This window comes from Acinetobacter sp. Ac_5812 (assembly GCF_013072695.1).
GTDB lineage: Bacteria > Pseudomonadota > Gammaproteobacteria > Pseudomonadales > Moraxellaceae > Acinetobacter.
On the sequence record NZ_LXUK01000024.1, the window covers coordinates 1 to 115343 of the forward strand.

The 115343-nt window shown below is 40.1% G+C and carries 89 protein-coding genes (1 of these 89 running past the window's edge); 49 read left to right on the forward strand and 40 right to left on the reverse strand.

Annotated elements, in window-relative coordinates; translation table 11 throughout:
• Positions 1-4065, forward strand: a 4065-nt coding sequence (locus tag A7P55_RS18495) for a YadA-like family protein (RefSeq protein ID WP_171553305.1), incomplete at its 5' end; no start/stop codon positions are given.
• Between the two features lie 64 nt (positions 4066-4129).
• Here A7P55_RS18495 and A7P55_RS18500 read toward each other — a convergent pair.
• The gene (locus tag A7P55_RS18500; RefSeq protein WP_171553306.1) at positions 4130-5173 is read right to left on the reverse strand and encodes a nitronate monooxygenase; all 1044 of its coding nucleotides are present in this window, start codon (positions 5171-5173) and stop codon (positions 4130-4132) included.
• A gap of 118 nt (positions 5174-5291) precedes the next feature.
• Positions 5292-5993 (reverse strand): VIT family protein, encoded by a 702-nt coding sequence (locus A7P55_RS18505; protein WP_171553307.1) that lies wholly within the window; start codon positions 5991-5993, stop codon positions 5292-5294.
• 230 nt (positions 5994-6223) lie between these two features.
• Between A7P55_RS18505 and A7P55_RS18510 the strand changes: the two genes are divergently transcribed.
• Together A7P55_RS18510 and wecB are read left to right on the forward strand one after the other, a co-directional pair.
• Complete coding sequence (locus tag A7P55_RS18510) at positions 6224-7438, forward strand: hypothetical protein (protein WP_216078109.1); 1215 nt, start codon at positions 6224-6226, stop codon at positions 7436-7438.
• Positions 7439-7440: 2 nt separating this feature from the next.
• Entirely contained in the window at positions 7441-8568 is a 1128-nt protein-coding gene (wecB, locus tag A7P55_RS18515) for a UDP-N-acetylglucosamine 2-epimerase (non-hydrolyzing) (RefSeq protein WP_171553308.1), read from the forward strand.
• 12 nt (positions 8569-8580) lie between these two features.
• Here the strand turns inward: wecB and A7P55_RS18520 are convergent, their stop codons facing one another.
• From A7P55_RS18520 to A7P55_RS18560, 9 genes are all read right to left on the reverse strand, one after another.
• A complete protein-coding gene (locus A7P55_RS18520; RefSeq protein ID WP_171553309.1) occupies positions 8581-9459 on the reverse strand; it encodes a hypothetical protein in 879 nt (292 codons plus the stop codon).
• Positions 9437-11284, reverse strand: a complete 1848-nt coding sequence (locus tag A7P55_RS18525) for a hypothetical protein (protein ID WP_171553310.1) — start codon at positions 11282-11284, stop codon at positions 9437-9439. Before A7P55_RS18525 ends, A7P55_RS18520 begins: the two co-directional genes overlap by 23 nt.
• Complete coding sequence (locus tag A7P55_RS18530; protein WP_171553311.1) at positions 11285-12535, reverse strand: glycosyltransferase; 1251 nt, start codon at positions 12533-12535, stop codon at positions 11285-11287.
• On the reverse strand, positions 12522-13427 hold the full coding sequence (locus A7P55_RS18535) for a hypothetical protein (RefSeq protein ID WP_171553312.1): 906 nt from the start codon (positions 13425-13427) through the stop codon (positions 12522-12524). The genes A7P55_RS18530 and A7P55_RS18535 overlap by 14 nt, the downstream gene beginning before the upstream one ends.
• Positions 13427-14176: a hypothetical protein gene (locus tag A7P55_RS18540; protein ID WP_216078110.1), complete on the reverse strand. Its 750-nt coding sequence runs from the start codon at positions 14174-14176 to the stop codon at positions 13427-13429. Before A7P55_RS18540 ends, A7P55_RS18535 begins: the two co-directional genes overlap by 1 nt.
• A gap of 186 nt (positions 14177-14362) precedes the next feature.
• A complete protein-coding gene (locus A7P55_RS18545) occupies positions 14363-15802 on the reverse strand; it encodes a deoxyribodipyrimidine photo-lyase (RefSeq protein WP_171553314.1) in 1440 nt (479 codons plus the stop codon).
• Positions 15803-15921: 119 nt separating this feature from the next.
• Complete coding sequence (locus tag A7P55_RS18550; RefSeq protein WP_004801387.1) at positions 15922-16404, reverse strand: peptidylprolyl isomerase; 483 nt, start codon at positions 16402-16404, stop codon at positions 15922-15924.
• Between the two features lie 125 nt (positions 16405-16529).
• Positions 16530-17816: an NAD(P)/FAD-dependent oxidoreductase gene (locus A7P55_RS18555; protein ID WP_171553315.1), complete on the reverse strand. Its 1287-nt coding sequence runs from the start codon at positions 17814-17816 to the stop codon at positions 16530-16532.
• A 95-nt stretch (positions 17817-17911) separates the two neighbouring features.
• Complete coding sequence (locus tag A7P55_RS18560; RefSeq protein WP_171553316.1) at positions 17912-19231, reverse strand: D-alanyl-D-alanine carboxypeptidase PBP6B; 1320 nt, start codon at positions 19229-19231, stop codon at positions 17912-17914.
• Positions 19232-19402: 171 nt separating this feature from the next.
• Between A7P55_RS18560 and A7P55_RS18565 the strand changes: the two genes are divergently transcribed.
• On the forward strand, positions 19403-21103 hold the full coding sequence (locus A7P55_RS18565; protein ID WP_171553317.1) for a PDZ domain-containing protein: 1701 nt from the start codon (positions 19403-19405) through the stop codon (positions 21101-21103).
• Positions 21104-21227: 124 nt separating this feature from the next.
• Here the strand turns inward: A7P55_RS18565 and paaI are convergent, their stop codons facing one another.
• A complete protein-coding gene (paaI, locus tag A7P55_RS18570) occupies positions 21228-21626 on the reverse strand; it encodes a hydroxyphenylacetyl-CoA thioesterase PaaI (RefSeq protein WP_032860730.1) in 399 nt (132 codons plus the stop codon).
• Positions 21627-22182: 556 nt separating this feature from the next.
• On the opposite strand from paaI, the gene A7P55_RS18575 reads away from it, so the two are divergent.
• Both A7P55_RS18575 and A7P55_RS18580 read left to right on the forward strand, forming a co-directional pair.
• A complete protein-coding gene (locus A7P55_RS18575) occupies positions 22183-24414 on the forward strand; it encodes an NADP-dependent isocitrate dehydrogenase (RefSeq protein WP_005202278.1) in 2232 nt (743 codons plus the stop codon).
• Between the two features lie 196 nt (positions 24415-24610).
• A complete protein-coding gene (locus A7P55_RS18580; protein ID WP_171553318.1) occupies positions 24611-25264 on the forward strand; it encodes a hypothetical protein in 654 nt (217 codons plus the stop codon).
• A 106-nt stretch (positions 25265-25370) separates the two neighbouring features.
• Here the strand turns inward: A7P55_RS18580 and A7P55_RS18585 are convergent, their stop codons facing one another.
• Positions 25371-26189, reverse strand: coding sequence for an rRNA large subunit pseudouridine synthase E (locus A7P55_RS18585; RefSeq protein ID WP_023271474.1), 819 nt, complete (start codon positions 26187-26189; stop codon positions 25371-25373).
• Positions 26190-26382: 193 nt separating this feature from the next.
• Here A7P55_RS18585 and icd point away from each other — a divergent pair, with 193 nt between their 5' ends.
• Together icd and A7P55_RS18595 are read left to right on the forward strand one after the other, a co-directional pair.
• Positions 26383-27636 (forward strand): NADP-dependent isocitrate dehydrogenase, encoded by a 1254-nt coding sequence (gene icd, locus A7P55_RS18590; protein ID WP_171553319.1) that lies wholly within the window; start codon positions 26383-26385, stop codon positions 27634-27636.
• Between the two features lie 142 nt (positions 27637-27778).
• Positions 27779-28399 carry a pentapeptide repeat-containing protein gene (locus tag A7P55_RS18595; protein ID WP_171553320.1) on the forward strand — a complete coding sequence of 207 codons (621 nt, stop codon included), beginning with the start codon at positions 27779-27781 and terminating at the stop codon, positions 28397-28399.
• Positions 28400-28472: 73 nt separating this feature from the next.
• Here the strand turns inward: A7P55_RS18595 and A7P55_RS18600 are convergent, their stop codons facing one another.
• Positions 28473-28637 (reverse strand): DUF1427 family protein, encoded by a 165-nt coding sequence (locus A7P55_RS18600; RefSeq protein ID WP_171553321.1) that lies wholly within the window; start codon positions 28635-28637, stop codon positions 28473-28475.
• A gap of 13 nt (positions 28638-28650) precedes the next feature.
• Positions 28651-29262 carry a DJ-1/PfpI family protein gene (locus A7P55_RS18605; protein WP_171553368.1) on the reverse strand — a complete coding sequence of 204 codons (612 nt, stop codon included), beginning with the start codon at positions 29260-29262 and terminating at the stop codon, positions 28651-28653.
• Positions 29263-29535: 273 nt separating this feature from the next.
• On the opposite strand from A7P55_RS18605, the gene A7P55_RS18610 reads away from it, so the two are divergent.
• Positions 29536-30354 (forward strand): PhzF family phenazine biosynthesis protein, encoded by an 819-nt coding sequence (locus tag A7P55_RS18610; RefSeq protein WP_171553322.1) that lies wholly within the window; start codon positions 29536-29538, stop codon positions 30352-30354.
• Positions 30355-30498: 144 nt separating this feature from the next.
• Positions 30499-33267, forward strand: a complete 2769-nt coding sequence (locus tag A7P55_RS18615) for a pitrilysin family protein (protein WP_171553323.1) — start codon at positions 30499-30501, stop codon at positions 33265-33267.
• 50 nt (positions 33268-33317) lie between these two features.
• Here A7P55_RS18615 and A7P55_RS18620 read toward each other — a convergent pair whose 3' ends face one another.
• Positions 33318-33701, reverse strand: a complete 384-nt coding sequence (locus A7P55_RS18620) for a DUF3144 domain-containing protein (protein WP_016541274.1) — start codon at positions 33699-33701, stop codon at positions 33318-33320.
• Between the two features lie 105 nt (positions 33702-33806).
• Between A7P55_RS18620 and A7P55_RS22725 the strand changes: the two genes are divergently transcribed.
• Complete coding sequence (locus tag A7P55_RS22725; protein ID WP_252727897.1) at positions 33807-34439, forward strand: hypothetical protein; 633 nt, start codon at positions 33807-33809, stop codon at positions 34437-34439.
• A gap of 327 nt (positions 34440-34766) precedes the next feature.
• On the opposite strand, the gene A7P55_RS18630 is transcribed toward A7P55_RS22725, so the two are convergent.
• Positions 34767-36224: a CYTH and CHAD domain-containing protein gene (locus A7P55_RS18630; protein ID WP_171553324.1), complete on the reverse strand. Its 1458-nt coding sequence runs from the start codon at positions 36222-36224 to the stop codon at positions 34767-34769.
• A gap of 177 nt (positions 36225-36401) precedes the next feature.
• On the opposite strand from A7P55_RS18630, the gene A7P55_RS18635 reads away from it, so the two are divergent.
• The 6 genes from A7P55_RS18635 to A7P55_RS18660 all read left to right on the forward strand — a co-directional run bounded on the left by A7P55_RS18635 (position 36402) and on the right by A7P55_RS18660 (position 44291).
• Complete coding sequence (locus A7P55_RS18635) at positions 36402-36773, forward strand: DUF962 domain-containing protein (RefSeq protein ID WP_171553325.1); 372 nt, start codon at positions 36402-36404, stop codon at positions 36771-36773.
• Positions 36774-36940: 167 nt separating this feature from the next.
• Positions 36941-38107 (forward strand): helix-turn-helix transcriptional regulator, encoded by a 1167-nt coding sequence (locus A7P55_RS18640; RefSeq protein WP_171553326.1) that lies wholly within the window; start codon positions 36941-36943, stop codon positions 38105-38107.
• 91 nt (positions 38108-38198) lie between these two features.
• Positions 38199-39068 carry a hypothetical protein gene (locus A7P55_RS18645; protein WP_171553327.1) on the forward strand — a complete coding sequence of 290 codons (870 nt, stop codon included), beginning with the start codon at positions 38199-38201 and terminating at the stop codon, positions 39066-39068.
• A 225-nt stretch (positions 39069-39293) separates the two neighbouring features.
• Positions 39294-40538, forward strand: coding sequence for a hypothetical protein (locus A7P55_RS18650; protein WP_252727898.1), 1245 nt, complete (start codon positions 39294-39296; stop codon positions 40536-40538).
• Between the two features lie 167 nt (positions 40539-40705).
• The gene (locus A7P55_RS18655; RefSeq protein WP_171553328.1) at positions 40706-42238 is read left to right on the forward strand and encodes a hypothetical protein; all 1533 of its coding nucleotides are present in this window, start codon (positions 40706-40708) and stop codon (positions 42236-42238) included.
• 172 nt (positions 42239-42410) lie between these two features.
• The gene (locus A7P55_RS18660; protein WP_171553304.1) at positions 42411-44291 is read left to right on the forward strand and encodes a hypothetical protein; all 1881 of its coding nucleotides are present in this window, start codon (positions 42411-42413) and stop codon (positions 44289-44291) included.
• A 130-nt stretch (positions 44292-44421) separates the two neighbouring features.
• Here the strand turns inward: A7P55_RS18660 and A7P55_RS18665 are convergent, their stop codons facing one another.
• A complete protein-coding gene (locus A7P55_RS18665) occupies positions 44422-45549 on the reverse strand; it encodes a LuxR C-terminal-related transcriptional regulator (protein WP_171553329.1) in 1128 nt (375 codons plus the stop codon).
• Between the two features lie 284 nt (positions 45550-45833).
• Between A7P55_RS18665 and thiE the strand changes: the two genes are divergently transcribed.
• The 5 genes from thiE (at position 45834) to rapA (ending at position 52340) form a co-directional block, all read left to right on the forward strand.
• Entirely contained in the window at positions 45834-46445 is a 612-nt protein-coding gene (thiE, locus tag A7P55_RS18670; RefSeq protein WP_171553330.1) for a thiamine phosphate synthase, read from the forward strand.
• A gap of 82 nt (positions 46446-46527) precedes the next feature.
• Positions 46528-47826 carry a glutamate-1-semialdehyde 2,1-aminomutase gene (hemL, locus tag A7P55_RS18675; protein ID WP_171553331.1) on the forward strand — a complete coding sequence of 433 codons (1299 nt, stop codon included), beginning with the start codon at positions 46528-46530 and terminating at the stop codon, positions 47824-47826.
• 328 nt (positions 47827-48154) lie between these two features.
• Positions 48155-48571 (forward strand): heme-binding protein, encoded by a 417-nt coding sequence (locus A7P55_RS18680; protein WP_171553332.1) that lies wholly within the window; start codon positions 48155-48157, stop codon positions 48569-48571.
• A 142-nt stretch (positions 48572-48713) separates the two neighbouring features.
• Positions 48714-49358: an RluA family pseudouridine synthase gene (locus A7P55_RS18685; RefSeq protein WP_171553333.1), complete on the forward strand. Its 645-nt coding sequence runs from the start codon at positions 48714-48716 to the stop codon at positions 49356-49358.
• Between the two features lie 144 nt (positions 49359-49502).
• Complete coding sequence (gene rapA, locus A7P55_RS18690; protein WP_171553334.1) at positions 49503-52340, forward strand: RNA polymerase-associated protein RapA; 2838 nt, start codon at positions 49503-49505, stop codon at positions 52338-52340.
• A 94-nt stretch (positions 52341-52434) separates the two neighbouring features.
• Here the strand turns inward: rapA and A7P55_RS18695 are convergent, their stop codons facing one another.
• A complete protein-coding gene (locus A7P55_RS18695) occupies positions 52435-53247 on the reverse strand; it encodes an enoyl-CoA hydratase-related protein (protein ID WP_171553335.1) in 813 nt (270 codons plus the stop codon).
• Between the two features lie 430 nt (positions 53248-53677).
• Between A7P55_RS18695 and A7P55_RS18700 the strand changes: the two genes are divergently transcribed.
• Together A7P55_RS18700 and A7P55_RS18705 are read left to right on the forward strand one after the other, a co-directional pair.
• Entirely contained in the window at positions 53678-55381 is a 1704-nt protein-coding gene (locus tag A7P55_RS18700) for an AMP-binding protein (RefSeq protein WP_171553336.1), read from the forward strand.
• 126 nt (positions 55382-55507) lie between these two features.
• On the forward strand, positions 55508-56764 hold the full coding sequence (locus A7P55_RS18705) for an outer membrane protein transport protein (protein WP_171553337.1): 1257 nt from the start codon (positions 55508-55510) through the stop codon (positions 56762-56764).
• Between the two features lie 55 nt (positions 56765-56819).
• Here A7P55_RS18705 and dps read toward each other — a convergent pair whose 3' ends face one another.
• The 3 genes from dps to fabR all read right to left on the reverse strand — a co-directional run bounded on the left by dps (position 56820) and on the right by fabR (position 59330).
• A complete protein-coding gene (gene dps / locus A7P55_RS18710) occupies positions 56820-57314 on the reverse strand; it encodes a DNA starvation/stationary phase protection protein Dps (RefSeq protein ID WP_004801316.1) in 495 nt (164 codons plus the stop codon).
• A gap of 217 nt (positions 57315-57531) precedes the next feature.
• Positions 57532-58548 carry an AI-2E family transporter gene (locus A7P55_RS18715; protein WP_171553338.1) on the reverse strand — a complete coding sequence of 339 codons (1017 nt, stop codon included), beginning with the start codon at positions 58546-58548 and terminating at the stop codon, positions 57532-57534.
• An 86-nt stretch (positions 58549-58634) separates the two neighbouring features.
• Positions 58635-59330, reverse strand: coding sequence for an HTH-type transcriptional repressor FabR (gene fabR, locus A7P55_RS18720; protein WP_005202301.1), 696 nt, complete (start codon positions 59328-59330; stop codon positions 58635-58637).
• Between the two features lie 140 nt (positions 59331-59470).
• On the opposite strand from fabR, the gene A7P55_RS18725 reads away from it, so the two are divergent.
• Together A7P55_RS18725 and A7P55_RS18730 are read left to right on the forward strand one after the other, a co-directional pair.
• Positions 59471-60538: a ferredoxin reductase gene (locus A7P55_RS18725; RefSeq protein ID WP_171553339.1), complete on the forward strand. Its 1068-nt coding sequence runs from the start codon at positions 59471-59473 to the stop codon at positions 60536-60538.
• Between the two features lie 14 nt (positions 60539-60552).
• On the forward strand, positions 60553-61647 hold the full coding sequence (locus A7P55_RS18730) for an acyl-CoA desaturase (RefSeq protein WP_070076810.1): 1095 nt from the start codon (positions 60553-60555) through the stop codon (positions 61645-61647).
• A 54-nt stretch (positions 61648-61701) separates the two neighbouring features.
• Here the strand turns inward: A7P55_RS18730 and A7P55_RS18735 are convergent, their stop codons facing one another.
• The gene (locus tag A7P55_RS18735) at positions 61702-62169 is read right to left on the reverse strand and encodes a hotdog fold domain-containing protein (protein ID WP_171553340.1); all 468 of its coding nucleotides are present in this window, start codon (positions 62167-62169) and stop codon (positions 61702-61704) included.
• 110 nt (positions 62170-62279) lie between these two features.
• On the opposite strand from A7P55_RS18735, the gene A7P55_RS18740 reads away from it, so the two are divergent.
• Together A7P55_RS18740 and A7P55_RS18745 are read left to right on the forward strand one after the other, a co-directional pair.
• Complete coding sequence (locus tag A7P55_RS18740) at positions 62280-62909, forward strand: TetR/AcrR family transcriptional regulator (protein ID WP_171553341.1); 630 nt, start codon at positions 62280-62282, stop codon at positions 62907-62909.
• A gap of 29 nt (positions 62910-62938) precedes the next feature.
• Complete coding sequence (locus A7P55_RS18745) at positions 62939-63400, forward strand: GFA family protein (protein ID WP_171553342.1); 462 nt, start codon at positions 62939-62941, stop codon at positions 63398-63400.
• A 32-nt stretch (positions 63401-63432) separates the two neighbouring features.
• Here the strand turns inward: A7P55_RS18745 and A7P55_RS18750 are convergent, their stop codons facing one another.
• From A7P55_RS18750 to A7P55_RS18760, 3 genes are all read right to left on the reverse strand, one after another.
• Positions 63433-65592 (reverse strand): TonB-dependent siderophore receptor, encoded by a 2160-nt coding sequence (locus tag A7P55_RS18750; RefSeq protein ID WP_171553343.1) that lies wholly within the window; start codon positions 65590-65592, stop codon positions 63433-63435.
• Positions 65593-65848: 256 nt separating this feature from the next.
• Positions 65849-68062: a TonB-dependent siderophore receptor gene (locus tag A7P55_RS18755; RefSeq protein WP_171553344.1), complete on the reverse strand. Its 2214-nt coding sequence runs from the start codon at positions 68060-68062 to the stop codon at positions 65849-65851.
• Positions 68063-68248: 186 nt separating this feature from the next.
• Positions 68249-68950 carry an SIMPL domain-containing protein gene (locus A7P55_RS18760; protein WP_016541292.1) on the reverse strand — a complete coding sequence of 234 codons (702 nt, stop codon included), beginning with the start codon at positions 68948-68950 and terminating at the stop codon, positions 68249-68251.
• A gap of 465 nt (positions 68951-69415) precedes the next feature.
• Between A7P55_RS18760 and A7P55_RS18765 the strand changes: the two genes are divergently transcribed.
• A complete protein-coding gene (locus A7P55_RS18765) occupies positions 69416-70786 on the forward strand; it encodes a diaminobutyrate--2-oxoglutarate transaminase (RefSeq protein WP_004652118.1) in 1371 nt (456 codons plus the stop codon).
• A 3-nt stretch (positions 70787-70789) separates the two neighbouring features.
• Positions 70790-72322, forward strand: a complete 1533-nt coding sequence (locus A7P55_RS18770) for an aspartate aminotransferase family protein (protein WP_171553345.1) — start codon at positions 70790-70792, stop codon at positions 72320-72322.
• Between the two features lie 89 nt (positions 72323-72411).
• Here A7P55_RS18770 and A7P55_RS18775 read toward each other — a convergent pair whose 3' ends face one another.
• Positions 72412-73467, reverse strand: coding sequence for an aromatic ring-hydroxylating dioxygenase subunit alpha (locus tag A7P55_RS18775; protein WP_171553346.1), 1056 nt, complete (start codon positions 73465-73467; stop codon positions 72412-72414).
• A 434-nt stretch (positions 73468-73901) separates the two neighbouring features.
• Between A7P55_RS18775 and A7P55_RS18780 the strand changes: the two genes are divergently transcribed.
• Positions 73902-75332: an aldehyde dehydrogenase family protein gene (locus A7P55_RS18780; RefSeq protein WP_171553347.1), complete on the forward strand. Its 1431-nt coding sequence runs from the start codon at positions 73902-73904 to the stop codon at positions 75330-75332.
• Positions 75333-75404: 72 nt separating this feature from the next.
• On the opposite strand, the gene A7P55_RS18785 is transcribed toward A7P55_RS18780, so the two are convergent.
• Positions 75405-75890 (reverse strand): Lrp/AsnC family transcriptional regulator, encoded by a 486-nt coding sequence (locus A7P55_RS18785; protein WP_004652123.1) that lies wholly within the window; start codon positions 75888-75890, stop codon positions 75405-75407.
• A 135-nt stretch (positions 75891-76025) separates the two neighbouring features.
• On the opposite strand from A7P55_RS18785, the gene A7P55_RS18790 reads away from it, so the two are divergent.
• Entirely contained in the window at positions 76026-77747 is a 1722-nt protein-coding gene (locus A7P55_RS18790) for a thiamine pyrophosphate-binding protein (protein ID WP_171553348.1), read from the forward strand.
• Positions 77748-77884: 137 nt separating this feature from the next.
• Positions 77885-79267 (forward strand): amino acid permease, encoded by a 1383-nt coding sequence (locus tag A7P55_RS18795; protein WP_171553370.1) that lies wholly within the window; start codon positions 77885-77887, stop codon positions 79265-79267.
• A gap of 51 nt (positions 79268-79318) precedes the next feature.
• Here the strand turns inward: A7P55_RS18795 and A7P55_RS18800 are convergent, their stop codons facing one another.
• On the reverse strand, positions 79319-79768 hold the full coding sequence (locus A7P55_RS18800) for an SRPBCC family protein (RefSeq protein WP_171553349.1): 450 nt from the start codon (positions 79766-79768) through the stop codon (positions 79319-79321).
• A gap of 356 nt (positions 79769-80124) precedes the next feature.
• Between A7P55_RS18800 and A7P55_RS18805 the strand changes: the two genes are divergently transcribed.
• From A7P55_RS18805 to blp2, 6 genes are all read left to right on the forward strand, one after another.
• Positions 80125-81156 (forward strand): substrate-binding domain-containing protein, encoded by a 1032-nt coding sequence (locus A7P55_RS18805; RefSeq protein ID WP_004652127.1) that lies wholly within the window; start codon positions 80125-80127, stop codon positions 81154-81156.
• A gap of 99 nt (positions 81157-81255) precedes the next feature.
• The gene (gene pstC / locus A7P55_RS18810) at positions 81256-82635 is read left to right on the forward strand and encodes a phosphate ABC transporter permease subunit PstC (protein ID WP_004652128.1); all 1380 of its coding nucleotides are present in this window, start codon (positions 81256-81258) and stop codon (positions 82633-82635) included.
• Positions 82632-84026 (forward strand): phosphate ABC transporter permease PstA, encoded by a 1395-nt coding sequence (gene pstA / locus A7P55_RS18815; protein WP_004801280.1) that lies wholly within the window; start codon positions 82632-82634, stop codon positions 84024-84026. The genes pstC and pstA overlap by 4 nt, the downstream gene beginning before the upstream one ends.
• A gap of 14 nt (positions 84027-84040) precedes the next feature.
• The gene (gene pstB / locus A7P55_RS18820; protein ID WP_216078112.1) at positions 84041-84955 is read left to right on the forward strand and encodes a phosphate ABC transporter ATP-binding protein PstB; all 915 of its coding nucleotides are present in this window, start codon (positions 84041-84043) and stop codon (positions 84953-84955) included.
• A gap of 146 nt (positions 84956-85101) precedes the next feature.
• Entirely contained in the window at positions 85102-86064 is a 963-nt protein-coding gene (sohB, locus tag A7P55_RS18825; protein ID WP_171553350.1) for a protease SohB, read from the forward strand.
• Between the two features lie 252 nt (positions 86065-86316).
• Complete coding sequence (gene blp2 / locus A7P55_RS18830) at positions 86317-88458, forward strand: Ig-like repeat protein Blp2 (RefSeq protein WP_171553351.1); 2142 nt, start codon at positions 86317-86319, stop codon at positions 88456-88458.
• 25 nt (positions 88459-88483) lie between these two features.
• On the opposite strand, the gene A7P55_RS18835 is transcribed toward blp2, so the two are convergent.
• Both A7P55_RS18835 and A7P55_RS18840 read right to left on the reverse strand, forming a co-directional pair.
• A complete protein-coding gene (locus A7P55_RS18835; RefSeq protein ID WP_171553352.1) occupies positions 88484-89122 on the reverse strand; it encodes a DUF2238 domain-containing protein in 639 nt (212 codons plus the stop codon).
• A gap of 38 nt (positions 89123-89160) precedes the next feature.
• Complete coding sequence (locus A7P55_RS18840; RefSeq protein ID WP_171553353.1) at positions 89161-89511, reverse strand: hypothetical protein; 351 nt, start codon at positions 89509-89511, stop codon at positions 89161-89163.
• A gap of 148 nt (positions 89512-89659) precedes the next feature.
• On the opposite strand from A7P55_RS18840, the gene A7P55_RS18845 reads away from it, so the two are divergent.
• The gene (locus A7P55_RS18845) at positions 89660-90265 is read left to right on the forward strand and encodes an N-acetyltransferase (protein WP_171553354.1); all 606 of its coding nucleotides are present in this window, start codon (positions 89660-89662) and stop codon (positions 90263-90265) included.
• Between the two features lie 84 nt (positions 90266-90349).
• Positions 90350-90754 (forward strand): hypothetical protein, encoded by a 405-nt coding sequence (locus tag A7P55_RS18850; protein ID WP_171553355.1) that lies wholly within the window; start codon positions 90350-90352, stop codon positions 90752-90754.
• Here the strand turns inward: A7P55_RS18850 and rsmD are convergent.
• Together rsmD and mrdA are read right to left on the reverse strand one after the other, a co-directional pair.
• Positions 90751-91299, reverse strand: a complete 549-nt coding sequence (gene rsmD, locus A7P55_RS18855; protein ID WP_171553356.1) for a 16S rRNA (guanine(966)-N(2))-methyltransferase RsmD — start codon at positions 91297-91299, stop codon at positions 90751-90753. The genes A7P55_RS18850 and rsmD overlap by 4 nt on opposite strands.
• Complete coding sequence (mrdA, locus tag A7P55_RS18860; protein WP_171553357.1) at positions 91299-93338, reverse strand: penicillin-binding protein 2; 2040 nt, start codon at positions 93336-93338, stop codon at positions 91299-91301. Before mrdA ends, rsmD begins: the two co-directional genes overlap by 1 nt.
• A gap of 239 nt (positions 93339-93577) precedes the next feature.
• Here mrdA and A7P55_RS18865 point away from each other — a divergent pair, with 239 nt between their 5' ends.
• The 4 genes from A7P55_RS18865 to A7P55_RS18880 all read left to right on the forward strand — a co-directional run bounded on the left by A7P55_RS18865 (position 93578) and on the right by A7P55_RS18880 (position 96452).
• On the forward strand, positions 93578-94096 hold the full coding sequence (locus tag A7P55_RS18865; RefSeq protein WP_004652139.1) for a hypothetical protein: 519 nt from the start codon (positions 93578-93580) through the stop codon (positions 94094-94096).
• A gap of 61 nt (positions 94097-94157) precedes the next feature.
• Positions 94158-95471: a hypothetical protein gene (locus A7P55_RS18870; protein WP_004801253.1), complete on the forward strand. Its 1314-nt coding sequence runs from the start codon at positions 94158-94160 to the stop codon at positions 95469-95471.
• Positions 95472-95554: 83 nt separating this feature from the next.
• Positions 95555-96208, forward strand: coding sequence for an adenylate kinase (gene adk, locus A7P55_RS18875; RefSeq protein ID WP_171553358.1), 654 nt, complete (start codon positions 95555-95557; stop codon positions 96206-96208).
• A gap of 61 nt (positions 96209-96269) precedes the next feature.
• The gene (locus tag A7P55_RS18880; protein ID WP_004801249.1) at positions 96270-96452 is read left to right on the forward strand and encodes a hypothetical protein; all 183 of its coding nucleotides are present in this window, start codon (positions 96270-96272) and stop codon (positions 96450-96452) included.
• Here the strand turns inward: A7P55_RS18880 and nth are convergent.
• Complete coding sequence (gene nth / locus A7P55_RS18885) at positions 96449-97135, reverse strand: endonuclease III (protein WP_216078113.1); 687 nt, start codon at positions 97133-97135, stop codon at positions 96449-96451. The genes A7P55_RS18880 and nth overlap by 4 nt on opposite strands.
• Positions 97136-97951 carry an RnfABCDGE type electron transport complex subunit B gene (locus A7P55_RS18890; protein WP_289847053.1) on the reverse strand — a complete coding sequence of 272 codons (816 nt, stop codon included), beginning with the start codon at positions 97949-97951 and terminating at the stop codon, positions 97136-97138.
• A gap of 367 nt (positions 97952-98318) precedes the next feature.
• Between A7P55_RS18890 and gdhA the strand changes: the two genes are divergently transcribed.
• Positions 98319-99665 carry an NADP-specific glutamate dehydrogenase gene (gene gdhA, locus A7P55_RS18895; RefSeq protein ID WP_171553360.1) on the forward strand — a complete coding sequence of 449 codons (1347 nt, stop codon included), beginning with the start codon at positions 98319-98321 and terminating at the stop codon, positions 99663-99665.
• Between the two features lie 89 nt (positions 99666-99754).
• On the opposite strand, the gene A7P55_RS18900 is transcribed toward gdhA, so the two are convergent.
• The 5 genes from A7P55_RS18900 to A7P55_RS18920 form a co-directional block, all read right to left on the reverse strand.
• Positions 99755-100861, reverse strand: coding sequence for an META and DUF4377 domain-containing protein (locus tag A7P55_RS18900; RefSeq protein WP_171553361.1), 1107 nt, complete (start codon positions 100859-100861; stop codon positions 99755-99757).
• Positions 100862-101051: 190 nt separating this feature from the next.
• The gene (locus A7P55_RS18905) at positions 101052-101825 is read right to left on the reverse strand and encodes a class III extradiol ring-cleavage dioxygenase (protein ID WP_171553362.1); all 774 of its coding nucleotides are present in this window, start codon (positions 101823-101825) and stop codon (positions 101052-101054) included.
• Positions 101826-101925: 100 nt separating this feature from the next.
• On the reverse strand, positions 101926-102405 hold the full coding sequence (gene rlmH, locus A7P55_RS18910) for a 23S rRNA (pseudouridine(1915)-N(3))-methyltransferase RlmH (RefSeq protein WP_004801239.1): 480 nt from the start codon (positions 102403-102405) through the stop codon (positions 101926-101928).
• Between the two features lie 323 nt (positions 102406-102728).
• Positions 102729-105158 (reverse strand): endopeptidase La, encoded by a 2430-nt coding sequence (gene lon / locus A7P55_RS18915; RefSeq protein WP_171553363.1) that lies wholly within the window; start codon positions 105156-105158, stop codon positions 102729-102731.
• A gap of 144 nt (positions 105159-105302) precedes the next feature.
• On the reverse strand, positions 105303-105890 hold the full coding sequence (locus A7P55_RS18920; protein ID WP_171553364.1) for a 5-formyltetrahydrofolate cyclo-ligase: 588 nt from the start codon (positions 105888-105890) through the stop codon (positions 105303-105305).
• A 486-nt stretch (positions 105891-106376) separates the two neighbouring features.
• On the opposite strand from A7P55_RS18920, the gene A7P55_RS18925 reads away from it, so the two are divergent.
• The 3 genes from A7P55_RS18925 to A7P55_RS18935 all read left to right on the forward strand — a co-directional run.
• Complete coding sequence (locus A7P55_RS18925; RefSeq protein WP_171553365.1) at positions 106377-113417, forward strand: ESPR-type extended signal peptide-containing protein; 7041 nt, start codon at positions 106377-106379, stop codon at positions 113415-113417.
• Between the two features lie 60 nt (positions 113418-113477).
• Positions 113478-114269, forward strand: coding sequence for an OmpA family protein (locus A7P55_RS18930; protein WP_171553366.1), 792 nt, complete (start codon positions 113478-113480; stop codon positions 114267-114269).
• Positions 114270-114673: 404 nt separating this feature from the next.
• Positions 114674-115343 carry part of the coding region annotated (locus A7P55_RS18935) for an ESPR-type extended signal peptide-containing protein (protein WP_289847054.1) on the forward strand (this coding region is incomplete at its 3' end). The annotated region continues 2498 nt past the right edge of the window, so 670 of the 3168 annotated nt are shown.

The window sequence follows — 115343 nt, forward strand, 5'->3', positions numbered from 1 at the left end:
CGTGTCACAACGGAAGTCGGTACATTAAATACCCGAGTGACCAATGAAGTTGGGACCTTAAATACCCGTATTGATGGTGTTGATACCACGATTGCAGGGATTGATGGACGAGTGACTACCAATAGCAATGATATTGCGACGTTAGATGGTCGTGTCACAACGGAAGTCGGTACATTAAATACCCGAATTGGTAATGAAGTAGCAGGCTTAAATACTCGTGTGACCAATGAAGTTGGGACACTTAATACGCGGATTGATGGTGTTGATACCACAATTGCAGGTATTGATGGACGAGTAACAGTCAATACTAATGATATCGTTGCCTTACAAAATGGTTTAGGCAATGTTTCTGCAAGTGCAGTGATTTATGACAGTGCGGCTAAAGATACGGTTACTTTACAAGGTACATCTGGGACAAAGATTACCAATCTGCAAGATGCAACTTTAGATGTAAACTCTAAAGATGCAGTAACGGGTAAACAGCTACATGCAACTAATAATAGCATTACAGCATTGGATGGACGAGTTACAACTGAGGTAGGAACTTTAAATACTCGTGTAACCAATGAAGTCGGGACACTCAATACCCGTATTGATGGTGTTGATACAACAATTGTAGGGCTTGACGGACGTGTTACCAGCAATAGTAATGATATCGTGACACTCGATGGCCGTGTCACAACTGAAGTGGGAACATTGAATACGCGTATTGGCAATGAAGTAGTAGGCTTAAATACTCGTGTAACCAATGAAGTTGGGACACTCAATACGCGGATTGATGGTGTTGATACAACGATAGCTAGTATTGATGGGCGAGTAACAAACAATACCAATGATATCGTTGCCTTACAGAATGGTTTAGGTAATGTTTCAACAAGTGCAGTGATTTATGACAGTGCAACTAAAGATACGGTGACTTTGCAAGGTACATCTGGGACGAAGATTACTAATCTGAGAGATGCAACTTTAGATGCAAACTCTAAAGATGCTGTGACGGGTAAACAGTTACATATGACCAACATCAATGTCACAACATTGAGTGATCGAGTGACAACAGAGGTAGGGAATCTAAATACAGCATTAACCGCAGGTTTGTCCAATACATTAACCGATGCTAAATCTTATACTGATCAACAAGCGACGACGACCTTAACCACGTCGAAAGGTTATACAGACCAACAAGCTGTGATTCTCGACGGAAAGATTACAACCAGTGCGAATACTATCAACGCACGTATTGATGGAGTAGATACTCGTATTGGTACGGAAGTTGCGACTTTAGATGGTAAAATCACAGCCAATACAACAGCCATTAGCACTTTAGATGGGCGTGTGACAACAGAGGTAGGGAATCTAAATACAGCATTAACTGCAGGTTTGTCCAATACATTAACCGATGCTAAATCTTATACTGATCAACAAGCGACGACGACCTTAACCACGTCGAAAGGTTATACAGACCAACAAGCTGTGATTCTGGACGGAAAGATTACAACCAGTGCGAATACCATCAACACACGTATTGATGGAGTAGATACCCGTATTGGTACAGAAGTTGCGACTTTAGATGGTAAAATCACAGCTAATACAACAGCCATTAGCACTTTAGATGGACGAGTTACAACAGAGGTAGGGAATCTAAATACAGCATTAACCGCAGGTTTGTCCAATACATTAACCGATGCTAAATCTTATGCTGATCAACAAGCGACGACGAGCTTAACGACATCGAAAGGTTATACAGATCAACAAGCTGTGATTCTGGACGGAAAGATTACAACCAGTGCAAATACCATCAACACACGTATTGATGGAGTAGATACCCGTATTGGTACAGAAGTTGCGACGTTGGACGGTAAAATCACAGCTAATACAACAGCCATTGGTCAAAATGCCTCAGCCATTAGTGCTCTAGATGGCCGAGTTACAATCAATACGAATGATATCGCTGCATTACAAAATGGTTTAGGTAATGTTTCTGCAAGTGCAGTGATTTATGACAGTACCGCTAAAGATATGGTTACTTTGCAAGGCACATCTGGGACGAAAATTACCAATCTGAAAGATGCAACTTTATCAGCTACATCAACAGATGCTGTGACTGGTAGACAGCTACATACAGTAGATGGTCGTATAACCAGTGAAGTTGATACTTTAAACACTCGTATTGGTTATGAGGTTTCGGGTTTAGATGGCAAAATAATGACCAATACAAATACGATAAATACCCGTATTGATGGAGTAGATACTCGAATTGGCACCGAAGTCGCTACTCTAGACAATAAGATTGGTCAAAACACAACGGCGATTGGAAAAAATGCTATAGCAGTCAGTACATTGGATAGTCGAGTTACAACTGAAGTTGGTACTTTAAATACGCGTATTGATGGTGTGGATACGACAGTTGCGAGTATTGATGGTCGAGTCACAACCAATACCAATGATATCGCGGCCTTACAAAATGGTTTAGGTAATGTTTCTGCAAGTGCAGTGATTTATGACAGTGCTGCTAAAGATGCGGTGACCTTACAGGGTGCGACTGGGACGAAAATTACTAATCTGAAAGATGCAACTTTATCAGCTACATCAACTGATGCTGTGACAGGTAGACAATTACATGCGGTCGATGGTCGTATAACAACGGAAGTCGGTACATTAAATACGCGAATTGGCAATGAAGTGACAAGTTTAAATACGCGTATTGATACAACTAATACTACATTCGTTCAGACATTGGGAGGTGGCGCATTATGGAGTAATGGTGTATTCACAGCGCCAACTTTTAGCATTCAAGGGCAAGTGAAAAATACGGTGAGTGATGCCTTCGTCGCCGTTGATCAACAGTTAGGTACAATTAAAACCTCAGTATCAGATTTAAAAACACATACAGAGCAACAAGCTGTATCTAACTTAAATGATGCAAAAAATTATACAGACCAACAAACCACAACAGCATTGAATAATGCAAAAAATTATACCGATCAGCAGACCACTACAACCTTAAATGATGCAAAAACCTATGCTGATCAAAAGGCAGCTGATGGCAAAGCTTATACAGATCAGCAAACAGTATCGGCTCTAAATAATGCAAAAACCTATGCTGACCAAAAAGCAGCTGATGGTAAAGCCTATACCGATCAGCAAACCACCTCTGTACTCAATGATGCAAAAAGTTATGCAGATCAGAAAGCAGCCTCTTCTTTAAGTGGTGCGAAAGATTATACCGACCAACAAACAGCATCTACACTTTCGACGGCAAATGGCTATACCGATAGTAAAATTGCAGACGTACAAACTCAATTAACAGCCAGTAATCAGTTTGTTCAAGTACATGGCACGGTAGATGCTCAGGCAGCTTCTGCAACAGGTGAAAACTCGGTGGCGATTGGAGCGAATACAGTGGTGACAGGTGATCGTTCAACTGCGGTAGGTGTGGGCAATCAAGTTTCAGGCAATGGTTCAGGTGCTTTTGGTGACCCTAATATTGTATCTGGAAATGGCAGTTATGTTATGGGGAATGACAATAAAGTCACGTCCGATAATACGTTTGTACTGGGCAATAATGTCAATACAGACGCTAAAAATGCCGTCGTCTTAGGTAATGATTCGGAGTCGAAGCGTGACAATACAGTTTCGGTCGGTGCGAAGGGTAAAGAACGTCAGGTGATTCATGTAGCCGATGCAACTGAAGATACGGATGCTGTTAATTATAAACAGTTAAAGGCAACAGCAAGTTCTGCAAATAGTTACACCAATGAACGAGTGAACGCCCTAAACAGTGCATTCCAAGATTATCGTATGGAAACTGAACAACGCTTCCAAAAGGTAGACGAACGTTTTAATCGCCAAGGGGCGATGACTGCTGCAATGATGAATATGGCAAGCAGCGCTTCGAGTGTGAAGGGGCAAAATCGAGTGGGTGTTGGCGCTGGTTTTCAGGGACAGGAACAGGCCGTTTCGATTGGTTATCAACGCATAATTAACGAAAACACCTCACTTACCATTGGCGGTGCATTCACTAAAGAGGAGAGTTCTGGAGGTGTTGGTGTTGGCTTTGGTTGGTAAAATAATTTAAGCAGTCGTAAAGGAAAACCCATTCATTTTGAATGGGTTTTCTCAATTTATAGGCTTAGTTGGTTTTCATTTCTAAGACCAGTTGATTGATTAGATCAGCTGCTTCCAACTCTCTTATTTGTGCAACATTACTGCCCGCCCAAAAAGCGCCATAACTAAAATCATGTTGTGCGCTTGCGAAAGACATGAGTTGTTTAGCTAAATCATAGGTATATGGATAAGCAGGGACTTTGGGACGATTGGGTGAATCAATCTGTGTATGCCAAGTACCGAGTAAGCCCCGTGCAGGTCGACCAGACAGACTTGCACTGATTTGAGTAATATTTTGGCTAAATAGAGCTTTACGGTAGGCTGCATTTGCGCTTGAACTTTTACATTGTACAAATGCTGTACCTAATTGCACCGCAGCAGCTCCTAATTTCAGTATGGTTCTAGCCTGCTCGCCATTCATAATGCCACCTGCGGCAATCACAGGGAGAGTACAATGTTGAGTGATCAAGGACACTAAATCAGCTGTCTTTATTGCAGCATCAAAATGTTGATTGAAAATACCACGATGCCCACCGGCCTCAATGCCTTGCGCGATAATGATATCAATGCCAGCGGCTTCAATGGCTTGGGCTTCAAGTAAATTGGTCGCAGAGACCATTGTGATAATCCCCGCATCTTTGAGTGCTTGAATTTGATGGGGGTGTGGAATCCCAAAATGAAAACTCACCGCTTTGGGGCTGGTTTCAAGTACCACATGCAGATAGTCATCATTGTCTAAAAAGCTGGGATAAATGCAATTCAGGTGTGTGGGGGGGGCTGCTTTAAACTTCTCAAATTGAGGACGAATATAATCAATCCAATGTTGTGCCGTTTCAGGATTCAAAGCTTCTGATTGATGACAAAAGAAATTCACTTGAAAGGGCTGATCTGTTAACGATTGAGTTTTTAAAATCTGGGCTTTAGCTGCTTCTGGCGTATTTGCACCAAGACCTAAGGAACCTAATGCACCTTGATTAGAAACTTCTGCGGCAAGTTCTGGTGTTGAAACACCTGCCATTGGTGCAAGTAAAATCGGATGTTTTATTTCTAATAATTGTAAAATTGACATGATGCTTTACTCATTCCATTTTTAACCACCTTAACGTAAAAACAAAAAGGCTTGCAAATAATAATCGCTATTTACTTGTTGAATATAGAGGTTATTTTTATATTAAAAAATTAGCTTTCTATATAGGTGTGACATTAAACAGAGAGCCGACCCAACTCGAAAATGCCATTGCCAAGACGCCCCATAACGTAATACGTAAACTACCTTTTAACATTGAGGTACGGGCAAAGTAACTGGATAAAGCACCTAATAAGGCTAATGAAATAACACCCGTGATCAAGACTGAGCGTGCGACCCATGTGCTTGGACTGAGTAAAATCGCGAGCATGGGGAGGGCAGCGCCACATGAGAATGAGGCTGCTGAGGACAAAGCTGCTTGAACTGGGTTGGCTGCGGTATTTTCGTGAATCCCAATTTCATCTCGTGCATGTGCACCAAGTGCATCATGTTCGGTGAGTTGCTTGGCAACTTCGTGTGCAAGTTCGGGATTTAAACCCCGTGAAATATAAATCTGAGTCAGTTCTTTTAATTCAGCATGCGGATTTTTTTCTAGTTCTCTAGCCTCAAATCGGAGATCCGATTTTTCAATGTCTTCTTGAGATTTGACCGAAATGTATTCGCCAGCTGCCATTGAGGTGGCACCAGAGATGAGTCCTGCGATACAGGTAATCAATAAGGTATGAGAACTTGCACCACTTGCAGCCATACCCATAATTAAACTGGTAACGGAAATAATGCCATCATTGGCACCTAAAACAGCGGCTCTCAGCCAGCCAGAACGTTGTATCACATGCGGTTCTGCATGTTGGGAATAGGACATAATCTTGCTCTTTTAGATTGAGTGAATTTCATTATTTATAAAAGTGAATGTAGCGAATATTTGTAAAATTCTATTGATGATTCATAAACTTAATCTATTATAAAATAACTTATTTTAACGATAGCATAACGATGATTTGGTTATAATATGTGAATAATTTAACACTTTAACTTTAGATTACATTGACTTTTTATTGTCTATATTCTGAGTATTTTTAGTTGAGATCTGCGATGAACAATTCCAAAAATAAGCTGCTGAGTCATACACTATTAATTTTAGGTCTTATCTTACCAGTTCAACATGCATTCAGTGCTGACTCTGATTTTGTTAAAGAAGGGGATGCGGCATATAAACCAGGTAATCCAATTTATGATCGTTGGGACAAGTTTTATAAAATTGAACAAAGCCAGCCAGTAGAAGCTGAGAAAATCTTGCTTGAATTAGGTCAACTCACTCCACAAGATATCAAAGTCTGGAAAAGTTTGACCTACTTGCAGATTCGTTTAAATAAGCAAGACGAGGCAATTCAGAGTGTTCGCAAAGCTGAGCAGCTTGAACCAGAAGATGATCTACTGAAATTACAAGAAGCGTATTTGTTAAATCAGCAAAAAAGCAACAAAGAAGCCTTAGTGATTTTTAAGAATTTATCAACCTCATCCGACGCTGAAATTGCTGCAAAAGCACAACAAGCAGTGCAAAACCTGAGCGGGTCATTTGTTCCCTCGACTTTTAAAGATGTGTATTTTGCCCCGTCTTATGAGTCACGTTATGACGATTTCATTTTTCCCTTAAAAATGCGTTATGGTAAGAATCTTGATAATGGTCGGGCACAAGTCTATGGCTTTGTGAATCTAAACCGTGACACCAAATCTAAAGGCGGCGTACGTCCAGAAATTATTGATGAGAATGCAGTGACAATTGGTGTAGGAGCAAATTACCAGCCTTGGCAATCGATTCCGATCCGTGCATATTTAGAAGTGGGTGGTAGCTATGATCTGATTGACCGTAATCGGGATAAATTCCGGGAAAGTGTGGTGGGGGGTGTCACTGGCTATCAAGAATGGTATGCAAACCCAGCGATTGAGCAGCGTACGATTTGGAATGATTACTTTACCGATCTGTATGGCAATGTGGCGAGTTACTCACGTGAAGACTATAATGTGATTGCTGATTTACGATTGCGTTCAGGTTTTAATGTATATCGCGGTGAAGCTGGTACCGTACAAGCTTATGGCAAACTGCATACTTTGGCAGATTCTAAAGGCGAAAATTACAATAATTTATTTGAATATGGTGCAGGCGTTGCTTGGCAGCCGTTTAACTATGTTCCAGTAAAACTAAGAGTTGAACGACTATATGGACATTACTTTAAAGATGCTTTAGCAGATGGCACTGAAAACTATAACAACACACGTACTGAACTGGTTTTTTATAAGAGTTTTTAACTATGAAAAAAATGATATCGATTGTGTTTGGAACACGACCTGAACTGATTAAATTAGCACCTGTGATTTTAGAAGCTCAACAGGACTCTCGTTTTCAGGTCGAAGTTATTTTCACAGGTCAGCATGATGAGTTAGTTCGTGATGCAATTGAATTCTTTCAAATAAAAATTGATCATCGTTTAAAAATGATGAATGCAGGTCAAAGTCTCAATCAATTATTAATACAAGGGCTAAATCAGTTAGAAGGTGTTTTTAATGATGGGCAACAGCGCGATGCGATTATCATTCAAGGGGATACCACAACTGTTTTAGCTGCTGGATTAGTCGCGTTTTCTATGAAAATTCCAGTCGCTCATGTTGAAGCAGGTTTACGTTCTTATGATTTAGAGCATCCATTTCCAGAAGAAGGCAATCGCCAACTGGTTTCAAGAATTACTCGATGGCATTTTGCACCGACTGAGCAGTCCAAACAGAATCTATTGCAGGAGCATATTGCTACTGATGCAATTACAGTAACTGGTAATACTGTGGTAGATGCAGTTTATTTAGGTCGAGAACTGATTCAGTGTAAAGGAGCTGAACAAAATTATTTACAGCAACATGCTTTGAATTTTCCCACCGATGCACGAGTGGTCTTAATTACGGCCCATCGTCGTGAAAATTTTGGTGAAGGCATTCAAAACATCTGTAATGCCGTTCAGCATCTAGCACAGAAATATAATGATGTGCATTTTGTGTGGCCTGTACACTTAAATCCTGCTGTACATGATCTTGTCCATGCTAAGTTTGATGGACAACCTCAAATACATTTGGTTAAACCACTTGACTACCCAAGTTTACTGGCTGTGATTGATCGGGCTACTTTTATTTTAACGGATTCTGGTGGTTTACAAGAGGAAAGCCCTTCATTTAATAAGCCTGTACTGATCTTAAGAGAGACAACAGAGCGGCCTGAAGTAGTGCAGGTAGGTGCTGGGATATTAGTTGGGACGGATCAAGAAAAAATCGTAGCAGAAGCCGAGAAATTATTATCTGATCAAGCACATTACGAGCTGATGGCTAATGTTCCTAATCCCTTTGGAGATGGTAAAGCCTCACAACGTATTTTAGACCAAATTGCAGATGGTTAGTCTCGTGATTGATTAGCTGTATTTGAGTTTATACCACAATGCGACTGCATAAACTGTCATACGGTTCATATAATGTGGACCGTCAAAAATATACACTTTTTGTCCTTCGTAGGCTTTCAGTTGTTGCATGATTTCCCACGGGTAGGCGGAGCGAAACTTTCCGCCTTTAATGGGACGAAAAGCTTCTAATACAATCACAATATTGTCCCTACCAAATTCTTTTTGAAGATCTTCTAGCACGATACGGGCTTGTTGAGGTGAACGCGTTCCAACGCCAACACCATCTTGGAAGAATACACCTGTGTGGCTGGGTAACCAGCTTTTTAACCAGGAATCTAAATGTTCAGGTGCTTGTTCGCCACTATAGATACTGATCCAAAGAGGTTTAGGTAAGGTTCGGATGGCTTTGGCAAGATCATCTACACAGATCCATGTTGGATCGGCTTCTACAGGGAAGTAATAGCCTTTGAGTGGAATGAATCTGGTGTGTTCAATGATCTTTTTTGACTTTTCAGCAAGTTGAAGGACATGAGAGCGAGCCAGTTTTTCATCATATTCTCCTGCTAAACCAAGCAAAATTTGTTGAGCCCATGCTTTTTGCTGGAGTTGTTTTAGATTAATGTTTTTATCCCATTTTTCTAAACCCATGTCATGATCAAACCATGATTTAGATTGAACCACAGACCATTGCGGCACAAAAGTAGAAACACCAAGTAAGTCCCAATCGCCTGACGGTGGCGTTGTAGCTAAGTCAGGTTGCCAGAACATACCTTCAATTTGTGGAGGTTGTACATCTGTTTTGAGATGATGAATACAACCTCCTAAAAATAACAGGGCTGATAAAGCAAGCGTGATTAAGGTTGTGGATTTAGTCAGCCTTATTTTTAGCATTTGGTCTTTTTCGCCAGTACCAGAGCAAAATTGCAAGAATCATGATAGCAGAGATTATAACGACCAAGATAAAGAATGATGATTGCTTAACAAGAGGAGCTTTCTGGTTGCCGACCATAATCTTTTGTAATATGAAGACCTGACCACTTTCAGTCACCAATATCTTGCTGGCATTATTGGGGATATTTTGTTGAACCTTTTCCCAAAGCTTGGTGAAATTTTGAGCACCTTGCATCGAGTCAGTAATAATATCAAAGCGTTGATCATGGAAACTGACCAAGAAGCCATTTACAGTCGCAGGTGGGTAAAGTGTGCTTTGGTGCATTAATACCTGTTGGCGATAGATATTGGGGTTGACCTGTACATTGAGAAGTTCGGGTTTTGCTGGATCAAGTTTGACTAGATTGAGTGGAATTGGATCATTGGTCATCAGCATTTTTTTAGCCACTTGGCTGACGATCATCGCGATTTCTAAGCTTCCTGCATTGCTATCAATAGCAATGGTTGGGTGGGTTGCAAAAGTCATTGATAAGGATGCAACCCCATTTTTGAGTTTATGTGGGAGTTTCACTGTCGACTTTTGTGTATCAATCCAGAGTGAACCTTTTGCGGTTGGTAAACACTGTGAATTTACAATGACCGAATTTTCGAGCTTCAAATTGAAGGTTGTATTATTTGAAATGGTTTTGGCAAAGTAGTTGAATTGTCGATTCACTGGGTCTGAATCTAAATTGGCTGTTTTTAAGCTTCCAGCAAAGCCGCCATCAATCCATGTAGTAATATTTGAGCCTTCCAATAAACCACTTTGCACACGCAATGCAATTTGACCTTGTAAAATATCCGTTGGCTGCCAAACCGCGGGGAAGTTGAGGAAGAGATTTTTTTCAGCTTGGTTCAAGCGGAAATCACTAATACCTAAATCAGCAAGGGTATGAATTTGTTTGATTTTAGCCCAATTTGGTGCTGCAAGCTTATTGGGAAGAAAGGTTGCTGAGGTATTCAGTTGTTGTAAATAGTCTGAATTGAGTAAGCCGTTAATTGCAGAGGTCAGTTTTTCTGGTTGGTCATATTGAATTTGTAAGGTTGGAATATCATTTGCAGTGCTAATTTGCACTAAAGTCCCTTTGGGTAAAGGACTGGCTGATTTTACAATTTCAATATAAAAGTTGGCTGCCTGCTCCGTTGGTGCATTTTGTTCATACCATTGGATAGGCGTGACCGAACCCCATGCACTGATCAAACGCCCTAACATTGAAGCTTCATTGACATTTGCGGGATTATATTTCAAGACTCCAACAAATGGTGTTGGACGGACAACCTGTGGGTTAAATAACGCATCAGGCAAATCTTTTAAGCGATAAACGGGGCGGTGGCGTGTATATTCAATTTTAGAATTGCTTAAATAAGTCACCTGATCGACATCTTCACTACAGAAGGTTGTGCGGTCAGCAGCAGGCGAGGTATTTGGCGAATATTGCTGTAAAATAAAATCTAAACGATGAAAACCGTTTGGAGTTGCGGGAATGTCGAAGCTTAATGTACCGTCGCCATTTAAGGTGGTGTTGTAGATCAGCTTGTCATCAAATTTGACGAGTAAAGTGGTGAAATGCTCTGTGGAGTAATCGCTAGTAAAACGGATGTTCTGCCATTCAGAGCCTTTGCCTACATAAAAGAAGTGCGGTTCAATGGTATATTTATTGGACGTGTTGATGTTGTCAAAGGTCCATGTATTTAAGGTATCCGCAGATGTGAATACGGGCAAGGAGAATACGACACTTGCAAGCATAGCTTTTAAAAATGGATGATGTAAGGTTTTATTTTTCATTTATTTTTTCTCCTTGCTACGCTCAGTTTTATACCACTGCAATGAATTTCCTTGGATCTTATTTTTGAGCATGTCATAAGCCGCTTTAAACACGATAAATAAGAACACTTGTGAATACGTTACGTAAGATAAGACCGCGAAGAAATATAGTTGAGGTTTGGCTCTTTCTAAAGATAAGGTGAACCACATTTGTGCGACATATAAACAGAAGGATAGGCCCCAAAGTAGGGTAAATGGACCAGGAACGGTAATTCCTGCAATACCCAGTAAACCTAAAGTTAAGGTGACATGACTCCAGATCAGTGCAGGTACAAACAGTACATAACACATGATGTTGTTAAAAATTTCGATGCCGATCGGGAACGGTTTTCGAAGTGCGATCGGTAAATATTTACTGGTAACGTAGAAATTTCCTTGTGTCCAGCGTGAACGTTGTTTTACAAATACACTTAGAGAAGGAGGGTCTTGTTGCCAACCAACCGCGTAGGGTACCCATTTAATCCGTCTTTGCCCGAGGAAAATTCTAAAGCTCATCTCGGTATCATCAACCAAAGATTTTTCATCAAAACCACCCAGCGTTTCTAGAGCATCACGCCAGATTACATAATTGGTTCCCATTAAGGTCGACAGTTCAAAACGCTGCCAACGGCCACCTTGGAAAATCCATTGGAAGAAAATAAACTCAATCGCAATAAAACGGGTCAAAATACTGTCGCGCCAGTTACGGGTACGGACTTTACCATTCACTGCGACTAATTTTTTATCGGCCAGTAAGGTCTGGGCTAATAAACGGACACAGTCAGGTTCAGGCGTACTGTCAGCATCATAGACGACGATCAATTCTCCCGTGGCATGCGGTAAACCATTATTGAGAGTACGTGACTTACCTTTTCCTCCCATGCCTTTCGGCACATTAACAATTTTAATGCAAGGATAAATGGCCGCCATTCTTTCCGCAATTTCTAGTGTATTGTCTTTTGAACCATCATTAATCAGTAGCACTTCATAGGCATGGGCAGGATAGTCCTGTTGTGCAATCGCATGCAAAGTATCTTCGATGACCACACCTTCGTTATAGGCTGGAATCAAGACACTTAATACGGGCCATCGTTCAGGAACAGGCAGATTTTCTAGCTCTTTGGCAGCATTTTTAGAATATTTCCATGCTTGGAAACTTAACCAAGCCCAGAAGGCTTGAGGAATCCAAATGCCTAAAAAGCCAAATAAGAAAAGAATATCAATTGCGGGCATTTATTCTTCTCCTACGAATGATAGAAATAATCAAGATCAGGAGTAATCCGCCGCCAAGTAATAAAGAAATCCAGGAAATTGAGCTACCAAAGGTACTAAGTAAACTCGGATAATGTGCTGAATAGATATAATCCAGTGGAATGACCACTGTACTTAGCCCAATCAAAATATAGCCAAATAAACTGGTTTCAACTCCATCCATACTGCTGTTAAATTGTGTGCGATTCAGATCCCATGAGATCCCTAGTTTTGGATACTCAATGGTATTTACGGGCATTCCAAGTGGTGGGTTAATTACCACTTGATAACCTGAGCTTTGTGAAGGATCGGTAATAGCTTGATAAAAATAGTGCTGATGGTGTTGAATTTTTCGCGCTGGAATACGTAATTCATCGGGGAGGTCTGATTGAATAATATAACTACCAGCGGGTTGAGCAATCAGGTTTTCATCCCAACCCGTTTCAATCAATGCCGCTAAGGGACGTAGGCCAATGGCAGTTGAGAAAGTTGCTTTAGCGGCAAAATACTTTGCATGAGCCATTTGATAGAAGGCAACAGGAATAGCACCCTCATTCACCGCTTTTTTAATTTTATAATATTTAACCGCGCTAAAATATTCATTGGGTAAAATCACACCTGGTTTGATGCCTTGTTCAACCAATTGTTTAAAGCTTTCGGAGTCCAACTGATCAGATGTGAACACAGGCCACCATGTCGCAGGTTGAGGAAAGAATTCAGCAACTGTTTGAGGTGTTTGAATTTGAGTACTGAGATCCGTTTTTGCTGTTTCGATCTGACAGTGATAGTACTGCTGATAAAATTGCTGCAAGGTTGTATCTGGGAAGTGGCTGGTTGCAACCAGTACACCACAAATATTCAGTAAGACAGACATCAGTGCACCTCTCGATTGGAAGGTGTTAAGTATTCAGTATGTTGCTCGATATGCAGTTTGAGTACAGTCAGTTCCTGCAGGTCTTGAATAAAGCGTGGATAGATTTGATTTTCGTCACTACTAGGTTCGTGAATCACAATACTTTTAATTTCACTGAGTTCTTCGTTAATAAAGTGGTAAATGACGCTATCTCGCTCAGTGGATAAGATGTCCATAATTTTATTTTGAGTCTCTTTCCAAACATCTTCACCCAGCATTTCACGAATCAGCAGGGTATTGTTGATATGCGTGGTAATGATTTTATAGTGATCTTTATGGGTGAGCTGCAATAGCTTTTTTAATTCGCCTTGGAAATGTGCTAAGGCAGTGAGTGGTAAAATATCGTGTTGATAGTTGCGATCATAACTCTGAATGTCGCGGAAGCTCTTTAGCGCATTTTGAATATTATGGCGTATTGCACTTAAAAAGATTGGTGTAATTGGCAGCACAAACAATAATAGCAGTTGACGTTCGACATAAGTTTGATTGGCAAGGTCAAGGAAAAAATAGACAGCAACACCAACAAATGTGACGAGCCCGAGAACTAAGGCCATACCAACATTTAAAAAAGCCCCTGAAATTAACAAAATAAGTAAAAACACCCAGCTTCCGCGATAACTTGCTGGCAACCACTCGTACGCAACGATGCCCATAAAAATTTGAGCTGAGATAATCCACAAGACGAGTGCTGGAGCCGGATTTTTTTGCATAATAATTTTAGTTTTAATAAATGTCTTTTGTGAAGAAGTTAGCATTATTTTACAGTTTTGACGACAGTTTTTCTGTTGTTAGCTTTGTAAAATAATTTTATAAACAGTAACATACAGTATAGTCTGTATTTCAAAATAATAAAAAGTATCCTATTTTAGAAGTTTATTTAACTTATGTAAGCGCTGTTAATGTGATTTGAATGCAGCAATTGCACGTAGACGACTGGCCTTTAAATCCACCATCGGCTCAGGATAATCCAGTTTTAAAGGTTGATTTTTAGCATAAGGTTCATGAATCATTTTGTTATCAAGATGGGCAAGTTCTGGAATCCATTTACGGATATATTCACCATCAGGATCAAACTTTTGTGATTGAGTCGTTGGATTAAATACACGGAAATACGGAACAGCATCCGTGCCTGTCGAAGCACACCATTGCCATCCACCATTATTGGCAGCCAAGTCACCATCAATCAGGTGCTGCATAAACCATTGTTCACCTTTACGCCAGTCGATGAGTAGGTTCTTGCTTAGGAACATGGCACAGATCATACGCACCCGATTATGCATCCAACCCGTGGCTAACATTTGTCGCATACCTGCATCAATAATGGGGATACCTGTTTGTCCTTGCTGCCATTTGGCTAGAGCAACTGGATCATCGCGCCAGCAAATCTTTTGGGTTTGAGATTGAAAGGGATGATGTTTGGAGACCTTGGGAAAGTCAAACAAGATATGTTGATAAAACTCACGCCAAAGCAGTTCATCCAGCCATGTTTGTTGGCCTTCAGATTGAATTTCAAAATGTCCGTGTTGCTGTCTAAACAGGGCTTGTAGGCATTGACGAATTGAAATAATGCCAATATTTAAATAGGCGGAAAGCTGGCTAGTGCCAGATAGTGCAGGTAAATCCCGTGCTATTTTATAGCCAAGCAATCGTTCATCAATAAATTGGTCCAAAAGCGCGAGTGCATGTGCTTCTCCAACCTGCCATTCGGAAAAATTAGTCTGTTGGATTTGTTTTATATAGTCACGTTGTAATTCTTGAATATCATCTTGTTGAAAGGCGGATATATCAAGTGACAGTGGTTGCTGCTGCGTTGGGGAGGGATAACATTGAGGTAAACCATGCTGTAAGCGTTGATAGCAGGTTTTCTTAAATGCACCAAAAACCTGATATGGAGAGTTAGATTGATTGCGGATAGAGGCAACTGGAAATAAAGTTCGATCATGCAACAGGATCAATTCTTTTTGATGTTGATTGAGTTGTTGCTGTACAGCCTGATCTCGTTTTAGTTCATTGATGCCAAGTTCGATATTGGCATAGATATTTTCAATATTAAGTTTTTGAATTAAATTTGGGAAAAAGTCAGGAACATCTTTCCAAAACGGAATTGTTTGAACCAGTAGGGGAATATTCAGGTCTGCAAGTTGTTGTTTGAGTTGTTGTAATTGCCGTAGGTAAAATTCGATTTTAATCGCTGCATCGTCGTGTTGTTGCCACTGTGCAGGGGACAAAACTATAAGTGCAATTGTAGGGCCTGCCTGAGTCGCATGCCAAAGCGCTGCATGATCATGGATTCTTAAATCTTGGCGAAACCAAATCAGTTGATAGGTTTGAGACATAGCTGTGGATTGTAATCGAAAGTTAGACAACGTTAAGCGATTTTCTGATTTTGGAAAAGTACTTGGCAATAAAAAAGCAAAGCCGAAGCTTTGCTTTTTCCATCTAATTCAAAAGTGAATTAGTGGTGGTGACCACCTGCACCATGAACGTGACCGTGATCTAATTCTTCTTGAGAAGCATCACGGATTTCAACGATTTCTACTTCAAAAGTAAGATCTTGGCCAGCAAGTGGGAAGTTTGCGTCAACGATGATGTTGTCACCTTCAATCGCTTTAACAGTAACGATTTGAACGCCGTCATCAGTTTGAGCTTGGAATTGCATACCAGGTTGGATGTTGTCCACACCTTGGAACATTTGAGCTGGAACTTCTTGAACGAGGTCTGGGTTGTATTCGCCATAACCTTCAGCAGCTGGAACGTTTACAGTGAATTTTTCGCCTACAGTTTTACCTGTAAGTGCATTTTCTAAACCAGGAATGATGTTGCCTGCGCCGTGCAAATATGCAAGTGGTTCACCTTGAGATTGATCAAGTGTTTCACCCTCAGCGTTTGTTAAAGTGTAGTGGAATGAAACCACGTGGTTAAGTGCAATAGCAGTCATGTTTTGAATCCATGTCATCAATAGTTTTAGCTGTATATCATAAAGTGAAAAATAGGTTTTGTTGACTATTTTCCACTTTTTGAAACGATTTAGTTAAATATTGAGACGAAATATCAAATTTCAACTCAATAGAGCTTAATTTTTGGACGTACACGACGTGTTAGAAAATCTTTCATGGTCAGCATACTGGCTTGGGTATAGCCATGAATATTGGCTTGATGCAGTCGGTATAAAGAGACATACATGGTTTTGGCAATAAAGCCTTGTACGCTGACATCGCCTAACAACTCGCCTACAGCTTGATTGTGGCTTAATGAAACCAGTGACCCTTTCTCACTAAAGCTGAACATCGGTTGAGGAGAACCTGACAAACGTGCTGCCATTGCATCGACTAGGAATGTTGCTTGCTGACTCGCGACTTGTGCACGTGGGCCTAAAGGTGGCTGACGCGCATCTAATTGACAGTTGGCACAATCACCAAAGGCAAATACATTTGGGTCAGAATAGGTTTGTAGTGTTGCATACACCATTAAACGATTAATCTTGTCACGTTTAAAATCAGTAAATGATTCTAGAACTTTCGGTGCTTTGACACCTGCAGCCCAAACCGTAATATCTGAGTGTAAGACACTGCCATTACTAAAATAGACATTTGATTCATCGACTTTTTGTACTTTGTGTTGAGTCAGAATCTTAATACCCATTTTCTTGAGTTGTTTGGCACTATGTGCAGCGGTTTTTTCTGTCAGCGCAGGGAGAATGCGATCAGAGGCTTCAATGAGGGTGATTTTGACCTGCTTCGGATCAATTTTCTTTAAACCATAACGATAAAAGTTTTTCGTGGTTTCAATTAGTTCTGCCGCTAGCTCAACACCTGTTGCACCTGCACCCACAATACCAATATTTAAAGCACGTTCGGTTGGCTGGTTTTGTGCTTCGATATAAAGATGGAACAAATCTTGTTGGAATATATCTGCTTGTTGGCGGCTATCGAGGAAATGACAATGTTCGCGTACACCTTCTGTGCCGAAGTCGTTCGATACCGAACCTACCGCCAGCACAAGTGTATCGTAGCTAAGCTTCTGGGTGAGTGGAGTGTGTTCTTTAGAAAGCTGTGGAGGAGAAAGCGTAATTTGTTTTTGATCTTTGTTGACATCGATTAAGGTCCCAAGTACGAACTCAAAATGATGTTTTTCTGCGTGAGCAAAATAATTGGTTTGTTCTTCGTGAGGATTAAGTGAGCCTGCTGCGATTTCGTGAAGGAGAGGTTTCCATATGTGAGTGAGGTTTTGGTCGACTAGGGTAATTCGGGCTTTCTTGCGTCGACCAAAACGTTCTCCTAGTTGTGTTGCAAGCTCTAAACCACCTGCGCCACCGCCTACAATCACGATATGATGTAAGGTTTTACTCATGATTAACCTAATTTTTTTTGTGAAAGGATGGCTGGATTATGCCATCCTTTTTTTTATATTGTATTGGTAATCTTGATAGAAATAGTAGGTTTTTTTTAACCTTGGTTTAAAGGGTAAAGTTTTGGGTTTTTAGTGTCATTTGTTGAGAAAAAACTGAACAAATTAGAAAACCAGATCATAATTTTCTGAAAAATATTGGCTTCTTCAATCTGTACATCATTCTCAATCTGTAAGCTACGAATCAATTGGTTGTTTTGATAAATTGATACCGTGGCCAAGTTCATGACTTGAGTCAAAGGTGCAGTTAAATGCTGTTCATTCAGTTCGATATTGATATGTGTATTCGTCGTTTGAAGCGGTTCAACGGTCGTGACTTGCTGGTTGGCATCAGTCAAATGAATACGTTGTGTCAATAAATCAAAAGTATTTAAATCAATCGGCGCTGCTTGACCATAAAGTGAGGTGGTGACAATCGTTGGTTGCTGTGTTTCAACTTTAAACATTTTCAAAGTCGATTTAATTACAGGTAGTTCAGCAATGAGTCGTTGTTTTGGAATTACTTCTTCATCTCGGGTATAGGTATAAGCCAAATTCATCAATTTATGTGCCACTTCTGCACGCTTTACTGCGCTTGGTGTGCCTAACACCACCACAATCAAACGACGTTTTTCAACATGCGGATTAAAGGTTGGACGCTCGGCAGTGAGGGCTAAGTTGTAACCTGCCGCTTTGGTAAAACCTGTTTTTAGACCATCAGCGGTTGGGTCCATTTTCAAAGCTAGATTAGTTGCATGATGGAAGCGTTGGTTATAACTAAAGCTTGGCATTTTTGAATAATATAAATATTCAGGGGTTTGCTTCACAATGGCTTTCGCAAGCAGGCTGAGATCAGCAGCTGTAGAATAATGATCGGTCATGGTAATCCCAGCTGGATTACTAAAATGCGTATCTTTCATGCCCAAGGCTTGCGCCTCTTGATTCATACGCGCCACAAATTGCGGTACGCTGCCCGAGATTTTTTCTGCAAGCGTGACGGCTGCATCATTGGCAGACATCACAATGAGGCCTGCTAAAAGCTGGTCAACAGAAATCTGTTCACCTGCTTTTAAATACATTTGTGACTCATCCCACATGACTGTGCTAACAACAGGCGTTGCGGTCAGTATGTCTTCTTTACGTAATTTACCCGCCTCAATTTCTTTTAGCGCGATATAGGCCACCATCATCTTGGTGAGTGAGGCTGGTGCACGCTGAACATGACTATTATGCTCAGCAATAATTTGTCCGGATTGAGCATCAATCACAGACCATGCTTGAGCTTCAACGGTTTCAGGGGCAATGTTGAGTAAATTTGCATGTGCAAGGTTTGCACAAATGAGACTAAACAACGTAAAGAGGGGGAGGAGAAATTTCACGTGAATACCTTGTAGTGCCGATCCGGTGGCCTTAAATGTGAGAGGAGAATGCTATGACTTTTTTGTTGAAGAATCCAGCAACTTTTGCTGACAATTACGACATCTACGCATGACTTTGTAAAAAAATGCTAAGCTGTGTGAAATTGTTCCTATTTTTCATGATTAGAAATTATGTTGCACTATCAAATTGAGTTCGACGATTATCGCCAACACCTGATTCATGTCACCTTACGTTTCCTTGCCAATCCCAATCAAGAACTTTGGTTGCCAACTTGGATTCCAGGCAGCTATTTAATTCGAGAATTTTCCAAACACATTGAATCGGTAAAAGCATCTGATGAAGCAGGGCGTTTACTCAGCATTAAAAAAACAGAGAAAAATCGCTGGCGTTTATTCAATACCGATCATGAACTGATTACGGTGGAATATGATGTCTATGCTTATGATTTATCGGTACGCGGGGCCTATGTTGATCAAACCCGTTTATACGTCAATCCAGCTTGTGTTTGTTTGGGTTTAAAAGATCAAGAGCAAGCGCCGTGTGAAGTGGAAATCTTTCTCCCAGATGAACTCAAGCATTTTCAAATTGCGACGGGTTTACCAACCAAAAGCTTAGTTAAAGGACGTTTTACTTTAAAATCAGATAACTACGATCAGTTGATTGATAGTCCATTTGAGTTGGCTGAGCAAAGTCGTTTTAGTTTTGAAGCCAATGGTATTGCGCATGAGTTTGTGATTTCTGGCAAGCACACGACCAATTTAACTCGTTTAGAGGCAGATATTAAAAAGATTTGCCAAACTGAAATCGACATCTTTGGTTCAGCACCATTTCAAAACTATACCTTTATGACCATGGCAACTGGTAATAGTTATGGTGGATTAGAGCACTGTAATAGCACCAGTTTAATTACACCGCGTGATGATTTAGCTAAGGCGGATGAGGCAGAAGAACCGTCTAAAGATTATCAACGCTTTTTAGGTCTATGCAGCCATGAATATTTTCATTCATGGTTAGTAAAATTTATTCGCCCTGAAAATTTTACCAACTATGATTTGCATCAAGAAGCCTACACGAGCTTACTGTGGATTTTTGAAGGCTTTACTTCATATTATGATGATCTGATTTTGTTGCGTAGTGGCGTGATTTCACAAAAATCTTATCTGGATTTACTTAAAGCGCAAATTGACCGTTATTTACAAAACCCAGGGCGTTTGGTGCAATCTGTTGCTGAGTCAAGCTTTGATGCTTGGATCAAGTTTTATCGTCAAGATGAAAACTCGAATAATGCAGGCACGAGCTACTATAATAAAGGCAGTTTGGTGGCACTTTGTTTGGATTTGGGGTTGCGCTTACGTGGTTCAAATTTAGATGCCTTGATGCGTCGTCTATATGAAAATACCCAAAATGGGATTCAAGTGAATGATCGGACGATTTTTGACTTATGTCATGAGTTGACAGGGGATAACTGGATTGAGCAAATCAATCATTTGATCAACACCACAGATGAATTGCCACTGGATCAACTCTTCCCTGAATTTGGTTTAAGTTATAGCACCAAAGAAGACAAGGCTTTGCCATTTGGCTTAAAAGTTGTTGATAAAGCTGAAGGCGTGGTAGTACAACAGCTTCGTCGAGAGAGTGCTGCGGCAAGGGCTGGGTTGTCTGCCAATGATGTGATTATTGCGATTGATGGCATCAAGGCTTCGGAAAAACTGTTGGCAAAGTATGCAAAGCAACAAGGTAAATTTATTGTTTATGCATTCCGCCGTGATGAGTTTTTACAATTTGAACTGGAAGCAGGTGAGAATGCACTGACAACAGTTGAACTCAAAGTCGAAGATCAAAATAAGCTGGATCGTTGGTTGAAGTAATCATGTGTTGATTAAAAAGGAAGAGCTGAATCTCTTCCTTTTTTTGTATTTAATTTTGGTATGAGCGTGGATTTATTCCTGCTGAAACTTTGATTTTGAAAGAGTGAATCGTTAAAAGGCACATCTATTTCTGCTTAGTCACTAAGCGTGAAATTCCTCTAAACTCGGCAATAATTTCATTGTGCTGATTGGCGATTGTAATATCATAAATTTCAGATCGTCCACTTGGCGCTTTGAAGCTTGCTGTTGCAGTTAAAGTATCGCCAATTTTTCCTGGTTTGATATAGCTGATATTGCAATGCTGTCCGACAGCAGGTTGTTCACTATTACATGCAATCGCAAAGGCACTGTCTGCAATCGCAAAAATAATGGCACCGTGGCAGGTGCCATGCCCTTGAGTATGATTTTCTTTCACTGTTAAAGAGACTGCGGCTGAACGATGACCTGAGGCTGTTAGTTTTGCACCGATCATTTGCATCACAGCATCTTGTTGAAATAATGCATTCATCTTGGCAAGATCCATCTTTTTATATGATATGATTTTAAATATAAATTAATTTTTTCGAATCATAAATGCTGTTTTGATAAATGATCGATAAGATCAGATAAAACGCGCAATATTTTTGACGTTCAAGCAGGTCGTGATTGAGTTTCGCTGGGCTTATGTATAGGTCATTAAATCGTGAGTTAACAAAGATAAAAACGATTTAAAAGTGTGTCAATTACATTGAACCTACCACTAAAGAATTAACGAATTGTTCATCTAAGCCTGTCAAAATAGCACGGGTTATTTAGCAATGTATGTATTTGTTTGCTAAATGATCAATTCGATATCTATATTTAAAGCAGACAGTGGTTTGTATTTGAAAAGCCAAAACTTGACCGCATATATATATGGCGAGATGCTACTATTATATCATTTTGTAGTATTTTTTATCGAAATGTCGTTATCACTGGATATTGCGTTGACTCGCATGTGATGAACACTGATACTCTCAAGTTTGTTTAAGCAAATCGGTTCTAGGAGCTGGGCCACAAGCACAGTTATCCGTAACTCAATCCAACACAAGGGGCTATATATGGCTGGTGGAAAGTCAAAAATCATTTACACACTGACTGACGAGGCGCCGTTATTAGCGACCTATTCATTGCTACCGATCATTGAGACCTTTACAAAACCTGCTGGCATTGAGATTGTTAAAAGTGACATCTCAGTTGCAGTACGTGTACTCGCAGAATTTTCAGATTACCTTAAAGATGAGCAAAAGGTAAACAATAACCTTGCAGAGTTAGGTCGTCTTACACAAGATCCAGATACCAATATCATTAAACTTCCAAACATCAGTGCGTCTGTTGCTCAGTTAGTGTCATGTATTAAAGAGCTCCAGTCGAAGGGTTATGCGATTCCTGATTACCCAGAAAATCCAACCACTGAAGAAGAAAAAGAGATCAAGGCACGTTATGGTAAATGCCTTGGTTCAGCAGTAAACCCTGTATTGCGTGAAGGGAACTCTGATCGCCGTGCGCCAGCTGCTGTGAAAAATTATGCAAAAAAACACCCGCATTCAATGAGCGAGTGGAAACAATGGTCTCAAACTCACGTTTCTCACATGGATGAAGGCGACTTCTACCACGGTGAAAAATCAATGACTTTAGACCGTGCACGTAATGTGAAAATGGAACTCATCACTAAGTCTGGTGAAACCATTGTGCTGAAGCCAAAAGTCGCACTTCAAGATGGTGAAATCATTGACTCAATGTTTATGAGCAAGAAAGCGCTTTGTGATTTCTACGAGAAAGAACTTGAAGACTGTCGTGAAGCGGGCATTTTGTTCTCATTACACGTGAAAGCAACCATGATGAAAGTGTCACACCCGATCGTATTCGGTCACTGTGTGAAAATTTACTATAAAGACGCTTTTGAAAAACACGGTAAATTATTCGACGAACTCGGTATTAACGTGAACAATGGTATGGCTGGTCTTTATGAAAAGATCGCAACTCTACCAACATCTTTACGTGAAGAAATCATCGAAGATTTACATGCTTGCCAAGAACACCGTCCTGCACTTGCAATGGTGGATTCTGCTAAAGGCATCACCAACTTCCATTCACCAAATGACGTGATTGTCGATGCTTCTATGCCTGCAATGATTCGTGGTGGCGGTAAAATGTGGGGTGCTGACGGCAAACCTTACGACTGTAAAGCTGTGATGCCAGAATCAACTTTCGCGCGTATCTACCAAGAAATGATCAACTTCTGTAAGTGGAATGGTAACTTCGACCCACGTACTATGGGCACAGTACCAAACGTTGGTTTGATGGCGCAAAAAGCAGAAGAATACGGTTCACACGACAAAACTTTTGAAATCTCAGAAGCGGGTATTGCCAACATTACTGATTTAGACACGGGTGAAGTGTTGATGTCACAAAATGTAGAAGAAGGTGATATCTGGCGTATGTGTCAGGTGAAAGATGCACCAATCCGTGACTGGGTGAAACTTGCAGTAACACGTGCACGTAACTCAGGCATGCCTGCGATCTTCTGGCTTGACCCGTACCGTCCACACGAAAATGAATTGATCAAAAAAGTTGAAAAATACTTGAAAGATCATGACACCACAGGTCTTGATATTCAAATCATGTCACAAGTACGTGCAATGCGTTATACGCTTGAACGTGTAGCGCGTGGTTTAGATACTATTTCTGTCACTGGTAACATTTTACGTGACTACTTAACTGACTTGTTCCCGATTATGGAATTGGGTACTTCAGCGAAAATGTTGTCGATTGTGCCGTTAATGGCTGGCGGGGGCATGTATGAAACAGGTGCGGGTGGTTCAGCACCGAAACATGTTCAGCAGTTGGTTGAAGAAAACCACTTGCGTTGGGATTCACTCGGGGAGTTCCTTGCGTTAGCAGTGTCTTTAGAAGAGCTTGGTATCAAAGAAGATAATAACCGTGCGAAATTGCTTGCGAAGACGCTTGACCAAGCAACAGGTAAACTTCTTGATAACGACAAGTCTCCATCACGTCGTACAGGTGAGTTAGATAACCGTGGCAGCCATTTCTACTTAGCATTGTACTGGGCTGAGGCATTAGCCGCTCAAGACGAAGATGCTGAGTTAAAGGCGAAATTTGCTCCGCTTGCAAAATCGCTTGCTGAAAACGAACAGAAGATTGTTGCTGAACTTGCTCAAGTTCAAGGCCAAGCTGCTGATATCGGTGGTTATTATGCAATCGACCCAGCGAAAGTAAATGCAGTAATGCGTCCAAGTGCAACGTTTAATACGACACTTGCGTCACTTTAATTGTTGATATATCACCGACAACATTGTCGGTGATATAAAAAAGCCGATGTGAAAACATCGGCTTTTTTCATTTTGATATGGACGAATTGACTTAATAAAATTCAAGATTATTATGTCAGCTAATTTCATTCCTATTATTTTTAGCTAGGATAGCTTGATTCTGAAATGCTTATTAAAATTAAGAAGACTAAATTTAATGAAAAGAATATTTAAAGATGAAAGTTGGAATGAGCTTTTGATAAGTTGTAGCCTTATTGCAGTCACCTATGCAATTTTGATAGGACAAATAAGTACGTATAATAAAAAGTTTAATTATAAATGGCAGGAGAAATATATTTTCGAAGATTCATCTTTTAAAGTATATAGTTCTTATAAAATAAAGAGGAAAAGTTTTTTTAAGAGTTATTACTTAGAAATATATAAAGGGGATCAGCTTTTTTATAGAGATGAATGTGCTTTATCTCTAGAAATCTATTGCAAATCTTTACTTGAAAGTGAAGGGTTGCCGATTAAAAATTTAAGATATAAAGAAGGGGTAAACCCATATGATCAAAAGATTTTTTATTTAGTCCGATCATTTGAAATAATAAACAATGGAGAAATTAAAAAAATTGATTATTCTTCAGTTGAGGTCACTCCTAAGAAGAAAAATAATATTATTTTTATAATATGTGCCAGCCTACTTTGTCTTGCCGTCCATATTTGGGTTATACGAAAATGGATTTTGACTAAAGAAAGGGACTTTGATGAATCTAGACAATGGAGTTATTGGCTTCTGAAAATTGGATTACCAGTTAGTGTGATTTTGGCATGTGCGTTTTTTATTCAAGAAGTTAACCTAATGATTTAAAAATCTTATATTAATACAGAGTAATGTTATTTAAATCTAAAGGGGCAAATGATATAGCCCCTTTAAATTAATCTGTAGGTATTGGTATCAATTTAAACGGATTGGCTTAACGCCCATTACGGTTACGGCCACGCGGTGCTTTGGTATTTGGACGGGTTGTGCCATTGGTCTTACGACGTGGTTTATCGGCATCGTCAGTTTGCCAAATACGGGTTGTACCACCACCTGCTTTTTTCTTGCCTTTAAATGGTTTTTCACCTTTTTCTTCTCGAGCTTTATCTTTAGCGCGTGAGAAGTGCGGTTTATTATTCGATTTTTTCGCGAAAGAACGACCTTCATAAGGCTTATCGGCAGGAACATCTTTAAAATCAGGATAAAGCAAAGGTTCGATTTCCAGTTGTTCTCCTGGCTGTAAACCTAGTTTGACCAGATCAATTGTACCAATTTGAGTGCGAATCAGACGTAAAGTTGGGAAACCAACAGCAGCGGTCATACGACGTACTTGACGATTACGACCTTCGCAGATTTGTAGTTCGATCCACGTCGTTGGAATATTGGCGCGATAACGCACAGGTGGATTACGTTCCCATAGCCATTCAGGTTGATCGACTTTACGTGCTTTGGCCGGTAAAGTCATACCATCTGCAAGTTCAACGCCCTTTTGCAGTTTTTCGATTGCTTCTTCTGTGACATCACCATCAACTTGAGCAAGATAGGTTTTATATTTTTTATTGTCTGGATGAGTGATGAATTGATTTAAACCACCATGATCCGTAAGAAACATTAAACCTTCAGAGTCTAAATCTAAACGTCCTGCAATACGAAGTTCAGGATCTTTGATAAAACTTGAAACTGTTAGATGTTTTTCATCTTCGCGAAACTGTGACAAAACGTCAAAAGGTTTGTTAAATACGACTACTTTCATATGAATATACTACTTTGGTTATGGGCGGCATCATAACAATAACGGTTTCTATTTAATGGGAAAATGTTGTTATTTCCCGTATAAATCTCAAAAAAACCAGTTTTGAACTAAACTGTTTCATGCAATAAAAAACGAAAGTATGCCATAGAAGGCATAGAGATAATCGCTAAATACATGAGGGAGAACCTACAAAATGGGTTATCAGAAGATTGTGGTTCCTGCTGATGGAGACAAAATCACAGTAAATGCAGACCTGTCACTGAATGTTCCAAATCGTCCAATCATCCCTTTTATTGAAGGTGATGGTATTGGTGTGGATATTACACCAGCAATGAAGGCAGTAGTAGATGCCGCCGTGTTAAAAGCTTACGGTGGCAAACGTTCAATCGAATGGATGGAAGTCTACTGCGGTGAAAAAGCAGATAAAATTTATGGCAATTATATGCCAGAAGAAACTTTTGATGCTTTACGTGAATTTATTATATCAATAAAAGGGCCATTGACGACACCCGTTGGTGGCGGTATTCGTTCTTTAAATGTCGCATTGCGTCAAGAACTCGACCTCTATGTTTGTGTGCGTCCAGTCCGCTGGTTTGAAGGTGTGCCTTCACCTGTTCAACATCCCGAACTTACCGATATGGTGATTTTCCGTGAAAACTCGGAAGATATCTATGCGGGGATAGAGTGGAAAGCAGATTCACCCGAAGCAAAGAAGGTGATTAAATTCCTGCAAGAAGAAATGGGTGTGACCAAAATCCGATTCCCGAAAGATTGTGGGATTGGGATTAAACCTGTTTCTAAAGAAGGAACACAGCGTTTGGTGCGTAAAGCAATTCAGTTTGCGATTGATAATGACAAGCCTTCGGTGACCTTGGTGCACAAAGGCAACATCATGAAGTACACCGAAGGTGCGTTCAAAGAGTGGGGCTATGAACTTGCGATGGAACGTTTTGGCGGTCAATTGCTGGATGGTGGCCCATGGGTGAAAATCAAAAATCCGAAAACGGGTAAAGACATTATCATTAAAGATGTGATTGCCGATGCGTTCTTACAGCAAATTTTAATGCGCCCAGCAGACTATTCTGTGATTGCGACACTGAACTTAAATGGTGACTATATTTCGGATGCACTTGCAGCTGAAGTGGGTGGCATTGGGATTGCACCGGGTGCCAATATTGGTGGTGCGATAGCTGTATATGAGGCCACACACGGCACTGCACCGAAGTATGCAGGGCAAGATAAAGTCAATCCAGGGTCAATTATTCTATCTGCTGAAATGATGTTGCGTGATATGGGATGGGTTGAGGCCGCAGATCTGATTATTCAAGGTGTTTCGGGTGCGATTTCCGCCAAGACTGTGACTTATGACTTTGAGCGTTTAATGCCAAATGCAACCTTATTACGTTGTTCTGAATTCGGACGAGCCATTATTGAACATATGGAATGAGTAAGCTTCATGTCCTTATTAAAAGAGTAGCAAAGCTGCTCTTTTTTTATTTTAAAATGAGATTAATAAGACTGAATAAAAGCATGTACAAAGTGAATGCCATGTAATAATTTTATGCTTTATAAAATAAAACTTGAGCGCAATGGCTGAAAGAAAATATGGTGAGGCTGCACCAAAAACAACAGAAACCATCACCAGCTTGGATTGGTATGAACACGTGCTCAGCAATCAAAAATATGAACGTACTTTATTTGTCGATTTAGATATGTCTGAGGCAAAAAACACAGCTGCTATTTTTAATGAATGTACGTTTCGCCGTGCACGATTTAATGGATCAACTCATCAAAGCAGTGCTTTTATAAATTGTACTTTTATTTCCTGTAATTTCTTCGACAGTAAATTCACCGACTGTAAGTTTGTCGGCAGCATGTTTAATGATTGCCAGTTTCACCATATGCGGGTGGAGGACAGTGATTGGGCTTTTGTTGGATTACCGGGCGCTGATTTAGAAAAAGCCTCTTTTCTTAGAACGCGGTTAAGAGAGGCAGATTTGACAGGCGCACGTTGTCATGGAAGTTCGGTTCGAGACAGTGATTTATCTGGTGCATGGCTACATAGCGCAGATTTTACTGAGTGTGATCTAAGAGGCAGTGATTTGAGTGCATTAGATCCGAAAGAAACGCAGATTAAAGAGGCGATTATCAACCTTGATCAAACCTTAATGATTGCAGAAAATTTAGGCTTCGATGTCAGAATCGATTGAGTAAAAGGCTTCGACTAAAATGAGTGGTTTTATGCCACTCATTTTGATGGGAGATACAATAAAGTCTATCTTATTAAGAAAGATAGATTCGAATAAAAGGGATGAATTGCTCGCCAATGACGATGCCTAATAGACCCAATAAAGCCACAATAGGTGGTGCAGGTGCTTTAACATCCAATAGGTAATACAACACACCAACCAATATACCAACTGCAAGTGATAATAAATAAACTTTCATATCTAACCGTCGATCAGTCTGCTTTTATTTTACAGAAGAGATCGATTTTCGGATCACGATTCCAGATGTATTCTGCTTCTTCTGCACAAAGTTGGGCAACTTCTTCACCTTGTGTGTCATGAATAAAGGCGAGGGTCATATCCATACCTGCACTCACCCCCGATGAGGTGTAGAATTTTCCATCAATTACCCAACGGGCTTGGGCTTGCCATAACACTTGGTCATTGAGTTTTTGCACAAACTCAAACGCCATTTTATTCGACGTTGCTTTAACGCCATTTAAAAGGCCCGTTGCTGCAAGTAATGAACTTCCAGTACAAATCGTAAGTACGTGTGCACTTTGGATTGCTAAAGTTTTAAGCTGATTCAGAAACTCATGATTTTTAATCAGTTCAAACGTCACGATCCCACCTGGGACGAGCAGAATACTTTCTGTAGTTGTTTCCATTTCATGAAATGATTTGGTTTGGATACAGACCCCATGCTTATTTGAAACCAGTCCACCATTCAGGCTATAAAACTGCACTTGATACTGTTCTTGCAGTAAGCCAAATAATTCGACTGGCCCCATAATGTCAAGGGTTTCAAAGTCTTCAAATACGATGGCATTAACAGGAATACGCATTGCTTTTCTCGCTTGTTTAATCTGCGTCATACCATAAAGAGCTTGCGTTTTTTGTGTGTGAATATTCTGTATGGCTTATTTTTAATTATGCTAAATCATTGGACTTTTGGCCTGATCTGTTAGCAAGCGGAAGATAGATTTTGTTTTATTTTTAAGCAGTTAATGTCTCTATATCTAAAAAGATGCGGTGTATCGTAAATTTAGAAAAATCTGTATCTATCATTTATAGACCAAATGTTCAAAATAACTGAACAATAACGAGAGGACTGTGTCATGAAGATGTATCAAGTGGATGCCTTTACCCAAGAATTATTTAAAGGCAATCCAGCGGCTGTGATCGTGGGCGATGAATGGTTAGATGAACCTTTGATGCAAAATATTGCCATGGAAAATAATCTTTCAGAAACAGCCTTTGTCAAAACACTTGATCAGAGTAATTTTGAGATTCGCTGGTTTTCACCTATAGATGAAGTTGCTTTTTGTGGACATGCGACTTTAGCCAGTGCTTTTGTTTTATTTAAAGATTTTACTACGGCAAAAACCATTCAATTTCATGTACGTGATCTTGGTATTTTTATCGTTAGCCAAGATACAGATGGTAAAATTAAAATGAATTTCCCGATTCGTAAAGCAGAGTTGGTGTCTGAATATCCTCAAGTACTTCGAGAAGGTTTAACCAAACCATTTAAAGCGGTCTATCGTAATGCTCAGGCCTATATTGTGGAGTATGAGAGCGTACAGGATGTATTGGATGAGCAGCCTGATCTTGAAAAGTTAAAGCAGCTTGGGCAAGTACGTACTGCAATTACAGCATCTCAGCCAGACGTGGCGATAACAGCCAGAGGCGAGGGGCAATTTGATTGTGTATCACGTTATTTTGCACCTGCAATTGGAATTCCAGAAGATCCAGTAACGGGTTCAATTCATACAGCGATTGTGCCACTTTGGGCTGAAAAGTTGAATCAAACTAGGCTGGTTGCATTTCAGGCATCTGCACGTGGGGGAATTTTGGATTGCGTAATTGAGTCTGAACAGCGTATTGAAATCTCAGGTTATGCAAAATTGTATATGCAAGGCGAACTGACAATCTAATTTGTAACTTAAATTGTGTAAAAACAAAGATAAAAGCTGTTTAAATAAACAGCTTTTTTCAAAACATAACTATTAAAAATGCGAATCATTCTCTACCATAGCTTGTCTCTATTATTTAAATCACCATAAATACTTGGATAAATTATGTTAATGCGGTTTAAGCAGCTTACTCTCTCGCTTTGTTTGATTGGGTTGAGTGCGACGTCTTGGTCTCAGACAGTGCTCGTAAAAAGTGAAAAAAATATCGAAGAATATAAATTAGATAACGGTTTCAGAGTTATTCTTGCACCAAACGATAAAGAAAATAAAGTCTATGTAAATACGGTTTATTTGACAGGCTCGTTGAATGATCCGAAAGGTAAAGGCGGCCTCGCACATCTATTAGAACATTTGGCCTTTAAAGGCACTCAAAATGTGAAGGGTGATGAGTTTCAACGTCGTCTGGATCAATATACGTTGATGACCAATGCCAGCACAGATTATTATGCGACCAAATATTTAAATATTGTTCGTCCTGAAAAAAGTGCACTCAATGAAATTCTATACCTTGAATCAGAGCGTATGGATAAATTGGTGCTGCAAGAAAAATTTGTTCCTTCTGAAATTGAAATCGTAAAACGTGAACGAGAAATCCGTATGGATCAGCCGTTTGCTGTACTGATGGATCAAATGTGGAAAGCGGCGTATGGCAATCAATATTTAGGCCGTTTGCCAATTGGCGATTTACCTGAATTAAAGTCGATTCAGCTGAATGAATTGAACCAGTTCTATAGAACTTGGTATGCGCCAAATAACGCAGTGATGGTGATTTCAGGTAAATTTGATAAGACTGAGGTCCTATCTAAAATTGATCAGTATTTTAGTCCAATTCCCGCGCGTGCTGTACCTGCTCAAGTGCAAGTGCCTGTGCTGGATTCAAGTAAAATTGAACAGCGTCAATTTACGGTGCACAAGGGCAGTGATTTGGCCAAATTCCATATTTATATGAATGGCAAGAATACCAAGTTGCAGCCTGCGTTAGCTTTGGCACCTGCACTGTATACCATGCAACCAAGCGGTACTTTGTATAAAAGTATGGTAGAGACAGGTATTAGTACTGCTGTGCAATCGACCACATGGTTAGATCAAGATTTTAATTTGGTGTTTATGGGGGCAATTTACGCACCGAATCATGATGCCAAAAAGGTCAATGATGCGCTCACGGTAGGTGTAGAAAATAGCCATGAGTTTAGTGAAGCAGAGTTGCAACGGATTAAAAATATCACGCAGAATGATGCGGATACGATTATGAATGATGCGGTGGCTTTGGGTTCACGTCTAAGCGATTATGCAGTTTCATCTCATGGTCAATGGGATCAATACTTTAAAGATTTGCAGGCTGTTAAAGATTTAAAATTAAAAGATGCCAACCAAACCTTAAAAGACTTTTTAGTGTCATCCCATCGTATTTCAGGTGATATTTTACCGACGCCTGAAGATCAGAAAAAAGCGATGACGTTGAAAGCTGAACAAAAGCCAAAAACGCTAGACCAAACCGCGGAAAAGCCTGAGCCTTTAAAAGATGCCAGTGTGTATAAGCAAGAAGTTAGCCAGTTTATGGCACAGTCTGCTCAGCAATTGCAAAAAAATGAGCAGAAAATTCAGCGCGGCGAATTAAAGAATGGTATTCGTTACGCGTTATTCCCAACGCCTACACGTGATGATAAAACTTATGCCACCATTAGCTTGGATTTTGGTGATGAGAAAGCGCTGTTTGGTAAGGGTGTAACTTTAGATTTAACCAGCTATTTAATGCTACGGGGTTCTGAGAAGCATACCTTGCAGGAAATTACCGATAAGGCGATTGCGGCGAGTGGTGGCGCATCGGTCAGCTCAAATGGCAATGGTTTTACCATCGTTGTTCAAGCGAAAAAAGACAAATTTGAAGACTTCTTAAACTTTATTATTGATGTCATCAAACAGCCGAAATTCTCGCAAACTGAATTTGATTTGGCAAAAAATCAAAGTTTGTCGGTACTGGATCGTCCATATACAGAACCTGCGGTTGTGTCATCAATGACTTTATCTAAAATTTTGGAAATCTATCAACCAGGGGATATGCGTTATCACTTTGAACCTGAGCTTGCCAAAAAGCAGATTAGTGAAGTCACTCAGCCACAAGTCAAACAATTCTATGATCAATTCTTTGAGACCGATCATGCACAAATTGCGGTAACAGGTGATTTTGATGCCAAGAAAATGCAAAAGACCTTACAAAAGGCCTTTGGTTCTTGGAAGGCAAAACAACCATTCACAAAAGTGACCGGTCAATATACCGTATATAAAGCGCAGAAAGTGCATGCTTTATCAGAGCAGCGTGAGTTCGGTAGCTATCAAAGTGTATTGGCATTGCCTGTTGGTTCGTACCATAAAGATGCACCTGCTTTGATTATTCTCAGTCATATTTTGGGTAACTCACAATTGTCATCACGTTTGGCTCAAGAGTTACGTGAGAAAAATGCGCTGGTGTATGGTTTTGGCAGTGGCTTAGACCTCGACCCCGATATTGATGATGGTACGTTGAGTATCACTGCAAATTATACTTCTGGTCGTTCAGAGCAAGTTTCGCAATCAGTACACAAGGTATTGAATGAGTTGCTGAGCAAAGGCGTGACTGAGCAGGAAGTGGAAGCAGCCAAAGCAGATATCATGAAGAAACGTGTGACGGCTTTGGAAGATGAGCGCAATATTCATGGTATGTTGACAGGTCAATTAGAGCGCAACAAGACTTTGTTGGATCGTGCAGAGCGCGATCAGGAGCTTGCGAAGTTGACCAAAGAAGATGTCAATGCGGCCATCAAAAAATACATCAAACTTGATCAGTTTGTCGAAGTCATGGCTGATCAATATGGGCAAGCACAAGACTTGAAGTAAACCACACAAAACAAAGCCACCGATGAGGTGGCTTTTTTTATTGGAGATAATCAGTGATCATGTTTATGCGCATGAAAATCTTCATTTTTGCGGAAACGTAGGTAGTTTTCAAACTGTTCGCAGTATTCGTCAAAGTTATCTTCCAGCATCATTTGGAATTGTTGCAGCAGATAAGACATCACTTGTTCTTTGGCAGCACGCATTTCTTCGCCGTCTTTGAAGTTATTGGCTGCGACCCAAGTATTAAAACGGGCAGTGGCGAATAACATGGCTGCGCTGACCTGACCCCGTAATTCTTCTGGCTTGGTTTGCTGACCTTTAGGTGGTCGGCAGAAATCATTGGCAAGCTTAATGAACTCATCTGCACGCTCAAAAAAGACTGCATTTAAAGCTTCTTCTTCCGTCACATCAGTGGCGTTAATTTTTTGAGACATGGTTTTTCCCAGCGACAAGTTAAGACACATTATTATAGACAAAGCCTTGTCGAAACTAAACCTTTGCCTTAACCTAAAATAGCCTAAGCAATTAGAATAATCACTATGCAAGATGCGATCGCTATTCAAAGCTTAAAAACGGATATTGCCTTATTACGCCAGCATATTTATCCACCCCAATATTTAGAGCATGTCGAAGGCTTGCCGATTTATTATGGGCTGCAACAAGATGTGGATGAATATTATCGACAATGGCAACCTTTGATTGAACGGGCACAACAGTTATGTCAGCCTTTTATGGAAGATGACGTGGTAGATGCGATTCATTTACCCAGTCATTTAAATCTGCCGCTGTTTTTCTTTCATGTCGATCGGATTCGGATTAATAAAACTCGTGCTAAAGAGTCGAAAACTTTTCGTGGCGTCGCTGCCTTATTAGAAAAATGTGGGCACTTTGAGACGGATCAGATTTTTGCAATGCAGGAATGGTTGGGCAGTGATGATAGTGCTGCTTTGGTGGCGCATCGTGAATTTATTGATTTACGCACCTATGTCTTTCAGCATGGTCAAAGTGACTATACCCGAACGCGGTTTTATATGAATGGGGTGATTTTGAGTGTAGAACCACATTTTAAATTGGTGGATGCACGGGATAAGCCGCGTAAGCAGCGTAATGATCGTTATAGCGATCCGATTGCGGATAATGGTACGTGGAAGATTTTTGGGAAATATCGGTAAATGATTTAAGTGGAATAAATAGTTTAACACTCTAATTTTCATTAAAAAATAACAGCACAGCCACAAGAGCTATATAAAGTTTGGACGTTTTCGCGTAGGCGATTTCCTACTTTGTTTTCGGACAAAGTAGGCAAAACCATTGTCATCAGCAAAACCTGTCTATTTCTTGGATTTATTAAAATGTATCGCAGAAACATTACGTTGCTTATATCACGCAGGTTGCTGATGACGTTTCCGAGTATCCGCTTTTTGTAGGACTTAAATTATTTGTGGCGGCATCCATGCCGCCAGCACGATAATAGAGTGAAGTGATTTTCCCTTATGCAGCTATCGCTTTTCATCCCAAAAAGCGTCCTGAGCAGATAGGGTCTGAAGCTTTTTATTCGCTTTCTTGGCCACATGTGGTTGCTGTGCTTTAACCCAACCTAATGCAAATAAAAACTGCGGATGCTTCACAGCCTGTTGCTCAAAGATTTGCTCAGCAACAAACAGGTCATTATAAAAGCCTAAATATTCCTGAATTGGCTGTAACTTATTTAAGAATTGTTGAACCTGCTTTTCTGGATACAGCGCTGAAATAAAGTCGATGCAATAACGCAATTGTTTGACGCGTTTACGGGTACGGTGTTGTTGCTCGACTTCTAGCTTAGAAAATTGGGCTGCATCTTTGAGAATTTTTTGATATAGCCTACTTAAGCTTTTCGCTGCCTGTTTGGAAAGTTTAGATTTAGACTCATGCTCACTATAAGTGAAGCTGAGTAATGCTAAAAATAGCTGTGTGGTTTGAGTGTGGCTTAATAACTGAGAAACACTACTGTCAAGATTATCAGGGAATGGAAAATCAAAATCACAGACTTCTTTAATTAAAGGAATAACGGAATCTTGAATCGCATCGTTGTCACGTGATTGTCCCAAAGCTCTAAAAATATCTGCTAACTGACTTTCCCAAGTAGGATCAATTTGCGCAGACCAGTTAGAAAAATGTTTTAAAGCAGAACGTAAACGACGTAAACCGACACGAGCTTGATGTATATGGTCTGCTTCTGCTACACCATCGGCAATTGCTGCTGCATTGGGTAAGATATGATTTAGGGTATTTTCGATAATCAGTTTAAGAGCTTGTTCAGCACGTATATCTGTATCTAAAAACAGTGATTTCGCTTTGCTGGCAGGGGATACCATTTTGCCCATAGCCAATAAATTACCACGTTCAGCCTTACTCCGTACATCGAGCCAGAGTTGGTATTTGTCTACCCAAGTTTTGGCAAAATCAATCAGAGACTGTGCTGATCCTTGTTTTAATTCAAATTCAACTTCACAGATTTTAGCTTGATCAGTTGGCGTACGGATTTCGCCATCATCCAAGCAAACTTCAATCTGTGAACCTGCAAACTCGAAGACATGAAAGGTGCGTTGGACGTCAGTTTGAAACTGTAGCAATAACTCAGCAGGGGAATCGCCTAAAACATCACGCAGTACTGTTTGGACTGTTTGATTATGTTTGTATAAAGATAAGTCCAGCTCAGGTTCTTCAGTACATTTACCTAAATAAATATCTTCTTCGATGCGTTGCAAATGGTTTTTACTGGCCGCTTTAAAGGTTTGCACCCAATGTTCACCTTCCTGACGCAAACGAATTGCCACATAATTTTTTGCCAGTAAACGGTCGGCCGTATCATAGTATTTTGCTTGTAGCTGAATTTTTTGTGCTTTTTGTTTGCTTAACAGCTGTAATACACTTTTTTTCTTAGATTCAGGCAGTTGAAATTTTAGCTCTATTTCCATGATGTTATGACTCCTGACCACCGAGAATGATAAATATAAAAAATAGTATAACTTGTTGATCTCAAAAATCATTGTAAAGTTGTTTTAAGCAGGGAAAGGATGGCACGCAATGACTTTATTTTGTACAGAAAATGCATTAACGTGTGGAGAGTCTTGCACGATTAGGATGATCCAAAAATGAATGCACCAGCGAATATTACCAAGCCAGTGGAATTTTCATTACCTATTAAAAACTATGATGAATTTTATCACTTTTATTTAACAGAACATCGCAGTATTGCCAGCCGTCGTTTGCATGTCGCAGGCAGCTCTATTGGTTTATATTTCTTTAGTAAAGCCATCCGTAAACGTCAGGCAAAATATGCTGTGTATGGTTTGGTATCAGGCTATGCGTGTGCTTGGGTTGGGCATTTTTTCTTTGAACATAATAAGCCTGCCAGCTTTAAACAGCCACTGTATAGCTTTATTTCGGATTGGCGCATGTTGGCAGACGTTGCACGAGGCCGTTTAAGTCTGATTGATCGTCAGTTTGATAAAATTGAGTCGTAAATCAACGTATATTTAATAATAAATAATCCATTTTAGCATTGACTGTTGAAATGGATCTGCAAAATAACCGTTAGCACTACATTTTATCTGATTGAAGAAGCTCATTCATATCACGATAAATATTTTTTGTTATATTGATTGATATCCCACCTTTTTTCGTCGTGCTTATGAATCGCTATGATATGTATTATGATGAGCTTGTAGAACTTATTTATAAAATTCCTTTAGGCACAGAAGGATGGAATCAATTCGCTACACGTCTTAATCAAGTTCTCGATTTATCTTTGGTACATATTCTTGCACTAGATTTCCAAAAACAGGCTTTTTCATTTAGCCATAGTGTTGGTGTGATTACAGAAGAGGAGATTGCAAGTACAGAGGTGAAATACCTACATTATTCAGTTGAAGATGATCCACGTTGGGGAGAGTTTTTAAGACCTGATCGTACAGGATGGTATCAATGCCATCATACGGTTTCTGATGAATTTGTCTCTCAATCTGCCCTTTATCAAAATATTTTATTGCCGATACAGGTGCGTTATACCGCAGCACATGAACTGATTTTGGATGAAAAATTATGTGTACTTTTAGGTGTGTTTACTTCAATTGAAAGGCAACCTTTAGAAAACGTAGACTTACATTTTTTAGACCAACTTATAGTACATCTAAAACGAGTTGTAGCTATTCAAAGACATATCTATGAGTTTTCTAGTAAAGCAATTATGGGATATGCATTGATTGATAAACTTTCTCAACCAATTATGCTATTAAATTTAGCTGGACAGGTATCGCATGCTAATTTGGCTGCTAAGCACTTGTTCAGTAAAAGCAAGATACTCGAGATTGAGGATAATCGGCTGATTTTGCCAGAACCCTATCAATCTCAATTGATCGCTAACTTACAGCATATTGAATATTTATTTAAATCGAGACAGTTATTATCTGAGCAAATTCTAGATGATGGCTGTATAAAAATAACCGATCAAAACAACGAAATTCTGTATATTTTCGCAACCTTGCTGGTTTCTGAGCAGGAAATGAAAGCGTTTGGTATCCGTCCTTCCGTGATGTTGACATTTTATCATCCAAGTCATTCATCTACCGTTGATGCTCATTTACTCCATGCTGCATTTAATTTGTCGCCAGCTGAAGCAAGGGTGGCATTATTGCTTTTAGAAGGAGACCTTCCTAAAGAAATCGCAACAAAGCATCAAGTCCACTTAGATACGATTCGTAAACAATTGCAATCTATTTACAAGAAAACTTCGACCAGTCGGCAAGCAGAGCTAGTCAAATTACTATTAAACATTCCTCGCTATAATGTAAATGTATAAAAAAAATACAGGTTCTACCTCATTTGAGGAATAGACGAAAATACAGTTTTCTCTAACACTTATGAGTGTATATTTTAGTTGGGAGAGAAAAATGAAATATTCAGTTTTAGGCCTTTTGATTGGCAGTTTATTATTGGCGGGGTGTGGTGGTTCAGATAATGATAATAATGATTCTAGTAACCCACCCAAAAACAATGGTGGTTCAGAGCAACCAAACCCTAAACCTGTCGTAACGACTGAACTTGTGAATGAAATGAGTGGTATTGCATTACGTGAGGCATTACTGTCAGGTTTGGTTGATACATTAATTTCTGGCACAGATGACGCGCTTGATAGTGGGCAATGCAAAACAGGGACTATGGCGCGAACTGAAAGTGGTTTGACCTTTAATGGCTGTGAAGGCATGTACGAGGACGATAATGTTAAAGTATCAGGACAAGTTACGACTGCAAATGATAGTTATACATTTAAGGATCTCACTCTAACCTACCCAAGTGGTGAAACACAAAAAATTAATGGTAGTTTACAAATTTTAGAGAACCCAACAAGTGTAAAAGTTACTTCGACTCAACTAATACTTGATGCACAAGAGCTCAATTCAGCTAAAAAACTAATTCCAATTAACTATACGATTAAAGATTATCAACTGGTTTGGACACCGAGTGATGCAAGTCATGTACAATTACAAGTGAGTTCAAAATTAAAATCTACGGGCCGAGAGGGCGGAGATTTTAATATGGCGTTTGATAATTTTATGACACCATTCAATATTCAGAAAAATGAAGAAGATGATTTGATTGGAAATCCATTTACGGGAACATTAACGATTACAGATTTAAATCAAAGTAAAAATATCATTACAATCAAAGCACTCGGCGCAAATCAAAAAGCCCAATATACCTCTGTAGGTGAGCAGAGCTTTGATAAACAAATTGCATGGGAAGAATTGTTAGATTATTAAGTTTTTGTAATTTCTTGTAAGTTAAAATGTAGAGTCACTCAGTATTAAAGCCGTATTTTGATACGGCTTTTTTATTGTTAAAAAAGTTGTAAATATCAACTAAATTATAGGATTACATGTAAAAAATAGAAAAGTCTATTCCTCATTTGAGGAATGTTTTATTTACAATAAATAACATATATTCCTGCTTTGAAGGATTCTGTTTAAACATTGTGGGGCCGAAAAATGAAGACTAATTTTTGGAAAATGGGTTTTGGGGTGATTTTAAGTACTTTAAGTATTCATTCCGTATTTGCTAAAGATATTTTTACAGCAGAAGTGCAGGTTGATGGAGCAACTCAGCTACTTGGATATGGAAAAATTACCAATGTTGCAGATCAATATGAATTTCAAAATATGAAGGACGTTTTTCCAACATATACTAAAAATTCAGCGGTTAATGCGAAATTAGACCTACGTTCTGTTCCTGTAAATATGAGCTTTGCGGAAAATTCACCCACTTTGGTATTTAAAATTCCATCTCTAGGAATTACGCGAACTTATGCTGGAGCGACCCGAGAAGAAAGTAAAGAAAAACTATTGGATGCTTTAAAGGGCGAAGATAAAGATTTACTTAAAAAATTGACCAAAGAATGGGTAAAAAACTCACCAATTGATCCTGTTGCAGGAAACCCGAGTAGCTTACTTTCAACAATGACAGGGTCAATGACCGATAATTTATCGGATATGGCAACCAATCAGATGTTTGGTGTAAAAGATCAATCGGCTTCTAACTTTTCCATGATGCCACGCTTTGGACGTTATACCCAACAAGGCTATGGTCTCAATGTGTATAACTTACCGTTAACTTATTCATATTGGTCTGATAGCAAGAAAATGGGGCTTGTTTTAGATGCACCTTTAACTTTGGTTGATGCTGAAAATGGAACCTTATCTGGAAGTTTGAATTTAGGGGTGGGCTTAAATTTTCAATTGGCTTCTACTGAGTCTGTGAATTGGTATCTTATGCCACAAGTACGGGTCGGTGTGACAGGTTCAAAAGATTTAGGAACGGCTGCCATGATCTATGGTGGCGGTATTAGTAGTAATACACAATTTCCGATTAATGCTGATGCAGCAGTTTCAATTATTAACATGTTGTCTTTTTATAAAACAGGCTCAGTTAAAGTCGGTGATTATGATAGTAGTTATGATTTAAAAAATACGATTTTCCGTAATGGCGTGGAGTACAGCCAAGTTCTACATAAAACTGTGGCAGGTAGTCCATTAATTGCAAAATTGTCATACGCACGAACTGATTTTAGTGGTGATCAATTATATTCGGAATTATCACATGATTTTTCGGGTTCGATTGGTTTTAAAAACTTAAATCCTAAGGCGTGGATAAATGACTATCGTGTTGGATTTACTTATACATACGCCGATAAAGATCTAAGGGGATTCATGTTGAATGCTGGATATACCTTCTAATTTTAGATGGCATTTATTTATTCATATAGGTTGATTAATTTTATAGCTGCATTTATTCCCAATGCAGCTTTTTTTATTGTTTTATGAGAGTTATTCCTCATTCATGGAATAGACGACGGAAGAAAATTCTCCAACACTAGAGTTATGCTTTTAGTGAGGAGAGCATCATGAAATATTCAATATTAAGTGTTTTAGTGGGAAGCTTGATTTTGGTTGGTTGTGGTGGGGATTCTAGCGATAACTCAACTAAGCCGACACCTGACATCAAAAATCCAGAAAAACCTGTTCAGCAAATTAAAAAAATTTCTGGACAAGTTGAAGGTTATCAAGATTTCAAGAGTAAGTTTGCTGAAATTTTATCTGCTGATGGGAAAATATATAAGGCAGAAATTACTTCGAAAGGGCAGTATAGTATTTCCGATGAAATTAAATATCCGTATGTAATACGCGTTGAGAAAAATGATAATACTTACTTATATGGAGTTCCAAAAGATGATAATCGATTAGATGTCTTGAATATTAATAAAATATCAAATTTATTAACTTTAACCTTATCTCCAAATAATTTGGCTGAAAACCTATGGGGGTTGGAAAGTAAAACTAGAGTGGATATAATTGTAAAAAATTATAAAGCTGCATCACAAAAGATTGATAATTCAATTTCACCAGTTCTTTCTGTTTTAAATGCAACAAGTATTGATGTCTTAAATCAACCCTATGAAATAAATAGATCGATTATTGATAATATTTTAGATAATATTAATGTTGTTGTAAATAAACCTATTTCTAATCAAGGTTCTCCAGTTATTGCATTGGCTGCAGCAGCTACACCAAATAATGTAACATTATGGGATAATTCTTTGCTTACAAAAAATCCTATATTGTTAAGTAGTTCAAATAATATTTTTGATTTTGGAGCGGTGGAAAATAGTGCTGAAAAGCATTATGAGGAAATAAAAGCTAGTGCTCTTAAATATGATCCAAAAAATATAGACCAAAATAAGGTAAGAGCATTAAGTGAAAAAATACAGCAAGAACTTCAGAATTCTAATCCATCTACAGATAAAATTTATAGTCTATTAAGAGATTTTATGATTGCAACGGCCGTACCTGTAAGTGTTGCCGATGAAATTATAAGATCATCCAAAAGTGGTGAGAGTATTGATAAAATAGCTGATCTAATTGGTAAGGCATATGGACAAGACTTATCTAAAGAAATTGAAAAATATAAGGATATGAAGGTTGATTTAATTTCTAAAGATGCAGTAAATAAAAAAATTACATATAAAATTACACTAGGTGGGATACCTCAGATTGTGACATGGTCAGTTAGTGGGCAGGTTTTAGATAGTTCGAATATGAACAAAAAAGATATGTCGAGTTGTATACAAGATGTATATTCTGGTTCAGCTTCTGGTCCAATTACACCTGAATATTATGTCAGAAATAGTATTTTTAAAAACACATGTAATCAAGATTTGAATTATATTAGCTGTATTTGGGTAGGCGGAACAAGTGGTAAATCGTATTGTAAAGATACGGTCTCTAAATTAGTTAAGTCTGGTTCTTCTACGGGGCTTTATAATATAACAGCAGGTCCATTAATTGAGTCTAGAGTATTTTTTGCCTGTCCTTCGCCATCAGTACCAACTTTTGTCGGTGATAATGATGCATTTATATATAGGTATCGTTGTAGTTGATTGAATAATAGCTATATTTTTAGTTTGGATTTTTATTTGATTAGAAGAAGATTAATTTAATATGCTAATCATAAGAATATTAAAAAATCCATTCTTTTCCTTATTTATAGAAAAGATTGCCAAAATTTTTCATTCACATTAAAAGATCCGAGAAAGATATAAGGAGATTGAGATGAAGTATTCATTATTAAGTACTTTAATAGTAAGTTTATTGCTAGGAGGTTGTGGTGGAGGTGGAAATGAAACATCTTCACCAACACCAACACCAACACCAACACCAACACCAACACCAACACCAACACCAACACCAACACCAACACCAACACCAACACCAACACCAACGACTATTGATGAGATGAAAGAGGAAATAGCTTTACCTATGACTTATAATAGTTCTAGAGTGACTTATTCGGGAGAGGCATATATAGGAACTCAAGGCTCATCAAATATAGGAACTATTTTTATTCCAGCATCTGGGGATAATGATTCTAAGAGAGGGGAGCGTTTCCCTTTACTATATGATTTGGATAAGGAAGTATTTACGGAGGTAAAAGTGCCGAGTGGGGGTATTAGTTGGCATGATCCTAGTATACATGGTATTAGTGCTGATGGTAATGTTACGCATATTTTTGGAAATTATTTTGATGCTTCTGGAAACTTGGAGAATAAAAATTCAAATCATTTTATTTTTGATAAGAAAATAAATACTATTAAAGAGATTGAGTTTTCAGATGATTATCTGATTAGTTATTTAGTAGGTGATGGAAAGTCAGTAATCTATACTAAAAGTAAGATGCTTTCTGGAGGGAAATCAGTAACGCCAATCTATAAGTCAGATTATATAAAAGGTACCAATGTTTTATTGTCGACATTAGAAAAAAATTTGGTTTTTAGAGGGGCTGATTTAAATGGTAGCACCATGTTGTTTAGTAATTATACAGATGCAGATAGTGCCGGTTCTTATGCATATAATAATGTTCTTATCTACGACTCTCTTGGTAATAAGTATAAGAATTTATTAAATTCTGATGATTATTGGAGTAGTTGTACTAATATGGCAATAAATCCATCTGGAAATATGGTTGTGGTTGGTTGTGGAAGTTCAAATGAGGGGGGGAAGAAAGAAAAAGATTATAAAAAACTATCTAATTTCGTATTGTTTGATTTAAAAAATAATAAAAAAATTTTTATTAAAAACTCTGATATAATCAATAAAACAGGACTTGAGTATTTCAATAGTCCTGATTATGTTGGTAGAATTCATGGTATAGATGATACAGGTTTTTCATTTTTTGTGACTGGAGTGGTAACAGAGCTTCCGAAGCGTAAACCCGAAGTACGCTATTTTATGAGGTATGATTTTATAAAAAATACCCTACAAGCCTACAAACTTATTGGAAATTTAAAAAAAGAAGTAGATGTTTATGAATTAATTTCAACCACAACATCTCCTTTAGCTAGAAGTGATATTTTTATTGGGTATGTAGATACTGGTGTGGTCGATAAAAATTATAATCATTTGAATAAATACTATATTCAAAAAATTAATATAGGTAGTCTAAATACAATGAAAAGTGATGGAACAGCAAATAGCTTACCACCATCACCTCCAGAAATGACTGAAAATAGTGTTTCAGCTGAGGGTGATGATCGTATAGAAACCTATTCAGCTCCAGCTTCGCTTTATCCTTCTAATGGTGGGTTATATGATAATGCATCTATTGCATGTGCTTTGAGTTATACTGGATTTGCTGAGAAAAACTTCCAACCGTTTAAAATGTATGATCCTTTGACAGTATCGGGTGAGACAGCTAAAGAAGCTGCTTGTCGTAGAGTAAATACAACATGGCAAGATTATTTAAGTTCAAATAATAGGTTAATTGCTTTCTGTAGCTCTTTACCATACAAAGATATTTCGGTAGCAATTACTTATAAAAGTAGTAGCGTACAGTATAAAACTAAATATTCAGATCAAAACCCAATAGTTTGGGATAAAGTTAAAAATTTAGTTTCACAAAGTTATAAAGTTGATTTTGATCTTTGTAATAAGTGATTAAATGGAAAATAAGTTTTTCTAGCCGCATTTTCAGTGCGGCTTTTTTATTTTATTGAAAGAAAATTGAGATTAAATCTTATATGTTGATAATCTCTTCAATATATGTAATATTCTTTTTTAACAAAGACTACAAAAACTTCATCAATAACTGTACCAACTCACTTTGTCGATGTGTTTTGGTCTTAGAGAAAATAGACTGTAGATGCTTTCTGACGGTATCCAGTTGGATGTTGAGTGTATGTGAAATCTCTTTTAATGTTTTGGCATCCAACAACTGTTCACAGATCCTATTTTCTACAGGGGTAAACAGGAAAATTTGTGTGTACAGCTCTCTTTGATATTTAGCCTTATGTTTTAAAAAAGAAAAAGTAGCCAATACAACAGGGCGTAAGCCAAAAATTTTATGTGCTTTTTCAGGGATTAATAAATCTAAGGTTAAAAATAAATCACGGTCAAGCATCAGTGTTTTAGTCCGTTGAGCATAATCTAAGGTTTGATAATGATTATAATTGTGCTCTAACTCAAATAGGTGTCGACTAAACAGGCTTTGGCAACGCTCGTCAAAAGAAAATCTTCGTTGATAAAGATGCAGGTGAGGATTATTTTCACATAATTGTTTGGCTTCATCATTTAGCTCTAAAACAGTCCCATTTAAATTAATAATGGCAATCGGCTGTTTTATTTTTTGGATCAACTGCGAACCTAATAAGGTACGCGTTGAATATTCAAAATGATGACGATGCTGCTGAATTTTTTGTTGCAACATCGGCAGCATGTCATAAATAGGTTGTAACTCTGAGCTACTTAAGGCACCACGATGAGGGCTGGTCAGAAGTGCCAAAATCACACAAATTTTTTGATCATAAATGAGCTGGATTGCAGAACCAAATTGTATATTTAATGGTTGTAATACTTGTTGATAGACCTGTGTTTGGTTAATTTCTTGTTCGGTGAAGTGCTGTGAGTCATGCATCCAGCCTTGAAACGGTGCCGAGATTGATTTCTTTAAACGAGGGTCATCATCAATTTCTAGGCGTACATTGGTCAAAGCCACTTGATTGAGATAATCTGCATCAATACTAAGACCATGATGCACACTAAAAGACAGTGCTTGAACTTGCAGATCAACTGCTAAAAGCTGAGATAATTGTATATTAAAGGCATGATTCAGATGCTCCAAAAAAATGACCCAGTCATCAATATCTTGAACCTTTTCCAAGATTTCCATGACTGCACTTTGTTTGATTAGATCCATCTAAAACCACGACAATAAATCAGAGGATTTTAGCTATTTTATAGAAGCTTCTTGAGCACGAGAATGAGCAAAAATAAAAAATGTGATTCATTTAAATAATTATCCGATGAAATGCAAGAGCGATTGGATTTCAATGTAATACAACTAACAACAAGATTTAAAATAATTTAAAGATGTTCTCTGTAAGAGAAGATGGCAATCGAGAGTTGGTTTCACAAGCAGATAGCTTCTGACCTGAATATTCTTTACAGTATCAATTGAAATGTGTTCTAACTGAGTAATTTATGCACGGTCTTTATCTCATTACCAATGACGATCCAATCCAACTATTATTAGAAAAATTAGAGGTTGCTTTGGCAACAGGGCAGATTGCCATTCTGCAATATCGTCGTAAGAAAGTAGCAAAAGCAGATCAACCAAGTGAGGTAAAGCAGATCAATGCACTCTGTGAAAAGCATCAAGTCCCGTTTGTGATTAATGATGATTTGGCTTTGGCTGAACAATTTGGTCTAGGTGTACATCTTGGACAATCTGATGGTGAAATAAGTGATGCTGCCGCACGTTTAGCACAAGGTGTGATTATTGGTCGGACTTGCCTAAATTCATTAGAGCTGGCGGAGAAGGCGATTGCTGACGGTGCAACTTATGTGGCCTTTGGTGCGGTTTATGCGACCTCAACCAAACCTGAAGCGGGCAATGTAGGTATCGAAGTCATTAAACAGGCGAAACAAAAATTTGCTGTGCCGATTTGTGCGATTGGTGGTCTGACTGTGGAAAATTCTCAAGTCGTGATTGAGGCTGGGGCAAGCCTTTGCGCGGTAATTAGTGATATATTAGGACGATCAACAGCCGAAATTCCTGCTCGTGTACATGCATGGGCAACGTTATTTGACTAATTAGATGCATCCGCTTTGCGGAACTTTTATTGTTTCTCGGAACCACAACGTTCCTCGTCCTCGATTCTAGGTTGAGTCTTTTATGAGTTTATCTCCAAAGCAAGAACAGCTATTTAAACAAGCAAGTAAACATATTCCAGGTGGCGTAAATTCACCTGTACGTGCATTTAACGGTGTTGGTGGTACGCCTGTCTTTATTGAAAAGGCCAAAGGTGCGTATTTGTGGGATGTCGATGGTAAGCGTTACGTGGACTATGTGGGTTCATGGGGACCAATGATTTTGGGGCATGCGCATCCAGATATTATTCAAGCGGTACAAACTGCGGCAGAAGATGGCCTAAGTTTTGGTGCACCAACGGTATATGAAACCACTTTGGCAGACACCATTTGCGAGATCATGCCATCCATTGAGTTGGTACGTATGACCAGTTCGGGTACCGAAGCGACTATGACTGCGATTCGTCTGGCACGTGGTTATACTGGTCGTGACAAGATTGTGAAATTTGAAGGCTGCTATCACGGTCATTCAGATTCATTATTGGTCAAAGCGGGTTCAGGTTTGCTGACCTTAGGTGAAGGTGAGCCAACCTCAAAAGGTGTACCAGCTGATTTTGCCAAACATACCTTAACGCTACCATATAACAATATCGAAGCATTGAAAGAATGCTTTAGCAAATTTGGTCATGAGATTGCGGGTGTCATCATTGAGCCTGTTGCAGGCAATATGAATTTGGTCACGCCAATCGATGGTTTCTTGCAAGCGATTCGTGATGTCTGTGATGAATATCAATCAGTATTTATCATTGATGAAGTGATGACTGGTTTCCGTGTTGCTTTAGGTGGCGCACAATCGGTGTATAACGTTAAACCAGATTTAACCACGTTGGGTAAAATCATTGGTGCAGGCTTACCAGTCGGCGCTTTTGGTGGTAAACGTGAAATCATGGAATGCATCGCGCCTTTAGGCGGTGTTTATCAAGCAGGTACATTGTCCGGGAATCCATTGGCAATGCGTGCCGGTATTGCGATGTTCAAACACCTTCGTGAACCAGAGTTTTATGACAAGCTGGCTGCACAGTTAGCTAAATTACTTGCAGGCTTACAGGCTGCGGCAGACGAAGCGGGGATTCCATTTAAAACCCAGCAAGTTGGCGGTATGTTTGGTTTGTACTTTACCGATCAAGAAGACATCACTAGTTTTGATTCAATGTTAGCCTGTGATGTTGAAGCATTTAAGAAATTTTTCCACGGCATGTTAAAGCGTGGTGTGTATTTAGCACCATCGGCATTTGAAGCTGGATTTATTTCGTCGATGCATTCAGATCAAGATATTGCAGAAACCATTCAGGCAGCCAAAGAAACCTTTGCTGAAATGAAATAACGCTGCGATGCAGACATAAGCCCGATTTATTCGGGCTTTTTTTATGGACGCATTTTAGCTTGAGCTGAATAGAAAGCTTAACTGGTTTAGAAATAATGCTTGATCGTTACAAAATCTTAATGAGTTCCTATCTATTTGTACGATAAACCTCTGCGACGAAGTACAAAGATAAATAATCTTTACTGTACCGTAGGGTGAAATAATGCTTGAATAGTAAACTATATTTACGTTGGTCTTAGGCTGTGCTTTGGGCTTGCGTAGGCTGTAGATGGCAGTTGTATCATATCTAAAAGCTTTTTATAAGAAACCCATAGGAATGGAGTAAAACATGAATACTAAACATTATTTAACGTCCGCTGATGTGGAAATTTTAGTTGACGCAGCATGGCAATATGCAACAGCGCACAGCTTTAATGTCAGCATTGCAGTTGTGGATGACGGTGGAACCTTATTAATGATGAAGCGTATGGATGGCGCATCGGTATTATCGACACAGATTTGCCAAGAAAAAGCTCAATCTGCTGCGGTCAGCCGAAGAGCCACTAAGGCATCGGAAGATATGATCCGTGATGGTAAGATCGGCTTTTTAACGATCAATGCAGCAAAAGGCATGTTAGAAGGTGGTGAGCCGATTGTCTATCAAGGGCAAGTTGTCGGGGCTGTTGGTGTGTCGGGTGTACAATCTTTTCAAGATGCCGAAATTGCTCAACATGCGATTCAACAATTTCTAGAGCAACAGACCTAAATCATCCTTTAAATCCGATTCTGGATGAAATATCGAGAGAAACACGAAAAAAAATAGTAAAAATACGTGTCATGCATTGTAATTCAGCGCCAAGCTTTTTATGATTGCCCGCTTGTTTTCATCCAGTCGTTGGAAGGCTACCTTGAATGATTTTCTAAGTGAACATTTGATTCATCGTGATGAAGATTTTATGGTCATCCATAAACCTGCAGGCTTACTTACTGTGCCGGGGAAAACACCTGATTTACAAGATTGTTTAATCAATCGTTTATTAGAATTAGAACCAAAAACTTTACTGATTCATCGTTTAGATCGTGATACTTCTGGCATCTTGGTGTTTGGTTTATCCAAATTTGGACAGAGCAATATTTCGCGTCAATTCCAAGATCGTCAAACCTCAAAAATTTATCAAGCTTTGGTTGCAGGACATTTAGAAGGTCAGGGCACAGTCGACATTCCTGTGATTTATGATCCAAGCCGTCCGCCATTGCATATTGTGGATGCTTCTTATCACAAGCCTGCATTGACCGAATGGCAAGCCATCGAACATCTAGAAATTCAAGGACAAGCTGTAACTCGAGTCAAACTCATTCCGATTACAGGGCGTTCACATCAGCTTCGTGTGCATATGCAATATTTAGGTCATCCGATTCTTGGTGATACCTTATATGCCACACCGGAACAGCAACAGCTTTATGCGCGTTTGTGCTTACATGCCACGCAGTTAAGCTTCACTCATCCTAAAACTGGTGCACAACTGACATTTGATTGTGCAGTACCGTTTTAGTCTAAAAACTTTTTTATGAAACACGATGTGATGCACGCTATTTGATTGCGCTTTGTGTCAAAATACATCGTTGAAAACTACATAAAATGCCTTAACTTTTATTTGGGTCAGGGCATAAAATATGTAGGCTAACTTGAGATAAAGGTGGAAAAATTGCAGCAGTTTGCTATTGGTCAACGTTGGTTATCAGATACTGAAACTGAACTCGGTTTAGGGGTTCTTATTGATGTAGATGAACGTTCTATCAGCATTTTATTCCCTAAAAGTGATGAAACTCGTGTTTATGCACGCAACAATGCGCCTTTATCTCGCATCATCTTTAATATCAATGATGAAGTACAAGACCAAGAAGGCATTAAGTGGACTGTCGAGTCGATCGAAGATCGTCATGGCGTACTGCGTTACGATGTGGTTCGTAGCCTTGAAAATGGTGAACAAGAACGTAAGTCACTGAATGAAACCCGTATCGGTGCACAGATCCAGCTGTCAAAACCTTTAGAACGTTTGTTAGCCAGCCAAGTTGATTATAAAGAATGGTATGACCTACGCATTGAAGCGATGTTGTTGCAAGCACAAATGCACACCAGCCCTTTACGTGGTTTTCTTGGTGCGCGCGTGGGTTTGATTCCCCACCAGCTTTATATCGCGCATGAAGTCGGTAAGCGTTTTGCACCACGTGTCTTGTTAGCGGATGAAGTGGGCCTAGGTAAAACCATTGAAGCAGGTCTGATCATTCATCAACAACTGAAAACAGGACGTTCAGAACGTATTCTGATTTTAGTGCCTGATTCTTTGCAATATCAGTGGATGATTGAAATGCGTCGCCGTTTCAATTTGCAATTCTCGCTGTTCGACTTAACCCGTACTGCTTCGATCAAAGAACATGATCCTGATCTGAATCCATTCTTGACTGAGCAATGTATTATTGCCAGTGTTGATTTGATGGTTGACCACGATGATTTACGTGAACAAGCCATGGAAGCAGGTTTTGATCTATTGGTGGTCGATGAAGCCCATCATTTGATGTGGAGTGAAGAAGAAGGTGGCAATGATCGTTATGATTTGGTCGAAGAATTGGCTGAACAGACCGAAGGTGTGTTACTGCTCACCGCAACCCCTGAACAGCTTGGTGTAGAAAGTCATTTTGCCCGACTTCGTTTACTCGATCCGCAACGTTTCAGTAGTCTCGATCGCTTCCTTGATGAAGAAGAACAATATCAACATACTGCAAAAATTGCAGAAGTGTTGATGTCAGATCAAGCATTAACAGAAGAGCATCTTGCTGCACTGGATGGCTTATTGGGTCATCGTATTGATGATCAGCCTGAACAGCGTATGCGTGCGATTCATGAATTATTAGACCGTCATGGTACAGGTCGTATCTTGTTCCGTAACACCCGTGAAGCGATTCAAGGCTTCCCTGGTCGTGATTGCCAGCCAGCACCTTTACCAGCACCAGAAGATTGGTCATTTGATGGCAAAATGCGTGAGCAAATGTGGCCAGAAGAAGGTCAACTCGATGGCGCATGGATGGAAAATGATCCGCGTGTGCCTTGGTTGATGGAAGTGCTGCGCAAAGATTTAAAACACAAAAAAGTGTTGTTGATTGCACGCAGCGGGCCAGTGGTAGAAGCATTGGAAAATGTTCTACGTTTACATGCGGGTATTCGTACCGCAATGTTCCATGAGGGCATGAGTTTATTAGAGCGTGACCAAGCTGCGGCATATTTTGCGGAAGATAGTTATGGCGCTCAAATCCTATTGTGTTCAGAAATTGGTTCGGAAGGGCGTAACTTCCAGTTTGCCAGTGATTTGATCTTATTTGATCTGCCTGCAAACCCTGACGTATTGGAACAACGAATTGGCCGTCTGGACCGTATTGGTCAGGAAAATCGTATTCAAATTCATGTGCCGTATTTGATGGGCACAGCACAAGAACGTATGTTCCGTTGGTACAACGAAGCACTCAATATTTTCAGCAGTATTTCTCCGACGGCGCAAACGCTACAAGAGAATTTTATTGTTGAATTGAAAGATTGTTTATTGGCCGATCAAGGTCAGACTTTTGAAAATCTACTTGAAGAAGTCAATGTACAGCGCCAAGCCTTGGAAGCTGAGTTACAGGCAGGTCGTGACCGTTTGCTTGAGTACAACTCGTGTCGTCCAGTGGTTGCGCAAGGCATTGTACAAGCGCTTGAAGATTATGATGACAACACCACTTTGCCAATGTTTGTGAAGCGTTTCATGTCATCCACCAATATTGACTTTGATGAGCAAAGCAATGGTACGGTGATCATCAAGCCGACTGATCAGATGCAAGTTCAAGGCATTAGCTTGGATGAAGAGGGCATGACGGCGACCTTCTATCGTGATCAGGCACAAATTCGTGAAGATGCGCAATATTTGACTTTGGAACATCCGTTTATTGAAAGTGTGATGGAAATGATCCGCACACAATCATTCGGTAGTACCAATGTGGCCTTGCTGAAATCGAATGCACTAAAACAAGGTTCAGTCTTGTTGGAAGTGTGGTTTAAGGTTGATGTGGTTGCACCGAAGGCATTGAACTTGCCATCAAGCTTACCGAAGCAATTGATTCGTGTATTGCTCAGTGAAAATGGTCAGGATTTATCGACCAAGATTGATCCAAGTATTTTACGTCCGTACCTGCATCATCTAGATGGCAATAGTTGCCGTCAAGTGGTGAAAGCACGCCGTGAAGTGATTGAGTCACGCTATGCGCAAGCTTTAGAGATTGCGAAGGGATCATTGCCTGAATTAATGCAACAGGCTAAAGAGCACTACAGTGGTAAATGGCAGTATGAAATTGACCGTTTAAGCTATCTGAAGCAATTTAATCCAAGTATTCGCCAAGATGAAATTGAGCGTTTACAGAAATTCCAGAAAGAGGGCTTGGGTCTGTTAGATGGTCTTTCTGTGACACCAGAAGCGATTCAAGTTTTGGTTGTGGTTAAGCCTTAACTTGCAATTGAATAAAAAGCACTTGAGAGATCAGGTGCTTTTTTATTTTGAAGGTTTATTCGCTGAATGTATGAGCTTATTACACTATAATTTTTTACGAATAATTTTTATCAAACTGCCGAAACTCAGGTGATCGTTTTTGTAAGAACGAAGTTACAGCTTCACGGGTTTCTTGGGATTTAACCCGATTTGCTACAATTTCTGCTTCTTGGTCAATGCATTGGATAATTTGTTCAAGTGGAAACTTAATTTGTTTTTTGATGATTTTAAGTGATGATAATGGAAGTTTTACCATCTTTTGAGCTTGTTGCTGAGCATGTGTATAAGCATCAGGAACAATTTCATTAATAAGTCGAGCCCTTAAAGCTTTTTCAGCATTAAATTTTTGACCTGTAAGTAGTAATTCGGCTGCGAGATGATAGCCAGATTGTGGAGCCATAAATAAGCTCGTGGCACCTTCTACAGAGAGACCTAAATTAACGAATGGGAGTTGAAATATAGCATTGTCTTCTGCAAAGACTAAATCGCAATGAAATAAAAGTGTTACACCAACTCCTATAGCACATCCCCGAATTGCGGCAACAATCGGTTTTGAACATTGAGCTAAAGCTTTTAAGAATTGGAATGGAGGAGAAATAGATCTATCCATATTGACGTGTTGTATTTGAGCGAAAGATAAAAAATAATTCATATCATTGCCAGCAGTAAAATCTGTTTCATTACCTCGAAGAATAATCACGCGTATATCATTTTTTTTATCAGCATCTATAAGTGCTTGAGCAAGTTGCGTATACATCTCACTAGTTAACGCATTTTTAGCTTCGGAACGTATAATTGAAATAGTTAAAATACCATCTATTAAATCAAAATGTAGATGTGGGTTTTGATTTTTTAAATAAGCCAACATTGTTGTACACCTTTAGTTTTAACAAAAATAACTCTTAACTTTTAATTTAAGAATTCCTGTTGACGGTTTTAGGGTGTTGATTGTTTGTGTTTCAATACTAATAATATTTTTTGTTAATGTTATGCAAGTGTTTTGCTGATAATGTCCTAAAATGTATTTATATTTTAACTTTAATGTTTATTGTGCATTTATTTAATTTTTTGTGGCTAAATTAATACTGGTTTTTGGAGTTTTTTGTTATTTTTATTTATTTTAAATTCGTATTGAATGATTTTAAATTTATGTTTGTTGAAAAATATTTTTTTAAATGTAAATTGGGAACGTGTTGGATAATTTGTGTTTGATTATTACTCTGTGAGTGTATTTTAAATTTTGACGGTTTTAAATAAATTTCATTCATTTTTATTATCAAGATGATAAAGGATTTTAAATGGAAAAAAATAACACGAGTGTTCACTTTGATGTTTCAGCTACACATATTCACTATCTAGCACATTGGGAAAAGGAAAAACCTCATAAAGATTATTTGATACAACCTTTACCGAATGGAAAGGTTGAGCACTACACATGGGCTCAAGTCGCGCACCAAGTTCGTTGTATGGCGACATATATCAATAAATTAGGGCTTGAGCCAAAAAGTAAAATTGCTATTTTGGGGAAGAATAGTGCCCATTGGATCATGGCTGACCTAGCAATCTGGCTGGCAGGGCATATTTCAGTTCCATTGTATAGTACCTTCAATAGTGAAGGCATTAAATATGTGTTAGAGCATAGTGAAGCAAAACTTTTATTTATTGGAAAGTTGGATGCCGTAGGAGAGAGCTGGAATGAGGTGAAAAATGTAATTCCAAAAAATATGCCATGCATTTGTTTGCCACAAGCACCTGAGTTTGATGGATTAACATGGAAAGAAATAGTTTCTATAACTGATCCTTTGAAACAAATCGATTTTCCTAATGCCAAAGAGGTTGCAACTATTATTTATACTTCGGGTAGTACAGGAAGGCCGAAAGGTGTGATGCAAAGTTTTGAGACTTTACTTTCACCTGTAGAAGAGTTGAAAAACGCGTTTGAAATTAATTCAAATGATCGCTTAATTTCTCATTTGCCTCTTGCTCATATTGCGGAACGGATCTTAATTCAATCTATTCCAATAGTTAATGCTTGCACTATTTATTTTTCTAATTCTCAAGAGACATTTATTGAAGATTTAAAGCGAGCGAAACCAACGGTTTTTCTTACAGTACCTCGTTTGTGGATTAAATTTCAATCTGGAATTAATCATAAGATTTCTCCATCAATGCAACGTATGATTTTTAAGTTACCCGTATTGAGTGGCGTTTTAAAGAAAAAATTATTGAGTAAGTTGGGCTTAAATCATATTCGAGTGGCACTCACTGGCTCAGCACCCTTATCTGCAAGCGTAATTAGATGGTACCGAAATTTAGGATTGGAACTACTTGAAATTTATGGAATGACTGAAAATTGTGGTTATTCTCATCTTACCAGAGTTGGGCAATATCAAAGTGGCTATGTTGGGCATGCTCACTCTAGAGTGGAATGTAAAATCGATGGAAATGGAGAGATTTTGGTCAAGAGTCCAGGAACGATGTTGGGTTATTACAAGAATCCCGAAAAAACAGCTGAAGATATGATGGAAGATGGTTTTTTTAGGACGGGGGACATGGGCATTATTGATGATACTGGCTGTTTAAAAATTACAGGGCGAGTAAAAGACATTTTTAAAACGTCAAAAGGAAAATATGTTAAGCCAGTACCGATTGAACAAAAAATAGCTGCCCATGATTTCATTGAATCTGTTTGTGTCGGTGGCTCAAGTCAGCATCAACCCGTGGCATTTATGATGTTAGCTGAAGAGGTTCGAGCTCAGTTGAATCATGGGAATAAACGTGAAGTGGTTGAATTAGCAATTAATGAATTAAAAGAAAATATAAATAAATCATTAGAGCCCCATGAAAGGCTCGGTTTTATGGTTGTGATTGATGAACCGTGGACAATGGAAAACGATTTGTTGACCCCTACCATGAAAATAAAACGGAACAAGATCGAAGAAAAATATGAGCCTTATCTTGAATCTTGGGCAAATCAAAATAGATCCATTGTGTGGGAATAAAAGCATCATAGTGCTTGAGAAAAGAAATAGATTTTGCTTTTCTTAAGCCATTTTCCGCACCTATATAAATATATTTCCTCCTTAAGTGAATGGAACAACTAAAATTATTTTAATAAAGGAAATACGATGGTGATGAATTACAGAATAAAGCTGGCCACTCTAACCCTCTGTTTGCCTGTAACTTTTGTTTTTGCAGCAGGCTTAGAAAGAACAGCTCAACCGATTTCTGCTTTTTTACAGAATGATAACTATTTTGAAGCAGGTATCTCAGTCATAGATCCCACAATCTCTGGTAAAGCCAACAATGCAAATGGGAGTGGTGTCATCAGTGATATGGCTGAAAGTTATTACTCAGTTCAGACGGCGCTTAAGCTTCAACTAAATCCAAATTTTTCTTTTGGATTGATTTATGATGAGCCATTTGGCGCAGATGTCGCCTTTGCAGTTTCAGATCCGCATCGAACAGATGAGTCTGGTTTATTTTACAGCGATAGGCAGAATACAAAGGTGGCGGCCAGTGCAAAAAATATCACTTTATTAGTAGGTTACCAGCCTGATCAGAACTGGAATATGTTTTTAGGTGGTGCTTATCAAACATTTCAAACCAATATACAGATTCGTGGAACTGCAGGTGGTGGAACGAATGCATTAGGACACTATAATGCAAATTTACATGAGGGAGCAGCCACAGGATATATCGCAGGTATTTCTTACCAGACCCCAAAAAATGCATCAAAGGCAGCGATAAGCTATCGTTCCAAAATAACCCATCAACTTGCAACCAATGAGTTTGGGCAAAGTAATATTCTAGCAATTGACGCAAATGATCCCTCATCTGCCTATTTCAATGAACAATCAAAAACTAAGGTGATTACACCTCAATCTCTGAATCTTGATTTACAAACTGCATTAGCACCGCAATGGCTTATGTTGAGTTCCATTCGATGGGTGAACTGGAAGCAATTTTCCTTTAGACCTGCAAAATTTGGAGATATTTCTGAAGTTTTAGGAAAACAAGGTTTAGCACCTGATAATCCGAATGGCTTTGATTTATTGACCTATGCCAAAGATCAGCTCTCAGCCAGCATCGGTTTAGGTTATAAGGTGAATCAACAATGGTCTACTAATGGTTCTCTATTATGGGATTCTGGGGCAGGGCATCCTGCCTCTAGCTTAGGGCCAACTAAGGGCTATTGGGGAGCTGGCTTGGGTATGCAGTATAGCCCCAATAATCAGTATTTCATCACAGGAGGACTAAAATATCTTCAAATTGGCAGTGCGGATGCTCAGACGGCATCAACATTTGGAACATCTAAATCCATTGCTAAATTTGAAGATAACTATCTTTGGGGTTACGGGTTAAAACTCGGATATCGTTTTTAAGGTTTCAGTAATAAAAAAAGAGGACGATTAACGTCCTCTTTTTTTGTCTATTGATTTAGTGATCAATATTGGCTTCCAAGAACCATAAATATTGATCCAGATCTTCTAAGGCTGCATGGATAATATCTTCAGAAATTGGGTCTTGAATCTCATCAATGGTATCACGCAGATGGTTGGCGACCACACCATAACGATCCGCCAACTCTTTAAGATGATCTTGTACGGCATGAATGGCAACAGGGTATGGCTTGAGATGTGAGGTTTCAGCAACCGTTTGGGTTGTTCCGAGCGCTGTTCCACCGATCTGTACCGCACGCTCTGCAACATTGTCTAAGTGAGTGATTAGCGAAGTACGGAAGGTATCTAACATTTCATGCACTGCAATAAAGTTGCTACCCCGCATGTTCCAATGCGCCTGTTTAGTCAATAAGGACAGGTCAATCAGGTTAGCAAGGATTTGATTTAAAATTTTTACTGTGGACTCTTTAATTGAGTCATCTAAATTATTACGTGTATATACTTTTAAAGCTTTCGCTGTTGAAGAATTCATAGTTACCTCATTCAATTATAATGTGATGAAACATCGTGAATAAAAACCATTCATTTGGTGACTAGCTTATCGCTTGAATTGAGGTTTGAGTGTTTTCGTTTTCTAGGCTTTTGTAAGTTTACTTATCATCAATTCTGTTTTTGATTTTATTGGTTTTGATTCAGATGCAATGATGCTTCCATCTGTTAGACTTCTTTTAAAATTGTTAAAAAATGGCTTAAATTAGCCCTGCATCCTTAGATTCCAATTTGATATAGGCATAGAAAATCGGTGCAACAATCAGACCGCTGAGACCAAAAATCGACTCGAAAATGAGCATCGCCAATAACACTTCCCAAGCACTGGCATTAATTTTGGTGCCAATGATTTTGGCATTGACGAAGTATTCCAGCTTATGAATGATCACCAGATAGGCCAATGCGATGGCTGCCACAGACAGGGAAATGGTCAAACCCGCCATAATGATCAAAGTATTTGAAATCAGATTGCCAATAATCGGCAGTAGACCAAAAATAAAGGTCAGAATGGTCAGTGTTTTGGCAAAAGGTAAATGGATATTGAAGATCGGCAGAACGATAAAGACAAAGATCATAAATAATACGGTATTGATCAGTGAAATTTTCACTTGAGCAAAGACCACATTTTTAAAAGAAACAGAAAGCTTCTGAATACGATGCAGCACAGCTGCTTTAAATGCAGGTTGTGGTGCATGTTGTTTAAAATTCTGGATCGACACCAAAATACCAACAATCAGACCAATCACCATCGTGGCGAGATTATGCAGAATATCGGTCCCAGTATTTTTGACGATCGAAATATTATTTTTGATAAAAGACAGAATCTGATTCTTGATATCCGCCACGCTATGTGGCAAATAACCCGGCAGGTAATGACTCATTTCCTCTTGGAATTTAATCAGTGTTTGATCGATCTTAAAGTTAAAGGAATTCAGTCCAGTCCCTTTTAAATCATAGATCACAAAGCTAATTAAACTGGTAATAAAAAAGCCAATCAGGAAGGTGGTTAAAATACCCAGAATAATACTGATAAAGATACGTGCGCGTTGACCATCAATATGTTTTTCAACAATTGAACTTAAACTGTTAATAATTTCAAAGACCAGAAAACCTGCAAAAAAACTCGGAAGTAAATGCAGGGGAATGACCATCATTAAAAACAAAGCCATCAGGATAAAGCTGGCGATGATACTTTGACGGTCACTGAGTAGATTCATGCTCTAGATGCCTAGTTTAAGTTGTTGTTATGTTAAAGAACAAACATATGATTTTGATGACATCTATCCTATTGTGCTGCGATCAATTAATCAATTTCCATTTCATTGATATGACGCGCGCCTTCTAGAATCATACGAATCATGACCATGGTTTGTTCTGCCACTTCAGTGCGTTGTTCCGCAGGCAGATCCAGCACTTTTGCGCCCATGTTGAACACCAATTGCGTAATAGCTTTGGCTGCAAGATCAGCATGACTGAGCTTACTGTTATTCAAACGTTCTAAACGAATCAGGTCTTCTTGCAGCTCTTGCTGAAAGAAGTTGAGTTGACGGTCAACCGCTGCTTTATACGAAGTAGAACCCGTGTAGCCCTCGCGTAATAACAAACTCAGATTGCCTTCGTCGGTATTCAATTGTTGAATAAACACTTCAACTGAACTACGGATAATGCTTTGCTGCTTTGAAGCCTGTAAACGCGCTTCACGAATAATACGGCGTAGTACCAAGCCAGATTGATCAATCAAGGCAATTGCCAGTTCATCAATGTCTTTAAAATGACGATAGAAACTATTTGGTGCAATACCTGCTTCGCGTGCAATCTCACGTAAGCTGAGTGAGGCGATACTTTTTTGTGGGCCAATCAAGTTGAGCGTGGCTTGAAACAACTCTTCTTTGGTAATGGTTGCTTTTCTACCTACTGAGCGCACAGGAGATTTCATAGGAATGACATCTTGTTCGTTTAAGTTGTCATGGCCGAGCGGTAAAAAAGAAGAATGAACCATTGTTTTCAATATATAAGTAAGCTACTCGGGATTATAGCGATTGTCAGTGAACTTGTGAAATGTAAATTCTTATACGAGTGTATATACAAATATATATACACATGTATAATAATTAGCAAACAACCAGAGTAAACCTGCTCATGCAAGCAATTGAAAAGAGAAATTCTCTATTTAATTCGTTGGCTCACAGTGTGATGAACAGCCATGACGCCAATTTTTGGTTACAGAAAATCAATCCATTGTGGTCCATTAATCAGTCTCTAGCCAAAATCGTAAAAAAACAAATCGTGGCAAAAGACACCGTCAGTCTTATTCTGCAATGCAACCGGCATGTTGCTCGTGGTGTTGCGGGGCAGCATCACCCTGTGACGGTTGATATTGCGGGTCGTCACTATGAGCGTACTTATAGTTTGATGCAGGTGGATGCTGATCATCTCTGTTTAACCGTGAAAAAAGTGGATCAAGGCTTAGTCAGTTCGTGGTTGGTTGAAGGCAGCCAAACTGGGGATATCTTACGTTTGGGCCAACCCTATGGTGAGATGCAGCAGACCGTTGCAACACCACATTTAGTATTGCTGGCAGCAGGGAGTGGTATCACCCCGATGTTGAGTTTGATTGAAGCGTTATGTCAGTCAAAACAATTGAATACAACATCCGTCCAATTGATGTATTGGGTTAAAACCCATGCCGATGCTGCTTATGCCGAATATCTGAAAGAAGTATCTGAAAATTTTTCAAATTTTAGTGCCCAAATTTTTTATACCCAAGAACAAGACCAACGTTTAAATCAAAGTCATGTTGATCAAATCCGTGATTTAGCTGAAACCACAGTCTATGCTTGCGGATCATCGGGTTTTGCGGCAACAGCAGAAAGTTTGTTCCAAGACGCCGCTGCACTGCAAACAGAAGCTTTTAGCTTGAGTCAATTTGATGTGGATGCAGCGGATACAGGCTTTATCAATGTCACCTTGACCCAATCCAATAAAACCATTGCCATTCCTAAAGGTCAATCGATTCTGTCTAGCTTAGAACATCAAGGGATCAAGCCAAATCATGGTTGCCGTATGGGGATTTGTAATAAATGTGCCTGTAATAAAGCACAAGGCGCAACCAAAAATTTGTTGAATGGTGCAGCCAATAATGAACCAACACAGCTATTAAAAATTTGTGTCAATTCAGCCCAGTCTGATCTTGTGATTGATCTATAAGAGAGTAATTGATTATGAACATGCCTGTTAAGATGGAATTTTTTAAAAATCCCAAAAATCGTGATTTAACTGCTGCAGAATTAGATGCTTTTGCTCGTGAACTCGATCAAATCAAACAAGAAGTATTAGACGATTTAGGCGAGAAAGATGCCAAATATATCCGCCGTGTCTATTCCACCATTCGATATAGTAGTCTGGCTGGACGTGCTTGTTTATTTCTAGGCTGGTTTCCGCCAGCATGGTTACTCGGGACAGGCTTGCTCGGTTTTGCCAAAATCATGGAAAACATGGAGTTGGGTCATAATGTCATGCACGGTCAGTATGACTGGATGAATGATCCGAAATTCAATGGTCAAACCTATGAGTGGGATACGGTCGGAACCTCAGATAACTGGCGTCAAACCCATAACTATAAGCATCATACCTATACCAATGTAAAAGGTATGGATGATGATGTCGGTTATGGTGTATTTCGTTTGTTCCCTGAACAACGCTGGTCAAAGTTCACTTTAATTCAGCCGATGTATATTGTGCCATTTAGCCTGTTGTTCCAATGGGGAGTTGCAGTGCAAAACCTTGAATTAGGTAAAGTACTGTATAAGCGTAAAACCATGGCGCAATTCAAACGTGAATGGCAGCCTGCGCAAAAGAAAATCCTCAAGCAAATGTTTAAGGACTATGTGTTCTTTCCATTGATTGCTGGTCCTGCGGCGATTCCTGTATTTACTGGCAACTTGGTGGCGAACGGGATTCGCAATGTCTGGACCTTCAGTATTATTTTCTGTGGTCACTTTACCAAAGATGTTGAAGTCTTCCCAAAAGCCGTATTGCAAGATGAAAGCCGTGGGCATTGGTATATGCGCCAGATCCGTGGTTCATCCAATCTGACTGGTTCAGAAGCCTTTCATATCTTAACGGGACATTTGAGTCATCAAATTGAGCATCATTTATTCCCTGATATTCCTGCACGTCGCTATCGTCAAGTTGCACCGAAAGTACAGGCGGTGTGTGAAAAATATGGGTTGCATTATAATAATGCCAGCTTTGTGAAGCAGTTTGGTGAAGTAGTTGGGCGTATTTTTAAATATGCACTGCCTTTTAAAAAGTAAACCATAACAACCTAGAAAAGCCCTGAATGCATACGCTTCAGGGCTTTTTTTATTTTATTTCTTCTTTTTTGAAATCCACATGGTGATAGTGGCATGGAAAACTTTTTCATTCTGCTGATCCACGACATCAACATTGACCAAGTATTCACCAGCTTTGTCCCAATCGTAATGCTCATCAACAGGGCTAGCAATCGCAATCAAATCGGTTTCAGCCTTCTTTAAATATTCAACCGTCATGCCTTTGGGAATCCAGCGATGGGTTGTGGGTACAGTCACTTCAGTCATGGTCCCACCCGCAAGTTCTGCCATGTTACACATCGCGATTGCATGAACTGTACCAATATGATTCAACACGCTCCGTTTTTTCTTGATACTGATTTTGCAGGAATTGGGTTTTAGCTCCTCAAATAAGGGAGAGATACTGCTGAAATACGGCGCTTTAAGGCACAGCATTCGGGAGAATGTCCATTTACCTGCAGGTAAGGCCGATACTTTATTCCATAAATCTAAGGTGCTTGCCATTTTAAATGTCCTAATACAGAATTAAATTCTTAAACAGAATATAATTCTGTTTACAAGCTATGGTCAAGTCATACACAATAGTTCCGATTATTGGTTATTTTGATGAAAGCATGCAGGCAGCTCAGCGATTATTAGAACGTTTATATCCACAACGCAGGTCTTTATTAAAACGACAGATTTTGCTGGATGCTTTGTCGTGCTTTCTTGAATATGGTTTGGACACCACCAGTATTGAAATGATTCGTGACAAATCTGACAGTAGCGTGGGGGCGATTTATCATCACTTTAAGAATAAAGAAGGGGTGATTGCAGCACTAGTGTTTGCTGCGTTGGATGATCAAGCACAATTGCGTGACCAATACTTAAAAGAAGCAAAATCACTCAAAGAACTACTCTATGCGCTGATTTATAGTTATATCGACTGGGTTTCTGATCAGCCCAAGTTTGCGCAGTTTCTATTATTTGCTCACTTGAGTGTACGGCAGGGTGAATATCGACAAGTCTTAAATGACAAAAATAAACTGAGAAATCAAAACATCATTGGCTATATTTCAAACTATGCTGATGCCAGTTTATTAAAATCAGTGCCAACAGAGCTAATGATGTCTTTGGTGATTGGTGCAACTGAAAGTTATTGCCGCGCTTGGCTCTCTGAAAAAGTCGTGACTAATCCCAAAGCGTATCGTGAGACTTTGGCTCAAGCAGCTTGGGATTCATTACAACATTTGAGCCAAGCTTAATCAGATAACAACGATCAGGATCATTATTGATGAGAGCAAACCATCAGAAGATACAATTTACAGGGGCTTGTTTGTGTGGGGCGATCAGCTTTCAGTTTCATCTAGCAAATATCAAAATGATGTATCGTTGTTATTGCAGCCTATGTCGCAAGCAGAGTGGCGCTGCATCGAATACTGCAACTTTTGTGCAGACAGAATCCTTTCAATGGCAGCAAGGTCAATCATTGATTCAGACGTATATTAAAGATACGGGCTTTAATAGTAGCTTCTGTAGGCAATGTGGATCACCTGTACCGAATGCACTAACGATCAACCCAAAGGTGATGTGGATTCCTTTGGGACTGGTTCAGGAGGGTTTTAGCCCAGAGCTTGAACTAAATTTTTGTGTGAATTCTAAAGTGAGTTGGGCCGAAACTCATCAAAAACTTACTGAATTTGATGAGCTGCCTAATGCTATTGAGTTGACGCATTATTTTGAAATCAATCAATAAAAAGCCGAATGAGAACATTCGGCTTTAGGGGATTAGAAATCAAACGAGGTCTGTAAATAGTAAGTACGAGAAGGACCTGCATAGATGCCGCCAACCTGATCTGCGGAACGGGTGTAATAGTCATGATTGAATAGGTTTTTCACACCTAAGCCAACTTTTAAGCCTGACAGGGAGGTATCGGCAAAATCATAAGCGGCACGAACACCAACGATACCGTAGCCCGGAATATTGCCATAACGACCCGTACCATCATTGTTATTTCCTGAGGCAGTTTGACCAGATTGTGCATAGACATTGGTGTTGAAGGTCCATTGATCACGTTTGTAATCAACCCCAGCATTGCCGATCCAGTTTGAATAGAAATCCAGTTCATTACCTGAATCTTGACCTGCCGATGCGGTTGCTTTGGTATAGGTGGTATTGGCATACATTGAGATATTGGCTAGCGTATCATTGATTGCCCCTAGATTATATTTAAAGCCGAGCTCAGCACCTTTATGTTTGGTTGCACCCAAATTTGAATAGGTTTGTGTGGCATCATCACGCTTGAGCTGATCGGCGAAATCAATATAGAACAGGGTGAATTCAAGTGATAAATAATCATCCAGATAATGTGTGCCGATTTCATAATTATCTGCTTTTTCAGGATTTAAACCATCCATGGTCAGATAAGCACCTTTGGCATTGGTATTGGCCATTTGGCTATATTGCAGTGGTGCGAATGATTTACCGTAGTTGGCAAAGATATTCCATTGATCATTGGCTTTGTACATCACCGCAAAGCTTGGCAGCATAGCGTCATAGGACTTGCTGGCATTGACCCCATTCAGAACTGAATAATCACGGTTTAACTTATACATGTTTTCATTGGTTTTAATTCGCTCGAAACGGAGTCCAGGCGTGAAGGACCATGCGCCTAAATCTGTACGGTTATCGACATAGACGGCATGTGCTTCAGTGTCTCCATCGGCTTTGGTCCAGCCATAAAAATCACGAGGACCTGTCGTTGTGTTATAGCTTGCACGATCAACAGATTCACTGCTGCTTTCTTTTAAATAGCGATAACCAACAGAGACTTCATTCAGTGCATTACCCAACTGAAACGCATGTGAATAGCGTGGCTCAATTGCAGTCACTTTATAATCACGCGGGGCAATCTGATAAAGGCTTGAACCGCTGCGTTCTACACCCGCATCACGATAGCTATCAAGATGATAGGCGAGGACTTCAAAGGCATTATTGTCTTTTTTATAATTATATTTGAGTGAGATGTCGTTACGGTTGCCTTCCATATAGTCATGGTTGCGCAAAGACTGATATGGATTTTGTGCATACTGCGCAGGGGTTAAGCCGCCAGGCATATCCACCTTGGCTTCATAACGATGTAGATTTGCTTCAATGCTTGAATAATCATCTAAGGCATAGCTGGCTTTTAAACGTAGATCATTGATATTGGCATAATCATTTTGGTCACGATAACCATCACCATTCACGCCTGAATAGAGCAAAGCCAGACCGAGTCCATTGTCTAAAGTCGTTCCGATAAAGAGATTTGGATTGACTTTTAAGTTGCCATTCTCAGCCACTTCTGTGGTCATACCGACACTGGCTGCAAAATTCTCTGGAATGCTGCGCGTATTAAAATTGATAATCCCACCGACATTTTGCGGCCCAAAGCGGACGGAGCCTGCACCCCGAACCACATCAATCGACTCCATATTGCCTAAAGTCGTTGGAGCTAATGAAAGTTGGGGTTGTCCATAGGGTGCTACCGCTAAAGGTACACCATCAATCATCAACTGCGAACGGGGTGAAAATCTTGAAGTCAGGCCACGAACACCGATACTTAAAGATGCATCACTGCCTGAGGTGCCCGAATTTTCAGAGACCTGAACACCAGGAACGGTACGTAATGCTTCTTTAACCGAGGTTGTGCCACGTGCTTCTAAGCTTTGTTGATCAACCACAGTACGAGCACCGGGGTGGTTGAGCACTTTTTCCGCATTGGCTTGTTCTAACCAATTGCCCTCGGCTTGGATGGAAATCGTTGCCAGCGTTTGTGTTGTATTCGTTAGGTTATCTTCTGCAAATGTTGTCGTGGTAAAGCAGCTGATCAGCGTTGCGATTGCACAGCTCAAAGGAGAGGGTTTAAATTTGGAGAAATCATGAGGAGCAGAAATCGAACATGTCATAAGTGGATTGCCGAACGGAAATGAGGTGGAGGAGTTATTTTGCGCTGTTATTTTAATTGATTATAATTCTCATTTGTAGTTATTGTTTAGCTAAACTAATTAAAATTTCACATAAAATATATAATTTTTTTTGTTAAAGAGCGAAGTGTTGCGGTATAGGCTGTAGGGAGATTGGGATTTTATTAAGATTACTGCTTTCCGGTGTTATTCACTGTGCAAGAGAAAAAGCCGAACTTAAAAGTTCGGCTTTTTTGATTTAGAAATCATATGATGTTTGCAGGAACAAGGTTCGTGGTTGGCCCACATATTTACCCCCTGTGGAGTCGGATGAGCGGGTATAGTATTGCTTGTCAAACACATTCTTTATCCCACCCGCTATTTTTAAGCCTTTGAGCTGATTACTAAAGTCATAGCCTGTGCGTACGGCAAAGGTTGAGTAACCTGGAATATCACCGGTGCGACCATCTGCAGTTTCTTGCGTTTGATAAACATCACCTGAACCCGGCGCATGTTGTTTGGACTGCGCAAACATGTCCGCATTCACTGACCATTGATCAACTTGATAGGCTAAACCGAGGTTACCGACGTGGCGTGAATAGAAGGGCAAGTCTTTGCCTTCAAACTTACCTGCTTCAGAAGTTGCTTTGGTAAAGGTATAGTTACCGTAAACTTTGAGACCCTCTAGCACATCAGCCAGTTGACCGAAATCATAGCTGATCCCTGTTTCAACGCCTTTATGACTGGTGGCACCTAAATTAGTCCAAATTCCTGTACCGATATTATCAGGACGTTCTAACATCAGTTCTTTATCAAAATCTAAATAAAACACCGTCAACTCAGCACTTAGACCATTGCCTAGGTATTTGGTTCCGATCTCATAGTTTTTAGATTTTTCGGGATGTAATCCATCCAGAGTCGTTGCTGCTGTGTTGACTCCCCCGACAGATCTGGTGGTCACCAATTGGTTATATTGCTGTGGACCAAATGAAACCCCAGCATTGGCAAAAATATTCCAGTTTTCATTGGCTTTATACAACACCGATAGGCTTGGTAAGAACTCCTCTGACTTGATTTTTGGATAAACCGTATTGGTCGCGACACCACCTTGATAAGCAGTGAAATCATTGTGTGTATCAATCGATTCAAATCGAACCCCAGGCGTAATCACCCAATTCGCGAGGCCAAAACGGTTGTCGATATAAATGGCGTGCGCTTTGGTACCGCCGTCACTGGTGGTATTGGCGATGCGTTCACCGGGTGTCCCTGTGAGGGTGTTATAGGAAGCCGTGCGTCCTGAGAATTCAGAGCTTTCTTCCTGTAAATAACGGTAACCAATAGTGACTTCATTATCCATACCAGCCCAACTGTAGGCACGTGAATAACGTGGCTCAATCCCAAAATACTTATAATCGCGAGGAGAGTTACTAATACGGCTGGTACCATTATCGGCAACGGACTCTAAGTCACTGGTCCGGAAAGAATCAACGTAATAACCCAATACTTCAAAGTTATTCAATTCATCTTTATGGCTATATTTCACAGAAACATCGGAACGGCGGCCTGCGAAATAGTTGCGGCTTTGATTGGATTGATACGGATTATCAGCAAATTGTGCTGCCGTTAAACCTTCAGGCATTTCACCACGGCCTTCATAATGATGCAGATTGACCGCAATCGCATCCTGATCAGTCCATTGGTAGGCGGTTTTTAACATAACATCATCAATGTCAATTTTATTGTTGGCTTCTCGGTAGCCATCTCCTTTGCTGCCTGAATAAAGCAGAGCCATACCCAAGCCATTATCCAGTGTGCCACCAATAAACAGATTCGGTGTGTACTTGAGTTGATCTGTCCCTGTTGCAAATTCTGTGGTTAAACCAACTGAACCTGAAAATTCTTTGGGGATTGACCGTGTTGCAAAGTTGATGATGCCACCAACGTTTTGTGGCCCAAAACGAACAGAACCTGCACCACGCACCACATCGACTGACTCAATATTACCCATAGAAACTGGGGCCAAAGATAATTGTGGCTGGCCATAAGGAGCAAATGAGAGAGGTACACCATCCATAAGTACGGTAGAACGTGGGGAGAGGCGTGAGGTAAGACCTCGTACGCCAATATTTAAAGAAACATCACTGCCACCCGTACCGTTGCTGTCTTGGACTTGCACCCCAGGAATTTGTTTTAAAGCATCACGAATAGAAGTGGTGGCAATTTCATCCAAACGCTTGCGATCGATAATGCTTCGTGCACCTGCATGTTGTTGTACTTTTTCAGCATTGGCATTTTCCAGCCAATTACCCTGAGCCTGAATTGAAATCGTCGCAAGCGTTTGCGTTTCAGCGGGTTGTGCTTCATCGGCAAAAGCAGTATGTGATATGACACTCAATGAAATGGCAATGGCTAGACTCAGAGAAGAGGGCTGGAATTTGATCAATGATGTAGCTGTATAGGATGCAATTTTCATATCAGTGGCAAATGCTGTAAATTTCCAGAATATTAATCAGTTATTGCACCGAATGAAATAAGAACGATTATCACTTATAACTATGAAATGAGTTAAGTTAATTGTTTTTTTACTCAAGATATTTTTGGCTATTTTAAATAACAAAAAACCGTGCTTAAGCACGGCTTTTTGTTATTGTCAGAGCTATTATTTAAATTGGATTGAACCATTGGCACTGACCGTGATTTTTGATTCACCTGCTGCCATATCCTGAGCAGGGGCTGCTTCAGCCATGGCAAACTTGGCCATGCCACCGCGCATCATCGGTTGCGGGAAGTAGTTGCTGGTATTCAGGTTTAAACTGACAAGGTTGTATTGACCTTTATTCCATGCTTGGGTGATGGCTTGCGCACGTTGCTGGAAGTTCTTCGATGCTTCAATCATCAGCTCATTTTCAACTTTTTTACGCTGTTCATCTGATACGGTGAAATTAATCGATTGAGTCTGGAAACTTTGCTGTAATTCGCTGATCAACTGGCTTGCCGCTTTAAAGTCTTTACTTTCCAGCTGGATTTCCGCGCGAGCACGCCATTCTTTCAATTTATTACTGTCATTGTCATACACAGGGTAAGTACTTTGCGCGCCTGTTTCGACTTTGACCTGTGAATATTTACGTGCAATTGCTTGCGCTTGGTTCATCAGTTGGTTGATCTGATTGGAGAGTTCAGCAGGTTGTTTATGACTTTTCTCAATAAACAGAACGGCACGCATTTCATCATTGGCAACCTGACGTGAGGCATCTGCTTGGATATTGACGATGTTGTAGTTCAAGTTCTCAGTCTCGTGAGCAAAAAGGCTTGGGCTCAATGCTGCCCCGATCATTAATGTAGCAAGTGCTAAAGTACGCATAAAAATGTCCTTAGAATTTGATGTCGAAAATTTATTTTTTACCAGTTCGATATTAAAAAGAACTGATGGGGAACTTCTGCATATTTTGTGGTGACTTTGTAAGAGATTAGCAGTGTTTTGCAACAGAAAAATAAAACAAAAAATATTAAAAATCAGTTTATTAGGTGGGTTAATTTGACCATTTATCTAAAAACGCAGGCGGGATTAAAAAAAGCTTACTTTCTTTAGCTTGTCACATAGTATGATGATAATCCATCATAGTTATTGGAATGAAATATTTTTTCAATAATTTAGATGCATGTAAGACACAAAAAGTGTTTATTTTATTTCAAAATTAGGTATCATCTCGCTCCTAGTTGAAAGATATAAACAAGTGTCTGCACTAGATTCTAAAAAGCACCGAGTCAAACGACCGCAAGTCACCAGACTTATTTCTTTTACCCATATCAGAGATGGTAATTCGATATGAGCGTTACTTCCGTAAATCCTGCCGCTAATGCAACTAACGAATATTATCTGACTCGCCAAAGTCAGATGGAATCGAATGTTCGTAGTTATCCACGTAAATTACCGTTAGCGATAGCAAAAGCACAAGGCTGTTGGGTTACTGATGTTGAAGGTACAGAGTACCTTGATTGTTTAGCTGGGGCAGGAACATTGGCTTTGGGCCATAATCATCCTGCGGTGATTCAAAGTATTCAAGACACATTGGCAAGTGGTTTGCCATTGCATACTTTAGACTTAACGACTCCTTTAAAAGATGCGTTTACTGAAGCGCTTTTGGCTTATTTGCCAGGCGGTCAAGAAGAATATTGCCTACAGTTCTGTGGTCCATCTGGTGCAGATGGTACAGAAGCAGCGATTAAATTAGCGAAAACTTATACGGGTCGTAGCACAGTGATTAGTTTCTCTGGTGGCTACCATGGTATGACGCACGGCGCGCTTGCAATGACAGGTAACCTGTCAGCGAAGAATGCGGTGAATGGCTTAATGCCAGGCGTGCAATTTATGCCATACCCACATGAATATCGTTGCCCACTTGGTTTAGGTGGGGAAGCAGGTGTTGACGCTTTAACTTATTTCTTTGAAAACTTCATTGAAGATGTTGAAAGTGGTGTAACCAAGCCTGCAGCTGTGATCCTTGAAGCGATTCAAGGTGAAGGTGGTGTTGTTACTGCACCAGTAAAATGGTTGCAAAAAATCCGTGAAGTGACTGAAAAGCACAACATCGTTTTAATCTTGGACGAAGTTCAAGCTGGTTTTGCACGTTCAGGTAAAATGTTTGCCTTTGAACATGCAGGAATCGAGCCTGATGTTGTGGTGATGTCTAAAGCGGTCGGTGGTAGCTTACCACTTGCAGTATTGGGTATTAAACGTAAGTTTGATGCTTGGCAGCCTGCGGGTCACACGGGTACTTTCCGTGGTAACCAACTTGCAATGGGTACAGGTTTAGCATCACTTCAAGTGATCAAAGAACAAAACCTTGCTCAAAATGCGCAAGAGCGTGGTGATTTCTTACAAGCTGAGTTCAAGAAACTTGCGCAAGAATTCCCATGTATTGGTAACGTACGTGGTCGTGGTTTGATGATCGGTGTTGAGATCGTTGACGAGCGTAAACCTGCGGACCATATGGGTTCATTACCTGCGGATGCTCAATTGGCTGCTGCAATTCAGACGGCTTGTTTCAACAATAAATTATTGCTTGAAAAAGGTGGTCGTAACGGTACCGTTATCCGTTTACTTTGCCCGTTGATTATCAATCAAGAAGAGTGCGTAGAGGCGGTTGCTCGCTTCAAGAAAGCTGTTGCTGAAGCATTAAAAGCAGTACGAGGCTAATTCATGGTTGATTTTGCAGAACATCGTAAAGCGTTACTCTGCAATGATGCTCAATCTATTGCTGACTATCAGTCAGCAATGGGCGAGGCGGTAACTGCCGTTTCAGCATGGTTGCAAAATGATAAAATGTACACTGGTGGTAGCATTAAAGATTTGCGCGAAGCAATCTCTTTTGCTCCTTCGAAAGAAGGTTTAGGTGTACAGCAATCATTACAACGTATGGTTGAGCTTTTCCTCAACAAAAGCTTAAAAGTACATCACCCGCATTCACTTGCACACTTACACTGCCCAACCATGGTGATGAGCCAGATTGCGGAAGTGTTGATCAATGCAACCAACCAGTCGATGGACTCATGGGATCAAAGCCCAGCGGGTTCTTTGATGGAAGTTCAACTCATTGATTGGCTTCGCCAAAAAGTGGGTTATGGTGCAGGTCAAGCCGGTGTGTTCACTTCTGGCGGTACACAGTCAAACTTGATGGGTGTATTGCTGGCACGTGACTGGTGTATCTCGAAAAACTGGAAAGACGAAAATGGCAAGCCATGGTCGGTTCAGCGTGATGGTATTCCAGCCGAAGCAATGAAAAACGTCAAAGTCATCTGTTCTGAAAATGCACATTTCTCTGTGCAAAAGAACATGGCGATGATGGGTATGGGCTTCCAGTCAGTTGTCACCGTTCCTGTGAATGAAAATGCACAGATGGATGTCGATGCACTGGAAAAAACCATGGCGCATCTTCAGTCTGAAGGCAAAATCGTGGCCTGTGTCGTTGCAACAGCAGGTACGACTGATGCTGGTGCGATTGATCCACTCAAGAAAATCCGTGAAATTACTACGAAGTATGGTTCATGGATGCATATTGATGCAGCTTGGGGTGGTGCACTGATTCTTTCAAATGACCATCGTTCAATGTTAGATGGAATTGAATTATCAGACTCAATCACGCTTGATTTCCATAAGCATTATTTCCAAAGCATTAGCTGTGGCGCTTTCTTGTTGAAAGACGAAGCAAACTATCGCTTTATGCATTATGAAGCAGAATATTTAAACTCTGCTTATGATGAAGAACATGGTGTACCTAACCTTGTGTCTAAATCATTACAAACGACACGTCGTTTTGATGCATTGAAATTATGGATGACGGTTGAAGCATTAGGCGAAGAGCTTTATGGTTCGATGATTGATCATGGTGTGAAATTAACACGTGAAGTTGCAGATTATATTAAAGCAACTGCAGGTCTTGAATTGTTGGTTGAACCACAATTCGCTTCAGTCCTGTTCCGTGTGGTACCAGAAGCTTATCCTGCTGAATTTATCGATAGCTTAAACCAAAACGTGGCAGATGAATTGTTTGCTCGTGGTGAAGCGAATATTGGTGTAACCAAAGTGGGTAATGTTCAATCATTGAAGATGACCACTTTAAGCCCAGTTGCAACGCTTGAAAATGTTCAAAACTTGCTTGCACTTGTGTTGGCAGAAGCTGATCGTATTAAAGATGCAATTGCTGCAGGAACTTATGTTCCAGCGATTGATTAATTTCAATCTGGCAGACACATCAAACTAAAAAGAGAGGTCTTGAATAGACCTCTTTTTTATTGCGTATTAAAATTGAATTTAAGCATAGACTAGGCCGCAAAAATTGGATTGAATCCCATTTTTCTTAAGAGTCGGCGATACATACTTGAGCTACGGTCTGCTGGAAAATGCGCTTCCATCGATAAATCCAGGGGGAGATATTCAGGTTTCTGGGTTTCGACAATCAGTCGATCTTCTTCAAAAATTTGCAAATTAAAAGTATAAGCATCTTCAACAGGTAAATCTTTGTCATAATTACGGCAGATCGGTGCAAATAGCCGAGTTTGTCGAGCACTTACTGGCGAAGCGGCATTCATGATCACCTGCTTGCTTTGATTCGGAAAATGGATGGTCAGTGTTGCAGTAAAAGGCAGGCTGATTTCAAAATGTCTGAGCCAGTTAAAATTGTCCTGCCCACGTTGCGCTGTCCCAATCGGATAGCGCCCTACACTGCTGATATAATCTGCATTGAAGCCATAACTGGTTTCTGTGATGCTATAGTCTGGCACTTCAACATCATCAGGGTCACCAAAAGTATCAGGATGTACCCACGCAAAATGGGCGACATCAATAAATCCTTCTAGTTGCCGACCCGCAAAACAATTTAAATCGACAAAGGGGCATACCAGTTGCTGGTAGTCTGCATCCTCCCAGTAGGGCATGTTAGGAATAACGGGTTGCTCATTCGGGTGAGCTGCTAAGCAACACCAGATCAGTCCATACTTTTCAGTGGCAGCGTAGGTTGTTAGATCAAAGCGTTCAGAGATTTTATGCTGTGGATGTGCTGGAATGCGATTACATTTACCCGCATGTCCAAAGCGTAATCCGTGGTAGCGACACACAATGCCTTGCCCATCATGACGGCCTAAGCTAAGAGGAACCCCGCGATGTGGGCAAATATCTTTTGCAACAATCAGTTCATCTCCCATTTTGTAAATCACCAATGGCATATCCAGCAACATGGTCGCTGTTGGCTGTTCTGAAATATCACGGGCGAGCGCAATCGGATACCAGTGCTGAGCAAGCAACTGCCAATCATGCTCTGAAAATGTCATGTGTACAGGTAAATCTGTATGCTTAAACGTTGTAATCACTTTGCTGTTCATCTTTTTATCTTCTGGTGCATTTGTATTGAATATAGCGAAGCCAGCTGTTCTAAGAAATTTCAATTAATTGAATAAAGTGTTGTAACTTTTAGAACACACAAGCTGAGCAGAAATTTTTGATGTGATGCCTGAAGCTGAAATAGTATTAAATAAAGGCAAGTATTGGGCTTGCTGTTTAGTTGCATTCTGTCTAGAGCCTGTTGGATGGTTTTTATAATGACAAGGTAGAAAATTGTCGCTGTTCTGCACAAACTGTGCATCTTTAATCTCAATCAGAAATAATTATGCATAAACTGTGATGCACAAATTCCATATTGTAGTGATAGATGCTCAATATTTTGATGGATAGATGTCATCACTTTTGCACTTGGGACCTAGAACTGAGGTCGGATCAGGCAAAACATCATGATTACAATGAATAGAAGGAACAAGGCATGCAACACTTGAATATGCAAAACCAATTTAAACTCATTATTAACGGTCAATCTTGTCTCGGTGAAGCAGGTGAACTTGAAGTTATCAATCCTGCAACAGCTGCTGTTGCAGCAAAATGTGCGCAGGCTTCGATTGCACAGGTGAATCAAGCAATTGAGGCAGCGAAGCAAGCTTTTGGAAGCTGGCAACGCAGTTCTCATGAGGAACGAAAAAGCATACTGAATAAGATTGCCGATGGAATTGAACAACATGCCGAAACTCTGGCAGAGTTGATTGTACTTGAGCAAGGCAAACCATTGGCATTGGCACAAATGGAAGTGCAGGGTGCGATTGGCTGGACACGTTATACCGCAAGTTTAGACATGCCAGTTGATATTATTGAAGACAGTGAACAGAAACGAATTGAACGTCATTATCAGCCCTTAGGTGTGGTAGCTTCGATTACGCCGTGGAACTGGCCACTGATGATTGCGGTGTGGCATATCATGCCTGCCTTGCGTGCGGGCAATGTGGTGATTAATAAACCCTCTGAATTTACCCCTTTAGCGACGTTAAAACTTTGTGAAATTATTCAACAAGAAGTGCCTGCGGGTGTGATTTCAATCTTGCTGGGTAAAGGCGACGTCGGTGAGGCATTATCGACTCACCCTGATATCGCCAAGGTGGTTTTTACAGGTTCGACCAAGACGGGTCAGCACATTATGTCGGGTGCGGTAAAAACTTTAAAACACCTGACCCTAGAGCTGGGTGGCAATGATGCGGGGATTGTTTTACCTGATGCCGATCTTGATCAAATAGCCAAGCGTATTTTTAACGTCGCATTTTTAAATGCTGGGCAGACTTGTGCTGCTTTGAAACGTTTATATGTGCACGAAAGCCAATATGACGCGCTAGCACAAAAACTGGCTGATATTGCCAATGCCCAGAATGTCGGAGATGGCATGGCAGCAGAGACTACTTTTGGGCCCGTGCAAAACCAGATGCAATATCAGAAAGTAAAAGCCTTAATTGCCGATGCACTTGCACAAGGCGCCAAGGCGTTGTCAGGTGATCAGACGGTGCCTGAGCAAGGCTATTTTATTGCGCCGACGATTTTAACAGGACTGGATGAAAGCTGCCGAGTGGTACGAGAGGAGCAGTTTGGCCCAGTGTTACCGATTCTAAAATATCGTGAGATTGATGATGCGATTGCACGCGCCAATGCCAGCGAATTTGGCTTAGGTGGTTCAATCTGGTCTTCTGATTTAAAAGCCGCGCAATTTTATGCATCGCAATTACAATGCGGCACGGTCTGGGTCAATACCCATGCAGAGATTGTTCCACATGCACCGTTTGGTGGCTGGAAAATGTCAGGCCTTGGTGCTGAGTTCGGTTTGGAGGGGTTGCTGGAAAATACAGTAGGACAAACTGTACATATCAATAAAATTTAAACCTTCATATTTTTAAGGCGGATCTAATATCCGCCTTTTTCTTTTTATGCATGGTGCTGCTTAAAACGAGGTTTATGTGGCTGGATGGTAGCTGTGACCCTTGGATTTGCTGAGAAAGTGATTCTGTTCTTTGATTTTTTTTAACACAATGTAAGATTTTATGTGACCAATAAAACCATAAGACAGTAGTCGCTCTGTGACGAATTGGGACAGCTGTTCCAGATTTTCTGCGACGACTTTTAAAATAAAATCAGCATCGCCGCTAATTGAAAAAGCATCTTGAATATTGTCCTCAGCTTCAATTAAGTCCTGAAAGGCTTGCTGTGACTTGGCCTCGTGAATGCGTAAGTTAATGTGAATCATCGCGGTAACCTCCAAGCCTAAAGCTTGTTGGTGGATGCGGGCGGCATAACCCAAGATCACGCCTTTTTGCTCCAGTAGCTGTCGTCTTCTGGAACATTGTGAAGCTGATAAACCGATTAAATCTCCAACTTCCTGATTGGTGAGCCGTCCATTCTTTTGTAGGGCCTGAATGATTTGCCAGTCGAACTTATCCATTGCATAAAATCCTTTTATGATACACAAATATTGTATTTTTATTAAAATGCGTTTTTATTATGCACGAAATTTAATAGGTAGATGAAATATTATTTTTCTATGGAATAAAAAATTGACTTGAAAGGATGTAGAGCAATGTTCATAGAAATCGGTGATTTTTTAAATCTTCGTCTAAAACAAATGGGTATCCAACATCTATTTGGTGTACCTGGTGATTTTAACCTTTCTTATCTCGAACAAGTTGAGGCAGATGCCCAACTCGAATTTATTGGTAATTGTAATGAATTAAATGCGGCTTATGCGGCAGACGGTTATGCACGAATCAATGGTTTTGCTGCTTTGACAACGACCTATGGGGTCGGTGATTTAAGTGCGATTAATGGCATTGCAGGTGCTTATGCTGAGAATGTACCAGTGGTGCATATTTCAGGGATTCCGCCTTTACATGTGGTGCAGAAAGGAACTCTGGTTCATCACACGCTGGTAGATGGTAACTACGACAACATCATGAACTGCATGAAAGAGTTCACTGTTGCACAGACCCGTCTAACCCCAGCCAATGCCGCCGCTGAAATTGACCGTGTGTTACGTCAATGTTTCCTTGAACGTCGACCTGTACATATCCAGTTGGCATCGGATATTACTCACGTCAAAATTGAAGTGACAGATCGTTCACTCGATTTATCTTATCCAAGGGTTGAGCCAGAGCTGTTGCAAAGCGCAGTCACCAAACTGTGCGAAGTGATTGCACAAGCCAAACGACCAGCGTTGCTGATTGATAATGAAGCCTCTGTTTTTGGAGTGACATCGTTGCTCAGTGATTTATCACAAAAATGTTCGATTCCCTTTGCCAGCATGCTGACTGCTAAGAATATTATGGATGAAGGTTCACCGCGCTATGTGGGCACTTATGTCGGTGGGGCGAGCCAAGTACATGTTCGTAATACTATTGAGCAATCAGACTGTCTGATTGGTGTCGGTGTGCGTTTTACCGATGTCGGAACAGGGGTGTTTACTCATCAAATCGCCACTGAGAACTATATTGAAATGAAACCGTATGGTTTGACGATTTTCGGTCAAGATTTTCCAGGGATTGAGATTGGACAACTTCTGGTTGAGTTGAATAAAAAAATAGCACAACGGAAACTGAGTCAACCGATCATTGAGAAGCAAGCACAACAAATAATCAATGCGCCTGAACAGCAAAAGCTCAGTCAAGACATCCTTTGGAACTACGTTGAACGTTTTCTCAAAGAAGATGATGTGATTATCGGTGAAGTCGGGACTTCTAACTCAGCCTTGGCGGGGCTAAAACTACCAGCAACGGCAAAATATATTGCTCAACCACTCTGGGGTTCAATTGGTTATACCTTACCTGCTTTATTAGGCAGTTTGTTGGCCGCACCTGAACGCCGTCAAATCCTATTTATTGGTGATGGTTCATTCCAGCTCACCGTACAGGAACTTTCAACCATTATCCGTCATGGTCTCAAGCCAATTATTTTCTTACTCAATAATGGTGGCTATACCATTGAGCGTTTGATCATGGGCGAAAATGCGGCTTATAACGATGTTCAGGACTGGAAATATAGCGAGATTCCAAATGTTTTTAACGGTAGCCAAGACTATAAAAGCTGTGTGGTAGAAACTGCAGGACAGTTAAAAGTGGTCTTGGACAACACGCATCAATTCGACGGATTGACTTTTATTGAGCTTAAACTCCCAGCCATGGATGCTCCCGCCAGCTTGAAAAAATTTGCGTCAGTGATTGCCCGTTTTGATTATGGCGATCGAGGCTATGAAATCTTAAAACAGCGTTCCCAAGCATTACCCAGTAAAAAAGCAATTTCCTTCTGATCAGAAGCAAATAGGAAAATCTTCAACTTTATAAATTGATAAGAGAGCGAATCAGATTCGGAGCTTCATGCTGAGCTTCGAATCATGCGCTGTATAAAAAGTGTACAGGATGTGACACACACATTGGAGATAACATGATGGATGTAAACAATAAACATGAGTTAAAACAAGGATTGTCCAATCGGCATATCCAGCTGATTGCGCTCGGTGGTGCGATTGGGACAGGATTATTTCTAGGTCTTTCGCAAACCATCAAACTGGCAGGACCCTCTATTTTATTAGGTTATGCGATTGCAGGCGTGATTGCATTTTTAATTATGCGCCATTTAGGTGAAATGGTGGTTGAAGAGCCCGTCAGTGGTTCATTTAGTTATTTTGCCAATAAATACTGGGGCCGCATGGCAGGCTTTATGTCGGGCTGGAATTATTGGGTACTGTATGTGTTGGTCAGTATGGCTGAACTGAGTGCGATCGGGACCTTTATTCAGTTTTGGTGGCCAGATGTTCCCACATGGCTGACCGCCTTGGTGTTCTTTGTGCTGATTAATGCCATTAATCTAGTCAATGTCAGATTCTTTGGCGAATCTGAATTCTTGTTCTCCTGCATTAAGATAGTCGCGATTTTAAGTATGATTGGTTTTGGTGCTTATTTATTGCTTTCTGGTTCTGCGGGTCCTCAGGCGGGGATTGCCAATTTATGGCAGCATGGTGGCTTTTTTCCACATGGTACGCATGGCTTTATTATGGCGCTTGCCGTGATCATGTTTGCCTTTGGTGGACTTGAATTGATCGGGATTGCCGCAGCAGAAACCAAAAATCCTGAAACCACTATTCCTAAGGCGGTGAATCAGATTGTGTACCGTATTTTGATTTTCTATATCGGTGCAATCGGGATTTTACTGTGTCTTTATCCGTGGAATATGGTGGCAGAAGGGGGCAGCCCTTTTGTATTGATCTTCCAGTCTTTGAATAGTAATGGGGTTGCCAATGTCCTCAATTTTGTGGTGTTGATTGCAGCGGTTTCTGTTTATAACAGTTGTATTTATTGTAATAGCCGTATGCTGCATGGTTTGGCCGAACAGGGGAATGCACCTGCGATATTGAAAAAAGTGAATGCGCGAGGAATTCCGGTTCCTGCGGCGATCGTTTCCGCTTCAGTTACGGCGGTATGTGTGTTGGTCAACTATTTAATTCCGGGAGAAGCCTTTCAGTTATTCATGATGCTGGTGGTTGCAGCACTGGTAATTAACTGGTTAATGATTTCGGTCACCCATTTGAAATTTAATAAAGCAATGCGCCTGAAACAACATCAGACCAAATTTAAAAGTATCTGGAGTCCATGGAGTAATTACCTCACCATTAGCTTTGTCTGCTTTATTTTGATTATTATGGCGATGACCCCTGATATGCGCTTGGCTGTTATTCTCGGACCGATCTGGCTAGTGATATTAGCGGCGATGTATTTCTTTAAGTATCGTAAAAAAATGCTGGTTCTGCCTGAAGCACAGTCCAATCTTTAAATAAAAAAGGCACAGCAATGTGCTTTTTTATTACATCAATGCTGTATTGACCTAGAAGGGCGGAAATTTGTCCTGAACCAGATTGAGTTGCAATCCATGTTCTAGATAGGCTTTCAGACTATCCACGACAGTGGTAAAGCCACCTGTATTATCAATAATAAAGGCAATCAGCTCATCGCCTTGTAAGGGGATATTATAATTTTGAATTCTGAGATAAGTTTGATTGTCATTGATCGCTTCAAAGATGAAATCAACCGTACTGCTCGGCTCGCCCCATTGAATCTGAATCAATTCATTGGCAATGATTCTTGTCACCTGTATTTTTGCTGAAACTTGGTATTTATCCCAAGTCCATTCAACGGTTTTTCCTTGTTCTAATTTTCCTGTTGAGGCGCTAAACCAAAACTTTGAGGTGATTTCAGGATCAATAAATGCTTCAAAAACGCTATGGATCGGTTTACGAATCAGCATTTGTGTTTCAATAACGACAGGATTTAGCATTATATCTGTTCTTTTTGATAGGGAATTGTCATAAAACATATATAAACTGGTTGCGCTGCCCAAGATGCTTTTTGTTAAGCAGAATCAGCAGCTGTTCTTTTAAATTTCATAAAATTCAATATCTAAACGTTGTTTTCTTAATATAATCGTGTTCCGAGCTGCAAAAAATAAAGCAGAAAATATGACTTTATGACCAATAATTTTCTAAAAATTGAGCTTAAGAAATGGCTATCACAAAAGCGTCATAAAGTTGTCACTTAATTGTCATATTATCTGCTCAAAATGCAGTTAACCAAAGTACAACACTTAACTTAAAAAGAGTTGTAAACCAAATTGCATAAATGAGAGAAAACAGAATGCGCTTAAATCCACGTCACATCGCAATTGCATTAGCTGTATCTGGGGCAACTGTAGCAACGACTGCAAATGCAGCTCGTGATACGATTCAAATTGCTGGTTCATCTACTGTATTACCGTTTGCAAGTATTGTTGCTGAAGAGTTTGGCAACACATTCCCACAGTTCAAAGCACCGGTTGTTGGTTCAGGTGGTACGGGCGGTGGTTTGAAGCAATTCTGTCAAGGTGTAGGTGATAACACCATCGACATCGCAAATGCTTCTCGTCAAATTAAAGACACAGAATTAGATGCATGTAAAAAATCTGGCGTAAACCAAGTACAAGAAATTAAAGTCGGTTATGACGGTATCGTATTCGCATCAAACGTTAAAAAAGCTGCGTATAAATTAAAGCCAGTACATGTATTCACTGCATTATCTGCACAGCTTCCTTCAAATGGTAAACTAGTTCCAAACCCATATACAACTTGGAACCAAATTGATAAATCATTACCAAATGAACCAATTACTTTAGTTATTCCTGCATCTAACCACGGTACGCGTGAAGTGTTCCAAGAGAAAATGGTTGATGCTGGTTGTGAAGCATTTGATTACTACAAAGCTTTAAGCAAAGATGATCAAAAGAAAGCATGTTCAACCTTCCGTAAAGATGGCCGCGTAATTGAAATTGCGGGTGACTATACTGAAACTCTAGCGCGCTTGAAGACTTCTCCAAATGCAGTGGGTGTATTTGGTCTAGGTTTCTATGATTCAAACCGCGATAAATTACGTGTAGCGACTGTAAATGGCGTGACACCATCAGAGAAAACAGTATTAGATGGCAGCTACCTTGTTTCTCGTCCATTGTTCTTCTACGTGAAAGGCGAGCACTTGAAATCAATCAAAGGCTTACCACAATACACAGAATTCTTCTTAAACAAGAAAATTTCTGGTAAAGGTTCTAAATTAGAAAAAGCGGGTTTGATTCCTTTAAGCGACAAAGAGCGCGCAAAAATCCTAGCTGATTTCAAAGCGGGTAAATCAGTTAAGTAATATTGTTAAAAGGGAGGCTGGTGAGACGTTGGATCATCAGCCTTTTTGTCTAGCTAAGTTTTTTCAAATCATGAAAATTGAGAAAACAGTGGAGATTACATGAATCTGCTACTTATCGGTGTGTTATTAGCCCTTGTGGCAATTGCATATCAAATCGGGCTGAGTAAAAGCCGTAACCTAGCAGGTAAGGGAAATAACTCAGCAACACTACACTCTCGTCCAGGATATTATGGGGCGTTGGTTGCTTTGTGGTGTGGTATTCCTGCTTTTTTAATTTTGATTATTTGGAATTTGGTTGAACCAAGTATTTTACAACATATTATTTTCAATAATATTCCTGCATCTGTAAGTTCGACCTTAGATGCAGCAGGCCGTGATGTTTTAACCAGTCGAGTGCAAGCAATTGCTTCTGGTTTCGGGGTAACAGATCAGCCAGCAGCTTATGAAGTTGCAGCAGCACAACAACTTGCTAAATTCCAGACCATTGGCTCATTTGCAAAACTTGCCGTGGTGATTAGTGCTGGATTGGCTGGTTTAGTTTGGGCAAAGCGTCATGTGAGCCAACAATTCCGTGCACGTAACCAAGTCGAAAAAACCATTAATGTTGCTTTGATCTTGTGTTCTGGTGTCGCAATCCTGACAACAATCGGTATTGTTTTATCGATGTTAAGAGAAGCGTTACACTTTTTCCATTTTGTTAGTCCAGTTGATTTCTTCTTTGGTACTGAATGGAATCCCGGTTTTAGCACCTCAGGAAATGCAGAAGGTAGCTACGGCATCTTACCGCTGATTTGGGGAACCTTAATGGTCAGTGGTATCGCATTATTGGTTGCGGTACCGATTGGCTTGTTGGTTGCGATTTATCTGGCTGAATATGCATCGCCAAGATTGCGTTCTTGGGCAAAACCTGCAATTGAGGTTTTGGCGGGGATTCCAACCATCGTTTATGGCGTATTTGCCTTAATGGTGATTGGCCCATTCTTCAAAATGGTGGGTGAAAGTGTTGGTATCAATATTAATGCGACCAGCGCACTCACCGCGGGTTTTGTAATGGGTATTATGATTATCCCATTCGTTTCCTCATTATCTGATGACATTATTACTCAAGTGCCCCGCGCATTACGTGATGGTTCTTTGGGCCTAGGCGCAACCAAATCAGAAACCATTCGTCAAGTTGTATTACCTGCTGCCTTACCCGGGATTACAGGTGCATTTTTGCTTGCCGTATCCCGTGCCGTGGGTGAGACCATGATTGTGGTGCTTGCAGCAGGGAACAGTCCATTGTTGCATGCAAATCCATTTGAAGCTGTTTCAACCGTAACCGTCACGATTGTGAAGCAATTAACGGGGGATACTGACTTTGCGAGCCCGCAAGCACTGGTGGCATTTGCCCTTGGTTTAACGCTGTTTGTGATTACTTTGGGTCTAAACATTATTGCACTGTACATCGTGCGTAAATATCGTGAGCAATACGAATGAGTTCATCAAATACATCTCCTCTGGATCCGAACCTATTGGATCCTCAAGTAGCTGCTGAACAACGTGAGCAGCGTAAAAGAAAGATCCAAAGTTCTTTGGCTAAGCGCCATCGTAAAGAAAAAACCTTTCGCTTTGCAGGTATCTCGGCGGTTGTGATCGCGCTGGCATTTGTTGCCTTACTATTTGGTAGCATCTTGGCGAAAGGTCTGCCTTCTTTTTGGCAAAGCAGTATTACAGTTCCTGTTTATTTTGATCCCGCGATCATCAATGTTGGGGCGAAGCCAAAACAAACAGCAGGTGAAACCCCCGCTCACTTTGAAGAGCGCATGGTCGCTTGGCAAACTGAAATGGGTATGGTGGATTGGGATGCCTTGATCGTAAATGGGATTGTTGCTAAAAATAAAGCATTAGAGTCTCAACGTGATTATCTAAGCAGTTTATATACCAGTTCTGAAGCATACCGTTTGCGTGATATGGTGCTTAAAAACCCTGCGCTGATTGGAAGTAAAGAAGAGATCAAATTCTTAGCCGACGCCAATATAGATGTGTGGTTAGCAGGGAATATTGATCGTAGTTTGCCTGATGATCAGCAACAACTTGAACCAGAAGTACGTCAATTGGCAGATCAGTTAAAAGCAGAAGGAATTATTAAAAGTACCTTCAATACCAACTTGTTCTTTAGCCCAGATTCTCGTAGTTCACCTGCAACCAGTGGTTTAGCCGGCGCATTCATGGGTTCATTATTCATGATGATGATCGTGATTGTGATCTCGATTCCAATTGGTGTTGCCAGTGCAATTTATCTTGAAGAGTTTGCACCAAAGAACATGATGACGGATATTATTGAAGTCAACATTAATAACTTGGCTGCTGTTCCTTCGATTGTATTCGGTTTACTGGGTGCTGCAATCTTTATTGGCTGGATGCAGTTACCATTATCAGCACCTTTGGTCGGTGGTTTGGTTCTGAGTTTGATGACTTTACCGACCGTGATCATTACCACACGTGCATCTTTAAAAGCAGTGCCGCCTTCGATTCGTCAAGCCGCGTTGGGTCTAGGCGCGTCGAAAGTACAAACCATTTTCCATCACGTATTACCACTGGCGTTACCAGGTATTATGACAGGTGCGATCATTGGGGTTGCACATGCACTGGGTGAAACTGCGCCATTACTTTTAATCGGAATGAGCGCTTTCGTTGCAAGCGTGCCAACCACACCACTCGACCAAGCGACAGCGTTACCAGTACAAGTTTATTTATGGCAAGGTAATGAATTACGTAACTTCTTCGAAGGACGTACCGCAGCAGCGATTATTGTGTTATTGGCGTTAATGATTGGTTTAAACAGCCTTGCCATTTGGCTCCGTAAGAAATTTGAAGTGCGTTGGTAATTGAGGAGAGTACAATGAATACGATTGATATTATGAACGCCGTAGAAAAGGATAAATCAGTGAATCCACAGCAAAAAGAATTTAGCTCATCTGAAGCGCAAGTTCAGCAATCAAATACTGCATTTGTCTCTCAGTTTGAAACGGCTTCTTCAAATAAAAAGCCAAAAACCAATGAAGTGAAAATCAGTACCAAAGATGTTCATGTTTATTATGGTGACTCTGAAGCGATCAAAGGTATCGACCTTGATGTTTACCAGAATGAGGTGATTGCATTTATTGGGCCATCGGGTTGTGGTAAATCAACCTTCTTACGGACTTTAAACCGTATGAATGACACCATTGATAGCTGCCGTGTGACGGGTAAGGTTACTTTGGATGATCAAGATATCTATGATCCAAACCTTGATGTGGTGTTATTGCGTGCACAAGTAGGTATGGTTTTCCAAAAACCAAACCCATTCCCAAAATCAATTTTTGATAACGTTGCTTATGGCCCGAAACTACATGGTCTGGCACGTGATAAATATGATTTAGAAGAAATCGTGGAAAACAGTTTACGTAAAGCCGGTTTATGGGACGAAGTCAAAGATCGTCTGAGTCAGCCAGGCACTGGTTTATCAGGTGGTCAGCAACAGCGTTTATGTATTGCACGGACCATTGCGGTGAGCCCAGAAGTGATCTTGATGGATGAACCATGTTCAGCACTTGATCCAATTGCGACCGCAAAAATTGAAGAATTAATTTCAGAATTGTCAGAACAATTTACCATTGCGATCGTAACTCACTCTATGCAACAAGCGGCGCGTGTCTCTGACCGTACAGCTTATTTCCACTTGGGTGACTTGATTGAAGTGAACTCGACTGAAAAAGTGTTTACCCAGCCAGACCATCAGTTGACTGAAGCTTATATTACAGGTCGTTTTGGTTAATTTTTACGGTGATAGAAAAAGAGTCTTCGGGCTCTTTTTTTTATATATAAATGAAAATGAATCTATTTTGCAAAATCGCTATTGAATTTTTATTGAGCAGACCACATCTTAGAACAATAACGCCGAACTTATAGAGCACATACTTCATGTTATTCCATTTACCTAAGTTTCCTGCTGAAATTCGTATTAGTCATCTCAATGCGCGTGTGAATGAACAAAGAAAAAGAATTGCGCAAACGACAGCATCTCGTTTGGAGTTATTGCAACTTGTTCAGCAACTTGGTAAAGAAGCCAAGATTCGTAAAAAGAATGATCAAAAAATCTACGTCCTCGACTTTAAAGGGGATGTTCAAGCTTCTGCCGTAGATACCATTCGTGAAGAAATTACCCTGATTCTAGCGACTGCTAAAGCAGGGCATGACCGTGTCGTGGTCCGTTTAGAGAGCCCAGGTGGTATGGTGCATGGCTATGGTCTTGCAGCAGCTCAATTAGTGCGTTTGCGTGATGCAGGTTTTAACGTCACCATCTGTGTAGATAAAGTTGCAGCCAGTGGTGGTTATATGATGGCATGTATTGCCAACGAAATTATTTCTGCGCCGTTTGCTGTGGTGGGATCGATTGGTGTGGTTGCACAAGTACCCAACTTCAATCGTTTGCTAAAGCAGCATAATGTTGATTTTGAACTCTATACCGCAGGTGAATACAAACGTACCGTGACCATGTTTGGTGAAAATACGCCAGAAGGTAAGGCCAAGTTTGAAGAAGAATTGCAGCAAACGCATTCTTTATTTAAACACTTTGTTGAAAAATATCGCCCTCAACTGGATATTGCAAAAGTGGCAACAGGCGAGCATTGGTATGGTGAAGATGCGCGTGAGCTGAACTTGGTTGATAAGTTACAAACCTCAGATGAGTATTTATTAAGCCTGTTACCAAAGCATGATATTTATGTGATTAATACCCGTAAACGCCCAACTTTTGGTGAGAAATTAGGCTTGCAAGCTGCACAAATGGCAGAGAGTTTAATTCCGACTGTGCTCAGTAAAATTACCGATAGTCTGGCAAAGGCAAATAGCACATTAGTACAAATGCGTGATCCAAAATTTTAATGATTGGAACTGTAAAATGATCTTGAAAAACCAGCCTATATGGCTGGTTTTTTTATGCGTATTCCTGCTGATTTTTGTGAAAATTCTTGACTAGATTTGAACGTTTGGTGAATTAAACAAACATGACAAAACTTCTGATAGAAGAGATTGTAGTCATATCAATCATTTGATATTTTATTTGCAAGATGAATTACTTAATTATTCATTAATCGAAGAATTATTTAAAAATATAATTGATAAGTGAGCATAATAATGACAAGAGTCGTTGTTTTTTCAAAGAAAAACTCGAATATCCTACAAGATGCACAACTAAAAAGTGTGGTTTTAGACCAGCCTTCCATCGTACAGATTGGGGTAAATCAAGCAGATATTAAATCAATTATCAAGCAAGGTAATGACCTTGTCATTACGCTAAAAAATGGTGAAAAGATTATTGTTAGTGGTTTCTATAGTGATGAAAATCTAACAGAACACAGCCTCGCACTCACAAAAGAGGATGGTACTTATGCCGTCGCAGAGTTTGATGATTCGGGAAAATTTGTTCGTTATGCCCCAGCGACCTCATTGACGCAATTTGCATATACTGATGCAGTTACACCCGCTTCTCAGCCTCAGAATATTGATCAAGATTCGGCGATTAGTAAGTCCCAATTATGGAAAGTCGGTTTGGCTGCTTTAGTCGCAGAAGGTGTGTATTTATGGGCAGTAAAAGATGATGATGACGATAAAAATAAAAGTAGTAACCAACCGATTGATATAACACCGCCAGCGACACCGACAGCGAGTTTGAGTACAGATACACAAACCATTACCGGTAAAACCGAAGCTCAGGCCAAAATTGAAATTAAGGATGCTGCGGGGAAAGTGATTGCTACGACTCAAGCCGATGCTGAAGGAAATTACACAGTTAAGCTAGATCAACCTTTGGTGAATGGCGGCAAAGTCAGTGTGACTGCGATTGATGGTTCAGGGAATGCCTCTAAAGCAACTGTAGTGACAGGAACTAAAGATACCATTGCACCCGATGCTCCGACAGCACAACTCAATGCAGATGGCACGATTGTTACTGGCAAGGCAGAAGCCAATGCCAAAGTCTCGATTTATGATGCTGATGGAAAACTATTAGGTACCGTGATTGCGAATAAAGAAGGACTGTATTCGATAAAAGTTTCACCTGCTTTAACCAGTGACAAAGGCGGAACCGTGATTGCTGAAGATGCAGCCGAAAATAAATCGACACCTTCTAAAGTGATTGCCGGTAAAGATACTTTGCCTCCTGACCAACCTTTTGTGGATGTAAATAAGGAAGGTTCCTCAATTCAAGGTCGAGCAGAGGCGAATAGCAAGGTACAGATCAAAGATGCGGATGGAAAAATCATTGGCAGTGGAATCACAGATGCACAGGGTAAATTTCAGATTACACTTTTACCTGCTTTAGCTGCAGATAAAAAAGCAACCATCATTGTGGAAGATGCTGCAGGCAACCAATCTAAGCCACTTGAGATTACTACTGGGAAAGACACCATTGCACCTGATAAAGCTGTTGCTGAAATCAATGCAGCAGGTGATTCGGTGGTAGGGACAGCGGAAGCAAATAGTAAAATTGAAATTAGAAGTGCAGATGGGAAGACATTGTATGGTTCAGGTACTGTTGGTGCGGATGGAAAATTTAGCATTACACTTTCATCCGCTTTAACGGATAAAAATGTAGCTAAAGTCTATATTGTTGATGCAGCAGGAAATCGTTCCGATGCAGTCGATGTGGTCGGGATAAAAGATACGATTGCGCCGAATAAACCTATTTTGCAAACGGTCACGGATGATGTCGGAGCTGTAAAAGGGGCGATCGCGGCGGGAGGTGATACCGATGATAGCAAACCGACTTTGGCAGGTATGGGCGAAGCAAAAACAGTCCTGACGATTTACGATAATGGTCAAGCGATTGGTACGGTAACAGTCGGGGATAATGGCAGATGGAGTTTTGAAGTTAAGCAGGATTTGAGTGTAGGGGCGCATAAAATCACCTTAACCCTGACAGATGCAGCAGGAAATATTAGTGAGGCGAGTGATGCATTTAGTTTTAATGTGCTTGCACCTGTGGTGAAAGCCTCTTTGGCAGATGCGATCGATTTGGATGCCTTACAAACCCAACAAGCTGCCCCTGTTTCTGAATCAAACAATATCGAGAAACTGAGTCTAAATACCTTGTTGTCTTCTTCTGAGCCTGCATCAAATCAATTGGATGAGGTTTTGAACCAATTACTTATAGGGCAAAATCCATCTACGACAACCAGTCATTCTGGAAATGCTGATTTAACCCATCTGGATTATGCTCAGACCATTAAAGCCGATCCTTTAGATCAGCTTGCGGCACTGCAACATTCAATTATCTGATTGGTATTTATATTGAGAACAGCGCCTATTTTTGAATAGGCGTTTTTTGTTTGAGCAGTTGAATGACTCCAATTAGCAGTGCTCCGACAGTCGCAAGGAACATGTCCTTGTGGGCATCCCAAACGTCTCCTTGTTGGCCATTATAGTTTTCAGCATCTTCAGGTGATAAACCAATGGCGATCCACCATTCGATCAGTTCATAGAACATGCTCGATGCCATGACAAACTGAATCACCAGTAGAAATAGGGTCAAAGGTTTGGCTGTTGGTAACCAGACTTGAAAACAGCGATAAAAAAATGGATAGAGCAATAAACCGTAGGCAAAATGCACCAGTCGATCATACATGTTGCGTGACCAACCCATACTTTGATTTAAGTCAAAATGGAAAAGTTGTTGAATCCATTCATTATACGGAACATACGAGTAAAGGTAGTGTGCTCCTAAAATATGTATCAAAAGAAAGCCCAGATAGAGACAAAAGCTATAAAAACTGATACCAATCTTCTTCATCGTGACAATGAGAGCAATTAGCATTAACACCGTACCTGCTTGGTGTAATAAATAGGCTTCAAACTCAAGCGGATGAATACTTGCGATCCCGACTACGAGGAGTACAAACGCAAGTGCAATATAATGCTTTAGATTCAGTTGTTGTTCGATCATGCTGTATCCTAAGTACAGTCAGGCAAATTTTATTGCTGTTACTCTGTTGTCGCTACCGTGATTGTTTCTTTGGGGGTAGAGACACCACCGAGTGCCTGACATGCTTGTTTATATAATTGATATTTTTGTTGTACAACTTCATCGAGCGGAATGTCAAAGAGATCTTCACCATTCTTATATTGTTCAATATAAGATGCTGCTTTGTCTTTATTCGCCGCCAGTGATTGTTGATAAAAATTTGAAATAGAAGAAGTTGCTAACTCATTGGATTCAATATTATTACATTGAAAACTCTGTAGGACTTTTTCAGCGCGTTTTACTTCGCTTGATTTCCCAAAGATACAACCTGTTAAGCTCACTGTGGCAATGAGCAAGTACAAAAGCTTCATGATCGATAGAGTAGAATTTTAAAGGACGTATTATTGTATATATGACTAATTTTATAAATTAATTATTTATGTCTAACACGATAAAAATTAATATTTTTTATGCAATCACACGATTTGATCGGACAAAATAAATAGGGCGGATTGAAAAATGAAAATAAGAAATGCGCAGAAGCATGATGTTGATGCTTGTGTACCTTTAATTTATAGCGCAGCTGAGGCCTTATTTGATTACATCTATCAACATAAGCAGATCAGCGCGAAATGTTTTATTCATAATGAATTTTTGTCAGAGCATGGTTATAGCAGTTATAAGTTGCATTGGGTAGTCGAGCATCATGATAAGATAGTTGCGACAGTTGCCTGTTATGGCAAAAAGGATTTACTGGGTATGGATCAGGGGACTCTTAAGAATATCTGGGATACTTACAAGCTTGGATTTCCTCGTATTGTATCCAGAGCTTTACTAGCAGGTTCTGTAGTGACCAAACCGAGTGAATTGTGTCTGCATATTGCTAATTTTGGTGTTCATCCAGATTATCGAGGTCAGGGCATAGGCTCTTTATTGTTGCAACATCTGAAAGTATCCGCTCAGCAACAAGGCTATGTTGCATTATCTTTAGATGTATCACAGGAGAATCATCGAGGGCAGCAGCTTTATGAACGGATTGGTTTTAAGGTGATCAAGGAAACCATATTTAAAGGAGCGAGGAATTATTCGATTCCAAACGGTCGCCGTATGGAGTGGTTATTTTAAACAGCTAATAAAAATATTCAATTGATTGATAAAAAATGATTTTTAGCGGTATGCTAAATAGGAAGGTCATCAACACATCTGGTTATGCGAATTCAGTACATTTTTTTATTCTGTTTTTTAATAGGCCTTTCTACTGGGGTTTATGCGGATGACTATGATTTTTTTGTAGCGCCGAGTGAAGATACCGAACAGATGTTTGATGCTGCTTATCCTGAAATGAAAACAGCATATTCGGTTTTGCATAACCAATTTTTTCAAAATGAACGTTGGCGTGTCTATAATTATACGGCTTATCAAACCAATCAGTTTAACCATAAGATGTTAACCGGCGACACCACTAGCCTGTCACTGGATGATTTTTCGATTTCAGTCGGTTATGGCATGATGTATCAGTTGAACCAGACCAATCGAATTGGTTATGAATATCTTTCCAGCTTTCCCTTTGACCGAGGGCAATTGATTCGATTCTTCTGGTTAAGGATTTTTTAACTGACTTTTTGATATAAACCGGCTCTGACCATACCCGCTTTGGTTTCTTTTATTTTCTGCCAAGTAGGGGGTAGAATGAGCTGAGCTAAATCTCGATCTGCTTCCACATAAATAAAAGCATTGTTTTCGATCATTGGGTCAGCAAGTTCAGCTAACTCTTGCCATAAATCCAGACTATAGGGTGGATCAAGAAACACCACATCAAAACTTGAGTTTAATTTTTTTAAAGCTTGTTGTGCCGTTGCAACATGCAGTTGGCAATTTTCTGCTTTTAACAGTTGAATATTGTCTTTTAAGACTTTGGCCTGTATTGGATTCGGTTCAATCATCACGACTTTAGCAGCTCCACGAGAAAGTGCTTCAAATCCTAACGCACCTGAGCCACTGCACAAGTCTAAAACCTGTGCGTTTTGGATATCCCACATCAACCAATTGAATAGAGTTTCACGGACACGATCTGGTGTTGGACGTAAACCATCAATACTGGCAAAGGGTAAAGTACGGCGTTTCCAGTTACCACCGATGATACGTAATTGATTTTTCATTATTCAGTCACGCCATCTGTAGGTTGAGCAACTGTTGCTGGCGCAACAGGTGTAGAAGCTGGAGCGGATGAAGCGACGGGTGTAGACGTCGCTTGGCTGTTTTGTGTTGTTGTCGTTGCAATACTGCTGCTTGGTAGTTCACCAGGTTTAATCCCCGCAGTCATTAAGCCTCCACTGACTTGATGGCTAGCTGGACGAAGTGGATTCTTTTTACGTGTCACCAGCCAATAGTCAAAGATTGGACGTGCCAGTTGGGCAGCTGAACCGCCATGTTTACCATTTTCCCAAACCACGGCAATCGCAATTTCTGGATTGTCGGCAGGCGCAAAACCAACGAATAAGCCATGGTCCCATTGTCGAGATGAAAGCGCTGCTTCGTTATAACGTTTACCTTGAGCAATACTCTTGACTTGGGCTGTCCCTGTTTTACCTGCGATTGAATATTGCAAACCACCTTTAATGCCACGACCTGTACCGGATTGGATGACATCCACCATTGCATCATGCATGTTGATCCAATCTTGTTCTGTGCCATTGAAGTTAATTTTGCCATCAGGTGCGTTATGGACGCTAAATTTTTTGGCGCCTTTGGTTTCTCTGAGTACATGTGGTGTGACATGTGAACCTTTATTGGCGGTGATCGCAGTTGCCATGGCAAGTTGTAAAGGTGTAGAGGTAAATGCCCCTTGCCCGATACTGACTGAAATGGTTTCACCTTTGAGCCATTTGGATTTACGCGTTCGCATTTTCCATTCAGGGCTCGGGTAGAGACCTGTGCTTTCACTTGGTAAATCAACCCCAGTCTTTTCGCCAAAGCCAAATTGGCGCATCCAGTCATTCATTTTCTCAATGCCCATGCGATAGGACAGCACATAGAAATAGGTGTCGCAGGACACAATTTGTGCTTTATGCATGTTCACTGAACCATGACCCGTCTTTTTATGGTCACGGAAGCGGTGACTATCACCAGGCAATGAGAAATAACCTGGATCGGAAATTGCAGTGCTCCAATCGACAAGACCATAATGAATACCGCCCAAACCAAACATCGGTTTAATGGTGGAACCTGGTGGATACGCCCCCTGAACCGCACGGTTATAAAGTGGTTGATCAAGGTTGTCACGCAGGCCGCTATAGTCTTTAGAGCTAATTCCTGTCACGAAGAGGTTTGGATTAAAACTTGGGCTGGAGACCAGTGCGAGGATTTCACCTGTACGAGGATCCATCGCTACAATTGCACCACGACGATCTGCCAATTGTTTTGCGGCAATGGTTTGCAGACCGTAATCAAGCGATAAATACAGATCATTACCACGTGCTGGATTCTGGCGACCTAAATTACGTAGTACATTGCCGTGTGCATCGGCTTCGACAGATTCATAGCCAGGAATACCATGCAACAGGTCTTCATAGCTTTTTTCGACCCCAATTTTACCAATCAGGTTGGTACCCGCGTATAAATCCTTATCAATAGACTTGAGTTCTTTATCATTGATACGACCCACATAACCAATCACATGTGCAAACAATTCACCATGTGGATAGTAGCGGGTCATTTGGGTTTCAATTTTGACCCCCGGAAAGGCGTATTTCACTTCACTGAATTTGGCAATATCGGTTTCAGTCAAATTCAATTTGATCGCAAGGCGTTCGGTTTTACGTGCAGTTTTGACACGGCTTTTAAAGCGGTCAACATCATCTTGGGTCAAGCCCAGAATTGGAATGAGACGGGTAATGGTGTCATCAATATCGCTGACATCTGCACGACTCAGTGTTGCAGTAAAAACTGGATAGTTATCTGCCAAGAGCACGCCGTTACGATCGTAAATGTAGCCACGAGCAGGTGCTAAGGGCTGTAAGCGAATACGGTTCTTATCTGATGCCGTTGTAAAATCATCGTAATGAACGATCTGTAAATATGCATAACGACAGATCAATAAAAGTAGAAAAATCGCCACGACAAAGATTGCAAAAAAGATTCGACCCTTATAAATGCGCTTTTCTTGTTGCATATTTTTTAAAGGAAAGTGCTGTTTCATAGGGTGTCGACTTAATTACAAGATGGAGAGAATACAAAGGCTACGCATTTTAACGTAAGTTGCATGATCATACTGTAGAATTTTCAACAAATCATGCAAATGATGCTGCGACAGCTTTTGACTTTGCAGACATTAAAATTGTATGGTCTTGTATATTAGAAGCAAAATAATTCTGTTAAAGTCACAAACAGTTTGAAATAGGATTTTCCAATACACTCTTAGGGAAAATGGAGAAAATAATGAGAAAAATTTGCCTTTTATTATCGGTTTTAACACTTACTGGTTTTGCCCATGCTGACGAAAATCCGTTTAAGCCTGAGCCTAAATTAAAAGATGCAAACGTTTCAACATGGAATGTCGGTGCAGGTTTTACCAAGAAATTATTACATGCCAACCTTGAATGGGTAAATCCTTATGGGATTGCCTACGCCAAAGCGGGTGCATTTTTAAATGATGACAATGAACCCGGTGGGCAAGTTGGATTCCGTTACCCGTACTACTTAACCGGTACCGATAAAAATGGTTATTACCTTGGTGTCTATGCAGGACATTTAGATAGTAAGAACTATGGTGGTAAACAAAAGGGCAATTTGGGTGTCGGTGCCGATCTAGCTTATGTCTGGTTGAATAGTGAGCGTATCAGCACGTTCAGCGTAGGCGCAGGCGTACGCGAAAAAATAGAAGATGGGAATGGCAATACTGTGAAAAAATCAGAACCTGTCCTTCAGTTTTCTTATACCTTAAGTTTTGGTTTATAAGAGGAAATTAGCGTTCATCCTTTTATAGGCCATCATGTATCAATAATTCAGAGAGTCATGCATGTTTGATTACGTCAATGAATTGTGGCAGATTTTCCTAAATCGACCTGACCATCTGGCAGTCTTAAGTATCATCCCTGTGACCGCCTTTGTAACATGGGCACACGTATGGATGGCATTGAAAATGGTATTTTACCCAATCAACTTTTGGGGATTCCATTTAGGACCATTACCTGTAGGTTGGCAAGGGATTGTGCCACGTAAAGCTGGACGTATTTCAGGCATCATCACTGATAACACTTTATCTAAATTGGGTTCATTGCGAGAGTTTTTAGAAGCAATGGATCCAGAAGATATGGCGATGATCATCGGTGAGCAAGTCGGATTCGAGCTTGAGCATCTGATTGATGAAGTGATGATTGATCGTAATGCTGTACTTTGGGAAAACCTGCCTTATTCGATTAAGCGTCGTATCTATGCGCAAGCACATAAACAGTTACCAACGACACTTCGGGAACTTGTGACTGAGCTGACCATGAACGTTGAGTCACTGGTTGATATGCGTGAAATGGTGGTGAGCCAAATGGAAGGTGACCGCCGTTTGATGGTACGCATGTTTCTGAAAGTGGGTCAGAAAGAAATTAATTTTATTTGGCATATCAGTGCATTAATTGGGATGTTCTTTGGTATTTTCCAAATGATCGTGTGGTTTGTAGTGCCATGGCACTGGACGGTTCCATTTTGGGCTGCCATTTGGGGCTTTTTAACCAACTGGATTGCGATTTGGATGGTATTTAATCCGATTGAGCCGCATTATATTCGTTATCCGCAGATTTTCCGTCTGACCAAAGACCGTAAATTCCCTTGGATTGTGCCTGTTTTGAAGATTGGTACTTACAACGTTCAAGGTGCCTTTATGAAGCGTCAGGAAGAGGTTTCCGATGTATTTGCCAGTGTGGTGACTGAAGATTTAATTACCTTAAAGTCCATCATGACTGAAATGATGTATGGCAGTAAAAAAGACAAAACCCGTCGTATTGTCAAGCGTCATATCAATGAAATCATGGAAACTCCACTGGTCAGAACCTCATTGCAGCTTTCATTAGGGCCAAGAGAATATGCTAGACTCAAGACCGACTTGATTGATCGCTCAATTGAAATTACCATGGGACCAGTATGTGACCCAGCTTTGAATGCAAGTCGCGCGCAGAAGATCTTTCAAATGTTTAGAGACCGCATCCGTGAACTAACACCGAAAGAGTTCCAAAACTTATTGCGTCCTGCGTTCCAAGAAGATGAGTGGATCTTAATTGTACTCGGTGGGGTGACTGGTTTCTTTGCTGGTTTAATTCACTTATTTGTTGCTTTCTTATAATTAATTTGATGTTGGTTGAGTGATAAGTCTGTATGATATTGCTCAATTTAAGATTTATTGTTTTTAAATGAGGATGTTCTTTTATGCGCATTATTTTACTCGGACCACCTGGGGCAGGCAAAGGTACTCAAGCTCAGTTGATCTGTAAGCGCTACAATATCCCACAAATTTCAACCGGTGATATGCTCCGTGCTGCAATTCGTGAAGGTACTGAACTTGGCTTAAAAGCGAAAAGCGTCATGGAATCAGGCGGTTTAGTATCTGATGAACTGATTATTGGCTTGGTTAAAGAACGTATTGCTCAGCCTGACTGTGAAAATGGTTGTATCTTTGACGGTTTCCCACGCACAATTCCACAAGCTGAAGCATTAGAAACAGCTGGAATTAGCATTGATCACGTGATTGAGATTGCTGTACCTGACGAAGAAATCGTGCAACGTCTTTCTGGTCGTCGTCAGCACCCTGCATCGGGTCGTGTTTATCACATCGTTTATAATCCACCAAAAGTGGAAGGTAAAGATGATGAAACTGGTGAAGAACTGGTTCAACGTCCAGATGACCAAGAAGAAACGATTCGTAAGCGTCTTGGGTCTTACCATAGCGAAACTGAGCAATTGGTTGGTTTCTATCAAGGTCGTGCTGCTTCTGGTGAAAATGCGCCAACTTATGACAAGCTAGATGGTTTACGTGCAATCGAAAACGTTCAAGCTGATTTATTTGCAATCTTAGATAAATAATTTAAGTTGCCGATTTTAAAAGAGCTCTGAATACAGAGCTCTTTTTATTTGGAGAAAGCTCATGCTAAAAGTTGTTTTGATTTTAGTGGTCATTTTCAGCATCGTTTTACTGTTATTTCTTTTGTACCAAAGTCAGAAAATGCTGCGTCATGTGCAACAGCAACAAGCCTTGGAAAATAGAAAAAATGGCAAAGCTCGCCAATTACATCCAAAACTGCAACAGCAAAAAAAACCTCAGGATTAACTGAGGTTTTTTATTGCGATTGGTTTACTTGCACCAAACTCAAACCGATCTGGCCAGTTACATACATCTGCAACGATACATTCACCACATTTCGGTTTACGTGCAATACAACAATAACGCCCATGTAAGATCAGCCAGTGATGGGCATCAATAATAAATTCTTTCGGAATCACTTTAATCAAGCGATCTTCCACTTCTAACACGTTTTTTCCAACAGCTAAGCCTGTACGGTTACCGACACGAAAAATATGTGTATCGACTGCCATGGTCGGTTGACCAAAGGCAGTATTCAGCACCACATTCGCCGTTTTACGCCCTACACCAGGTAGTGCCTCTAGCTCTTTGCGTGTTTCTGGAATTTGCCCTTGATATTGGTCCACCAGAATCCGGCAGGTTTTAATCACGTTTTCAGCTTTAGAATTATATAAGCCAATGGTCTTGATATATGATTTTAAACCATCAATTCCAAGGTCTAAAATGGCTTGAGCGGTATTGGCAACAGGATAGAGTTTATCCGTGGCTTTATTCACACTGACATCTGTTGCTTGAGCAGACAGCAATACTGCAATCAGGAGCTCAAAAGGAGAAGAGTAGTTCAACTCAGTCTGTGGGTTCGGTCTTTGTTCACGCAAACGTTCAAAAAAAGTCTGAATCTGCTTTTTAGTCATATTTTTTACGGACATTTAGACCTCCTGCAATTCAGTTAAACGTTGTTGTAAGGCAAGCAATTGGGCTTGCTTTGATTCGTCAGCACGAACACTGAGTTGTTTTTCGAGTTTTTTAATTTGGGTACGTACTTTTGCAAGTTCGATTGTTGTTTTTGCATCGAGCGTTGGATTCTCTTTCGGCTTATCCGCTAAGGTTATCACCGGCACATTATGAAGTGTCTGAGAAAATTGGGCGAAAAATTCCACATCAATTTCAGCGCGAACAATCGGCCCTTTACGGCTCAAGCGACGTTTTTCTTCACGTTGAATATGGGCGTAATAACGATGTCTTAAATCATCCTGTTCAGCGGTACGTTGTGCTGTGGTGGGTAAAGGTTGGGTATCTTCAACTAGATCAATACAATCGACAGGACAAGGTGGAATACATAACTCACAACCGGTACACAAGTCAGTCAAAATGCTATGCATTAATTTGCCACTGCCAATAATCGCATCGACGGGGCAGGCGCTAATACATTTGGTACAGCCAATACATTCATCTTCACGAATCACCGCTTTGATCCGTTGCGGTCGACCGTCGAGTTGAATCTCCCAAACACTGCTTTCGGCAGTCAGTTGTGGTCGATCTAATAAAGCTGCCAATGCATCGGCAACAGGTTGTCCACCAGGCACACATTTATTTGCTTCTTCACCTTCTGCAATGGATTTTGCATAAGGTAAGCAGCCGTCACGATGCCCGCATAAACCACATTGTGTCTGTGGTAACAGTTGGTCGATTTGGACAATAAGCGCGTGTTGTGCAGTTGGGGACATGTATCGAGAGTGAAGCAAAAAACAGGGAGCTTAGTATAGCAAATAAAGCTTTAACACGGCGAAGCAATCTAAAAAGATGTCAATTACTTGGGTGTTTTAATGCTTAAAAATGGTGCTAATGATGAAATTTTTTAGTGCATTTTTGTCTATAAATTAGACTGCTACTCTTCTTTGCAATGAAGTTCTGCGATTCATTGGTATGCTTTTACTTGTATTTATTATATAAATAACGAACATTTTTTGATTTAAGATTATGATTTTAATTGATAAAAAGAGTTAAGCATAAAAATAATATTGTGATGAAATAGTAATCTGTATTTAATAGATGCAAAATTCTATTTTGGTGCATTTTTCGCACCAAGATAAACCATAGACTCGGGGGTGAATGTTGAAATACGATAGCTTAAATGACTTTCTGGATTATGTTAAAGCTAGAGATCCATATCAACCTGAATTTTTGCAAGCGGTCGAAGAAGTGATGACCAGCTTGTGGCCATTCATTGAGAAAAATCCGAAATATGCTCAATATGGCTTGCTAGAAAGACTGGTTGAACCTGAGCGCGCTATTCAGTTCCGTGTCTCATGGATGGATGATCAGGGGCAAACCCATGTCAATCGTGGTTTCCGTGTTCAATACAATTCAGCGATTGGCCCCTATAAAGGGGGAATGCGTTTCCATCCTTCTGTGAATTTGTCCATTTTAAAGTTTTTAGGCTTTGAACAAACCTTTAAAAACTCGTTAACGACTTTACCGATGGGTGGAGGCAAAGGCGGTTCAGATTTTGATCCTAAAGGTAAATCTGAAGCAGAAATTATGCGCTTCTGCCAAGCCTTAATGCTTGAGCTATATCGTCATCTTGGCTCGAATACAGATATCCCAGCAGGAGATATCGGAGTTGGTGGCCGTGAAGTGGGCTATATGACAGGCATGATGAAGAAGTTAAGTAACGACACTTCATGTGTATTTACGGGGAAGGGGATTTCTTTTGGCGGTTCATTAGCTCGTCCTGAAGCGACAGGCTATGGTACGGTATATTTTGCAGAAGAAATGCTGAAAACCCGTGGCGATAGCTTTGCCAATAAAACCGTATCGATTTCAGGTTCGGGTAATGTTGCACAATATGCAGCAGAAAAGGCCATGTTCTTAGGCGCTAAAGTCGTGACTTTGTCAGATTCAAATGGTACGGTTTATTTAAAGAATGGTTTTAGCAAAGCCTTGCTTGGTGAAGTGATGGAACTGAAAAACATCAAGCGTGGTCGTATGTCAGAATTTGCATCAAAGCATGGTTTTGAATATTTTGAAGGTCAAACGCCATGGCACATTCCTGTGGATATCGCATTACCTTGCGCAACCCAAAATGAGCTCAATGCTGAAGATGCAGTAACGTTATTATCAAATGGTGTGATTTGCGTAGCTGAAGGCGCGAATATGCCATCCACGCTTGACGCTGTTGAAAAATTTATTGCAGCAAAAATTCTGTATGCGCCAGGTAAAGCATCGAATGCAGGTGGAGTAGCAACCTCTGGTCTGGAAATGTCGCAGAATGCCAATCGCTTGGGTTGGTCTTTTGAACAGGTGGATGAACGCTTACATGCGATTATGAAAGAGATTCATCGTAACTGTGTTAAATACGGTACTCAGGAAGATGGTACGATCAATTATGTTGATGGAGCGAATATTGCGGGTTTTGTAAAAGTTGCCGATGCCATTCTCGCGCAGGGTATTTATTAAAAATCTCCCTCAATCCCTCTGTATTAAAGAGGGGTTGCCATAAAAAAATCCGATGTCAAAGCATCGGATTTTTTTATTTCTAAATGAAATTATGGTTTTTTCACAATCTCTTGCTCAACAACCATATCGAGTACGTCTGCAATGCTTGATTGGTCAGCAGCAGGGTTTTTAATGTCAAAACGTTTAACACGTACAATCACACGTTGTTGTGGGTTGTGCTCAAAACCTTCGATTTGACCATAGTACAATGACCAGTTTTTATCTGCGTAAGTTTTTAAGCCTTTGTCATCGTATTTGATTTCACGAACTTGCATACAGGTTTGTGGTGCAACACCTGTGCATGATTTAGTTTCTGGTGAAATTTCTAAGAAAACAGTTTTACCTTCAGACTGGTATTTTGCTTCAGGTGTCATTTTACCAACGAAAGTATATTTTTGACCTTTGGCATCAGCAAGTACTAAAGTCGGTTGCTCTAGGTTGGTTGCATTCACTTCAAACGCGATTTGACGTTTTTGTAGAAGCTCACCTGCAAACTGTTCTTGTTTCATTAAGGCTGGTTCACATGCCATTAATGTTGATGCACCATCACCCGTTACGATTAAGCCATTTTCGACTTTCCATGATGTATTTAAACGGTTACAACCAGTATCTACAGATAAACGATCATTGGCTAAGAAGCTTAATACGATTGGACGCTTAGTATCAGCAGGTTGATATGACCAAGTGTAGTTGGTTAACACGTTGCTATTTGTCACTTTTGCACCTGTAAATACATGTTTTTGACCTTTGCTATCCGTCACAGTCAAGATGGCTTGGCCATTCACTGTGCTGACTTCAAATGGTACTTTTTTCTCGCTGAAGATGTCAGCAGATAAGCGTTCTTGCTGCATTAAATCATCAGCACAAGCCATCATGGTCGATACAAGTGGAGAGGTAACAATCTTGTTGCCTTCAACAGCCCAAGTACCGCCTTGGTTGTTACAGCCGGTTTGGATTGCAAGTTTTTGGTCGCTATTAAAAGATAAAACGAGTGGCTTAGATGCCTTAGAACCTTGGTAAGTCCAATTATATTCAGTTAAGTTTTTTGCAGCAGTTGTATTAATTTGAGAAATTACATTATCAGTCACATTTTGCACAGTTTGGCACGCCATTAAAGAAAGCGGAAGTAATGCAAGAACTAAATATTTGATTTTCATATTCAAAACAACGATAAGTAAATAACAGACATAAGCTTAAAGTATTCTTAAAAAGAGAACATGGTATCCGTTTAGGAGTTAAGTTCGTTAAATGTTTCTATTTGTAAAATTTTGGAAAATATAGAAGATTTATAGGCTTGCCATGATTTGGTTCAAGCCTATTTTGAAATTATGTGATGTAGTTGGTTATTTAGTCAAAGCGATAAATATCCATACCCAACGATCCCATCGAGAAGCTGCTATGCACGATATTGAAACGATGACCTGTACCCATCGCAAAGAATAGTGGTGCAAGGTGCTCAAGGCTCGGGTGATTACGCTCAATATAAGGCAAAGATGGCCAATCTAATACTGCATCGTAATCTTGATGACTGAGTTTACTGACCACTGTATTGCGGAAAGTACTGGCCCATGCGGGTACATTGGCATCAGCATGCCATGACAACTCAGCCAGATTGTGAGTGATACTGCCTGAACCGATCAACAGAATTTGTTGCTCTCGTAACGGTGAGAGTACTTCTCCAATACGGTAAATGTCATCAGCACTCATATAAAGGGGAAGTGAAATCTCAATCACAGGGATATCTGCATCTGGATACATGTGTAAAAGCGGCATCCAGACGCCATGATCGCGTGGACGGGTACTATTGGCATGTGCAGAAATACCTGCTGTTGCAAAGCGCGAGAGGATTTCTTCTGCCAGTTTTGGTGCGCCAGCCGCAGGGTAACGAATGTCATATAGTTCAGGTGGAAAGCCACGGAAGTCATGCCACGTTTCTGGACGTGTTGAAGTGTTGACTTCTAAGGCTTGGCTTTCCCAGTGCGCTGACATCACCACAATGGCCTGTGGTTTCGGCAAGTTACTGCCTAGACGGAGCAGTGCAGGACCCACTTGCTCTGGATCAAGTGCCAGCATGGGTGAACCATGAGAAATAAATAATCCGGGTAAAGTTTGCAGATCCATAAATAAACACCTGAAAGGGAATACACCATTATCCTGACAAATTCAGTACCGCAGTGACAGCCCTTAAATTTCAACATGTTGTTCTAAAATTAGAACAGTTTTAAGCGCGATGGTACGGGTGGTTATGATTAATACTCATGGCACGATAAAGTTGCTCAATTAGCAGAATACGTACCATTGGGTGCGGCATGGTCAGTTTTGACAATGACCAATGCCAAGCAGCAGCTTTGCGAACAGCATCGGAATGTCCATCCGGACCACCAATTGCAATCGCAATATCATTGCCTTCAAGCATCCACTGTTTCATCGTATCAGCTAATTTTTCCGTACTCAGCTCACGTCCATTTACTTCTAAAGCAATCAATGTTTCATTGGATTTGAGTGCATTTAGAATACTTTCACCTTCAATTTGACAGTATTTCAAAATATCTGCCTCAGAGTCATTTTTGCCGCGCTTTGCCATTGGGAGCTCAATCACCTGAGTTTGTACAAAGGGCTGAATACGTTTGAAATAGTCTTCAAATCCAGTGAGCACCCAAGCAGGCATTTTTTGACCAATGGTGAGAATGCGGATTTTCATAGGCGTGTGTGCTTGAGGAAATGAGCCCTATTATAAACGCTGTTCTTTGATACATGCAGGTAAGTATGGTTTATCTAGTCATAAAAAATACAACAAGCTGTTGTAGCGTAGTCATAAAAAACGCAGCTCAAAACGCGTATGAGCTGCGATCAAAGTGCCATCCGTCTGGAGTTCGGATGGCGCTAAAATGAGTTCATGAGTCAAATTTAGCCTTTGTTTTTATCGACTCTATTTTATTATGCCGCATGTTGGTTATTTTTCAACCGTATTATGTAACAAAAAAAGAGAGCCGAAGCTCTCTTTTATTTCCAATCATTTGCTGATTAGTGACGTGCTGCTTTTGCTTCTTCGACTGGTTTTACAATCGGTGTCTTTGGCAAAGGCTTTGGTGTATCTGTCAGTGCTAAAGGTAGAATTTCATCAATGCTTTTCACTGCTTTGATTTCTAATCCTTCTTTAACATTGTCAGGAATTTCAGCCAAATCACGGACGTTATCTTGTGGAATAAACACCAGTTTGATTCCACCACGGTGAGCCGCAAGAAGCTTCTCTTTTAAGCCACCAATGCGCATCGCGCGACCACCAAGACTCGTTTCACCTGTCATTGCAATGTCAGGACGAATCGGGATACCTGTAAATGCCGATACAAGGGCAGTGGTCAGGGCCAAACCAGCAGATGGACCATCTTTTGGTGTTGCGCCTTCAGGTAAGTGAACATGCACATCAGTTTCTTCAAAACGAGATGCTTCAATTCCCAATTCATCAGCACGGGTACGAACGACAGTCATTGCTGCAGTGATTGATTCTTTCATCACATCACCGAGTGAACCAGTGGTGATGAATTTGCCTTTACCTTTCACCGCTGCAACTTCAATGGTAAGTAATTCACCACCGACTGAAGTCCAAGCCAAGCCATTGACACGACCTACTTGTGCTTCATCTTCTGCAATACCAAAGTCAAACTTATGTGGGCCGAGGTATTCAGGAAGATTGGCAGAAGTTACATCGAGCTGTAAATTCTTAGACTTCTTGCTCACCGCTTCTTTTACGACTTTACGGGCAATCTTAGAGACTTCACGTTCTAAGCTACGAACACCGGCTTCACGTGTGTAACGTTGTACGATATCGCGGATTGCTTCTTCGTGAACAGTCAATTCTTTTGCGCGTAAACCATTGTTCTTGATTGCTTTCGGAACAAGGTAACGTTCAGCAATATTCACTTTCTCATCTTCGGTATAACCCGGAAGACGAATGACTTCCATGCGATCCAGCAAGGCTTCAGGAATATTCATGCTGTTTGCTGTACAGATGAACATGACTTCTGAAAGGTCAAGGTCAAGATCTAAGTAATGGTCATTGAACTTGCTGTTTTGTGATGGATCAAGTACTTCAAGCAATGCTGATGCAGGATCACCACGGTAGTCTTGTGCCATCTTGTCAATTTCGTCGAGTAAGAACAATGGGTTTTTAACCCCAACTTTCGTTAGCGACTGCACAATTTTACCTGGCATCGCACCGATATAAGTACGACGGTGACCACGAATTTCAGCTTCATCACGTACGCCACCCAGTGCCATACGGACAAACTCACGACCTGTTGCTTTGGCAACTGATTCACCGAGTGAAGTCTTACCAACACCTGGAGGACCGACTAAACAAAGGATTGGCCCCTTGAGTTTTTTGACACGAGACTGAACTGCCAAGTATTCAACAATACGATCTTTTACGTCATCTAAGCCGTAATGATCTGTATCAAGAATTTCCTGTGCTTTCGCAAGATTAATACTGACCTTACTCGCTTTATTCCAAGGCGTATCTAAAATAACTTCTAGATAGTTGCGAACAACAGCAGCTTCGCTTGAAGCAGGTTGCATCGCTTTCAGCTTACGAAACTCAGCTTCAGCTTTTTTACGTACGTGCTCAGGTAAATCTGCTTCCGCAAGACGTTTTTCAATTTCTGCAACGTCATCTTCCGCACCGCCATTCATATCGGAAAGTTCACGTTGAATCACTTTCATTTTTTCATTTAGAAAGTATTCACGTTGGTTCTTTTCCATTTGACGTTTTACACTGTCGTGCAGCGTTTGCTCAATTTGCTGTTCAGCAGATTGATTCATCAAATAGCTCATTAACTCTTGTAAGTGATCTTCAAACTCGTCGTGCTCTAAAAATTTTTGTTTCACTTCAATATTTAAAGGTACACGAGTTGCAACGAAGAACATCAATTGCAATAAGTCTTCGATTTTGTTTGCTGCTGCGACGAGTTCACGTGCATTACGTAGTTTCGCTTCTGCATATTGAGCGAATAGGGTACGTAATTCATTTAAGCGAGTCTCTTGGGTCTCTTCGTCCAAAGGTAATGTCATTGGGCTTAAATGATGTTCAGCTGTTAAGTATTCTTCTCCGTCAATAATGCGTTCTAACTTAGAACGATGTAGACCTTCAATAAGTACTTTAATGCAGTTCTCATCATTTTCATGATTGACTACTTGTACGATCTTAGCCACGGTTCCATATTGATAGAGATTATCGTGATCAATTTCTTCTGTGAGCGAATCTTTTTGCGCAACTACAAATACTAAATTGTCACTGTTACGAGCCACATCCACTGCATTGATCGATTTTTCACGACCCACGAATAGCGCGATTTGCATGTGTGGATACACCACAACATCACGTAACGCTAATAGTGGTAATACACTTGGAACCTGTGGCTCTAAGCTAGTTTCATTGTTTAAGATATATTCAGACATGGGCACTCCTAATGAGTGACAACGGTGTTGCCATGTTTTTTATAGTGATGTGCATTTGAAAAAATACAAGGGGGTAGGATTAGAAAATATAAAAAAAAGACTAAATTACTCAAGATTCATTGCGGAAATAAGAAAAAAAGCATGCTAAGGCATGAAATAATAAAACTTTTTAGGGCAAAGTAAGGCATTTAAAGGTTGGTCCCATTTCTGCCTTAATAGCGGGGTGTCAACATATTGAAATGTGTGAGCAAGACCAAGACGATAAGGACGATGTTTGGCTGATGCCAAAGTTCGATCATAGTAGCCGCCGCCCATACCAATGCGTGTTCCAAACTGATCACAAGCCAGTAATGGCATAATGAGTAAGTCTAAATATGAAACATGCTTGCCACGACTTGCCATCGGCTCTTTCATCCCCAAAGGATGATGGGAAAAACGTCTATTTAAATATTGTTTTGATGTCACATGTACCCACACCAAATTCTGATTCATATTGCAAATCATAGGTAAAAACACCTGTTTCTTTTGCTGAAAACAAAGCTTTATCAATTGATCAGTATGTATCTCTCCAAAGGCATGTAAATAAAGTCCAATTCTTGATGCAGATTTAAATCGAGTAAATTGTCTAAGTTGAACCAAAACACGTTGTTCAGCTTTCTTCTGTTCGTAATGAGAGAGTTGTCTTCTTTTTGAACGGAGTTGTTTTCTTAATGAGTTTAATGTGTAGCTCATAAGGTTTAAAAAAAACTGTTTTGAGGTAAAACCAATCATACCTGATTTATTGTCTGAATTCTAAAATCAAAGCTTTCTATACTTTTAAGTAAAATTAAAAACTCACACAGTAATCTATATTTATTCTAAAAAGTATGATTTTAATGATTTATTCCAATAATTAATGGGTGTTTGAGGTATTGAATATTATTTATTAATACATTAATGAGTAATTACTCTATTTTTCATGTTATTTATAAAATAAAACATAATAAAAACAAAACAAAACAAATAATTATTTTTACTATATGTATCAAATATTTGTCTAATTTTTTATTTTGTAAATATGAGAAATATATCTCATTTTTTAGGTGAAAATGTTTATTCATACTTTACCGATTTCCTTGGTTTTATTAGCATCCGTGACTCTTTTTTTAGCACCGAACTAAAAATGCTCATTGGCATTTTTAGACCATCAATAACTGTAGTAATGATCTGAGAATTTTTATGAATAAAGTCTATAAAGTGGTTTGGAATGCATCGATTGGCGCATGGGTTGCAACATCGGAACTCGCAAAAAGCAAAACAAAAACCAAATCAAAAGTTCTCAATTTATCTGCTGCAGTTTTAGTTGGGGCTGTTACTTTCTCTTCAAATGCACTTGCAGGGACAGTACTGGGGAATGGAAGTAGCACACCGAATAAATGTAATAATTCAGGCTCTGTAATTGTAGGTGGGGGCAATACCCAATCTTGTGCGAATAGTGATTTTGCTATTGCAGTGGGTAATGATGTGCAGTCAACAGGTAGGGGATCAATTGCGATTGGTAGTGGCTCAAGAGCTGAGTCAAGACAACCGAATCTTGATGGTAAAGGGGCTATTGCAATTGGTAATGATGCAATTGCTTATGGGGATAATTCAGTTGCAATTGGTGGTCAAGCCAGTACAACAGAAGACTTTACAGTGTCTTTTGGGCATAAAAAAGGTGATCCTAAGTACTATCAAGGTAAAGAACAAGGTGCTTGGGAAGACGATAGATTTTTGAGAATCACCAATATTGCAGAAGGTGTTAAAGATAATGATGCGGTGAATGTATCTCAACTTAAAAGTGCCGTAGCAGAAGCAAAAACACATTATGTGAGTATTAATGATAATGGCACGAAAGGTAGCAATTATGAGAATGATGGCGCTAAAGGTCGTAACTCAATTGCTGTCGGTGTAAATACAACTTCTAATGGCATAGAGTCAGTCGCGGTTGGCTCAAATGCAAAAGGCGTAGGTACTGGTGCAATTGCTGTCGGTAGTGCAAGCGAGACAGTTGGTAGTGGTGATGTATCGATTGGTCGTAATGCCACAACTAAAGGTGCAACAGGTGTATCCAGTAATCAATCAATTGCGATTGGTGACCAAACTAAAGCCATCGGTGATCAATCCATTGCCATTGGTGCTGATGTTGTCGCACGTGGTAATTCATCGGTCGCAATCGGTGGTGATGACGTTGACAAAATTGCTCGTGATGCTGAATTAAGTCAAAAATACACCGAAATCACAGGCGGAAAGTTACAAGCTGGTAAATATCCAACGACTGAAGCAAACCATGGCTCTACGGCAGTTGGTGTCCAAGCTGTAGGAACAGGAGCATTTGCTTCGGCTTTCGGTATGACCTCTAAGGCGACAGGTGATGCTTCATCTGCTTTTGGTGTGATGTCTAACGCATCAGGTAAAGGTGCTTCTGCATTTGGTGCGGTTGCACAAGCAACGGGTGATGGTGCCTCAGCAATGGGTATTAACTCACTTGCTTCTGGGAATAATTCAACTGCAATTGGTTCTGGTAATAATCCAGGTGAAGGTGCGACAGCAACCGGTAACGGTGCTGCTGCGGTAGGTAGTAATGCCAAGGCGACAGGTGATAGTTCAGCTGCAATTGGTAAAGGTGCTGAAGCAAGCAATGAAAATGCTGCCGCAGTGGGTGGTGGTGCAAAAGCAACGGGTAAAAACTCAGCAGCAATTGGTGGTGGTGCAATTGCAGATCAGGAAAATGCAGTTGCAGTTGGCCAAGGTGCGCAATCAATGGTTGTTGGTGGTGTCGCACTAGGTGCCCGCAGCCGAGTTGAAGCTGAAAATAGTGTGGCATTGGGTCAGGATGCGGTTGCAACTGAAGCAACAGGCAACTCTTTCTTAACGAATCGTGATGCATCTATGTCGAATGGTGTTGTGTCAGTCGGTTCTGTCGGTAAAGAACGCCGTATTACCAATGTTGAAGATGGCTCTGCTGACTCAGATGCAGTGACGGTTCGTCAGCTTAAAAATGTTGATTCTCGTGTTAATGATAATGCTCAAAATATCACTAATAATGCCAAAAACATTACGAATTTGAATCAAAAATTAGATGATACCAAAACTGATTTAGGTAACCAAATCACGGACACTAACAACAAGTTAAATGACACGAAAAATCAGTTAACGACTCAGATTACAGATACGAAAACTGAGTTAAACAATACGATCAACAACACCAAAACCGAGTTGGAAAACAAAGGTCTGAACTTTGCAGGTAATGCGGGTGCAGATGTTCATCGTAAGTTGGGTGACAAGTTAAATATCGTGGGTGGTGCGGATGCAGCAACAGCAGAAGACAAAACCAGCGGTGAAAACGTGATTACCCGTACAACAGCAGATGGTATCAAAGTTGAATTGTTGAAAGATGCGAAGTTTGACAGCATTACCACTGGTGACACTGCAGTAAACAACAATGGTTTAACCATCAAAGATGGTCCAAGCATCACCAAAGATGGTATCAATGCAGGTAACAAGGTCATTAGCAATGTAGCTGATGGTAAAGATGGTAAAGATGCAGTCAATGTTGACCAGTTAACCAAAGTTAAAGATGGGTTAGATGGCAAAATTACTGATACCAACACCAAGTTAGACGATGCGAAAAAAGACTTGGGTAACCAAATCACGGACACTAACAACAAGTTAAATGACACGAAAGACCAGTTAACGAATCAGATTACAGATACGAAAACAGAGTTAAACAATACGATCAACAACACCAAAACCGAGTTGGAAAATAAAGGTCTAAACTTTGCAGGTAATACAGGTGCAGATGTACATCGTAAGTTGGGTGACAAGTTAAATATCGTGGGTGGTGCTGATGCTGCAACAGCAGAAGACAAAACCAGCGGTGAAAACGTGATTACCCGTACCACAGCAGATGGCATCAAAGTTGAATTGTTGAAAGATGCGAAGTTCGACAGCATTACCACTGGCGACAGCGTACTCAACAACAAAGGCTTAACCATCAAAGATGGCCCAAGTATCACCAAAGATGGCATCAATGCGGGTAATAAAGTCATTAGCAATGTAGCTGATGGTTCAATTGCCAAGGATTCTAAAGATGCCGTGAATGGCGGTCAGATTCAGAATATTTCTGACAGCATCAAGAACAGCATCGGTGGCAATACGACTGTTAATAAAGACGGTAGTATCACGACCAATAACATTGGCGGAACTGGTAAAGACAACATCAATGATGCAATCAAGTCGGTTGATGACAAAGTCACAACAGGTGTTAATGATCTGACTAACAAAGGCTTGAACTTCGCTGGTAATGCCGGTGCAGATGTACATCGTAAGTTGGGTGAGAAGTTAAACATCGTGGGTGGAGCTGATGCAGCAACAGCAGAAGAAAAAACCAGCGGTGAGAACGTCATTACCCGTACTACAGCAGATGGCATCAAAGTTGAGTTGTTGAAAGATGCGAAGTTCGACAGCATCACGACTGGCGATACAGTTATCAACAATAACGGTTTAACCATTAAAGATGGTGCAAGCATTACCAAAGATGGCATCAATGCGGGTGATAAAGTCATTAGCAACGTTGCCGATGGTAAGGATGGTAAAGATGCAGTCAATGTTGATCAGTTAACCAACGTTAAAGATGGTTTAGATGGCAAGATCACTGATACCAACACCAAGTTAGACGATGCCAAGAAAGACTTGGGTAACCAAATCACGGACACCAACAACAAGTTAAATGACACAAAAGATCAGTTAACGACTCAGATTACAGATACCAAAACTGAGCTGAATAACACGATCAACAACACCAAAACTGAGTTGGAAAACAAAGGCCTGAACTTTGCAGGTAATGCAGGTGCAGATGTACATCGTAAGTTGGGTGACAAGTTAAACATCGTGGGTGGTGCAGACGCTGCAACAGCGGAAGACAAAACCAGCGGTGAAAATGTGATTACCCGTACCACAGCAGATGGCATCAAAGTTGAATTATTGAAAGATGTGAAGTTTGACAGTATTACGACTGGCGATACAGTTATCAACAATAACGGTTTAACTATTAAAGATGGTGCAAGCATCACCAAAGATGGCATCGATGCGGGTAATAAAGTCATTCGCAATGTTGCTGATGGTAAAGATGGTAAAGATGCAGTCAATGTTGACCAGTTAACCAAAGTAAAAGATGGTTTAGATGGCAAGATTACTGATACCAATACTAAGTTGGACGATGCCAAGAAAGACTTGGGTAACCAAATCGCGGATACCAACAACAAGTTAAATGACACGAAAGATCAGTTAACGACTCAGATTACAGATACCAAGACTGAGTTAAACAATACGATCAATAACACGAAAACAGAACTCAATACCAAGATTGACAACACCAAGACTGAGTTGGAAAACAAAGGTCTAAACTTTGCAGGTAATGCAGGTGGAGATGTGCATCGTAAGTTGGGTGATAAGTTAAACATCGTGGGTGGTGCTGATGCTGCGACATCGGAAGACCAGACCAGCGGTGAGAATGTGATTACGCGTACCACTAAAGATGGTATCAAGATCGAGTTGTTAAAAGATGCGAAATTCGACAGCATCACCACTGGTGATACGGTATTAAACGACAAGGGTGTAACCATTAAAGATGGTCCAAGCATCACCAAAGATGGCATCAATGCAGGTAATAAAGTCATTAGCAATGTTGCCGATGGTTCAATCGCGAAAGGTTCTAAAGATGCCGTGAATGGCGGTCAGATTCAGAATATTTCTGACAGCATCAAGAACAGCATCGGTGGCAATACGACTGTTAATAAAGACGGCAGCATTAGCACCAATAACATTGGTGGAACTGGTAAAGACAACATCAATGATGCAATCAAGTCGGTTGATGACAAAGTCACTACGGGTGTTAATGATTTAACCAACAAAGGTCTGAACTTTGCAGGTAATGCAGGTGCTGATGTACATCGTAAGTTGGGTGATAAGTTAAACATCGTGGGTGGAGCCGATGCAGCAACAGCAGAAGACAAAACCAGCGGTGAAAACGTGATTACCCGTACTACAGCAGATGGCATCAAGATCGAATTGTTGAAAGATGCGAAATTCGACAGCATCACGACTGGCAATACGGTACTAAACAACAATGGTTTAACTATTAAAGGTGGTCCAAGTATCACAATAAATGGTATTGATGCTGGTGGTAAGAACATCACTAACGTTGCGGATGGTGTTAATGGCAAAGACGCAGTCAATGTTGACCAGCTGACCAAAGTAAAAGATGGTTTAGATGGCAAGATTACCGATACCAATACCAAGTTAGATGATGCCAAGAAAGACTTGGGTAACCAAATCACGGATACCAAAGATCAGTTAACAACTCAGATTACAGATACCAAAACTGAGCTGAATAACACGATCAACAACACCAAAACTGAACTTAATACCAAAATTGACAACACCAAGACTGAGTTGGAAAACAAAGGTCTGAACTTTGCTGGTAATGCAGGTGCAGATGTACATCGTAAGTTGGGTGATAAGTTAAATATCGTGGGCAGTGCTGATGCTGCAACAGCGGAAGACAAAACCAGCGGTGAAAACGTGATTACCCGGACCACAGCAGATGGTATCAAGATTGAGTTGTTGAAAGATGTGAAGTTTGACAGCATTACCACTGGCGATACGGTATTGAACGACAAAGGTGTGACCATTAAAGATGGTCCGAGCATCACCAAAGATGGCATCAATGCAGGTAATAAAGTCATTAGCAATGTTGCTGATGGTTCAATTGCCAAAGGTTCAAAAGATGCAGTGAATGGTGGTCAGATTCAGAATATTTCTGACAGCATTAAGAATAGCATTGGCGGTAACACGACTGTTAATAAAGACGGTAGCATCACGACCAATAACATTGGTGGAACTGGTAAAGACAACATCAATGATGCAATCAAGTCGGTTGATGACAAAGTCACTACAGGTGTTAATGATCTGACCAATAAAGGTCTAAACTTTGCAGGTAATGCAGGTGCAGATGTACATCGTAAGTTGGGTGAGAAGTTAAATATCGTTGGTGGTGCTGATGCAGCGACTGCAGAAGACAAAACCAGCGGTGAAAACGTGATTACCCGTACCACTGGAGATGGCCTCAAGATCGAATTTTTGAAAGATGCGAAGTTCGACAGCATCACCACTGGTAATACGGTATTGAACAACAATGGTTTGACGATCAAGGGTGGCCCAAGCATCACAATTAACGGTATTGATGCAGGTGGTAAGAAAATTACCAATGTCGCTGATGGCGTTGGTGCAAAAGATGCGGTAAATAAAGGTCAGCTTGATAAGCAAATCAATGATGTTAAAGACCAAATCGGCAAAGAAATCGGTGACTTGTCAGACAACGCTGTGAAGTATGACAAAGACAAAGATGGCAATGTTGATAAAAACTCTGTGACTTTAGGCGGTGGTGATAAAGGCACAAACCTGAAAAATGTTGCTGATGGTAAGGTTGAAGAAGGTTCGAAAGATGCTGTAAATGGTGGTCAGTTATGGGATGTTCAGAAGCAAGTTGATAAAAACTCAAATGATATTCAGAACATCAATAACAACATCAATAACATTAACAATGGTAAGTCTGGTCTGGTTCAGCAACAGACGCCAAATGGTGAAATTACCGTTGGTAAAGATACGGGTGGTACAAGTATCAATATGGCCGGTAAAGATGGTGATCGTGTGGTGCAAGGTGTTAAGGACGGTGAAATCAAAGCGGGTTCTAACCAAGCTGTGAATGGTGGCCAGATCCATAACATTTCCAACAGTATCAAGAACAGCATTGGTGGCGAGACTGTTGTTAATCAAGATGGCAGTATTACGACTAACAATATTGGTGGTACAGGTAAGAACAATATTAATGATGCGATTGGAAGTTTGAACCAGTCAAATCAAGAGTTGGGTAACAAGATCAACAACCTTGGTGATCAGTTACAACAAGTGTTCTATGACACCAACAAACGTATCGACAATTTGGAAGACAAAATGTCTGCGGGTATTGCTGCAACAGCTGCACTTGAGCAAGCACCTTATGTACCAGGTAAGTTAACCATGGCAGTCGGTGCGGCCTACTACAACGATCAAAATGCAGTAGGTGTGACGTTCCGTCGTACTGCCGATAATGGTCGCTGGTCATTGACAACGGGTGCTGCTTTAGGCAGCCAAGGTAGCCCATTGGTACGTATTGGTGTAAGTACAATTATCGACTAATTGCCTTCAATAAGGAGAGTCCTAGACTCTCCTTATCCAACAGATATTGTGAGTAAAGAAATGAACAAGAATATTCAAATTTTGATGATGGCAACTTTAGTCGGTTTAACAACAACCACTACTTTTGCACAAGAAGAAGTTGTGGCTCAGCAAGAAGAAATTAAGTTTCCAGCGGTTGAGAAAAGCTATTTAAAACAAGTACAGCGTTATGAATACGATAATGTTGCACGTTTAGATACAGGTCTGACCAAAGATCAAATTCGTCACATTTTGGGCCATCCGCAATTTAGCGAAGGCGTATTCTTTGTAAAAACTTGGAATTATATTTTAGATATTCGTCAGCCGAATAGCCAAGACTATTTACGTTGCCAATTACGTGTCGATTTTGATAAGAAGTATCTTTCAGAAAGATTGTCTTGGAAAGGTGAAGCATGTGAAGGCTTAATGGCTTGGGGTGCTAATAATCAAGTTCCAAATGATGCCAATGTAAATGGTGCACGTTCAGGAAGTGTGTTCTTTGCATTTGATCGTTTTAATTCAGGTGCGATCGAACAAGGTTCTAGTTCTGTTGCTTCAATTGCACAACGTATTAAACAAAGTAATTCGACAGGTCCGATTGTTGTAGCAGGTTTTGCTGACCCATTAGGTAAATTTGCTTATAACCAACAATTGTCATCACAACGTGCCAACACCGTGGCAAAGTTGTTGATTAATGAAGGTGTTTATGCGAATCGTATCCAAATTCAAGCCAATAGCCAGACTGATTTATATCAACAATGTGCAGGTCATAAAGCAAATACTCAATTAGTTAATTGTTTAGCTCCAAATCGACGTGTCAATGTGACTTGGTAGAAGACCTAAAAACAAAAAAGGCCAGCATAAATGCTGGCCTTTTTTTATTTTTTTGACATTTAGATACAAATATTAATGCGCAATTTGCACATAAATATAGGAAAAGGGTGTCAATTAATGTCATGTATCAACTTTTTTTGTACAGCATTATTCGTTTTATAAAAAAATATTTATTTATTGTTAAAAATTAACTATTGATTTTTAAAACATAAATTATAAAAAACTATAATATTTTTTTGATTAAATCAGTGACTTATTAGGTATGAAGTAAATATTATTGTGATTTACATCTCACTTTAAAAGCGTTATTTTATGAGCAATAAATTACATTTCTTTACTTAATAGACAGACTTGTACACATAATTGTACGTGTTGTAACTTTTATCTGCGTTTGGAAAAATATTATGAATAAGGTTTATAAGGTTGTATGGAACGCCTCTTTGGGTGCTTGGGTAGCGGTTTCGGAACTTGCTAAAGGAAAAGTAAAAGGCAGCAATGGTAAGGTTGGGGAAATTTCTATTGTTGAGGATTCTAATGAGAAGAGTCATTCTGAGACAATAAACTTAAAGAGCTTATCATTAGCAGTAATTACAGTAGTTGCCCCTACTTTGACTTACGCAGGTACTGAAGTTAGTGGAACCCCGACTAAAAGTGGGGCTAATATTACCAATATTAATACTTGTACAGCATCTGCGACTACTACAAATGGAGTAGCAATAGGATGTTCTAGTATTGCTGGAGCAAAGGACTCTGTAATTGCGGATAGATCCAATCCATATAATACTAGTACTAGTAACAGCAGAGTAACTTTTGATACTACATCTGGTGGTAATACTGCGATTGGTACAGGTGCTTCTGCCGGAAATGCAAATCAGGGATTAGCTACTGCTATAGGGACATACGCAACTGCAAATAATATTGCTGCAGTAGCAATAGGTGCCGCGGCTTTATCGACAGGAAATACTTCTTTATCTATTGGTCGTCAATCTGCTGCAACTGCAGATTATGCTCAAGCTATAGGTAATGTAGCTGCAGCAACAGGAACTGGTGCTCTTGCTATTGGCCATTCAGCAA

Bases quoted from the DNA above. Each gene is read 5' to 3' on its own strand.
- A7P55_RS18500 (WP_171553306.1), bottom strand. From the start codon at position 5,173: ATGTCAATTTTACAATTATTAGAAATAAAACATCCGATTTTACTTGCA.
- A7P55_RS18505 (WP_171553307.1), bottom strand. From the start codon at position 5,993: ATGTCCTATTCCCAACATGCAGAACCGCATGTGATACAACGTTCTGGC.
- A7P55_RS18510 (WP_216078109.1), top strand. From the start codon at position 6,224: ATGAACAATTCCAAAAATAAGCTGCTGAGTCATACACTATTAATTTTA.
- wecB (WP_171553308.1), top strand. From the start codon at position 7,441: ATGAAAAAAATGATATCGATTGTGTTTGGAACACGACCTGAACTGATT.
- A7P55_RS18520 (WP_171553309.1), bottom strand. From the start codon at position 9,459: ATGCTAAAAATAAGGCTGACTAAATCCACAACCTTAATCACGCTTGCT.
- A7P55_RS18525 (WP_171553310.1), bottom strand. From the start codon at position 11,284: ATGAAAAATAAAACCTTACATCATCCATTTTTAAAAGCTATGCTTGCA.
- A7P55_RS18530 (WP_171553311.1), bottom strand. From the start codon at position 12,535: ATGCCCGCAATTGATATTCTTTTCTTATTTGGCTTTTTAGGCATTTGG.
- A7P55_RS18535 (WP_171553312.1), bottom strand. From the start codon at position 13,427: ATGTCTGTCTTACTGAATATTTGTGGTGTACTGGTTGCAACCAGCCAC.
- A7P55_RS18540 (WP_216078110.1), bottom strand. From the start codon at position 14,176: ATGCAAAAAAATCCGGCTCCAGCACTCGTCTTGTGGATTATCTCAGCT.
- A7P55_RS18545 (WP_171553314.1), bottom strand. From the start codon at position 15,802: ATGTCTCAAACCTATCAACTGATTTGGTTTCGCCAAGATTTAAGAATC.
- A7P55_RS18550 (WP_004801387.1), bottom strand. From the start codon at position 16,404: ATGACTGCTATTGCACTTAACCACGTGGTTTCATTCCACTACACTTTA.
- A7P55_RS18555 (WP_171553315.1), bottom strand. From the start codon at position 17,816: ATGAGTAAAACCTTACATCATATCGTGATTGTAGGCGGTGGCGCAGGT.
- A7P55_RS18565 (WP_171553317.1), top strand. From the start codon at position 19,403: ATGTTGCACTATCAAATTGAGTTCGACGATTATCGCCAACACCTGATT.
- paaI (WP_032860730.1), bottom strand. From the start codon at position 21,626: ATGGATCTTGCCAAGATGAATGCATTATTTCAACAAGATGCTGTGATG.
- A7P55_RS18575 (WP_005202278.1), top strand. From the start codon at position 22,183: ATGGCTGGTGGAAAGTCAAAAATCATTTACACACTGACTGACGAGGCG.
- A7P55_RS18580 (WP_171553318.1), top strand. From the start codon at position 24,611: ATGAAAAGAATATTTAAAGATGAAAGTTGGAATGAGCTTTTGATAAGT.
- A7P55_RS18585 (WP_023271474.1), bottom strand. From the start codon at position 26,189: ATGAAAGTAGTCGTATTTAACAAACCTTTTGACGTTTTGTCACAGTTT.
- icd (WP_171553319.1), top strand. From the start codon at position 26,383: ATGGGTTATCAGAAGATTGTGGTTCCTGCTGATGGAGACAAAATCACA.
- A7P55_RS18595 (WP_171553320.1), top strand. From the start codon at position 27,779: ATGGCTGAAAGAAAATATGGTGAGGCTGCACCAAAAACAACAGAAACC.
- A7P55_RS18600 (WP_171553321.1), bottom strand. From the start codon at position 28,637: ATGAAAGTTTATTTATTATCACTTGCAGTTGGTATATTGGTTGGTGTG.
- A7P55_RS18605 (WP_171553368.1), bottom strand. From the start codon at position 29,262: ATGCGTATTCCTGTTAATGCCATCGTATTTGAAGACTTTGAAACCCTT.
- A7P55_RS18610 (WP_171553322.1), top strand. From the start codon at position 29,536: ATGAAGATGTATCAAGTGGATGCCTTTACCCAAGAATTATTTAAAGGC.
- A7P55_RS18615 (WP_171553323.1), top strand. From the start codon at position 30,499: ATGTTAATGCGGTTTAAGCAGCTTACTCTCTCGCTTTGTTTGATTGGG.
- A7P55_RS18620 (WP_016541274.1), bottom strand. From the start codon at position 33,701: ATGTCTCAAAAAATTAACGCCACTGATGTGACGGAAGAAGAAGCTTTA.
- A7P55_RS22725 (WP_252727897.1), top strand. From the start codon at position 33,807: ATGCAAGATGCGATCGCTATTCAAAGCTTAAAAACGGATATTGCCTTA.
- A7P55_RS18630 (WP_171553324.1), bottom strand. From the start codon at position 36,224: ATGGAAATAGAGCTAAAATTTCAACTGCCTGAATCTAAGAAAAAAAGT.
- A7P55_RS18635 (WP_171553325.1), top strand. From the start codon at position 36,402: ATGAATGCACCAGCGAATATTACCAAGCCAGTGGAATTTTCATTACCT.
- A7P55_RS18640 (WP_171553326.1), top strand. From the start codon at position 36,941: ATGAATCGCTATGATATGTATTATGATGAGCTTGTAGAACTTATTTAT.
- A7P55_RS18645 (WP_171553327.1), top strand. From the start codon at position 38,199: ATGAAATATTCAGTTTTAGGCCTTTTGATTGGCAGTTTATTATTGGCG.
- A7P55_RS18650 (WP_252727898.1), top strand. From the start codon at position 39,294: ATGAAGACTAATTTTTGGAAAATGGGTTTTGGGGTGATTTTAAGTACT.
- A7P55_RS18655 (WP_171553328.1), top strand. From the start codon at position 40,706: ATGAAATATTCAATATTAAGTGTTTTAGTGGGAAGCTTGATTTTGGTT.
- A7P55_RS18660 (WP_171553304.1), top strand. From the start codon at position 42,411: ATGAAGTATTCATTATTAAGTACTTTAATAGTAAGTTTATTGCTAGGA.
- A7P55_RS18665 (WP_171553329.1), bottom strand. From the start codon at position 45,549: ATGGATCTAATCAAACAAAGTGCAGTCATGGAAATCTTGGAAAAGGTT.
- thiE (WP_171553330.1), top strand. From the start codon at position 45,834: ATGCACGGTCTTTATCTCATTACCAATGACGATCCAATCCAACTATTA.
- hemL (WP_171553331.1), top strand. From the start codon at position 46,528: ATGAGTTTATCTCCAAAGCAAGAACAGCTATTTAAACAAGCAAGTAAA.
- A7P55_RS18680 (WP_171553332.1), top strand. From the start codon at position 48,155: ATGAATACTAAACATTATTTAACGTCCGCTGATGTGGAAATTTTAGTT.
- A7P55_RS18695 (WP_171553335.1), bottom strand. From the start codon at position 53,247: ATGTTGGCTTATTTAAAAAATCAAAACCCACATCTACATTTTGATTTA.
- A7P55_RS18700 (WP_171553336.1), top strand. From the start codon at position 53,678: ATGGAAAAAAATAACACGAGTGTTCACTTTGATGTTTCAGCTACACAT.
- A7P55_RS18705 (WP_171553337.1), top strand. From the start codon at position 55,508: ATGGTGATGAATTACAGAATAAAGCTGGCCACTCTAACCCTCTGTTTG.
- dps (WP_004801316.1), bottom strand. From the start codon at position 57,314: ATGAATTCTTCAACAGCGAAAGCTTTAAAAGTATATACACGTAATAAT.
- A7P55_RS18715 (WP_171553338.1), bottom strand. From the start codon at position 58,548: ATGAATCTACTCAGTGACCGTCAAAGTATCATCGCCAGCTTTATCCTG.
- fabR (WP_005202301.1), bottom strand. From the start codon at position 59,330: ATGGTTCATTCTTCTTTTTTACCGCTCGGCCATGACAACTTAAACGAA.
- A7P55_RS18725 (WP_171553339.1), top strand. From the start codon at position 59,471: ATGCAAGCAATTGAAAAGAGAAATTCTCTATTTAATTCGTTGGCTCAC.
- A7P55_RS18730 (WP_070076810.1), top strand. From the start codon at position 60,553: ATGAACATGCCTGTTAAGATGGAATTTTTTAAAAATCCCAAAAATCGT.
- A7P55_RS18735 (WP_171553340.1), bottom strand. From the start codon at position 62,169: ATGGCAAGCACCTTAGATTTATGGAATAAAGTATCGGCCTTACCTGCA.
- A7P55_RS18740 (WP_171553341.1), top strand. From the start codon at position 62,280: ATGCAGGCAGCTCAGCGATTATTAGAACGTTTATATCCACAACGCAGG.
- A7P55_RS18745 (WP_171553342.1), top strand. From the start codon at position 62,939: ATGAGAGCAAACCATCAGAAGATACAATTTACAGGGGCTTGTTTGTGT.
- A7P55_RS18750 (WP_171553343.1), bottom strand. From the start codon at position 65,592: ATGACATGTTCGATTTCTGCTCCTCATGATTTCTCCAAATTTAAACCC.
- A7P55_RS18755 (WP_171553344.1), bottom strand. From the start codon at position 68,062: ATGAAAATTGCATCCTATACAGCTACATCATTGATCAAATTCCAGCCC.
- A7P55_RS18760 (WP_016541292.1), bottom strand. From the start codon at position 68,950: ATGCGTACTTTAGCACTTGCTACATTAATGATCGGGGCAGCATTGAGC.
- A7P55_RS18765 (WP_004652118.1), top strand. From the start codon at position 69,416: ATGAGCGTTACTTCCGTAAATCCTGCCGCTAATGCAACTAACGAATAT.
- A7P55_RS18770 (WP_171553345.1), top strand. From the start codon at position 70,790: ATGGTTGATTTTGCAGAACATCGTAAAGCGTTACTCTGCAATGATGCT.
- A7P55_RS18775 (WP_171553346.1), bottom strand. From the start codon at position 73,467: ATGAACAGCAAAGTGATTACAACGTTTAAGCATACAGATTTACCTGTA.
- A7P55_RS18780 (WP_171553347.1), top strand. From the start codon at position 73,902: ATGCAACACTTGAATATGCAAAACCAATTTAAACTCATTATTAACGGT.
- A7P55_RS18785 (WP_004652123.1), bottom strand. From the start codon at position 75,890: ATGGATAAGTTCGACTGGCAAATCATTCAGGCCCTACAAAAGAATGGA.
- A7P55_RS18790 (WP_171553348.1), top strand. From the start codon at position 76,026: ATGTTCATAGAAATCGGTGATTTTTTAAATCTTCGTCTAAAACAAATG.
- A7P55_RS18795 (WP_171553370.1), top strand. From the start codon at position 77,885: ATGGATGTAAACAATAAACATGAGTTAAAACAAGGATTGTCCAATCGG.
- A7P55_RS18800 (WP_171553349.1), bottom strand. From the start codon at position 79,768: ATGCTAAATCCTGTCGTTATTGAAACACAAATGCTGATTCGTAAACCG.
- A7P55_RS18805 (WP_004652127.1), top strand. From the start codon at position 80,125: ATGCGCTTAAATCCACGTCACATCGCAATTGCATTAGCTGTATCTGGG.
- pstC (WP_004652128.1), top strand. From the start codon at position 81,256: ATGAATCTGCTACTTATCGGTGTGTTATTAGCCCTTGTGGCAATTGCA.
- pstA (WP_004801280.1), top strand. From the start codon at position 82,632: ATGAGTTCATCAAATACATCTCCTCTGGATCCGAACCTATTGGATCCT.
- pstB (WP_216078112.1), top strand. From the start codon at position 84,041: ATGAATACGATTGATATTATGAACGCCGTAGAAAAGGATAAATCAGTG.
- sohB (WP_171553350.1), top strand. From the start codon at position 85,102: ATGTTATTCCATTTACCTAAGTTTCCTGCTGAAATTCGTATTAGTCAT.
- blp2 (WP_171553351.1), top strand. From the start codon at position 86,317: ATGACAAGAGTCGTTGTTTTTTCAAAGAAAAACTCGAATATCCTACAA.
- A7P55_RS18835 (WP_171553352.1), bottom strand. From the start codon at position 89,122: ATGATCGAACAACAACTGAATCTAAAGCATTATATTGCACTTGCGTTT.
- A7P55_RS18840 (WP_171553353.1), bottom strand. From the start codon at position 89,511: ATGAAGCTTTTGTACTTGCTCATTGCCACAGTGAGCTTAACAGGTTGT.
- A7P55_RS18845 (WP_171553354.1), top strand. From the start codon at position 89,660: ATGAAAATAAGAAATGCGCAGAAGCATGATGTTGATGCTTGTGTACCT.
- A7P55_RS18850 (WP_171553355.1), top strand. From the start codon at position 90,350: ATGCGAATTCAGTACATTTTTTTATTCTGTTTTTTAATAGGCCTTTCT.
- rsmD (WP_171553356.1), bottom strand. From the start codon at position 91,299: ATGAAAAATCAATTACGTATCATCGGTGGTAACTGGAAACGCCGTACT.
- mrdA (WP_171553357.1), bottom strand. From the start codon at position 93,338: ATGAAACAGCACTTTCCTTTAAAAAATATGCAACAAGAAAAGCGCATT.
- A7P55_RS18865 (WP_004652139.1), top strand. From the start codon at position 93,578: ATGAGAAAAATTTGCCTTTTATTATCGGTTTTAACACTTACTGGTTTT.
- A7P55_RS18870 (WP_004801253.1), top strand. From the start codon at position 94,158: ATGTTTGATTACGTCAATGAATTGTGGCAGATTTTCCTAAATCGACCT.
- adk (WP_171553358.1), top strand. From the start codon at position 95,555: ATGCGCATTATTTTACTCGGACCACCTGGGGCAGGCAAAGGTACTCAA.
- A7P55_RS18880 (WP_004801249.1), top strand. From the start codon at position 96,270: ATGCTAAAAGTTGTTTTGATTTTAGTGGTCATTTTCAGCATCGTTTTA.
- nth (WP_216078113.1), bottom strand. From the start codon at position 97,135: ATGTCCGTAAAAAATATGACTAAAAAGCAGATTCAGACTTTTTTTGAA.
- gdhA (WP_171553360.1), top strand. From the start codon at position 98,319: ATGTTGAAATACGATAGCTTAAATGACTTTCTGGATTATGTTAAAGCT.
- A7P55_RS18900 (WP_171553361.1), bottom strand. From the start codon at position 100,861: ATGAAAATCAAATATTTAGTTCTTGCATTACTTCCGCTTTCTTTAATG.
- A7P55_RS18905 (WP_171553362.1), bottom strand. From the start codon at position 101,825: ATGGATCTGCAAACTTTACCCGGATTATTTATTTCTCATGGTTCACCC.
- rlmH (WP_004801239.1), bottom strand. From the start codon at position 102,405: ATGAAAATCCGCATTCTCACCATTGGTCAAAAAATGCCTGCTTGGGTG.
- lon (WP_171553363.1), bottom strand. From the start codon at position 105,158: ATGTCTGAATATATCTTAAACAATGAAACTAGCTTAGAGCCACAGGTT.
- A7P55_RS18920 (WP_171553364.1), bottom strand. From the start codon at position 105,890: ATGAGCTACACATTAAACTCATTAAGAAAACAACTCCGTTCAAAAAGA.
- A7P55_RS18925 (WP_171553365.1), top strand. From the start codon at position 106,377: ATGAATAAAGTCTATAAAGTGGTTTGGAATGCATCGATTGGCGCATGG.
- A7P55_RS18930 (WP_171553366.1), top strand. From the start codon at position 113,478: ATGAACAAGAATATTCAAATTTTGATGATGGCAACTTTAGTCGGTTTA.